The organism is Streptomyces sp. NPDC055966 (assembly GCF_042269865.1).
In the GTDB taxonomy this organism is placed as follows: Bacteria; Actinomycetota; Actinomycetes; order Streptomycetales; family Streptomycetaceae; genus Streptomyces.
Genome location: NZ_JBHJYK010000013.1, coordinates 55,930 through 170,619 on the forward strand (window position 1 = coordinate 55,930; position 114,690 = coordinate 170,619).

At 70.2% G+C, this 114,690-nt stretch carries 93 protein-coding genes and 8 pseudogenes (2 of these 101 cut by a window edge); 45 read left to right on the forward strand and 56 right to left on the reverse strand.

Going from position 1 to position 114,690, the window contains the following annotated elements; translation table 11 throughout:
• A protein-coding gene (locus ACFC8N_RS26455) for a glycoside hydrolase family 13 protein (protein ID WP_376290347.1) crosses the window boundary here: on the forward strand, positions 1-1,496 show its 3' portion. Its footprint begins 106 nt before the window's first position; 1,496 of the gene's 1,602 nt are visible here — the last part of the coding sequence; the start codon falls outside the window, past its left edge; the stop codon is at positions 1,494-1,496.
• A gap of 109 nt (positions 1,497-1,605) precedes the next feature.
• A pseudogene (locus tag ACFC8N_RS26460) lies at positions 1,606-2,251 on the forward strand (mycodextranase); the annotation flags it as partial.
• A 1-nt stretch (position 2,252) separates the two neighbouring features.
• Here the strand turns inward: ACFC8N_RS26460 and ACFC8N_RS26465 are convergent.
• Positions 2,253-2,837 (reverse strand): annotated as a pseudogene (locus ACFC8N_RS26465) (alpha/beta hydrolase); the annotation flags it as partial.
• Positions 2,838-2,842: 5 nt separating this feature from the next.
• Here ACFC8N_RS26465 and ACFC8N_RS26470 point away from each other — a divergent pair.
• From ACFC8N_RS26470 to ACFC8N_RS26480, 3 genes and pseudogenes are all read left to right on the forward strand, one after another.
• Positions 2,843-3,188: pseudogene (locus ACFC8N_RS26470) on the forward strand (thiamine pyrophosphate-dependent enzyme); the annotation flags it as partial.
• 99 nt (positions 3,189-3,287) lie between these two features.
• A complete protein-coding gene (locus ACFC8N_RS26475) occupies positions 3,288-4,130 on the forward strand; it encodes an RNA polymerase sigma factor SigF (RefSeq protein ID WP_376290669.1) in 843 nt (280 codons plus the stop codon).
• 264 nt (positions 4,131-4,394) lie between these two features.
• Positions 4,395-4,760: pseudogene (locus ACFC8N_RS26480) on the forward strand (PP2C family protein-serine/threonine phosphatase); the annotation flags it as partial.
• A gap of 339 nt (positions 4,761-5,099) precedes the next feature.
• Here ACFC8N_RS26480 and ACFC8N_RS26485 read toward each other — a convergent pair.
• Both ACFC8N_RS26485 and ACFC8N_RS26490 read right to left on the reverse strand, forming a co-directional pair.
• On the reverse strand, positions 5,100-5,552 hold the full coding sequence (locus ACFC8N_RS26485) for a nuclear transport factor 2 family protein (RefSeq protein ID WP_376290350.1): 453 nt from the start codon (positions 5,550-5,552) through the stop codon (positions 5,100-5,102).
• On the reverse strand, positions 5,549-6,397 hold the full coding sequence (locus tag ACFC8N_RS26490; protein ID WP_376290352.1) for an NmrA family NAD(P)-binding protein: 849 nt from the start codon (positions 6,395-6,397) through the stop codon (positions 5,549-5,551). Before ACFC8N_RS26490 ends, ACFC8N_RS26485 begins: the two co-directional genes overlap by 4 nt.
• A 110-nt stretch (positions 6,398-6,507) precedes the next feature.
• Between ACFC8N_RS26490 and ACFC8N_RS26495 the strand changes: the two genes are divergently transcribed.
• The 3 genes and pseudogenes from ACFC8N_RS26495 to ACFC8N_RS26505 all read left to right on the forward strand — a co-directional run bounded on the left by ACFC8N_RS26495 (position 6,508) and on the right by ACFC8N_RS26505 (position 8,960).
• Positions 6,508-7,446: a cupin domain-containing protein gene (locus ACFC8N_RS26495; RefSeq protein ID WP_376290355.1), complete on the forward strand. Its 939-nt coding sequence runs from the start codon at positions 6,508-6,510 to the stop codon at positions 7,444-7,446.
• 61 nt (positions 7,447-7,507) lie between these two features.
• Positions 7,508-7,729, forward strand: a pseudogene (locus ACFC8N_RS26500) (transposase); the annotation flags it as partial.
• A 376-nt stretch (positions 7,730-8,105) separates the two neighbouring features.
• Positions 8,106-8,960 (forward strand): NmrA/HSCARG family protein, encoded by an 855-nt coding sequence (locus ACFC8N_RS26505; protein ID WP_376290358.1) that lies wholly within the window; start codon positions 8,106-8,108, stop codon positions 8,958-8,960.
• A 163-nt stretch (positions 8,961-9,123) separates the two neighbouring features.
• On the opposite strand, the gene ACFC8N_RS26510 is transcribed toward ACFC8N_RS26505, so the two are convergent.
• From ACFC8N_RS26510 to ACFC8N_RS26525, 4 genes are all read right to left on the reverse strand, one after another.
• Positions 9,124-9,738 carry an FMN reductase gene (locus ACFC8N_RS26510; RefSeq protein ID WP_376290361.1) on the reverse strand — a complete coding sequence of 205 codons (615 nt, stop codon included), beginning with the start codon at positions 9,736-9,738 and terminating at the stop codon, positions 9,124-9,126.
• The gene (locus tag ACFC8N_RS26515) at positions 9,735-10,850 is read right to left on the reverse strand and encodes an LLM class flavin-dependent oxidoreductase (protein ID WP_376290364.1); all 1,116 of its coding nucleotides are present in this window, start codon (positions 10,848-10,850) and stop codon (positions 9,735-9,737) included. The genes ACFC8N_RS26510 and ACFC8N_RS26515 overlap by 4 nt, the downstream gene beginning before the upstream one ends.
• A gap of 162 nt (positions 10,851-11,012) precedes the next feature.
• Positions 11,013-11,927, reverse strand: coding sequence for a LysR family transcriptional regulator (locus ACFC8N_RS26520; RefSeq protein WP_376290367.1), 915 nt, complete (start codon positions 11,925-11,927; stop codon positions 11,013-11,015).
• Between the two features lie 54 nt (positions 11,928-11,981).
• Positions 11,982-12,560 carry a DNA starvation/stationary phase protection protein gene (locus ACFC8N_RS26525; protein ID WP_356030787.1) on the reverse strand — a complete coding sequence of 193 codons (579 nt, stop codon included), beginning with the start codon at positions 12,558-12,560 and terminating at the stop codon, positions 11,982-11,984.
• Positions 12,561-12,798: 238 nt separating this feature from the next.
• Here ACFC8N_RS26525 and ACFC8N_RS26530 point away from each other — a divergent pair, with 238 nt between their 5' ends.
• The gene (locus tag ACFC8N_RS26530; RefSeq protein ID WP_376290369.1) at positions 12,799-12,972 is read left to right on the forward strand and encodes a hypothetical protein; all 174 of its coding nucleotides are present in this window, start codon (positions 12,799-12,801) and stop codon (positions 12,970-12,972) included.
• Positions 12,973-13,022: 50 nt separating this feature from the next.
• Positions 13,023-14,150: a low temperature requirement protein A gene (locus tag ACFC8N_RS26535; RefSeq protein ID WP_376290372.1), complete on the forward strand. Its 1,128-nt coding sequence runs from the start codon at positions 13,023-13,025 to the stop codon at positions 14,148-14,150.
• 124 nt (positions 14,151-14,274) lie between these two features.
• On the opposite strand, the gene ACFC8N_RS26540 is transcribed toward ACFC8N_RS26535, so the two are convergent.
• A complete protein-coding gene (locus ACFC8N_RS26540) occupies positions 14,275-15,246 on the reverse strand; it encodes an alpha/beta hydrolase (RefSeq protein ID WP_376290374.1) in 972 nt (323 codons plus the stop codon).
• Between the two features lie 397 nt (positions 15,247-15,643).
• Between ACFC8N_RS26540 and ACFC8N_RS26545 the strand changes: the two genes are divergently transcribed.
• The 4 genes from ACFC8N_RS26545 (at position 15,644) to ACFC8N_RS26560 (ending at position 19,633) form a co-directional block, all read left to right on the forward strand.
• Positions 15,644-17,521, forward strand: a complete 1,878-nt coding sequence (locus ACFC8N_RS26545) for an amidohydrolase (protein ID WP_376290376.1) — start codon at positions 15,644-15,646, stop codon at positions 17,519-17,521.
• A gap of 150 nt (positions 17,522-17,671) precedes the next feature.
• Positions 17,672-18,334 (forward strand): hydrolase, encoded by a 663-nt coding sequence (locus ACFC8N_RS26550; RefSeq protein WP_362819857.1) that lies wholly within the window; start codon positions 17,672-17,674, stop codon positions 18,332-18,334.
• A 56-nt stretch (positions 18,335-18,390) separates the two neighbouring features.
• Positions 18,391-18,915 (forward strand): DoxX family protein, encoded by a 525-nt coding sequence (locus tag ACFC8N_RS26555; RefSeq protein WP_376290379.1) that lies wholly within the window; start codon positions 18,391-18,393, stop codon positions 18,913-18,915.
• Positions 18,896-19,633 carry a YoaK family protein gene (locus tag ACFC8N_RS26560; protein WP_356030799.1) on the forward strand — a complete coding sequence of 246 codons (738 nt, stop codon included), beginning with the start codon at positions 18,896-18,898 and terminating at the stop codon, positions 19,631-19,633. The genes ACFC8N_RS26555 and ACFC8N_RS26560 overlap by 20 nt, the downstream gene beginning before the upstream one ends.
• A gap of 279 nt (positions 19,634-19,912) precedes the next feature.
• Here the strand turns inward: ACFC8N_RS26560 and ACFC8N_RS26565 are convergent.
• The 5 genes and pseudogenes from ACFC8N_RS26565 to ACFC8N_RS26585 all read right to left on the reverse strand — a co-directional run bounded on the left by ACFC8N_RS26565 (position 19,913) and on the right by ACFC8N_RS26585 (position 27,423).
• Positions 19,913-20,712, reverse strand: a pseudogene (locus ACFC8N_RS26565) (maleylpyruvate isomerase N-terminal domain-containing protein).
• A gap of 631 nt (positions 20,713-21,343) precedes the next feature.
• Positions 21,344-23,026, reverse strand: coding sequence for an ATP-binding cassette domain-containing protein (locus ACFC8N_RS26570; protein WP_376290382.1), 1,683 nt, complete (start codon positions 23,024-23,026; stop codon positions 21,344-21,346).
• Entirely contained in the window at positions 23,023-24,789 is a 1,767-nt protein-coding gene (locus tag ACFC8N_RS26575) for an ABC transporter ATP-binding protein/permease (protein ID WP_376290385.1), read from the reverse strand. The genes ACFC8N_RS26570 and ACFC8N_RS26575 overlap by 4 nt, the downstream gene beginning before the upstream one ends.
• A complete protein-coding gene (locus ACFC8N_RS26580) occupies positions 24,786-26,066 on the reverse strand; it encodes a cytochrome d ubiquinol oxidase subunit II (protein ID WP_376290387.1) in 1,281 nt (426 codons plus the stop codon). Before ACFC8N_RS26580 ends, ACFC8N_RS26575 begins: the two co-directional genes overlap by 4 nt.
• Complete coding sequence (locus tag ACFC8N_RS26585) at positions 26,059-27,423, reverse strand: cytochrome ubiquinol oxidase subunit I (RefSeq protein WP_376290390.1); 1,365 nt, start codon at positions 27,421-27,423, stop codon at positions 26,059-26,061. Before ACFC8N_RS26585 ends, ACFC8N_RS26580 begins: the two co-directional genes overlap by 8 nt.
• 203 nt (positions 27,424-27,626) lie before the next feature.
• Here ACFC8N_RS26585 and ACFC8N_RS26590 point away from each other — a divergent pair, with 203 nt between their 5' ends.
• On the forward strand, positions 27,627-29,288 hold the full coding sequence (locus tag ACFC8N_RS26590) for an MFS transporter (protein ID WP_376290392.1): 1,662 nt from the start codon (positions 27,627-27,629) through the stop codon (positions 29,286-29,288).
• Positions 29,289-29,338: 50 nt separating this feature from the next.
• Here ACFC8N_RS26590 and ACFC8N_RS26595 read toward each other — a convergent pair whose 3' ends face one another.
• From ACFC8N_RS26595 to ACFC8N_RS26640, 10 genes are all read right to left on the reverse strand, one after another.
• A complete protein-coding gene (locus tag ACFC8N_RS26595) occupies positions 29,339-29,764 on the reverse strand; it encodes an SsgA family sporulation/cell division regulator (protein WP_376290395.1) in 426 nt (141 codons plus the stop codon).
• A gap of 148 nt (positions 29,765-29,912) precedes the next feature.
• Positions 29,913-30,887: a helix-turn-helix domain-containing protein gene (locus tag ACFC8N_RS26600; protein WP_376290398.1), complete on the reverse strand. Its 975-nt coding sequence runs from the start codon at positions 30,885-30,887 to the stop codon at positions 29,913-29,915.
• Between the two features lie 127 nt (positions 30,888-31,014).
• Entirely contained in the window at positions 31,015-31,830 is an 816-nt protein-coding gene (locus ACFC8N_RS26605; RefSeq protein WP_376290399.1) for a carbohydrate ABC transporter permease, read from the reverse strand.
• Positions 31,827-32,756 carry a carbohydrate ABC transporter permease gene (locus ACFC8N_RS26610; RefSeq protein ID WP_376290402.1) on the reverse strand — a complete coding sequence of 310 codons (930 nt, stop codon included), beginning with the start codon at positions 32,754-32,756 and terminating at the stop codon, positions 31,827-31,829. The genes ACFC8N_RS26605 and ACFC8N_RS26610 overlap by 4 nt, the downstream gene beginning before the upstream one ends.
• Positions 32,728-33,981 (reverse strand): extracellular solute-binding protein, encoded by a 1,254-nt coding sequence (locus ACFC8N_RS26615; protein ID WP_376290405.1) that lies wholly within the window; start codon positions 33,979-33,981, stop codon positions 32,728-32,730. The genes ACFC8N_RS26610 and ACFC8N_RS26615 overlap by 29 nt, the downstream gene beginning before the upstream one ends.
• A gap of 136 nt (positions 33,982-34,117) precedes the next feature.
• Positions 34,118-34,882 carry an alpha/beta fold hydrolase gene (locus ACFC8N_RS26620; RefSeq protein WP_376290407.1) on the reverse strand — a complete coding sequence of 255 codons (765 nt, stop codon included), beginning with the start codon at positions 34,880-34,882 and terminating at the stop codon, positions 34,118-34,120.
• Between the two features lie 91 nt (positions 34,883-34,973).
• Entirely contained in the window at positions 34,974-37,721 is a 2,748-nt protein-coding gene (locus ACFC8N_RS26625) for an AAA family ATPase (RefSeq protein ID WP_376290408.1), read from the reverse strand.
• A 668-nt stretch (positions 37,722-38,389) separates the two neighbouring features.
• Positions 38,390-39,631, reverse strand: a complete 1,242-nt coding sequence (locus ACFC8N_RS26630; protein WP_356030819.1) for an MFS transporter — start codon at positions 39,629-39,631, stop codon at positions 38,390-38,392.
• 203 nt (positions 39,632-39,834) lie between these two features.
• The gene (locus ACFC8N_RS26635) at positions 39,835-40,176 is read right to left on the reverse strand and encodes a GNAT family N-acetyltransferase (protein ID WP_376290411.1); all 342 of its coding nucleotides are present in this window, start codon (positions 40,174-40,176) and stop codon (positions 39,835-39,837) included.
• A gap of 10 nt (positions 40,177-40,186) precedes the next feature.
• A complete protein-coding gene (locus tag ACFC8N_RS26640; protein ID WP_376290414.1) occupies positions 40,187-41,167 on the reverse strand; it encodes a pirin family protein in 981 nt (326 codons plus the stop codon).
• 124 nt (positions 41,168-41,291) lie between these two features.
• Between ACFC8N_RS26640 and ACFC8N_RS26645 the strand changes: the two genes are divergently transcribed.
• Entirely contained in the window at positions 41,292-41,774 is a 483-nt protein-coding gene (locus ACFC8N_RS26645) for a carboxymuconolactone decarboxylase family protein (RefSeq protein WP_376290417.1), read from the forward strand.
• Between the two features lie 27 nt (positions 41,775-41,801).
• Here ACFC8N_RS26645 and ACFC8N_RS26650 read toward each other — a convergent pair whose 3' ends face one another.
• Positions 41,802-42,527 (reverse strand): alpha/beta fold hydrolase, encoded by a 726-nt coding sequence (locus ACFC8N_RS26650; protein ID WP_376290419.1) that lies wholly within the window; start codon positions 42,525-42,527, stop codon positions 41,802-41,804.
• Positions 42,528-42,822: 295 nt separating this feature from the next.
• Here ACFC8N_RS26650 and ACFC8N_RS26655 point away from each other — a divergent pair, with 295 nt between their 5' ends.
• From ACFC8N_RS26655 to ACFC8N_RS26665, 3 genes and pseudogenes are all read left to right on the forward strand, one after another.
• Positions 42,823-43,659, forward strand: coding sequence for an alpha/beta fold hydrolase (locus ACFC8N_RS26655; protein WP_376290422.1), 837 nt, complete (start codon positions 42,823-42,825; stop codon positions 43,657-43,659).
• Positions 43,660-44,424: 765 nt separating this feature from the next.
• A pseudogene (locus ACFC8N_RS26660) lies at positions 44,425-44,537 on the forward strand (4Fe-4S binding protein); the annotation flags it as partial.
• 612 nt (positions 44,538-45,149) lie between these two features.
• Entirely contained in the window at positions 45,150-45,638 is a 489-nt protein-coding gene (locus ACFC8N_RS26665; RefSeq protein ID WP_376290425.1) for a GNAT family N-acetyltransferase, read from the forward strand.
• A gap of 438 nt (positions 45,639-46,076) precedes the next feature.
• Here the strand turns inward: ACFC8N_RS26665 and ACFC8N_RS26670 are convergent, their stop codons facing one another.
• A complete protein-coding gene (locus ACFC8N_RS26670; protein WP_376290428.1) occupies positions 46,077-47,297 on the reverse strand; it encodes an FAD-dependent oxidoreductase in 1,221 nt (406 codons plus the stop codon).
• Between the two features lie 608 nt (positions 47,298-47,905).
• Positions 47,906-48,643: an SDR family oxidoreductase gene (locus ACFC8N_RS26675; RefSeq protein ID WP_376290431.1), complete on the reverse strand. Its 738-nt coding sequence runs from the start codon at positions 48,641-48,643 to the stop codon at positions 47,906-47,908.
• A 219-nt stretch (positions 48,644-48,862) separates the two neighbouring features.
• On the opposite strand from ACFC8N_RS26675, the gene ACFC8N_RS26680 reads away from it, so the two are divergent.
• The gene (locus ACFC8N_RS26680; protein WP_376290434.1) at positions 48,863-49,687 is read left to right on the forward strand and encodes a helix-turn-helix transcriptional regulator; all 825 of its coding nucleotides are present in this window, start codon (positions 48,863-48,865) and stop codon (positions 49,685-49,687) included.
• 156 nt (positions 49,688-49,843) lie between these two features.
• Here the strand turns inward: ACFC8N_RS26680 and ACFC8N_RS26685 are convergent, their stop codons facing one another.
• The 4 genes from ACFC8N_RS26685 to ACFC8N_RS26700 form a co-directional block, all read right to left on the reverse strand.
• Entirely contained in the window at positions 49,844-50,440 is a 597-nt protein-coding gene (locus tag ACFC8N_RS26685) for an SMI1/KNR4 family protein (protein WP_376290436.1), read from the reverse strand.
• 478 nt (positions 50,441-50,918) lie between these two features.
• Positions 50,919-51,395 (reverse strand): (2Fe-2S)-binding protein, encoded by a 477-nt coding sequence (locus ACFC8N_RS26690; RefSeq protein WP_356025792.1) that lies wholly within the window; start codon positions 51,393-51,395, stop codon positions 50,919-50,921.
• An 8-nt stretch (positions 51,396-51,403) separates the two neighbouring features.
• A complete protein-coding gene (locus ACFC8N_RS26695; RefSeq protein ID WP_376290671.1) occupies positions 51,404-53,659 on the reverse strand; it encodes a molybdopterin cofactor-binding domain-containing protein in 2,256 nt (751 codons plus the stop codon).
• A gap of 398 nt (positions 53,660-54,057) precedes the next feature.
• Positions 54,058-54,933 carry a sigma-70 family RNA polymerase sigma factor gene (locus tag ACFC8N_RS26700; RefSeq protein WP_376290439.1) on the reverse strand — a complete coding sequence of 292 codons (876 nt, stop codon included), beginning with the start codon at positions 54,931-54,933 and terminating at the stop codon, positions 54,058-54,060.
• An 86-nt stretch (positions 54,934-55,019) separates the two neighbouring features.
• On the opposite strand from ACFC8N_RS26700, the gene ACFC8N_RS26705 reads away from it, so the two are divergent.
• Entirely contained in the window at positions 55,020-55,478 is a 459-nt protein-coding gene (locus tag ACFC8N_RS26705; RefSeq protein ID WP_376290440.1) for a carboxymuconolactone decarboxylase family protein, read from the forward strand.
• 29 nt (positions 55,479-55,507) lie between these two features.
• Here ACFC8N_RS26705 and ACFC8N_RS26710 read toward each other — a convergent pair whose 3' ends face one another.
• The 5 genes from ACFC8N_RS26710 to ACFC8N_RS26730 all read right to left on the reverse strand — a co-directional run bounded on the left by ACFC8N_RS26710 (position 55,508) and on the right by ACFC8N_RS26730 (position 60,994).
• Positions 55,508-56,236 (reverse strand): response regulator transcription factor, encoded by a 729-nt coding sequence (locus tag ACFC8N_RS26710; RefSeq protein WP_376290443.1) that lies wholly within the window; start codon positions 56,234-56,236, stop codon positions 55,508-55,510.
• A gap of 38 nt (positions 56,237-56,274) precedes the next feature.
• Complete coding sequence (locus ACFC8N_RS26715) at positions 56,275-58,926, reverse strand: FtsX-like permease family protein (protein WP_376290445.1); 2,652 nt, start codon at positions 58,924-58,926, stop codon at positions 56,275-56,277.
• A gap of 67 nt (positions 58,927-58,993) precedes the next feature.
• Positions 58,994-59,656, reverse strand: coding sequence for an ABC transporter ATP-binding protein (locus ACFC8N_RS26720; protein ID WP_376290447.1), 663 nt, complete (start codon positions 59,654-59,656; stop codon positions 58,994-58,996).
• Positions 59,643-60,356, reverse strand: coding sequence for an ABC transporter ATP-binding protein (locus ACFC8N_RS26725; protein WP_376290449.1), 714 nt, complete (start codon positions 60,354-60,356; stop codon positions 59,643-59,645). The genes ACFC8N_RS26720 and ACFC8N_RS26725 overlap by 14 nt, the downstream gene beginning before the upstream one ends.
• A 5-nt stretch (positions 60,357-60,361) precedes the next feature.
• Positions 60,362-60,994 (reverse strand): hypothetical protein, encoded by a 633-nt coding sequence (locus ACFC8N_RS26730; protein ID WP_376290450.1) that lies wholly within the window; start codon positions 60,992-60,994, stop codon positions 60,362-60,364.
• A 155-nt stretch (positions 60,995-61,149) separates the two neighbouring features.
• Here ACFC8N_RS26730 and ACFC8N_RS26735 point away from each other — a divergent pair, with 155 nt between their 5' ends.
• On the forward strand, positions 61,150-62,466 hold the full coding sequence (locus tag ACFC8N_RS26735; RefSeq protein WP_376290452.1) for a histidine kinase dimerization/phospho-acceptor domain-containing protein: 1,317 nt from the start codon (positions 61,150-61,152) through the stop codon (positions 62,464-62,466).
• A 154-nt stretch (positions 62,467-62,620) separates the two neighbouring features.
• On the opposite strand, the gene ACFC8N_RS26740 is transcribed toward ACFC8N_RS26735, so the two are convergent.
• The 3 genes from ACFC8N_RS26740 to ACFC8N_RS26750 are packed head-to-tail and all read right to left on the reverse strand — an operon-like array spanning position 62,621 to position 65,863.
• Positions 62,621-63,895: a hypothetical protein gene (locus ACFC8N_RS26740; RefSeq protein ID WP_376290455.1), complete on the reverse strand. Its 1,275-nt coding sequence runs from the start codon at positions 63,893-63,895 to the stop codon at positions 62,621-62,623.
• Between the two features lie 38 nt (positions 63,896-63,933).
• Positions 63,934-65,196, reverse strand: a complete 1,263-nt coding sequence (locus tag ACFC8N_RS26745; RefSeq protein WP_376290457.1) for a sensor histidine kinase — start codon at positions 65,194-65,196, stop codon at positions 63,934-63,936.
• A 13-nt stretch (positions 65,197-65,209) separates the two neighbouring features.
• Complete coding sequence (locus ACFC8N_RS26750; protein WP_356025764.1) at positions 65,210-65,863, reverse strand: response regulator transcription factor; 654 nt, start codon at positions 65,861-65,863, stop codon at positions 65,210-65,212.
• 341 nt (positions 65,864-66,204) lie between these two features.
• Between ACFC8N_RS26750 and ACFC8N_RS26755 the strand changes: the two genes are divergently transcribed.
• Both ACFC8N_RS26755 and ACFC8N_RS26760 read left to right on the forward strand, forming a co-directional pair.
• Positions 66,205-66,573 (forward strand): hypothetical protein, encoded by a 369-nt coding sequence (locus ACFC8N_RS26755; RefSeq protein WP_376290460.1) that lies wholly within the window; start codon positions 66,205-66,207, stop codon positions 66,571-66,573.
• A 446-nt stretch (positions 66,574-67,019) separates the two neighbouring features.
• Positions 67,020-67,319, forward strand: a complete 300-nt coding sequence (locus ACFC8N_RS26760; protein ID WP_376290462.1) for a hypothetical protein — start codon at positions 67,020-67,022, stop codon at positions 67,317-67,319.
• 160 nt (positions 67,320-67,479) lie between these two features.
• On the opposite strand, the gene ACFC8N_RS26765 is transcribed toward ACFC8N_RS26760, so the two are convergent.
• Together ACFC8N_RS26765 and ACFC8N_RS26770 are read right to left on the reverse strand one after the other, a co-directional pair.
• The gene (locus tag ACFC8N_RS26765; protein WP_356025758.1) at positions 67,480-67,899 is read right to left on the reverse strand and encodes a ribonuclease domain-containing protein; all 420 of its coding nucleotides are present in this window, start codon (positions 67,897-67,899) and stop codon (positions 67,480-67,482) included.
• Between the two features lie 327 nt (positions 67,900-68,226).
• Positions 68,227-68,667, reverse strand: coding sequence for a ribonuclease domain-containing protein (locus ACFC8N_RS26770; protein ID WP_356025833.1), 441 nt, complete (start codon positions 68,665-68,667; stop codon positions 68,227-68,229).
• A gap of 430 nt (positions 68,668-69,097) precedes the next feature.
• On the opposite strand from ACFC8N_RS26770, the gene ACFC8N_RS26775 reads away from it, so the two are divergent.
• Positions 69,098-70,129, forward strand: a complete 1,032-nt coding sequence (locus ACFC8N_RS26775; protein WP_376290674.1) for a S1 family peptidase — start codon at positions 69,098-69,100, stop codon at positions 70,127-70,129.
• A 275-nt stretch (positions 70,130-70,404) separates the two neighbouring features.
• Here the strand turns inward: ACFC8N_RS26775 and ACFC8N_RS26780 are convergent, their stop codons facing one another.
• Positions 70,405-71,583, reverse strand: a complete 1,179-nt coding sequence (locus ACFC8N_RS26780) for a copper resistance D family protein (protein WP_376290464.1) — start codon at positions 71,581-71,583, stop codon at positions 70,405-70,407.
• Between the two features lie 1,489 nt (positions 71,584-73,072).
• On the opposite strand from ACFC8N_RS26780, the gene ACFC8N_RS26785 reads away from it, so the two are divergent.
• Together ACFC8N_RS26785 and ACFC8N_RS26790 are read left to right on the forward strand one after the other, a co-directional pair.
• On the forward strand, positions 73,073-74,641 hold the full coding sequence (locus ACFC8N_RS26785; protein WP_376290467.1) for a neuraminidase (sialidase): 1,569 nt from the start codon (positions 73,073-73,075) through the stop codon (positions 74,639-74,641).
• 130 nt (positions 74,642-74,771) lie between these two features.
• On the forward strand, positions 74,772-77,444 hold the full coding sequence (locus ACFC8N_RS26790; RefSeq protein ID WP_376290469.1) for a glycosyl hydrolase: 2,673 nt from the start codon (positions 74,772-74,774) through the stop codon (positions 77,442-77,444).
• A gap of 239 nt (positions 77,445-77,683) precedes the next feature.
• On the opposite strand, the gene ACFC8N_RS26795 is transcribed toward ACFC8N_RS26790, so the two are convergent.
• From ACFC8N_RS26795 to ACFC8N_RS26810, 4 genes and pseudogenes are all read right to left on the reverse strand, one after another.
• Entirely contained in the window at positions 77,684-78,904 is a 1,221-nt protein-coding gene (locus ACFC8N_RS26795) for a metallophosphoesterase (protein WP_376290471.1), read from the reverse strand.
• Between the two features lie 213 nt (positions 78,905-79,117).
• On the reverse strand, positions 79,118-79,384 hold the full coding sequence (locus ACFC8N_RS26800) for a hypothetical protein (protein ID WP_356025746.1): 267 nt from the start codon (positions 79,382-79,384) through the stop codon (positions 79,118-79,120).
• Positions 79,385-79,486: 102 nt separating this feature from the next.
• Complete coding sequence (locus ACFC8N_RS26805; protein WP_376290475.1) at positions 79,487-81,202, reverse strand: LCP family protein; 1,716 nt, start codon at positions 81,200-81,202, stop codon at positions 79,487-79,489.
• Positions 81,203-81,466: 264 nt separating this feature from the next.
• Positions 81,467-81,861, reverse strand: a pseudogene (locus tag ACFC8N_RS26810) (hypothetical protein); the annotation flags it as partial.
• A gap of 100 nt (positions 81,862-81,961) precedes the next feature.
• Here ACFC8N_RS26810 and ACFC8N_RS26815 point away from each other — a divergent pair.
• Entirely contained in the window at positions 81,962-82,339 is a 378-nt protein-coding gene (locus tag ACFC8N_RS26815; protein WP_376290478.1) for an ArsR/SmtB family transcription factor, read from the forward strand.
• A 233-nt stretch (positions 82,340-82,572) separates the two neighbouring features.
• On the opposite strand, the gene ACFC8N_RS26820 is transcribed toward ACFC8N_RS26815, so the two are convergent.
• Positions 82,573-84,090, reverse strand: coding sequence for an LCP family protein (locus ACFC8N_RS26820; RefSeq protein ID WP_376290481.1), 1,518 nt, complete (start codon positions 84,088-84,090; stop codon positions 82,573-82,575).
• Positions 84,091-84,474: 384 nt separating this feature from the next.
• On the opposite strand from ACFC8N_RS26820, the gene ACFC8N_RS26825 reads away from it, so the two are divergent.
• The gene (locus ACFC8N_RS26825; protein WP_376290483.1) at positions 84,475-84,801 is read left to right on the forward strand and encodes a putative quinol monooxygenase; all 327 of its coding nucleotides are present in this window, start codon (positions 84,475-84,477) and stop codon (positions 84,799-84,801) included.
• Positions 84,802-85,487: 686 nt separating this feature from the next.
• On the opposite strand, the gene ACFC8N_RS26830 is transcribed toward ACFC8N_RS26825, so the two are convergent.
• The 3 genes from ACFC8N_RS26830 to ACFC8N_RS26840 all read right to left on the reverse strand — a co-directional run bounded on the left by ACFC8N_RS26830 (position 85,488) and on the right by ACFC8N_RS26840 (position 88,296).
• Complete coding sequence (locus ACFC8N_RS26830; protein ID WP_376290485.1) at positions 85,488-85,895, reverse strand: hypothetical protein; 408 nt, start codon at positions 85,893-85,895, stop codon at positions 85,488-85,490.
• A 574-nt stretch (positions 85,896-86,469) separates the two neighbouring features.
• On the reverse strand, positions 86,470-87,114 hold the full coding sequence (locus tag ACFC8N_RS26835) for a polysaccharide deacetylase family protein (RefSeq protein ID WP_362819810.1): 645 nt from the start codon (positions 87,112-87,114) through the stop codon (positions 86,470-86,472).
• 372 nt (positions 87,115-87,486) lie between these two features.
• Positions 87,487-88,296 carry an SDR family NAD(P)-dependent oxidoreductase gene (locus tag ACFC8N_RS26840; RefSeq protein WP_376290487.1) on the reverse strand — a complete coding sequence of 270 codons (810 nt, stop codon included), beginning with the start codon at positions 88,294-88,296 and terminating at the stop codon, positions 87,487-87,489.
• Positions 88,297-88,416: 120 nt separating this feature from the next.
• Between ACFC8N_RS26840 and ACFC8N_RS26845 the strand changes: the two genes are divergently transcribed.
• A complete protein-coding gene (locus tag ACFC8N_RS26845; protein WP_376290489.1) occupies positions 88,417-89,019 on the forward strand; it encodes a TetR/AcrR family transcriptional regulator in 603 nt (200 codons plus the stop codon).
• A 263-nt stretch (positions 89,020-89,282) separates the two neighbouring features.
• Here the strand turns inward: ACFC8N_RS26845 and ACFC8N_RS26850 are convergent, their stop codons facing one another.
• Positions 89,283-90,185: an endo alpha-1,4 polygalactosaminidase gene (locus tag ACFC8N_RS26850; protein WP_376290490.1), complete on the reverse strand. Its 903-nt coding sequence runs from the start codon at positions 90,183-90,185 to the stop codon at positions 89,283-89,285.
• 90 nt (positions 90,186-90,275) lie between these two features.
• Positions 90,276-90,683, reverse strand: coding sequence for a DUF3592 domain-containing protein (locus ACFC8N_RS26855; protein ID WP_362819805.1), 408 nt, complete (start codon positions 90,681-90,683; stop codon positions 90,276-90,278).
• A 240-nt stretch (positions 90,684-90,923) separates the two neighbouring features.
• On the opposite strand from ACFC8N_RS26855, the gene ACFC8N_RS26860 reads away from it, so the two are divergent.
• Complete coding sequence (locus ACFC8N_RS26860) at positions 90,924-91,211, forward strand: hypothetical protein (protein ID WP_362819804.1); 288 nt, start codon at positions 90,924-90,926, stop codon at positions 91,209-91,211.
• A gap of 145 nt (positions 91,212-91,356) precedes the next feature.
• Complete coding sequence (locus ACFC8N_RS26865) at positions 91,357-91,746, forward strand: AQJ64_40280 family protein (RefSeq protein WP_356025713.1); 390 nt, start codon at positions 91,357-91,359, stop codon at positions 91,744-91,746.
• On the opposite strand, the gene ACFC8N_RS26870 is transcribed toward ACFC8N_RS26865, so the two are convergent.
• Positions 91,705-92,130, reverse strand: coding sequence for a MerR family transcriptional regulator (locus ACFC8N_RS26870; RefSeq protein ID WP_376290494.1), 426 nt, complete (start codon positions 92,128-92,130; stop codon positions 91,705-91,707). The genes ACFC8N_RS26865 and ACFC8N_RS26870 overlap by 42 nt on opposite strands.
• A gap of 114 nt (positions 92,131-92,244) precedes the next feature.
• Between ACFC8N_RS26870 and ACFC8N_RS26875 the strand changes: the two genes are divergently transcribed.
• Positions 92,245-93,318: an alkene reductase gene (locus tag ACFC8N_RS26875; RefSeq protein ID WP_376290495.1), complete on the forward strand. Its 1,074-nt coding sequence runs from the start codon at positions 92,245-92,247 to the stop codon at positions 93,316-93,318.
• Positions 93,319-93,492: 174 nt separating this feature from the next.
• Here ACFC8N_RS26875 and ACFC8N_RS26880 read toward each other — a convergent pair whose 3' ends face one another.
• Positions 93,493-93,897 (reverse strand): helix-turn-helix domain-containing protein, encoded by a 405-nt coding sequence (locus ACFC8N_RS26880; RefSeq protein ID WP_362819799.1) that lies wholly within the window; start codon positions 93,895-93,897, stop codon positions 93,493-93,495.
• A gap of 87 nt (positions 93,898-93,984) precedes the next feature.
• Between ACFC8N_RS26880 and ACFC8N_RS26885 the strand changes: the two genes are divergently transcribed.
• On the forward strand, positions 93,985-94,914 hold the full coding sequence (locus ACFC8N_RS26885) for an alpha/beta fold hydrolase (RefSeq protein ID WP_376290498.1): 930 nt from the start codon (positions 93,985-93,987) through the stop codon (positions 94,912-94,914).
• A 29-nt stretch (positions 94,915-94,943) separates the two neighbouring features.
• On the opposite strand, the gene ACFC8N_RS26890 is transcribed toward ACFC8N_RS26885, so the two are convergent.
• Positions 94,944-95,081 carry a hypothetical protein gene (locus ACFC8N_RS26890; RefSeq protein WP_376290500.1) on the reverse strand — a complete coding sequence of 46 codons (138 nt, stop codon included), beginning with the start codon at positions 95,079-95,081 and terminating at the stop codon, positions 94,944-94,946.
• Between the two features lie 460 nt (positions 95,082-95,541).
• Positions 95,542-96,471 carry an alpha/beta hydrolase gene (locus ACFC8N_RS26895; RefSeq protein WP_376290502.1) on the reverse strand — a complete coding sequence of 310 codons (930 nt, stop codon included), beginning with the start codon at positions 96,469-96,471 and terminating at the stop codon, positions 95,542-95,544.
• A 108-nt stretch (positions 96,472-96,579) separates the two neighbouring features.
• Between ACFC8N_RS26895 and ACFC8N_RS26900 the strand changes: the two genes are divergently transcribed.
• The 8 genes from ACFC8N_RS26900 (at position 96,580) to ACFC8N_RS26935 (ending at position 104,538) form a co-directional block, all read left to right on the forward strand.
• Entirely contained in the window at positions 96,580-97,023 is a 444-nt protein-coding gene (locus ACFC8N_RS26900) for a MarR family winged helix-turn-helix transcriptional regulator (protein WP_376290504.1), read from the forward strand.
• A gap of 626 nt (positions 97,024-97,649) precedes the next feature.
• Complete coding sequence (gene nthB, locus ACFC8N_RS26905) at positions 97,650-98,321, forward strand: nitrile hydratase subunit beta (RefSeq protein WP_376290505.1); 672 nt, start codon at positions 97,650-97,652, stop codon at positions 98,319-98,321.
• Positions 98,318-98,917, forward strand: coding sequence for a nitrile hydratase subunit alpha (nthA, locus tag ACFC8N_RS26910; RefSeq protein WP_376290508.1), 600 nt, complete (start codon positions 98,318-98,320; stop codon positions 98,915-98,917). The genes nthB and nthA overlap by 4 nt, the downstream gene beginning before the upstream one ends.
• Positions 98,914-99,261 (forward strand): nitrile hydratase accessory protein, encoded by a 348-nt coding sequence (locus ACFC8N_RS26915; protein WP_356025691.1) that lies wholly within the window; start codon positions 98,914-98,916, stop codon positions 99,259-99,261. Before nthA ends, ACFC8N_RS26915 begins: the two co-directional genes overlap by 4 nt.
• 289 nt (positions 99,262-99,550) lie before the next feature.
• Complete coding sequence (locus ACFC8N_RS26920) at positions 99,551-100,081, forward strand: carbonic anhydrase (RefSeq protein ID WP_356025688.1); 531 nt, start codon at positions 99,551-99,553, stop codon at positions 100,079-100,081.
• Positions 100,082-100,192: 111 nt separating this feature from the next.
• Positions 100,193-100,600 carry a hypothetical protein gene (locus ACFC8N_RS26925; protein WP_356025685.1) on the forward strand — a complete coding sequence of 136 codons (408 nt, stop codon included), beginning with the start codon at positions 100,193-100,195 and terminating at the stop codon, positions 100,598-100,600.
• A 154-nt stretch (positions 100,601-100,754) separates the two neighbouring features.
• Entirely contained in the window at positions 100,755-101,582 is an 828-nt protein-coding gene (locus ACFC8N_RS26930; protein WP_356025825.1) for an alpha/beta hydrolase, read from the forward strand.
• Positions 101,583-102,408: 826 nt separating this feature from the next.
• The gene (locus ACFC8N_RS26935) at positions 102,409-104,538 is read left to right on the forward strand and encodes an ATP-binding cassette domain-containing protein (protein ID WP_376290512.1); all 2,130 of its coding nucleotides are present in this window, start codon (positions 102,409-102,411) and stop codon (positions 104,536-104,538) included.
• A gap of 181 nt (positions 104,539-104,719) precedes the next feature.
• Here the strand turns inward: ACFC8N_RS26935 and ACFC8N_RS26940 are convergent, their stop codons facing one another.
• Complete coding sequence (locus tag ACFC8N_RS26940) at positions 104,720-108,772, reverse strand: beta-galactosidase (RefSeq protein ID WP_376290515.1); 4,053 nt, start codon at positions 108,770-108,772, stop codon at positions 104,720-104,722.
• 371 nt (positions 108,773-109,143) lie between these two features.
• On the opposite strand from ACFC8N_RS26940, the gene ACFC8N_RS26945 reads away from it, so the two are divergent.
• From ACFC8N_RS26945 to ACFC8N_RS26955, 3 genes are all read left to right on the forward strand, one after another.
• Positions 109,144-111,759 carry a LamG-like jellyroll fold domain-containing protein gene (locus ACFC8N_RS26945; protein WP_376290518.1) on the forward strand — a complete coding sequence of 872 codons (2,616 nt, stop codon included), beginning with the start codon at positions 109,144-109,146 and terminating at the stop codon, positions 111,757-111,759.
• Between the two features lie 238 nt (positions 111,760-111,997).
• Positions 111,998-112,972, forward strand: coding sequence for a magnesium transporter CorA family protein (locus ACFC8N_RS26950; protein WP_362819781.1), 975 nt, complete (start codon positions 111,998-112,000; stop codon positions 112,970-112,972).
• Positions 112,973-113,086: 114 nt separating this feature from the next.
• A protein-coding gene (locus ACFC8N_RS26955; RefSeq protein ID WP_376290521.1) for a hypothetical protein crosses the window boundary here: on the forward strand, positions 113,087-114,690 show its 5' portion. The gene runs 769 nt beyond the window's last position; 1,604 of the gene's 2,373 nt are visible here — the first part of the coding sequence; it begins with the start codon at positions 113,087-113,089; the stop codon falls past the right edge of the window.

Here is a 114,690-nt window from a genome sequence, read left to right on the forward strand (position 1 = left end):
GGTCCCGGCTGCCGTATCTCGCCGAACTCGGTGTCGACGCGCTCTGGTTCACCCCCTGGTACGCCTCACCGATGGCCGACGGCGGCTACGACGTGGCCGACTACCGGGCCATCCACCCGGCCTTCGGCAGCCTGGGGGAGGCCGAGAAGCTGATCTCCGAGGCACTCGCGTCGGGTATCCGCACCATCGTCGACATCGTTCCCAACCACGTCTCCGACCGGCACCGCTGGTTCCAGGACGCGCTCGCCGCAGGCCCCGGCTCGCCGGAGCGCGATCGGTTCTGGTTCCGTGAGGGCAGAGGCGAGCGGGGCGAACTTCCCCCCAACAACTGGACGTCGCAGTTCGGTGGCAGCGCCTGGACCCGCGTGCCGGACGGCCAGTGGTACCTGCACCGCTTCGCCTCCGCCCAGCCCGACCTGAACTGGCAGCACCCCGAGGTGCGCCGGGAGCACGAGGAGGTGCTGCGCTTCTGGTTCGACCGGGGCGCGGCCGGCGTCCGAATCGACTCCGCCGCCGAGGTCATCAAGGACCCGGCGCTTCCCGACCTGGTGGACGGCGCGGACCCACATCCCTACCTGGACCGCGACGAGATCCACGACGTGTACCGGGACTGGCGCAAGGTCGCCGAGTCCTACACCCCGCCGCGCGCCCTGATCGGCGAGGTCTGGCTGCCCGACCCCGAGCGCTTCGCCCGCTACCTGCGCCCGGACGAACTCCACACCGCCTTCAACTTCGGCTTTCTCACCTGCCCTTGGGACGCCGCGCGGCTGCGCGAGACGATCACGACCACACTGGCCGTACACACGCCCGTCGGCGCGCCCGCCACCTGGGTGCTGGCCAACCACGACGTGACCCGGACCGTCACCCGCTACGGCCGCGCCGACACCGGCTTCGACTTCGCGGCCAAGGCCCACGGCACCCCCACCGACCTCGCACTGGGCACGCGGCGCGCCCGGGCGGCAGCGCTGCTGAGCCTGGCCCTGCCCGGCTCCGTCTACCTCTACCAGGGCGAGGAACTCGGCCTGCCCGAGGTCGAGGACCTGCCGCACTCGGTCATCGAGGACCCGATGTTCCACCGCACCGCGGGAGCCGACCCCGGCCGGGACGGCTGCCGCGTGCCGCTGCCGTGGAGCGGCGACGCCCCGCCGTTCGGCTTCGGCCCCGAGGGCACTCAGCCCTGGCTGCCCCAGCCTCGGCACTGGTCGGCGATGACGGCGGAGCAGCAAGTGGCGGACCGGGACAGCACGCTGAGCCTGTACCGCACAGCGCTGCGCCTGCGCCGGAGCGAGACCGCCCTCGGCGACGGGCAGATGACCTGGCTTCCCGGCGGCCCCCAGGTCCTCTCCTTCACTCGCGACCCCGGCTTCGGCTGCGTCGTCAACCTGGGCTCGGAGCCGGCACCGCTGCCACCGCACCGGCAGGTCCTGCTGAGCAGTGCACCGCTGAAGGACGGGCAACTGCCCACCGATTCAGCGGTCTGGCTGCGCCTGCCCTGACCCGGACGCGGCACCGACCGCACCCGGGCCGTGCCGCTCATGGAAGGGGCGGCACGGCCCGCCCCTTCCCACAGCTCCCGCGAGGATCCATCGCCTTCCACCACAGCGCCAGTACGTCGAGTTCACGCTGCCGCGTGCCGCCAACGCCATCACTGTGCGCTACAGCGTCCCGGACGCCCCGACCGGCGGCGGGATCACCGCCCCGCTCGACGTCAGCGTGAACGGACGCCACCGCAGCACCATGACACCGACTTCGCAGTACGCCTGGCTGTACAACCAGTATCCGTTCACCAACGACCCCACCGCCGACCTGCTGCACCCCGACTGGTGGATCACCGAGTGCGGCTGCGTCCCAGGCGACACCACCCCGGCCCCGGTGATTCCCAAGCCGTTCCGGCCGAACCACTTCTACGACGAGCAGCGGCTGTTGCTCGGCCGTACCTATCCGGCCGGTGCACACATCCGGCTGCGCGTGCCGCAGCGCAGCGAGGCCGCGAGCACCGTGATCGACCTGATGGACTCCTGACTCCGCCGACGCGGTCGACAAGGCCATCGCCTTCGCCGCACGGGCGCACCTGAAGGTCTGCATCCCTCCGGGGACGTAGCAGGTCAACCGTCACATCATCGTCGACGACATCCCGATCGAGGGTGCCGGCAGCTGGTACACGATCATCAAGGGCCACCAGGTCACCCTCGCGGCACCGGCCCCGGACGGCTCGGTCCACACCGGCGTCGGCTTCTACGGCATGGACGCGGTCAGTTGGTGCCCAGAACGTCGCGCAGCGTGGTGATGGCCTGGGTGATGGCGGCCTCGGCGGCGTGGGTGCCGCGCAGGGCGTTGAGCATCACGAAGTCGTGGATGATGCCCTGGTAGCGCACCGCCGTGACCGGGACGCCGGCCTCGCGCAGCTTGTTGGCGTAGGCCTCGCCCTCGTCGCGCAGCACGTCGGCCTCGCCGGTGATGACCAGCGCCGGGGGCAGACCGGTCAGCTGCTCGGTGGTGGCGCGCAGTGGGGACGCAGTGATCTGGGCGCGCTCACTTTCGTCGGTCGTGTACTGGTCCCAGAACCACTGCATGGCGTCCCGGCGCAGGAAGTAGCCCTCGGCGAACTGGTGGTAGGAGCCGGCGTCGAAGCTGGCGTCGGTGACCGGGTAGAACAGCACCTGCTGCACCAGGGGGACGTCGCCGTGCTCCTTGGCCATCAGGGTCAGCGCCGCGGCCATGTTCCCGCCGACGGAGTCGCCGGCCACGGCGATGCGGGTGGCATCCAGGTTTTTCGCGGCGCCGTCGGTGACGATCCAGCGGGCGACGGCGTAGTTCTGTTCGATGGCGACCGGGTAAGGCGTACCGCCTTCCCGTCACGTCGTCGTCTTCGACAACCGCCGACCGGGCATGGTGAAACTCGAACAGGAGCAGGCCGGTCTGCCCGTTTCGGTACCGTGCTCGACAATCCCGACTTCGCAGGAGTGGCCGAACCCATGTGCATCGCCAGCACCCGCGTGACGGATCCGGGAGGGGTGGAGAGCGCCGCGCGAAGCGCCCTCCGCATTCCGGGCCCGATCCTGCTCGGCGTCCTCACCCGCCCCGACGAGATCGTCGTACCGCCCAAACCGACCGTCGAGCAGGGCCGGGGGTTCGTCGTGGCCGAGATGCAGGGAGTCCGCGGCCATAGAGAGGAGAACGGGAACTGACGGACGGTCGAGGAATGCCGGTCGGCAGCCAGGGTATGCGGGTGCTTGCCGGACGATGGACCGGTGAGGACAGGACCGATCGACTGGGAGGGGCGCACGATGCCGACGACGACCACGCAGACTGCCGAGCAGACGGTGGACGTTCCGGAGATCGCCAACCCTTCCGAGGTCGCGCCGAGGGACGCGCGGCAATTGTCGAAGCTGTTCTTCGAACAGCTGACGATGCTGGAGGAGGGCACGCCCGACTACAGCTACGCCCGCAACACGCTGATCGAGATGAACATGTCCCTCGTGCGCTACGCGGCCGGCCGGTTCCGCAGCCGTGGGCCGGAGGAGATGGAGGACATCGTCCAGGTCGGCATGATCGGACTGATCAAGGCCATCGACCGGTTCGAACTGTCCCGTGAGGTGGAGTTCACCTCCTTCGCCATCCCCTACATCGTCGGCGAGATCAAGCGGTTCTTCCGCGACACCTCCTGGGCCGTGCACGTGCCACGACGGCTTCAGGAAGCCCGCGTCCAGCTCGCCCGAGCCAACGAGGAACTGTGCACCCGACTGGGGCGGACACCGACGACCAAAGAGCTGTCCGAGCTGATGAGCCTTCCGGAGGAAGAGGTGGCTGAGGCCCAGCTGGCCTCCAATGGCTACAAGTCGGCCTCCCTGGACGCGGCGATCAACGGCAGCCAGGACGGCGAGGCCGTCCTGGCGGACTTCATCGGTGACGAGGACGAGGCACTGGAACTGGTCGACGACTTCCACGCTCTCGCACCGATGATCGCAGAACTCGACGAACGGGACCGCAAGATCATCCACTGGCGCTTCGTCGAGGAACTCACCCAGGCCCAGATCGGCGAACGCCTCGGTGTCTCCCAGATGCACGTCTCCCGCCTCATAACGCGTCTCCTGGCACGCCTGCGCGAAGGCATGCTCAGCGTGGAATGACGGCCGGACAACCGGCACTCTCGGGGCCGGTTGTCGCCGTCCTCGCACAGACGACGGGCGCAGGGCCTGCCCACGCGGAATGCTGTCGGTCGGCAGGGTCAGGGGTCCCCGCTGCGCAGGGTGGTTCGCGGGGAGGCAGTCCTTGCGCCGGACGTCGTCCGAGGTCGGCACCATGCGGTGACGACCTCGAAGGAGCGGCGGGACATACGGTCCCTTCCGCGATCGAGGTGCATGGTGTGCCGTCGCGTGACCGGCACGGCTCTCGGCAAGCGTTTCGCCTTCTTCCTCGGCGATGTGTGCGGCAAGGGAGCGCAGACAGCCGCAGTCACCTGTCTGAACCGCTGCACCCTGCGCGCCGCGGCCCTGCACGACCCCGATCACGTCTCTGGCCTGTCGACCCTGAACGAGGTGCTTCACGAGCGCTACGCCGGCCGCGGCGACCGCGCTACTGCACGGCGATCTTCGGTACGGTCGAAACCCGGCCCCGTTGCCGGTCAGATCGTCGTACACCTTCCCTCGGGGGGGCCATCCTCCGGCCGTCGTCCTGCGTGCCGACGGAACGGCCGGCTTCCTGCCGTCCGAGAGCTTCGCCACCGCCACGACCGCCCCGGCCCGGGCGACACCCTTCTCTGGTGGGGGTGACCAGGCGGTTTCGGTGGAGCCTGCCGGGCAGGTGCCGAGCGAGAGCGGCGAGGACCGTGCGCTCCGGCGAGGTCAGTCGGGGCGGCCCCGGAGCTGTCGGCGCAGTACCGCGTTCTCATGGCGCAGCGCGAATAGCTCTACGCCCCTCGCTCGGTCGGCACGGGAGAAGAGCAGGATCAGTCCGAGGAGCCCAACGAAGATCAGACAGAGCATGCGCAAGGCCATGCAGTCCGAGCCTGTCAGGACCGCATGGCCTTCGTAAAGTTCCTGGTCAACAGGTATACGTGAGTTTTGGCACCCTACAGGCCTCGACGGGTGCGCCGGCTGTTACGAGCGCCGGTCTTGCGGCCATCCCTGTGCGTCGAAGACGGCGATGGGGTCCAGGTAGTCGCGCCAGTGAGTCACCTTGCGGTCCTTGATGGTCACGACGGAGACGAAGCGGTTGTCGTACGGCCGCCCCGTCTGGACCGACATGCCGTGTACTTCGTACTCCAGGACGACCACCGAGGTCTCGGGGTCCCGGTGGACGCGGAGGTTGTCCGCGCTGTGCAGGTTCACGTAGTCGCCGTAGTCGCTGTACAGGTCGATGATCCCCTGGCGTCCCTCGACCCGCCGGGGGTACCCCGGCACGGTGATCACGTACTCGACGACCACGTCCTCGGCCAGCAGGTCGTAGTAGTCCTCCCCGTCGACCAGACCGTCCAGCCCTTCCTTGATGATGCGGAAGAACGGGCTGTTCGCCCCGACCAGGGGAGTGTTGTCGTCGACGGTCTTGCTCACTTCGCCTCCGAGGTCCAGGCGTGGGCGGTGCGCTCGGCGAACTCGCGGAAGGTGGTGGCCGGCCGGCCGGTGACCTTCTCGATGTCGCCGGTGGGCGTGGCGCCGTTGCCGGCGACGATGGCGCCGGTGAGCCAGCGCATCATCACCGCGAAGTCGGCGGGGACGCCCGCGGCGAGTGCGCCGTTGATCCACGCTTCCTGGTCGATGTCGCTGTAGGTGACGGGGCGGCCGCTCACGAAGGCGATGGTGTCCGCGATGTCCTGGAAGGTGAGGGCCTGCGGGCCGGTGAGCGAGTAGGTGGCGCCGGCGTGGGTTTCGGGTGCCAGGAGTGTCTCGGCCGCGACCGCTGCGATGTCGGCCGCATCGACGAAGGCCTCCCTGCCGCCGGCGCTCGGGGCCGTGATCACTCCGCCGATGACCGGGAGGTGGTCGTCGGCGAAGTTCTGCATCACCCATGCGGGGCGCAGGACCGTGTGGGTGATGCCGTGCCGGGAGGCCAGGTCGGCCTCGACGGCCGCGATGTCGATCGCCTCCGGCGCCTGGTCGGCGTTGTAGACGCTCAGGTAGGTGACGTGGCGCACGCCGGCCGCCTCGGCGAGGTCCAGGAAGGCGGCGACCTGGTCGGCGTAGCTGACGCGCAGGGTGGGTGTCACCAGGTAGAGGCGGTCGACGCCGGCCAGGGCGTCCGCGTGGGTGGCCGGGTCGTCCCAGTCGAACCGGACGTCGGCTCCGCTGCGCGCCGCGGTACGGGGGGTGATTCCTCGCTGGGCGAGCTGGTCGGCCAGCAGCGAACCGGTCCGGCCGGTGCCGCCCAGGATCAGTGCGGTGGGTGCTTCGTTGTTCATGACTCCATGCTCGAAGCTCTGGGCGAGACAATCCATGCGTGCTCCGCTCGACTTTTTACGTGAAACTCTCCGGCCTTGACCCTGATACTCGTGCTGGTCAAGCTGATCCCATGGATCTGCTGTCGGACCACCTGCTGCGGGCACGCGCCACCGGCGCGGTGTTCGCGCGGACGGTCGCCGAACCACCGTGGGGACTGCGGCTGAGCGGCTCGACACAGCTGTCGGTGCACACGGTCGTCCGCGGCCGGGGCTACCTCTGGCTGGACACCCCCGGCAGCGCCGTGGAGCTCATACCGGGAAGCGTCACGCTGGTACGCGGCGGACCGAACCACTACATCGGGCATGAGCCGGGCGCCGAATGCCTGGAGCCGGAGGAGTTCCGGGCACGCCACGCCCAGCTGGAGCCCGGGGACAACCCGCAGGCCACGGTGTTCCTGTGCGGCGCCTACCAGTTCTCCGGCGATGTCGGCAGCGGGCTGCTGGACGCGCTGCCCCAGGTCATGACCCTCTCGGCGGCCGACGACGATCCCCTGCGGGACGTGATCACTTTGCTGTCCCGCGAACTGGTCCGGACCGAACTCGCCCAGCAGATCGTCCTGGACCGCCTCCTGGACCTGCTTCTCGTCCTGGCCATCCGCAGCGAATTCCGCCGCAGCACGACCGCACCGCGCTGGTACCGGGCATCCGCGGACCCGCGGCTGGGCGCCGCGCTGCAAGCCATGCACGAGAACGCGGCCCACCCGTGGACGGTCCCCGAACTCTCCGCGATCAGCGGCCTGTCCCGGGCCGCCTTCGCGCGGGTGTTCCGGGAGGCACTCGGCCAGGCCCCCATGCAGTACCTGACCGAATGGCGCATGACCATCGCCCGCGACCACCTGCGCGCCGACGATCTCAGCCTGCCCCAGATCGCCGACGCCGTCGGCTACGGCTCGCCCTTCGCCTTCGCCGCCGCCTTCCGCCGCCACCACGGAGAACCGCCCGGAACCTGGCGGCAGAGGGAACGAGCAGCCGCGGAGACGCGACTGCTGACCACGCACCACGGCTCTTGAACAGCGCCATGCCCTGGCTCAAGCGTCTCGATCAAGACAGGCTGCCCGGGGCCCGGCCCGGACTGGTATGACCGTGCCGCACCGCTAACGCCCCGGGCGCCCGCTGCTGAAGGCCGGGGAACACGACAACGCCGAGCACCGCAGGGTCCGTGCCCGTGTGGAACATGTCATCGGCCGGCTGAAGAACTACAAGATCCTCCGCGACTGCCGCCGGCGCGGCGACGGTCTCCACCACGCGGTCCAGGCCGTCGCCCACATGCACAACCTCGCCCTCGCGTCATGACCAAACGACCCCGTCCACGGGCCCCGACCTGCCCAAAGACAGGCTTGTGCAACACCCTCGTGCAGGCCAGAAGCGCGCTGGTGGTCCTCGGCGAAGAGGACCGCCGACATGGTCAGGCCGTGCGGGCTGACGTACATGGTGACCTGCCACCAGTGATTGACCAGGTGGCCACATCGTCCGCGACGCCCCAGGGGAGACAATGGCCACAGCACACTCCTCCCAGGACAGGTGATCGATACCGACCACGCTGACCCCTCAGCCGAAGAAGCAGGCACGAGCAGCCGCTGTGCCCGCCTCGCCAGGACAGTGATCAAACGGTCCGGTCTCAGCAGAGGCGACGAGGCCCGGTAGGGCCGTTTCGGAAGGAGTCTTCAACATGAATGCCGACCAGCCGGTGCTGGTACTCGGAGCCACCGGGGGGCAGGGCAGTGCCGTCGTCAGCGCGATGCTGGCCCGCGGTGCGGCCGTCCGTGGCATGGTCCGCAACCTGCAATCCGCTTCGGCCCGGCGTCTGGCCGCCCGCGGCGTCGAGGTTGTCGGCGGAGATCTCGCGGACCGCGAGTCCCTGGCGTCAGCCATGCGGGGAGTGGCGGGCGTGTTTGCGATGACCACGCCCTTCGAGTCGGGGCCGGCCGCCGAGATCGCACAGGGCCGGGCCATTCTCGCCGCAGCCCACGAGGCCCGTGTGCCGCACTTGGTCTTCAGCTCCGTCGCAGGTGCCGACCAGGACACTGGCGTGCCGCACTTCGAGACCAAGGCAGTGATCGAACGGGAACTGGCCGCAGGCGAGGTGCCCTACACGATCTTGGGTCCCACCTACTTCTTCGACAACGCCCTCGGCGACGTGGATCGGATCCACCAGGGGGTGCTCGATCTGCCGCTTCCCCCGGACCGCCCGCTGCAACAACTGGCACGTCCCGACCTGGGCGAGTTCACCGCCGCCGTCTTCGCCGCACCCGGCACGTTCACCGGACGGCGCATCGAGCTCGCCGGCGACGCCCCCACGCCCGGTGACATGGCCGCCACGTTGAGCACGGTGCTCGGTCGGACCGTTCGCCACAACGAAGTGCAGCTCGACGAGATCGGCAACGACGACATGCGGGCGATGTGGGCGTTCCTGCGTGGCCACGGCTACCGCGTCGACGTGCCGGCGCTGCACGCCGCCCATCCCAATCTGCCCTGGACGTCGTTCGCCGACTGGGCTGCAAGCACCTTCTCGTCGACGCCATGACAGGCCGCCTCGCAGTTGACGATCACCGCCGCCACTGGATGCAGGCGCGCAGCCGGGGCCACCGGTCCTGATGGGCCGGATGCCGAAGCCCTCGAAGCCCTCGAAGCCGTGGAGGACGTCGGCCCTCATGTGCCGTTGACCGGCAGGGATGCCATGGGCGCGCTCAGTCGAAGCGCAGATCCGAGAGCTGCTTCATGGACCCGGTGAGGTCGTCCTCGGGCAGGGGATCGGCTGCTCTGGCCACCAGGATCGAGGCCATTTCCCGGCCCGCCCGGCGTATGCGCGCGGGCAGGCCTTCGGTGTGCGCGTCGCTGCCTGAACCCCAGTCCTCCGACGCCGCGTACACGCCGGTCGGGAGGACCACGGTCCGCAGGTAGGTGAAGAGCGGGCGCAGCGCGTGTTCCAGGACGAGAGAATGGCGGGGAGTGCCACCCGTCGCTCCGATCAGGACCGGCTTGCCCGTGAGCGCGCCCGGATCGATCAGATCGAAGAAGGCCTTGAACAGCCCGCTGTACGAGGCGCTGAACACCGGTGTCACGGTGACCAGGCCGTCGGCGCCCGTCACCGCTTCGATCGCGTCGGCCAGCTGCGGCGGGGGGAATCCGGTGACGAGGTTGTTGGCGATGGCGACAGCCAGGGGACGCAACTCGATGACATCGACGTCCGCCTTGTGGCCTTGATCGGCGAGCTCGTCGCGGACCGCGTCGGTGAGACGGTCCACCAGCAGGCGGGTGGAGGAGGGGGTGCTCAGACCCGCGGATACGGCGACGAGCTTCATGCGGCGGTCATCCCTTCCGAAGCGGCCTCCCGAGTGGCTGCCGCAGTCGCTGCGAGCAGGGACCGGTGGGTCGGCGCTTCCGGAGCGTCCGCCGGGCGTCCGACGGCGAACTCCTTGCGCAGTACTGGTACGACCTCCTCGCCGAGCATGTCGATCTGCTCCAGGACGGTCTTCAGCGGCAGCCCGGCGTGGTCCATGAGGAAGAGCTGGCGCTGGTAGTCGCCGGCGTACTCGCGGAAGGTGAGTGTCTTCTCGATGACCTGCTGCGGGGAGCCGACGGTCAGCGGGGTCTGGTCGGTGAAGTCCTCCAGGGAGGGTCCGTGTCCGTACACCGGCGCGACATCGAAGTACGGGCGGAACTCGCGTACCGCGTCCTGGGAGTTCTTCCGCATGAACACCTGGCCGCCGAGTCCGACGATCGCCTGCTCGGGCGTGCCGTGCCCGTGGTGGGCGTACCGGGTCCGGTACAGCTCGACCATGCGCTTGGTGTGGTCGGCGGGCCAGAAGATGTTGTTGTGGAAGAAGCCGTCGCCGTAGAACGCGGCCAGTTCGGCGATCTCCGGGGAGCGGATGGAGCCGTGCCAGACGAACGGCGGTACGCCGTCCAGCGGGCGCGGGGTCGAGGTGAAGCCCTGCAGCGGCGTACGGAATTTGCCCTCCCAGTCCACGACGTCCTCGCGCCACAGGCGGTGCAGCAGGGCGTAGTTCTCGATGGCGAGGTTGATGCCCTGCCGGATGTCCTGGCCGAACCAGGGGTAGACGGGCCCGGTGTTGCCGCGGCCCATCATCAGGTCGACGCGCCCGCCGGCCAGGTGCTGGAGCATCGCGTAGTCCTCGGCGATCTTCACCGGGTCGTTGGTGGTGATGAGGGTGGTGGCGGTGGAGAGGACCAGCTTGTCCGTCTTCGCCGCGATGTAGCCGAGCATGGTGGTCGGCGACGACGGCACGAACGGCGGGTTGTGGTGCTCGCCGGTGGCGAAGACGTCCAGGCCGACCTCCTCGGCCTTCTGGGCGATGGCGACCATGGCCTTGATCCGCTCGGCCTCGGTCGGGGTCCGTCCCGTGGTGGGGTCCGGCGTGACGTCGCCGACCGTGAATATCCCGAACTGCAAGGTTCCTCCGGTTATCGCGTGATTGAGTGGTTCTCGAACGGTAGGAGTTCACCGCGTGGCCGGGATGACCGTGCGTGCACGGGAAGTGGTCCCACAGCGTTCTTCTCGGGGTGCCCCGGTCATCGGGGAGGAGGTGCGGAGCCCCGAGCCGTCCCGCTGCCTTCAGGTGATGTGGCGCAGCAGCGCGGCGACCGCCGGGGGCGCCTCGCCGGGGGGCCGTACCACCATGATCTTCCAGTTCGGTGCGTGCCGGTCGAACCGGTACTGGGGCAGATCGGGGAAACGGTCCGCGATCGACTTGGGCATGATGCAGACGCCCAGGTCGCCCCGGACCAGTTCGGCCGCCGCGCCGATGTCGTTCACCTCGAACGTCGTGCTGCGATCGACGCCCGCGGCACGGAAGGCCCGGTCGACCGCGTAGCGGATGGCCCAGCCGGGTGTGAAGTCCACCAGGGGCAACTGGGCGATGTCGGCGAGCCGGACCTCGCCGTTCGGTGTCGCCCCGGCGAGCACCCGCCGGGGCGCCGCCAGCAGCACCATGTCCTCGCGGGACAGCAGCCGGGCCGCGAGCCCGCGCTGCTGCTGGCGGTCCAGCGCGACCACGGCCAGGTCCACCGTGCCGTCGCGCAGTGCCTGCCGGATGTCGGCGACGGCCGCCTGCCGCAGGTGCACGACCACGCCCGGATGCTCCGCACGCAGCGCGGCCAGGGCATGGTGGAGCCCCGCCCACACCCCCTGCATCGTGCCGACCGTCACCCGCCCACGCAGCTGCCCCTGTACGGCATCGACGGCCTCCCGCGCCAGCTCGGCGGCCCGGAGCGTCGCGCGTGCGGCGGGGACGAACGCCTCGCCGGCCGGGGTGAGGGCGACGCGGTGTGTGGTGCGGTCGAACAACGGGGTGCCCAACTCGCGTTCGAGGGCGCGGACCGTGCTGGACACGGCGGACTGGACCACGTGCAGCCGCCGTGCCGCCGCCGTGAAACCGCCCGCGTCGGCCACCGCGACGACGACCTCCATCTGCCGCAGATCCATCATCCGCTCCCGGTCCAGCAGCGCCGGCTTCGATCTTGGCTGCATCGTATGCGGACGGCAGGGCTCACATCGGCGGGGACAGTGGGCGTAGGCCGACGGTCAGGCACGCACCAGCGGTGTGTCGACCAGATGCTCGGCCAGGAACCAGGCGTGCCGTTCGCCGGTCCGGATCACCTGGGAGACCAGCAGGTCGATGGTGCCGTCGTCACCGCACTCGGCGGTCCGGGCGGTGGCGTCGTGCGCGTCGATGAGGATGGTCTCGTGGGCCTCCAGCAGCCGGGACAGCATGGCCGGCACCTCCTCCACCCCGTCCGGGGGCCGCGGGATCGACGTGATCTCGGCGACGTGCCGCGGATCTCCCACCGCCACGCCACCCAGCGACTGGACGCGTTCGGCGATGGTGTCGATGATCTCCAGCTGTTCACCCGCGTGCTTGTCCAGGACCAGGTGCAGTTGGTAGAAGGTGGCGCCGCGCATCAGCCAGTGGTGCTTCTTGTAGAGGCCGTAGAGGATCTGCGTGTCCGCGAGGACCTTGTTCAGGCGCTGGCAGGAGTACATCCGCGCCTCGTAGGACAGGGCGACCGGGAACTGCTTGACGGTTCCGAACTCCTGGATCACCTCGCCCTTCTGGTGCAGCCAGGGCTGGCTGCTGTGGGGGGATGGGAGATTGGTGGTCATGGTCCGCCTCCTGCGGTGCCGTGGTGTTCGTACTCCGGTGACGCTAGGTGCCTTGTTGAGGCGTGGCTTGACCCGCAGTGCATGCGGTGCTGCCTGTCTGCGCACTGAGTCCGGTGTGCGTGCCGGGCGTTCACTCTCGGACAAGCTTCCGTGCGCCGGCGGACTCGGGCGGTTCTCCGGCAGCTCTAGCGTCGTCGGGGCGGTCCATCGCCGGAGTGCCGGCGGAACGAGGAGAGGCATGAGTACGGACGAGCAGGCGGACGTGGTGGTCGGTGCGAGGTCGGCGGGCGGGGAGGTGTGGCTGAACGTGACCGTCCGTGCGGAGGTACCCGTCGACCGGCTTCAGCGCATGATCTACGCCGGTCCCACCTTGCACCGGACGATCGAGGCGGCCCCGGGAGCCCTCCACTGAACCGCGTTCCGGCCCTGCGGACGGACCCGGGCGCCAAGCGGCCACGCAGCATGGTGGGCCGCGACCCCGGCGAGCCGCACCGGTCCGCCACCTCGCTGGAGCTGTTCTTCGACCTGTGCTTCGTGGTCGCGGTGGCGCAGGCGTCCACGAGCCTGCGCGGGGCGCTGACGGCAGGGGACTACGCCGGCGGTGCGCTGCGCTTCTCGCTGGTGTTCTTCACCATCTGGTGGGCGTGGATGAACTTCACCTGGTTCGCCTCCGCCTACGACCCGGACGATGTCCCGTACCGGCTGACGGTGCTGGTGCAGATCACCGGATCGCTCGTCCTCGCCGCCGGTGTGCGCCGCGCGTTCGAGGACGGGGATCTGTACGTCATCACGCTCGGGTACGTCGTACTGCGGACGGCGCTCGCCGCGCTGTGGTTGCGTGCCGCGCTGTCCGATCCCGCTCGGCGGAGCACCGCGCTACGCTTCGCCGCAGGGGTGACGGTATGTCAATTCGGTTGGGTGGGGCTGCTCTTCGTCCCGGTGTCGGCGCGGCTGGGCGGCATCGTGGTGATGATCGCGGTCGAGGTGGCCGTTCCCGTGTGGGCGCAGTCCGCCGGGATGACGCCCTGGCATCCGCGTCACATCGCCGAGCGCTATGAACTGTTCACCCTCATCGTCCTCGGCGAGTCCGTAGCGGCCGCCACCGTCGCCGTCCGCAGCGTCTTCGGCCGGTATCACGGCACCGGTTCGCTGTATGTGCTGGCGGCCGGTGGCCTGCTCATGGCCTACGCCATGTGGTGGCTGTACTTCGCCCGGCCCGCGCACACGCTGCTCGCCACGACACACCAGGCCCACCGCAGGAGGTTCCCCTGGGCGTACGGTCACTACCTGATCTTCGCCTCGGCGACCGCCGAGGGCGCCGGCGTGGCCGCGTACGCCGATCAGGTCACGCGTCACACCGGGACCTCATCGACTGCCGCCGGCGCCGCGGTCACCGTTCCGGCGGCCGTTTTCCTGATCACGGTCTGGATGGTGCACCTGCGGCCACACCAACGGAGCGTGGCCGAACGCATTCTGTTTCCCCTCGCCGCGGCCGGTGTCCTGGCGGCCGCCTGGTCCCCGGCACCCGCGCTTGTCGCCGGTGTGGTTCTGGCGAGCCTGGCTGCGGTGGTCACGGTGCCGCGCCGGTGACCGGGGCCGGCGGCGGGGTCCCGCACCGAGCCATGACGAAAGGGCCGCGCGGACGGACGCTGTGAAGGGAGTCCGTCCGCGCGGCCCCGCGTCGCACCCCTCGGTGTGAGCGCGGAGCGCGCTGTCAGCCGGCGTGCAGCGCGCCGCGCAGGGTGCCGGTGGCCAGCGTGATGGCGGCCTCGGCGGCGTGGGTCTCGCGCAGCGCGTTGAGCATCACGAAGTCGTGGATGATGCCCTGGAAGCGGACGGCGGTGACCGGGACGCCGGCCGCGCGCAGCTTGTTGGCGTAGGCCTCGCCCTCGTCGCGGAGCACGTCGGCCTCACCGGTGATCACCAGGGCCGGAGGCAGGCCGGTGAGCTGCTCGGTGGTGGCGCGCAGCGGGGAGGCGGTGATCTGGGCGCGCTCGGCCTCGTCGGTCGTGTACTGGTCCCAGAACCACTGCATGCCGTCGCGGCGCAGGAAGTAGCCGGTGGCGAACTGGTGGTAGGAGCCGGTGTCGAAGTTGGCGTCGGTGACCGGGTAGAACAGCACCTGCTGCACCAGCGGGACGTCGCCGCGTTCCTTGGCCATCAGGGTCAGCGCCGCGGTCATGTTGCCGCCGACGGAGTCGCCGGCCACGGCCAGCCGGGAGCCGTCCAGGCCCTTGGCGGCGCCCTGCTCGACGACCCACTTCGCGACCGTGTAGTTCTGCTCGATGGCGACCGGGTAGCGGGCCTCGGGGGACAGGTCGTACTCGGGGAACACCACGGCGGCGTTCGCGCCCACGGCGAGTTCGCGCACCAGGCGGTCGTGCGTGTGGGCGTTGCCGAACACCCAGCCGGCGCCGTGGATGTAGAGGACCACCGGTAGGGTCCCCTCGGCGCCGGCGGGCTTGACGACGCGGGCCCGGACGCTGCCCGTCGGACCGCCGGAGACGGTGATCCACTCCTCGTCGATCTGCGGCTTGGCGATCTCACCGGACTGCACCTCGTCGACTGCCTTGCGGCCCTCCGCCGGGGGCAGATCGAAGAGGTAGGGCGGGTTGGCGGTGGCCTCGGCGAACGCGGCCGCGGCCGGCTCCAGGACCGGCTGCACCTGCTCCACGGCGTCGGACATGTGTATCTCCCCAGTTTCATGTGGCGCGCCGGGCTCGCGGGCGCGGTGAGGCGACTTTCGCATCAGACCCGGGGATCTGACGAGTCGTCGATCGCCACGCTAGGCCGCTCATGTGACGGCGAATGTCCCACGAGCGCACCGGAGTTGTCCCTGGAGAGCACGGACACGCAGTGCACTGTCGGAACGCACCCAGTGCACTGCCGGGACAAAGGGAGGCTTTGGCGCGAAATAGCCTGGCGGCCGCAGCAGTCGAGGTGCCGGGTACGGGCCTGTGCGGTGCACGGCAGCCCGCCCCGTGACGCGTCATGCGGACCCGCCGCCGGCGACGCACATGAAAGTCGATGCAGACGCATTCGACGTCGTTCATCCCGCAGGAGGTTGTCGAAAGGTGTCCACGATGCCCGTCGGTGGGCTGGTTCCCCGCGCCACCGACAACGCCGCGGACCTGGTCGTCCGCAACGCGAAGATCCACACCGCGGACCCGGTCCGCCCGCAGGCCGAGGCGATCGCCATCCGCGACGGTGTCATCACGGTCGTCGGCGGCGACAACGACGTCGCACCCCATGTCGGCCCGGACACGAAGGTGGTCGACGCCCTCGGCCGCCGGATGGTCCCCGGCCTCAACGACGCGCATCTGCATGTCATCCGGGGCGGTCTCAACTACGTACTGGAGCTGCGCTGGGACGGCGTCCCCACCCTGCGCCAGGGCCTGGCGATGCTGCGCGAGCAGGCCGCCCGCACCCCCAAGGGCCAGTGGGTACGGGTGGTGGGCGGATGGTCGGCCGAGCAGTTCGCCGAACGGCGGCTGCCGACCGTCGCCGAGCTGAACGCCGCCGCACCGGACACCCCGGTGTTCGTCCTGCACCTGTACCAGGCGGCGGTGCTCAACCGGGCGGCGCTCAAGGCCGCCGGATTCACCCGGGACACCCCCGACCCCAGGGGCGGCCAGATCGTACGCGGCCGGGACGGTGAGCCGACGGGCATGCTGCTGGCCGCCCCCAGCGCCCTCATCCTGTACTCGACGCTGGCCAAGGCCCCGGTGCTGGAGGGCGAGGACAGGAAGACCTCCACCCGTCACTTCCTGCGCGAACTCAACAGGTTCGGCCTCACGTCGGCGATCGACGCGGCCGGGGGGTTCCAGAACTTCCCCGACAACTACAGCACGGTCACCGAACTGGCGAAGGCCGGTCAACTGTCCCTGCGCATCGCCTATCACCTCTTCCCGCAGACCGCCGGTCAGGAAATCGACGATCTCACCCGCTGGATCGAGATGGCCCGCCCCGAGGACGGGGACGAATGGCTGCGCCTCAACGGTGCGGGCGAGAATCTGACGTGGGCGGCGGCGGACTTCGAGAACTTCGCCGAGCCACGGCCGCAACTGGGCGACTACGAGGCGGAGTTCGAGAAGGCCGTACGCCTGCTCATGGAAAACGGCTGGGGTTTCCGGCTGCACGCCACCTATGACGAGACCATCCGCCGGGATCTGGCGGTCTTCGAGAAGCTCGCCGCGGAAGGGCTCTTCCCGGCCGGCAACCGATGGCTGTTCGACCATGCGGAGACGGTCTCCGCGGACAGCCTCGACCGTATCGCAGCCCTCGGCGGCGCCATGTCCGTGCAGAACCGGCTGTCCTTCCAGGGCGAGGCGTTCGTACGCCGATACGGTCCCGGTGCCGCAGCGGACGCCCCGCCGATCCGGGCCATGCTGGAGCGCGGACTGACCGTCGGCGCCGGCACCGACGCGACCCGGGTCTCCACCTACAACCCGTGGGTCGCCCTGCACTGGCTCGTCACCGGCCGCACCGTGGGTGACCTGGTCGTCCGCCCGCCGCACAACCGGGTCGACCGGCGTACCGCGCTGGCGATGTTCACCGAGGCGGGTGCCGCGCTGACCGGGGAGACGAGCGTCAAGGGCGTCCTGCGTCCGGGCTTCCTCGGTGACCTGGCCGTCCTCTCCGAGGACTACTTCACCGTGCCCGAGCCGGACATCGCGCACATCGAGTCCCTGCTGACGGTCGTCGGCGGCCGGATCGTCTACGCCACCGCCGAGTACGCGGGCCTGGACGAGGAACTGCCGCCGGTCAGCCCCGAGTGGAGCCCGGTGTCGCACTTCGGCGGCTACCAGGCCACACCCGGTACGGGCCTGTCGGGCGCCCGCCAGGCCGAGCTGCTCGGCCAGGCCGTCGCCGAGTCGGAGCAGCACCGCCAGTGGCGTGCCCGCCGCGGCCTCGCCCCCGGGCCCGCGAGCACGTTCTTCGACCCCTGCTTCTCCCTCTGATCCGCAGTTCTCCCCCTGACCTCCCGGGAGGGGCCCGGTCACGAACCGCCCCTCCCGGGACGCCACCCCAACTCGCGCCGCAAACCGCGCGGTTGCGCTGGACAGCGGACGCCCGTCCGCGATCACCACACACATGGAAAGGCCACTGTCATGGTCAACGTCTCCGAGGTCACCGCGGCCCCCAGCCCCGACCTGCTCACCCCCGACAACTGCGCGGTGCTCTTCATCGACCACCAGCCGCAGATGTTCTTCGGCACCGGCAGCGGTGACCGCACCGCGATCATCAACTCGACCGTCGGCCTGGCGAAGGCCGCCAGGGCGTTCGACGTGCCGGTCGTGCTGAGCACCGTGGCCGCCGAGTCCTTCTCCGGCCCGATCCTGCCGCAGCTGTCCGAGGTCTTCCCCGACCAGAAGATCATCGACCGCACCACGATGAACGCCTGGGAGGACGTCGACTTCGTCGAGGCGGTCAAGGCCACCGGCCGTAAGAAGCTGGTCATCGCCGGCCTGTGGACCGAGGTCTGTGTCGTCCTGCCCGTGCTCTCCGCCCTCGCGCAGGGCTACGAGGTCTACGTGGTCACCGACGCGTCCGGCGGCGTCAGCCCGCAGGCCCACGAGCACGCCGTCCAGCGCATGGTCCAGGGCGGCGCGGTCCCGGTGACCTGGGTGCAGGTGCTGCTGGAGCTCCAGCGCGACTGGGCCCGCGGCGAGACCTACATGTCGGTCATGGACGTGGTGAAGGAGCACGGCGGAACCTACGGTCTCGGCGTGGTCTACGCGCAGGCCGTCATCGGGGCCCACGCCGCCGGCTGATCCCCGCGCCTTCACAGAGCAGTCAGGGACAGAGTGTCAGGAACAGGCAGGAGAAGATGAACGCTGGACTGCTGGTCCTCCGGCTGGTGACGGGACTCCTCATCGCCGGCCACGGAGTTCAGAAGGTGAGCTTCCGGCTGGGAGGTCACGGCTTGGCGGGCGGGACCGAGGAGTTCCGCCACGACGGGTTCCGCGGCGGTCGGCTGACCGCGATCGTCGCGGGTGCCAGTCAGATCGGTGCCGGCCTGTTCCTGAGCGCCGGACTGCTCACGCCTCTGGCCGCGATGGCGGCCATGGGGGTGATGACGGTCGCGGGCACCGTCAAACGGCCCAAGGGCCTGTGGGTGCAGAACGACGGCTACGAGTACCCGATGGTCCTCGTCGTGGTCTCAGCGGCGCTGGCTCTCACCGGGCCCGGCCGGTGGTCGTTCGACCAGGTGCTGGGCGTCACCCCCTGGCCGCTGTGGGTCGTCCTCCCCGCGATCGTGGCCGGCCCGGTGAGCGGACTGCTCACCCGCGTCGTGCTGCACCGTCCGCCCGCCACAACGGAAAGGAAGCAGCATGCGCAGGCTGCTGAATGACGCGGTACACACACTTGTACCGACCGGAGAGGACCGCCACGGCCCGCTGCCTCCCCTGATGCTGACGCTCACGGTGGTCACCGGTCTGGTCGACGCGGTGAGCTATCTGGCGCTCGGGCACGTCTTCGTCGCCAACATGACCGGCAACGTGGTGTTTCTCGGGTTCGCGCTGGTCGGCGCCGCGAACCTCTCCGCGCTCGCCTCCGTCGTCGCGCTGGCGGCGTTCCTCCTCGGCGCGCTCACCGGGGGCAGGCTCGGCACCCGGTTCGCGACGCACCGCGGAAACCTGCTGAAAACGGCCACCGCCGTGCAGACGGTCCTGGTCGCCGTCACCGTGGCCGCCGCCGCGGTCACCGACGGACGGGTCACCACTGCGGTCCAGTACACCCTGATCGTGTTCCTCGGGCTCGGCATGGGCCTGCAGAACGCGGTCGCCCGACGCCTCGGCGTCCCGGACCTCACCACGACCGTACTGACCCTGACCCTGACGGGACTGGCCGCGGACTCCACCCCCGCCGGCGGTGCGGCGCCACGGCCCGGCCGCCGGATCCTGTCCGTGCTGGCGATGCTCCTCGGCGCCTTCGCCGGAGCCCAACTGGTGCTGCACGGCCACCTCGTGCTCACCCTCGGCCTGGCCCTGCTGCTCCTCGCCCTCGTCTCCGTGACCACCCACCGTCTCTCGGCCGCCGACCCGGCCTGGACCCGGTCACCGTCCTGAGACCGGCACCGCTCGCCCCACGAGGGCACCTGACGCGTCCGGCTCGCCGACCGGGCCCCTCATGGGAGAAGGCCTCGCGCAGGGCGTCGCGCACCTCGCCGGGCTTCGAGGAACTGGGCGCCGATGGCCTGGGGCAGCGCGTTGTCGTGCGCGTCGTAGTCGTCGTTGAAGGCTCGTGACTCATTAGGTGATCTCCAGGGGGCTGCGGCCCTTCCCGGTGGTTGTAGCCGTTGGCGGGAGGCGTGCCCCGGGGCGTACGAGGTGGCGCATCGTCACGTCCTACTCATCCGGGTCCCAGGCGTTGAGCTGCTCGAAGAGACGTCGGTCGCCGTCGAGCTTCAGGGAGTCGATCGGGATACGGTCGTACAGGACGAGGACCAGCTCGCTGGCCGTGCCCCGAGCGGAGAAGAAGGCGGTGGCCGCGTCCGGGTCCTGGCCGGCAGCGGTGGCCGGCATGGTGCCGGGCCCGGGAAGGCGGGCGGTCCGTGCGCCGTCGGCGGAGAGCGAGAGGCGCCAGGAGCGGCCCTCGGAGGCATGGAAGTCGACGTCAGCGGGCTTGTGCGGCCAGGGACTTGTCGTTGCGACGCAGGTGGACAGGAACTCGTCGACACCGTCGAGCGCCACCTCGTCCGGCAGCGGCTGCGGGGCACCTACGGTGATCTGGGCGTCGTACGTGTGCACCGCCATCTGCTGGAGCTGGTGCCGAGCTACGGCACCGGAGGTCTGCGGCGACTGCGACGTCCCCCCCACCACGTCCAGCAACCGCGATCCGGGCCGGCCTTCCGTAATGCGTCCAGCAGTTGCTCCGTGGACTCCGCCAACCAGGCCAGCAGGGCCTCGCGCTCCCGAGGCGCAGCCGGGGCGCCCTGCGCTGCGGACTTGGCCGGAGCAGGCCCTGCGGCGACGGTGGCGGCCCGGTCGCGGCGCCCCTCGCCGATGTGCTGCGCCAGATCGAACAGCGTCCACTCGGGGCAGGTCGGCACCTGTACGTCGAGGCTGGGCGCGGAGGCGACCGCGGCGCGGGTGTCCGGGACGACGACGCGGATCCGGTCGGTGGACCAGCCGAGCAGCGCGGCCAGTGCACGGCGCAGCCGGTGCGGCATTCCATGGGGCTCGGCATCAGCGCGTTCTGGCGGTACGTGGCCTCGACGACGGCTTCGGCGTCCCGCCGGACCGACGGGGCGATGGGCTCTCCCGCCTCGACCCGCAACGCGATGTCGCTCAGCCCGTCGAACAGCCGGACCGAGTCGTCCGGCGCCGCGGAGGCAGTCACCACCGCGGGCAGTGGATCGATGGTCGCGGTGACCTCGGCGACCCGGTCCTCGGCCCGGTACCGGTCCTCTCCGAGGACGACCGCCAGCGCCTCTCCCGGGTAGCGCACCCGGTCCTTTACGAGCGCCGGCCACTCCCGTCCCGCGACGGCTTCCTCCGTGGCGAGCCCGGCCGGCAGGCCGCCGTGTCGTCGGTGTCCTTGCGGGAAGCCGTCATGGAGTCATCGTCGAGATCTGTGCCGCAGTGCCGCTCTGGTGCTCCGCCTCCGTACAACCGCCCCATGCGCCGTAAGGCTCGCGTGAGCCCTTGGCGAAGAGAGCGCCCCGCTCACCGTGGGGAGAGAAGAAAACGGAACGGTCCATGCCGCAGCACGCGGCGTCGGCTGGCCAATCCGCTTCGCTTTTCTCCCTCGTCGCTCGTTTCGCCAAGGGATGTCTCTCAGCGCACCTCCGGCTGATCCACGATTGCCGCCTGGGAAGTGGGCTTCAGCCGCAGGACCTGGGCGGCGGCGAAGGGCATCAGGTCGTCGTGCCGGTCCGGTAGGGCGATCACCAGGGCGCTGTCCGGCAGGGCGCGACGCACGCCCGTCAGCATCCGCACCGCCGTAGGCGCGTCGAGGCCGGTCGTCGGCTCGTCGAGCAGGAGGACCGCCGGTGTCCGCAGGACCGCTCTCGCGATCACCAGGCGGCGTCGCTGACCCTGTGAGAGCGCATGGCCCAGGGGGCCCGTCGGGGTGTCGAGAGGCAACCGCTCCAAGGCCGCGGCCGCCAGCGCGGCCCGAAGGGTGTCGTCGTCCGCGTCCGGGGCGGCCTGCCGGAGGTTCTCGGCGATGGTCGCGTCGGCGATCCAGTCCTCCGCCTCGACGAGGGTGAGGCGATCGGCGATCGCATGGGCGGGCAGGGACTCGACCGGGACGCCGTCGAGCAGCACCGACCGGGCAGCGGCGGGGGAGATGCGCCCGGCCAGGGTCTCCAACAGGGTGCTTTTGCCGCTGCCGTTGGGTCCGGTGACCAGGACGACGCTGCCGGGCTCGATCACCGCGGACCACCGGGTGCGGTCGTCGCCGACGCCCACGGGCAGATGGCGGGCCACCAGGGGTGCTCCTGTCGCGCCCGGGAGCGGCGACTGCGACGGGGACATGGCCGACGGCTCGTCCGGGAGGACGCGGTGCGCCAGGTCCGTCAGCCGCAGGGCGGCGTCGGTGGCCAGGCCGTGGTCGCGGAGCACGTGCGGGAGCGCCTCCATCAGCTCGTACGCGGCCGCGACGAGCAGCACCTCGCCGATGGCGTCGGCAGCCGACTGCGTGAGGACAGGACCGGACAGCGCCAGCACCAGGACCGCCGTCTGGCCGGTCACGGCCAGCAGCCGCAGCAGCAGCTTGGACCGGCGCATCAGCGACTCGGCCGCGGTCTCGGCCTGCCGGGCCCGGGCGACGGCGTGCGCGACCTGATCGCGGACCAGGCCGACCGCGTCCAGGCAGCGCAGTTCCGGCAGTGCGGAGCGCGCGGTGAGCAGCGCGGAGCGGGCCGTGGCCCAGGCTTCGGCGGCCGTCCGCCGATGGCCACGGGTCCGCCGCTCCGCCGTCACTGCCGTGGCCGCGGAGAGCGCGAGCAGCAGCAGTTCGGCCGCACCCGACGGCCAACTCGCCGCCATCAGCAGAGTGACGACGACGGCGGCGGTCAGGCCGATCCCGGCCAGCGGCGGGACGACCTGGCCGGCCATCCCGCCCACCGCGCCGACGTCGCTGGTGAGCCGGCCCATCAGGGCGCCGTCGCGGTGGGTGCGCAGTTCGCGTGCCGGCACGGTGGTCGCGGCGCGGACCAGCCGTGAACGCAGCGAGACGGTCGCACCGAGCAGAGCGCCGTGGCTGACCAGGCGCTCCGAGTAGCGCAGACCGGTGCGGCCCAGGGCGAGAGCGCGGACCGTCCCCGAGGGGTACATCCACGACCAGGTGGTGTTCGCCTGCGCGGTGACCACCGCGCAGGACGTCAGGAACCAGCCGGAAACCCCCAGCAGACCGGCGGCACACAGCTCGGCGGTCCCGGCGAGCACCGCCGCGAACAGCAGGTCGCGGCGTGCCCGGTGGTCCGCCGCGGTCCACAGAAGCCTGAACGCGGTCACCGCGTCTCCCCGATCCGGGACACCCGTCCCTGGCTCAACCGCACGATGTCGTCGGCGATGTCGAGGAGCGCCGGGCTGTGGGTCGTCAGCAGCACGGTGCGAGTGCGCGCGAGTGTCCGGATGGCGCCGATGATCCGGGCCTCGCCGTCCGGGTCCAGATGGGCGGTGGGTTCGTCCAGACACAGCAGCGGTGTGTCGTGGAGAAGCGCCCGGACCAGGACCAGTTGCTGCGTCTGCCCGGAGGACAGCCCCCGGCCGCGCTCACCGACCGCGGTCGCCAGTCCCTGGGGGAGTGCGGCCAGCAGGTCCTCGAAGCCCAGTGCCGTGAACGCCGCGGTCAGCTGCTCGTCGCCGACGCCGCGCCGGGCCAGCAGCAGGTTGTCGCGCAATGAGCCCGGGAGGAGGTAGGAGGGCTGTCCGGCCCATGCCGTCATGGCCGGTGAGGCGGGCAGGGTCGCGGAACCGATGGTGTGCACGCACCGCCCGCGGTCCGGTTCCCGCAGACCTGCCGCCACGGAGAGCAGCGTGGTCTTTCCGGCGCCGCTGGGCCCGCTGACGGCCACGATGGAACCCGGTCGCATGGTGACGGTGACGTCGGTCAGGGCCGCGTCGTCGCGACCCGGGTACCGGACCGTCACCTGCTCCAGGAGCACACCGGCCGGGCCCGGCGGGCGCAGGGCGTGCACACGGGTCGGCGGGCCGGCGGCCGGTGTGACGGCGGTCCGGTCGATGATCTCCGCGATCAGCTCGGCCGCCGCGGAGGCCTCGGCACGGGCGTGGTAGCCGCGGGCCAGTTCCCGGGCGGGCGCGAAGTACGCCGGGGTCAGGACCAGGACGAACAGCGCGGTGCCCAGGCTCATGGTGGACGGGACCACCGGCAGGTCGAGGTAGCCCAGCAGGGCGAGCCCGCAGTACGTGGCGACGACGGCCATGGCCACCGTGATGAGGAGCTCGATCCAGGCGGTCGAGAGGAAGGCCACCCGCAGTACGGCGTTGGTGCGCCTGGCCAGTTCCCTGTCGGCTGCCTCGGTCGCGCGTACCGCTTCCGCACCGGCTCCGAGGCCGACGAGCGTGGGCAGCCCGCGCAACTGGTCCAGCAGATGGGTGCTCAGCCTCCGGGTGGCGGTGAGCTGGGCGTGCACGGCGGCACGGGTCCCCATGCCGATCACCTTCAGGTTGAACGGCAGCAGCGGGGTCGCCAGCACCAGCATCAGCGCGACGGCCCAGCTGCCCACCAGGACGGCGGCCAGGATGACGCCGCTGCCCAGCAGCATCGCCCGCCGCGCTGGGACGTATGTCGTCAGCCACGGGCTCAGCCGGCCCACCTCGCTGTCCAGCGCCTCACCGAGAGCGGCGTCGGACACCTCCTCGGCGGGCGTGCCCGTGGACGGGAGTGCGGCCAGGAGAAGGCGGGCTCGGAGGTGGTCCCGGACGGCAGCCGCCCCGTCCTCGGCCACTCGGTCGGCCGCCGCGAGCAGAACCGCGCGCAGCAGCAGCCCGACGGCGACCAGGGCCGCACCGGAGAGCACCGCAGCCAGGGCCACACCCCCGTGCGGGGCCCGCAGCGCGGCCTGCGCCGTCCAGCCCATCCCTGCCGCCCACAGCACATGACCCGCGGCCGCCAGTCCGCGCAGGGTGCCGGCGCGCCGGAACGCGGGTTCGCCGACCGCCGCCCATCGGGTGAGCAGTCCCGCCGCCCGCTGCTGCCCTGCGTCGTCCCGGCCGAGGCGGTCGAGATGGCCGGGGATGTCGGTCACGGTCACTGGTCGGCTGCCTGGAGGTCGAACTCGCCGACGGCCGCCGAGCGGCGGTCGGACCGGATCCACACGGCCAGCGCGGTCACGGCGAACACGGCGACACCGACCGGGCCGATCCACACCCGCACGCCACCGAAGACGTCCTGCGAGACGGCGGCCACCGCGACGGCCAGAAGGCTCAGGAGTACGCGCCGGGCGACGACCACCGCCCATGGACCGTCGCCCGCGGCCGAGACCACCGCCGCGGCCTGCCCCGTGGCAACCGCGGTGTCGGACGGCCGGCCGGCTGCGGCGGTGGAGGCCGGTGGCCGGGCGAACTTCCCTCGGAAGACCCACCACGCGTAGATGTTGTAGGTCAGGACGACCGGCATGCACCCACCCACACCGATGAGCAGGAACAGCTGCGACCCGTGCGGGGCGGCGGCCGCGTGCACCGTCAGGTCGGGCGGGACGACGACGGGTGCGGTGACGGCGACGAGCGCGAGCAGGCCCGCGGCCTCCGTACCGGCCACGGCGGCGAACGGACGCCAGTCGGGCCGGCGGCCGAAGCCGTACCAGGCGATCGCCGCGCAGACCACGGCCACCGCCACCGCGAGGCCGAACAACGTCGCGCGGAGCGGCTGGTCGAGGCGCAGGGGCTGCGGGTCGGCGAGCCGGAGCCCGAATCCCAGGACCAGGCCGGCCACTGCGACCGCCAGGAGCAGCGGTCGCCCCAGCCGGCCCGCCCACTCGTGGGCGGTTCCCGTGGTCTTGTCCTGCAGCCATGCGGCACCCGCCAGCAGATACACGGCCACCAGCCCCAGGGCGCACAGCACGCTGTAGGGCGTCAGCCAGTGCCAGGTTCCTCCGGCGAACTCCCCGCCGTGGTGGGGCAGTCCGGACAGGACGGCCCCGGCCACGAGCCCCTGGCACACCGTCGCCACCAGCGAAGAGATTCCGAAGACGAGGCCCCAGCCGCGCCGGTAGCCGGGGGCGGCGCTCTGCAGCTCGATGGCCGTGCCGCGCAGCACGATGGCGAGCAGCATGAGGATGAGCGGCAGGTAGACGCCGGGCAGCACGGTGGCGTAGACACCGGGCAGGCCCGCCCACAGCACCACACCCGCCAGGATGATCCAGCTCTCGTTGGCGTCCCAGGCAGTCGCGATCAGCTCGTTGTACTCCTTGCGCCGCCGGTCGCTGCGGTCGAACAGGCTCAGGATGCCGATGCCCAGGTCGTAGCCGTCGAGCAGGACGTAGGCGCCGAGTGCGAGCAGGACCAAGGCGTATGACGCGTACTCAAGCATGGCTGGTCTCCGTGGAGTGGACAGTGGCGCCGGCATCGGTCACCAGGTGCTCGGGGCCGGTCCGCACCGTGCGGACGATGTAGCGGATCCACAGCCCGAGCAGCAGCGCGTAGACGGTGACGAAGCCGGTGAGGCCGGCGATCGCCGCGCCGAGGGAGAGGTGCGAGACGGCGTCGCTGGTGCGGATCAGGCCGTAGACGACCCAGGGCTGCCGGCCGGTCTCGGCGGTGATCCAGCCACCGCTGATGGCCACGACACCGGCGGGCGCCATCCAGACCATCAGCCGATGGAACCGCCGGGCGGTGTACAGCCTGCCGCGCAGCCGCAGCACCAGTCCGGCGAAGGCCATGCCGAACATCGCCAGGGCGGTGAAGTACATCGCCCGGAAGCCGTAGAAGGCGGACCACATGTTGGGGCGCTCGTTCCTGGGTGTCTGCAGCAGTCCGGGGACGTGTGCCTTTCCGGAAAGGTCCTTTCCGATGACGGCGCCCAGGTGCGGGATCTCGACGTGGAACTTGTTCTCGCCCTGGTCCGTATCGGGCACCACGAGCAGGTTGTAGCCGTTGTTGTCGGTCTTCCAGTTGCCTTCGAAGGCCTGGAGTTTCGCGGGTTGGTGGACACCCATGAACGCGGCGGTGGCGTCGCCCACGTACAGCTGTACGGGCATCAGGATCGCCAGTACTCCCAGGGCGATGGACAGGGTGCGGCGTGCGAAGGGCAGTGCTCGCTGCTTGACGAGGTACCAGGCGGCGATCCCGCCGATGAACCAACTGGCGCTGATCAGCACCGCCAGCAGGATGTGCGGGTACCGGTAGGTGAACGCCGGGTTGAACAGCACGTGCCACCAGTTGCTCGCCCGGAACTGGCCGTCGACCTCGGTGAAGCCGGCCGGGTCCTGCATCCAGCTGTTGGCGGACAGGATCCAGGTCGTGGACAGCAGGGTGCCGACGACGAGCATCCAGCAGGCCAGCGCCATGGTCCGTGGGCGTACCCGGCCGTCGCCGTACAGCATGATGCCGATGAAGCCGGCCTCCAGGAAGAAGGCCGTGATGACCTCCATGCCGATCGTGACACCCAGGATCGGACCGACCGCGTGGGCGTAACTTCCCCAGTTGAGGCCGAACTCGAAGGTCATGACGGTTCCTGCGACCACGCCGAGGCCGAATCCGACTGCGAATATCTTCTTCCAGAAACGGAATATCTGGAGGTACAGCGGATTCCCGGTCCTGAGGTGGACCGTGTACATCACGGCCAGGAAGACGGAGAGTCCGACGGTCAGTGCGGGAAAGCTCATGTGAAAGACGGCGGTGATGGCGAACTGCCATCGTGAGATCTCCACCACTGCGGGCGATGCCATGGTGTTTCCCCTTGGTCGAGCGAGTCCTGGGGGCACCGTAGGGCCGGTTGGCGGGCGTCCTTTGTCTCTCGGCGCATGGCACGTGTTCCCGCAGCGCAACGCGCTCAGAGGCCACAGGCGGTGCGCTCTCGGTCAACCGGATTTCACCGATCGCTCCTATGGTTGCCCTCGTTCATGCCCGCACGGCTCCGGCAGGGATCAGCATGAGTGCTGCACGGCCACCGAAAGACCGCCCACGTCCCGATTCGGCCTGGGCCCCGTTCGCGGCGCGCGTCTTCCGCGCGCTGTGGGTCGCGCAACTCGTCTCCAACATCGGCAGCTGGATGCAGACCGTGGGCGCGCAGTGGCTGCTGGTCGGGCACGATGCCGCACTGGTGACGCTCGTACAGACCGCCTCCAGCCTCCCTTTCGTACTGCTGGCCCTGCCCTCGGGCGTCCTGGCCGACCGGTACGACCGTCGCCGGGTGCTGCTGGCCGCGCAGTTCGCCATGCTCGGCGTTTCCACCGGGCTGGCGGTGCTCGCGTTCGCGGATGAACTCACCCCGGGGCTTCTGCTCGGCCTCACCTTCCTGCTGGGATGCGGCACCGCTCTGATGGGCCCCGCCTGGCAGGCGATCCAGCCCGAGCTCGTGGAACGCGGCCAGTTGGGACAGGCGGCCGCGCTCGGCGCCGTGAACATGAACCTGGCCCGCGCCCTCGGCCCCGCGCTCGGCGGAGCGGTGGTCGCGGCAGCGGGCGCGGGCTGGGTCTTCGCCTTCAACGCCGCGTCCTACCTCGGCATCGCGGCCGTTCTCCTGCTCTGGAGGCGCCCTCCGGCTCAGGCGCCCGCAGCTCAGGGCGAGAAGCTCCTGACGGCCCTGCACGCCGGCCGCCGCTACGTGTGGTACGCGCCCGGCGTCCGTCGAGTCCTGTTGCGTACGGTGCTGTTCATACCCGCCGGCAGCGCGCTGTGGTCGCTGCTTCCCCTGGTCGCGAGCCGCTCCCTGGGCCTGCGTTCGGGAGGGTACGGGCTGCTGCTCGGCGCGGTCGGCGTCGGTGCCGTCGGCGGGGCCTTCGTACTGCCGGCCGTCCGTAGGGCTCTCGGCGCGGGCGGCACGCTCGCCGCGGGCACCGTCGTCTTCGCCGGAGTGCTGGCCGTACTGGCGACGACCCGGACCCTCTGGCTCGCGGTGGTCGTGCTGCTGCCCGCCGGGCTGGCCTGGATCGGTGTGCTGTCCACCCTCAACGCCGCCCTCCAGACGAGGCTGCCCGGCTGGGTCAGGGCCCGGGGACTCGCCGTGTACCTGCTGGTCTTTCAGGGTGGGCAGGCCCTGGCGGCACCTGTGTGGGGCGCACTGGCCGACGGACTCGGGCTGACCGTCTCCCTGCTGGCCGGCAGCGGGCTGCTCCTGGCCGGCGCGGTGACCGTGCGCCGCTGGCCGCTGCATGACACGAGGGCCATCGACCCGACCCCGTCCGACCACTGGCCCGTTCCGCCCCTGGTGTTCGAGCCCGGCCCGGCCGACGGCCCCGTGCTGGTCTCGGTCGTCTACCGCGTCGGCCCCGGGAACCGGTCCGCCTTCACCGACTGCATGGATCACGTGGCCCGTTCACGTCGGCGTACGGGAGCCCTCACCTGGGGGCTCTACCAGGACGGCAACGACCCGGAGCGGTTCATCGAGAACTACCTGGTCGCCTCGTGGTCGGAGCATCTCGCCCAGCACCACGGCCGGCTCACGGCGACCGACCGCCGGTACGAGGAGCGGGCCCGCCGCCTGCTGGTGAAGGGCACGGCACCGGAGGTGACCCACGCATTCGATGCCGCCGCGGGCGCCGTGGTGCCGGAGACGGAGGAGACCGCCGACGCCATGAACACGTCGGGGTGACGCCCTCGTCCTTGGCATCGTCGTCTCCGGCGTCCTCGGCCCAGGCCGGTTCAGTCCCGCCTGTCGGTGAGCTCGGCGAGGGCACGGTCGATGTCGAGGTGAAGGCTCTCCGTGCCCGGAGGCACGAGCGAGACCGTCCGCTGCACGAACGCGGCGACCGCTGACTCCGCGATGTCGATCAGCGCCGCACCGGCGGCGGGCCGCAGGACGACGCGCACGGAGTTCGGACGGCAACGGTGACGGGGAATCACCAGCACGTCCCCGGCACCGGTAGGCCGGCGCAGGCCCTCCGTGAGCAGTGAGCGGGCGAACACCCAGTCCACGGGTCGAGCCTCGGGTGCGCCGATGGAGAGTCGGACGGCGTAGGGGTCGGACACGTCGTAGTGCAGCTCCGCGGGCAGCGGGGCAGGCAGCTCGTCCGGGACACTGACGAGCACGGTCACCATGGATATGACCGAGGCTTCAGGCTGGATCATTTCATTCCCCAACAAGGGCTGCGGGAGCGGATTTCCTTGGAATAATCCTAAAATCCCGGAGTCGGGCCCTCTTGTCTCGGAATGCATGGAATATGGCACGAGAAAGAACCGGGCAGTGGTACCGGCGCCCAGCTCTGTCCCGGGCATGTTACCCAGCCGTGCGCCGTTCACCCGACAGGCCGTGAATCTGCCAGTCGCGCGGCGCTATGCCATAAGCGGCACGGAAAACACGGCTGAAATGGCTGGGGCTCACGAACCCCCAGCGCCGGGCGACGGTCGCCACCCCGAGTCCCAGAGCCGGGGACCGCAGAAGATCCCGACGGCACCGCTCCAGTCGCTCCGTCCGGATCCACTCCCCGACGGTGGTTCCCTCCGACTGGAACAACTTGTGCAGGTAGCGCACCGAAATGAAGTGAGCGGCGGCGATCGTGGTGGGTGACAGGTCCGGGTCGGAGAGGTTCCGCACGATGTGGTCCTTCACTCGCACCATCATGGCCGCGGCGCTTTCAGGAGCCTGAGGCCTGAAGCGGCCGCATCGCTCGTTGATGAACAGTGCCAGCAGGTCGAGCCCGGTGGCGAGGAACTGACGGCCGACGAAGTCGTCGAAGCCCGCTGCTTCGCGCGCCATGCGCGCGAAATAGGTCGACACCAGTGCGGCACTTCCGTCACGACCCGAGAACGCTCTCGCAGTCAACGCCTGCAGGTCCTCGTCCCGCACGCGGAGATCCTTCCGGGGAAACTGAAAGGAGGTGAAGCAGAACTCGCCCTCCACCTTCTTTCTGAACACCCGAGACGAATCAGAAATGGAGAAATCTCCCGGCTCTATCAGGCACTCTCTCCCGTCCTGCTCCTTGACGGCGCTGCCCCTGCGCTGAAGCGTGACGATGAGGTATTCCCTCCCGCCCCGGGCTATCAGGCGCTTGCTGCGCGTCACCTCCTGAGCCCCCGCCTGGACGTCCGACACCTGTGTGGCACCCAATTGGTGGGTGACGATTCTTCCTGGCGACGGATCTTCCTCCAGGATATTGACATCGAGCGGTACGAACGTCTGGGACACCGCTTCATGCCAGCGCTCTATCCGGTCGGCTGCGGACAGCGCCGCGGTGGAAAGGACGACGGACATCTGGCCCCCTTGGCATCGTGATCGACAGGCGAAGACCCGGTGTGCCTTCCAGATCACCGTGTCAGCCGGCCTGGGCCGGCACATCGCGTGAATCCGCTAGATCAGGGGTGCCGGACTGAGACGCCCCTCACGTGACGGCTCCGCCGGTGGCACCGGCGGCGACGTAGCGCTGAGCGACGACGAGCAGTACGGCGGCGGGGACGGACGCCATGACCGTGGTGGCCATGATGGCGTTCCACTGGTTGGTGTGGGCACCGATGTACTGGTAGATGCCCAGGGTGATCGGCCGAACGGTCTCCGTGGTGGTGAGTGTGAGGGCGAAGAGGAAGTCGCTCCAGGTGAAGAGGAAGGTGAAGACGGCGGCGGTGATCAACGCGTTCCTGCTCACCGGGAGCACCACGGAGCGGAAGACGCGCAGCCTGCCGGCGCCGTCCAGGTGCGCGGCCTCGATGATCTCCCTGGGAATGTTCCGCATGAACGCACGCAGAATGATGATCGCGAAGGGGACCCCCGCGGTGGAGTCGGCGAGGATCAGACCGACGTAGGAGTTCAGCAGCCCGAGGTCGCTGTAGGCGCTGTAGAGCGCGTTGGCCACGACGATGCCCGGCACCATCTGTGTGACCAGGATGCCGAGGAGCACGAGGTTGGTTCCGCGGATGCGGAGCTGGGCCAGCGCGTAGGCCGCCGGCGCGGCGAGCCCGAGGCTGAGCGCGACGCTGCCGAGGGCTACGACGAGGCTGGTGACGAGGTTGCGTCCCTGATCGCGCAGTGCGGTGGCGTAACCGCTGAAGTCCGGGTGGAAGGGGAACCAGTCTCCCCGCAGCGTGTTGCCGGTCGGCTGGAGGGAGGCGTTCACCATCCAGTAGACGGGAAACAGCATCAGCGCGAGCAGGACGACCCCGACGATGGTGGAGAGCCGGCCACGGCCCGGTGCGCGCTTCACGTGATCGCCTCTTCGACGTTCCGGGCGCGACGGTTGGCGCGCAGGTAGACGAGGGCGAAGGCGAGCGAGATGACGATGAGTACGTTGCTCGTCGCGGCGCCGCGCCCGAACTCGAACTGTTGGAAGGACAGTTCGTAGGACTGGGTGGCGAGGGTCTCCGTGGCGTCTGCCGGTCCGCCGCCCGTCACCACGAGGATGATGTCCAGCGCCTTGATCGTGTAGACCACGCCCAGCACCAGCACGACGCTCACCACGGGCCGCAGCAGTGGCCAGGTGACATGGCGGAACGACGTCACCGGGCCGGCGCCGTCCAGCTTCGCCGCCTCGTACAGGTGCGTGGGGATGTCCTGGAGACCGCCGTAGAGGATCGCGGTGTTGAAGGGGATCCCGATCCAGATGTTGATCAGGATCACCGACACCAGTGCCTGTGAGGTGCCGGTGAGCCAGGGGACGCCGGACGACGAGAGGTGGAGGGCGCGCAGCACCGCGTTGACGACTCCCGTGTCGGGGTCGAGCATCCACCTCCACGTCGCTCCGGAGACGACCAGCGGCAGCAGCCACGGCAGCAACAGGAGCGAGCGCAGAACGCCGCCGAGCGGGAAGCGGCGCTGGAAGAACAGGGCGAAGCCCAGGCCGAGGACGAACTGCCCGCACAGCGAGCCGGCGGTGAACAGGACCGTCGTCAGCAGGGACTTGGCGAACAGGTCCGAGGCCAGGATCTTCGCGTAGTTCTGCAGTCCCACGAACGGAGCGGCGCCCGTGTAGAACGTCGTGGTCGTGTACTGCTGGAAGCTCATCACGACGTTCTTGACGATCGGGTAGCCGAAGAACAGCAGCAGGTACGCCGCGGCCGGCACGAGGAACATCCACTGGGCCAGCCGCTCCCACAGGCGCGGGTCAGTTGCTGGTCGCGATCCGCTGCGCATGCCTGAGGGCTTCCTGCGGTGTCTGCTCGCCCGTGAGCGCGGACTGGATCGCGGTGTACATGCCGGTCGCCGCCTTGGGCCACCTGACGCCGAGTTCGCCGGTACGGGACCGTGCCGCTTCCACGCTCTTGGCGAAGGCGGCCATCGACGGGACCTGCTCGGCGTACTGTGCGGCCACCGCCGGGCGGGAGGGCACGGTGAAGTGCTGTTCGGCCAGGGCCAGCATGGTCGAGGAGCTGTTCAGGCAGGCGAGTACCCGGGCGGCCTTCTCCTGCCGGGCCCTGGAAGCGTTCTGCGGGAGCGTCCACACCTCGCCGCCGAGCGGTGTGACAGCGGTCTGCCCCGTCCGGGGGACGGGGATGGGGGCCACTCCCCAGTGCAGGTTCTTGTCCTTGTCCAGGGCGGGGATCCGCCAGGGACCGTTGATCATCATGGCCGTCCTGCCGGCGGCGAACTGATCGTGGACGTCGGCCTGTGTCCAGTTCAGCACCGACTTCGACATGGACCCGCTCCTCACCAGGTCGACCCACAGCTGAAGTGCCTGCGCCGCCTGCGGGGTGTCCAGATGCCTCTCGTCCCCGCCGTTGGACCACAGGAAGGGCAGGAACTGCCAGGTGCCCTCGAAGGTGGCGTTCGCGTCGACCGCCATGCCGTAGCGTCCGGGACGGGTCAGCCGGGCCGCCGCCGTCTTCAGCTCGTCCCAGGTCCTCGGTACGGCGACACCGGCCTTGGCGAGCATGTCCTCGTTGTAGAAGAGGGCGATCGTGCTGACGTAGGGGGCCAGTCCGTACACCTTCCCGTTGTAGGTGCCCGCCGACAGGATCCCCTTGGCGTAGCCGCCGGAGTCGACGCCGTACTGGCCCAGCGGGGTCAGCGCGCCGGTCTGTGCGATCTGCTGGAGGTCGGGGTTGTCCAGCATCAGCAGGTCGGGAAGGGTCCGGGACGACGCCCGCTGAAGGACCTTGGGGACGAGCGACGCCCCTGGAACGCTCGTCTGCTCGACCCGCACACCGGCGCTCTTGCCGCAGGAGTTGAGCACCTCGCCCCATTGGGAGTGTTCGGATTCGTCGGTGTAGTAGTCGAGCGCGGTGATGGAGGTGACCTTGCCCGGGGCGGACCCGGCACCGGTTTTGCCGCCGCACCCGGTGGCGGTGAGTACCAGGGCGATGGTTCCGGCCAGGAGGGCGGCGATCCGACGCGCAGGCGGTCTGGCCGGTGAGATCATGCTGGTGCCTTTACCGAGTGACGTGACGTCCGTGTGCGCGGTCCGTGTCGCGAGGGTGGGCGAACTGCAGGGGTGCCGTCAAGGCCGTCCATACCAGCAGCTTCCGTTCGCCTGCATGTTACAGGGTTTCACCTGCTCAGAAGGCCTGTCGAAGCACGTCGACGTCGCCGCGACCACGGCCCCGCTCGGCGGCTTCCCGGATCATCGCCGCGACGGCGGCGGGCTGCGAGAGCATCACGGCGTGCGAGCCGTCCAGTATGTGTTCGGTGGCCGCCATGCGCTGTGCCATGAAGCGCTGAGCGGTGGGGTTGAGCATCCGGTCGGCGGTCGCGATGGCGTACCAGGACGGCTTGGAGGCCCATGCCGGCGGGCCCGATCTGGAGGTCAGCGCCCTGTGGGCGATCGGACGTTGCGCCACGGACATCGCATCCTTCACGCGTGACGGCAGGTCGGCGCCGTACACCTGCGGGAACCGTTCCCTGCGGATGTAGAGCTCGCGGTCCGGGCCGCCGGGTAGCTGGGTGGGCAGGGCGGCGGTGATGGTCGCGTCGGCCACCGGCACGGGGGCGAAGCGGTGCGTGATGTCCAGGACGTTCTCGCCCGTGTCGAGGCCGAACCCCGCGACGTAGCACAGCGCCACGACGTTGTCGGCGTCGGTGGCGGCGTGGGTGATGACCGCGCCGCCGTAGTCGTGGCCGACCAGCACGACGGGGACATCGATGTCGCGCACCACACTCCTGATGGAGGCGGCATCCTGTGCCAGGCCGCGCAGCGGGTTCGCCGGGGCGCGCACGGTCAGTCCGGCGGTGTGGAGAAGGCTGATGACCCTCGCCCAGGACGAGGCATCGGTGAACGCGCCGTGCACAAGCACGATGGCCGGCTGTGGGGGGACAGGTGGCATGGCGGTGCCCTCCGATCGAGTTCGGTTCCCAGCCAAGTGGGTCCGGGTACGGCGGGCATCGCGCGAACGTACCAATCACCCGTGGCTCCGATCAGTTGTCGGGCAACGCCATGACCAGGTTGGCCAGCTGAACCCGGGAGTTGACCGACAACTTGCGGAAGACCGAGGTCAGGTGAGTGTTGACCGTGTGCGGGGAGACGACGAGGACGTCGGCGGCCGACCGGTTGGTGTGGCCGTCGGCGATCAGGCGCGCGACCTTCTTCTCCGAGGCCGTGAGGGCTCCCCATCCCTGGACGGGGCGCTGTGCGGTCGCAGCCCTGTGGCTGCCGGTCCCCGCACCGTCCAGATCGCGCTGCAGGCGCGCCGCCGCGGCGTGGGCGCCTGACTCGGCGAACGTGTCACGGGCCTGAGCCAGGGCGGCCACCGCCTGAGGTCTGCGGCCCGCCGTCAGGAGCGCCTGTCCCAGATCGGCGCAGGCGGCGGCCCGGACCAACGGGCGAGAGCCTGCCCTGAGGAGCTCCACGGAGTGTTCGAGCATGGCGAGATCGTTTTTCACGAGCCCGAGGGCCTGTGCCGCGATGCCCGTGGCGGTCGGCACGGCAGGGTTGCGCGCGGCGTGGGCCCCGGCCTGCGCTGCCAGGTCCTCGGCGAGCTCGTGCTCGGCGCCGCGCAGGGCCATGCGTATCGCGCAGTCGACCCAGTCGCGCAACAGCCGCCAACGCATGAAGGTACCTTCCTGCTGTACCTGCCGGATCTTGTCGACGGCGAGCCCGATGTCCCCGTCGGCCTCTGCGTGGACCGCCTCCAGGAAGCGCACCGCGGCCGTGTTGCCCGGGTTCGGTTTGACCACCAGTCGTTCCCGCGCCGCGACCAGGTGCTCCCGCGCCGCTTCCCGGTCGCCGCGCAGCAGGGCGATCCGGGAGCGGATCACGCGACCGTTCACCTGCTGGACGGGTGTCTGTACGTCGTCTTCCAGGCGCTCCATGGTCGCGAAGTCGGCGTCGGCGTCATCGATCCGGCCGAGTCCCAGGTCGTACTGACCCTGCGCCCACAGCATCATCGCCTGACGCATCGACCCGGTGTCGTCCGCTGCCCGCAGGAGGAGCCGTTCACCGGACGCGAAGTCGTCCACGTGCAGGTGCGCGACGATCTCTTCGGGAAGGAAACCGGAATCGAGGGCGCTGAGCGCGGCAAAGCGCCCCAGCGCGACCGCGTTGTCACCCGCGTTCTGCGCGATCTCGCCGAGCCCGGACAGGGCCAGGACGTGCGCCTCCCGGTCACCGGTCGCGGTGGCGGCCCGCAGCGCGGTCTCACCGGCCTCACGCGCCGCGACAAGATCACGTCCCCGGGACAGAGCCAGCGCCCGCAGGGCGGCCAGCCTCGCCGCGACCTCCGGGGCCGCGCCCCCGATTCCGAGGGCCGATTCGGTCCGGCGACGCAGTTCCTCGGCGAGATCCAGGTTCCACAGCGTCCCGCCGAGGGCGGCCTGCAACCGGCTGAACACCTCCAGCGGCGGTCGGGAGGCCAGCAGCCGGTCGCCGACGGACAGCGCCTCTCGGTTCCTGCCGGCCCGGGTCAGGAAGAGGATCGCCTGCTCACCCGTGTCGAACCTCAGCGACCCTGCGGACGGCGCCAGTTCCAGGGCGCGCGTCATGAGGTCGGCCGCGAGGCCGGGCGTGACCGGCAGCACGTCCTCGGCGGCTCGCCGCAGCAGTGCCACGCACTCCTCGTCCCCGGGCAGGGCGCCCCTGAGGATGTGCGGCACCGCGTCGGTCGGGCGGCGGCCCGCGGAGACGAGGTGGCCGGCGGCCTCGCGGTGCAGAGCCTTCCGGGCCGACGGCGGGATGTCGACGTAGACGGCCTGGCGCAGCAGATCATGCCGGAAGACCAGATCGTCGCCGTCGTCGTCCAGAAGTCCGGCGCGGATCGCCTCCTCCAGCGCAGGGATCAGCGTGGCGGGCGGTTGGCCGTACAGCGCGGCTGCGTCATGGAAGCCGAACCTGCGCCCCAGCACGGCTCCCATCTGGAGGAAGCGCAGGGTGCTCGGCTGCAGGGATCTGAGTCGGCCGCGCACACCCACCACAAGTGTGGAAGGCACCAGATCACCCGAGGCCTCGGCGGTACCCAGTCCCGTGAGCATCTCGACCGCGAGAAACGGGTTCCCTCCAGCCCCGTCGAGCAGGTCACGGACCCGCTCGTCGACGGCTGCCCCCAGGGTGTCGTCGGCCAGTTGGCTGATGGCCGCGCAGGACAGCGGCCCCAAGGACACAGTGACCGTCGGGAGCGTGCCGGCCGCGGCTGTGACGATCTCTTTCGCCGGCCCCGTGGGATCCGGTCGCCCGGCCAGCATCCACAGGACCGGCGAGGTGCGCAGGCGTGCCGGAAGCTGCTTCAGGGCGAACCGGCTCAGCGGGTCGGCCCACTGCACGTCGTCCAGGGCGATCAGGACCGGCACCCTGCCGGCTCTGGCTTCGATCGCCTCCGCGAGGCGCTCCACCAGCCAGATCCGCTGATCCTGATTCCGCGCGAGATCGGCGAAGTCGACGCCGGACAGCAGTGGCTGGTCGCCGTGCAGGACGCTGGCCGCCAACGACGACAGCGGCACGATGTGATGCAACTCGTCGGCCTTGCCGAGGCCGACCGAGAATCCCGCCGCCCTGGCCCGGGAGACGGCCTCGGTGAGCAGCGTGGTCTTGCCGATGCCGGGTTCCCCTTGGAGCAGGGCCAAGGCGCCGCTTCCGGTGCGGGCCACCGAGGCGATCAGTGCCTGAAGCTCTCCGAGCTCGCGCTCTCGGCCGCGCAGACCGCTACGGGACAGTGAGCCGTTCGACCCCGACACCTTTGCCCCTTTCTGTCCTTACTCGCCTGCCGATGACCGGCTCGGCGCTCCCGCGAGTTGTCCGGTCACGTGGAAACGCGGGAGGGCGCCTGTGGAGTCCCGCAGGTCGCCGCTCCCCACGAGCCCACCGTGCGTCGCCTCATCGTCGCAGGTCAAGCCCATCGTCTTCGAGTACTTCGCCGCTGAGGGCGCCCGGTCGTGCTTCTCGCTGCAACGGGGAGCGTGGCGGAGGTCACCCGGCGTTATGCGATCGGTCCCCTCTGGAGTCGGGACAGGCCCGTCGACCACGGGTGACGTGGCGGACGACGCAGCGCCGCCGCGAGTGTCATGCCACTGGCTCGGAGGCAAGCCGTACGCGGTGTCGAAGAGCCGTCCCCAGCAGCCCGCCTGGTGACGAGGGTGGCCACCAGGCCGGTGATGTCGCGAGCCAGTCGGTCGGCCACGCGCTCGGGGCAGTCCGGTGAACTCGGCGGTCTTTCCGCCCTGTTGCGGCACAGCTCCGGCGTCCCCCACGACGGTGTACAGGCAGAGCCCCATCTGCCGTTCGCGTCTCCCGCCTTCCCTCCACCCAGGCGGACGCGCTGCTGGGCGCCCTGGAGTCCAGGCCACTCGCGGCCGGCTGAGGGACAAGCCGACCGCGGGCTGAGCCCGACCTGCGCGGACCAGAGTTACGGGCCTGCCGGGCTCGGCTCTGCTGCCGCTCCCCTGCGACGTTCGGTGGTCCAGTAGAGGAGGGCGACGAGGGGGAGGGCGGCACCGAGTGCGGTGAGGCCGGTCCAGCCTCCGGCGTGGTAGACGACCGATCCGAGCTGCGATCCGACCGCGCCGCCCACGAAGAACATGGCGATGAAGGCGCTGTTGAGGCGGGCGCGGGCGGCGGGGTCGAGCTGGTAGACGGTGTGCTGGCCGAGTATCAGGGTCGTCTGTACGGCCATGTCGACGACAATCGCTGCCAGGGCGATCAGCACGACGCTGTGTCCGCCGAACCCGGCGAGTGCGAAGGCCAGGGCGGCGGCCCCGAAGGCGATGCCGGTGATGGGGCGGACGAGCCCCCGGTCGGCCCAGTGCCCGGCGAACGGGGCGATGGCCGCTCCGGCCGCGCCGACGAGGGCGAACACGCCGACCCCGACGGGGGAGTAGTGGAAGCGGGGGCCGGTCAGGACGAAGGAGACGGTGGTCCAGAAGGCACTGAAGGCGCCGAACATCGCCGCCTGGTAGAGGCCGCGGCGCAGGAGTGCGGGGTGCGTGCGCACCAGCCGGACGGTGGAGCGCAGTACGTGGTGGTACGGGATGGTCGTGGTCGGCGCGTGCTGCGGCAGGGCGGCGCGCAGGGCCACGGCCAGCACGGCCATCAGGGCGGCGGAGCCGAGGAAGACGACGCGCCAGCCGGCGACGTCCGAGACCAGGCTGCTCAGCGTGCGGGAGAGCAGGATGCCGGTGAGAAGCCCGCTCATCACCCGGCCGACGATGCGGCCGCGGGCGTGGTCAGGAGCGAGGCCGGCGGCGAACGGCACGAGGATCTGGGCGACGACCGAGGTGGCGCCGCTGACCAGCGAGGCGATCAGCAGCATGGGGAAGCTGGTGGCGACTCCCGCCGCCACGAGGGCGAGGGTGGTCACCGCCAGCAGGACGGTGACGAGATTGCGCTTCTCCAGCCGGTCGCCGAGCGGGACGAGGAAGAGCATGCCGATCACGTACCCGACCTGGGTGAGAGTGATCAGTGCCCCCGCGGTGGCCGTGCTGGTGTGGAAGACACCGCTCAGCGAGGACAGGAGGGGCTGGGCGTAGTAGAGGTTGGCGACCGTCATGCCGGAGGCGACGGCCAGGAGCGCGACCAGCCACCCCGGCACGCCGTGCGGGGCCGTTGCCGTCGCGGGCCGCGAGGTCCTGAGTTCGGATGATGCGGACATGTGCACCTTCTTGGCGGGGCGAGCCGGGAGACCGGCGCGGGCGGTAGTGCCGTGGATGGCCGGCAGCTTCCTCGATGCCGTCACGCAGGCGTAAGCGTCGGCGCGCCCCGGGTGCTTCCCCGTCTGAGGCGATGGTTCGGGATGTCAGTCATCTCCAGCAGAGATGGGCGAGCTTACGGAGCCCGTACTGCCGGTGCCCCGGGTCAGCGCGCCAGCTCGGTCTCCAGCCATCGCAGGACTTCGGGGGTCACCGGGTCGGCCAGGTCGGCGAACTCGTCGTGCTTCCTGAGGAACTTCGCCACGTAAGGGCAGACCGGCACGATGCGTTTCCCGGCGGCACGTGCGTCGGTCAGGGCCTGCTGGACGAGGACCGAAGCCAGGCCCTGCCCGGCGAAGGCGTCGTCGATCTCGGTGTGGTAGAAGACGCGCTGGTCATCGTGGTCGCGGTAGGCGGTGAGGCCTGCGGTGCTGCCGTCGACCAGTATTTCGTACCGGTGCCTGGCATCCACACGCTGGACGGTCGGAGCGGCGGCGGGCTGTGTCATCGTGAGCCTTTCAGGGGCGTGTCGGGTTCTTGCGTGGCGTGAGGGTGGCATGTGGAAGGGCGGGCGCGGGAAGGCGGTGGCCGTCGTAACCTTCGACGCTGCCGAAGCGGTCGGACGCGATTTCCCAGGCTTCCCTGGCGTCGACGATGTCCTGGTGGCTGCGGCCGATGAAGTTCCACCACATGACGATCTGCTCCTCGAACGGCGTCCCGCCCAGCAGCACCACCCGGGCGGGAGTGTCCGACTCGTTCGTCAGCGTCAGGATGTCGCTTCCGGTGCCGAGGCAGCCGAGTTCCGCCGGGGCCAGGAGTGTTCCGCCCATGCGGATCTCCCCTTGGTCGACGAGCAGGCCGTGCTCGAAGGCGGCATCCACCGGGAGTGCGGTCGTCGAGCGCGGGTCGAGGACGAGTTCGGCGCCGAGCAAGGGCGTGAACGTCCGGACGGGGGACGTGTCACCGGCGAGGGATCCCAGGAACACCCTGATGTCTGCCCCGCCCACCCGAACCGGGTTCGGCACGTGGTGCTGGAAGTCCCGGTGCGTGTTCCGGTGTTGTTCCGGCAGAGCCACCCACAGCTGGACGCCGTGCAGGATCGTGGTGCCGGCGGTGGAGACCTCCGAGTGGCTGATGCCGTACCCGCCCGTCATGAGGTTCAGCTCGCCGGGCCGTACGAACGCGTGGCTGCCCAGGCTGTCGCGGTGCTCGATCTCTCCGCTGAACAGCCAGCTCACGGTCTGCAGACCGGTGTGCGGATGGGGAGCGACGTCCATGCCGCCGGTGTCGGCGACGTCGTCGGGTCCGTAGTGGTCGATGAAACACCAGGCGCCGATCAGCGTCCGCGCCCGCTGCGGCAGCGTGCGCCGCACCGTCATGGCTCGTGGCCCGCCCAACGGGACGTCCCGCGGGGGCAGCACGTCGACCTGCGGCGTGGCCGCACCGTGTGCGGCGGCACCGCAGCGCACTGCGGCCGGATTCGTCTCGACGTTGCTCATCGAAGGCCTTCCCGCATCCCAAGGTGATTTCATATTCAACAATCATGCCTGATAGTAAGTCCGTGTCCCCCTACACGCACGGCACGGCGAGCAAGGGCCGGGAGCGGCCTCGAAGGAGCCCACGTTGAGTGACACCACAGCACAGCCTGTGAACCGGCGGGTCTTGATCGACAAACGGAGCCCCAAGGCCTACCAGGCACTGGTCGAGACGGCCGATGCGGTCCGGGCGGTCGCTGCCGAGGCAGGGCTGGACCGCGGTCTGGTGGAACTGATCAACCTCCGTGTGTCACAGATCAACGGCTGCGCCTACTGTCTGAACGTGCACACCAGGGCCGCGCTGCGCGCCGGGGAGACCACTCAGCGTCTGGGCGTGCTGGCTGCCTGGCGCGACACCGAGCTGTTCACGGAGCAGGAGCGTGCGGCCCTCGCCCTGGCGGAGGCGACCACCGAACCCGCTGACGCCGCCGCGCAGGAGAGCGCCTACGACAGCGCTCGCCAGTTCCTCGACGACGACGAGATATCCGCGGTGATCTGGGTGGCGATCACCATCAACGCGTTCAACCGCGTCTCCGTCCTGAGCAAGCACCGTGTCCGCAGGACCCCTTGACAGCCGGTTCCCGAGCTCCGAATCGGCTCACTGGGCGGTGGCCCGGACGGCCTCCTCGATCAACTCGATGACGCGCTCCGGGTGGGCGAGCATCACCAGGTGCGAGGAGTCGACCTCGACCGTGGTCATGCCGGCACGCGTGTAACCGTAGCGCTCCACCTCGGGGTTGATGGTGCGATCGGCCGTGGCGACCAGACCCCAGGAGGGCTTGGTCTTCCACGCCGCCTTCGGCGCCTTCTCCGCGAAGGCCTGTGCGGCCAGGGGACGCTGGGAGACGGCGAGGACGGCCGCCAGGTCGGGATCGACATCGGCGGCGAAGACGGACGGGAACTTGTCGATCTCGACCGACACGTCGGTGCCAGAAGTGGTGGAGCCGTCGATCGGGAACGGCGTGTGGACGAGCGCGCCGGCGAGGTCGGAATCCGGGAAGCCGCCCTGCAGCTCGCCCAGGCTCTCGCCCTCCTCCAGGGCGTAGCCGGCCAGGTAGACCAGCGCTGTGACGTTGTCCTCCGCACCGGCGACGGTGATGACGGCGCCGCCGTAGGAGTGCCCGACCAGGACGACGGGACCGGGTATTCCACGGACGATCGAGGCGATGTAGGCGGAGTCGCCGAGCAGACTGCGGTTGGGTACCGCCGGGGCCACGACATCCAGGTCGCGGGCGATCAGTTCGGGAATGACGCGGGCGAAGCCGGACGCGTCGGCGAAGGCGCCGTGGACCAGCACGACGGTCGGGCTGCCGGAACGGGACAAGGCACAACTCCCTGTGGGTGTCGGTCGTGGTGATCGGCTGGTGCGGGCCGCGGGCTCGAACAGCACACTAGGGGCCGCCGGCGGGGGCGCCTTGTCCGCCGGTGCACCGTCTGTGGTCCGTCCGCGCCTGTCAGGGGTGCGGGCACTCGTCTTCTTCCTGCTCTTCCTGGCACTTCCAGGCAAGCAGCGATGCACTGAAGGACAACAGGCGGCGAGACGTCCGCCCTAGCGTGACGACATCCCGTGCCGCGCATGCCGCGAACACGCCAGTCACTCCGGAAGAAGGAACGACACCTTGCCGTACATCACCGTGGGCCAGGAGAACTCCACCACCATCGACCTCTACTACGAGGACCACGGCACCGGGCAGCCGGTCGTCCTCATCCACGGGTTCCCGCTCGACGGCCACTCCTGGGAGCGGCAGAGCGCCGCGCTGCTGGACGCCGGCTACCGTGTGATCACCTACGACCGCCGCGGCTTCGGACAGTCCAGCCAGCCGACCACCGGGTACGACTACGACACCTTCGCGGCCGACCTGAACACCGTGCTGGAGACCCTCGACCTGCGAGACGCCGTCCTGGTCGGCTTCTCCATGGGCACCGGAGAAGTCGCCCGGTACGTGTCCACCTACGGTTCCGCCCGGGTCGCCAAGGTCGCCTTCCTGGCCTCGCTGGAGCCCTGCCTGCTCAAGACCGACGACAACCCCGACGGGGTCGCCCCGAAGGAGTTCTTCGACGGCATCGTCGCGGCCGTCAAGGCGGACCGCTACGCGTACTACACCGACTTCTACAAGGACTTCTACAACCTGGACGAGAACCTCGGCACCAGGATCAGCGAGGAGGCCGTGCGCAACAGCTGGGACGTCGCCGCGGGCGGCGGCTTCTTCGCGGCGGCCGCCGCGCCGTCGACCTGGTACACCGACTTCCGCGCCGACATCCCGGCCATCGACGTGCCGACCCTGATCCTGCACGGTACGGGCGACCGGATCCTGCCCGTCGAGGGGACCGCGCGCCTGTTCCACAAGGCCCTCCCGTCCGCCGACTACGTCGAGATCGAGGGCGCCCCGCACGGCCTGCTGTGGACCCACGCGCAGGAAGTCAACACGGCACTCCTGACCTTCCTGAGCAAGTGACCTCCCGCCGCAGGCCCGCCCCGGCGGGCCTGCGGTCAGGGTGAGGTGCGGCTCCTTCTTCCGGGTGGCGGCGGGCAGCAGGAACACCGTCAGCCACTCTCGCTGGTCGATCAACTCCCGCGTCCTGCGGGAGACATGGGTGTTCAGCCGGCCCCACGCCAGCACGATCGGCTGGTCCCACATCAGCACGATCGGCGCCTTGATGAGGTGGTGGACGCCGTCGATCAGCGCGATGAAGCCCTGCTCGCCCATACTGCGCCGCTTGCCCTTACCCGCCGGGTGACAGACCAGCCGGTGAAACAGCCGGGTGCGCGATCCGGGCCGTATGGCGATCATCCAGGCCACCGACAGGCGCCCTGAGCGCCGTCCGCTCACCGTCACGACCTGCGTGTGGCCGCGCCGGCCCCAGGTGCGCTCATGGGGCGGTCTGCGGGTGAGCTCCGCCTCGTCCTCGTAGCAGATGTATCCCCCGCAAGGCCGCCCGAGACGCTGTAGGCGACGTGGAACTTCCGGCCGATCCACGTGACCACCCGCGCGGAGGTCTCTATCTGGTCCTCCACCCAGCCGTGCACGGCCGCCCCCTCGTCGAGGTACGCGGTGAGCTTGACCAGGCACCGCGGCGACAGGCGGCACGCCGCAGGGCTTCGGACCCGGTGGTCGCTGGAGAGTCCCTGACGGTGGGCCTCTTGTGTCGCACCGCGCGGTATTGCCCGGCTGTTGGCTCGCTGGTCATCGGACCGCGCCCAGAGACAGGTGCGAGCCGTCATGGCCATCAAGATCACTGAAGATTGCATCGACTGTGGTGCCTGCGAGCCCGAGTGCCCGAACGAGGCGATCAAGGCGGGGATCAGATCTACGTGATCGACCCCTGCGCCTGCCAGCCACTTCCGGAAGTGAACTTCCGCATGCGGACTCTCAGCGTGCCGAGCGGTCATGCCCAGCACCTTGAGCGGAGCGCCCAGCAGCTTCTTGGTCTGCTGGTGGTCCAGCGGAAACGCATCGCTGACCCGCGCACATGGCAGCCACGGACAGCTCGTCGGAGTCGTTGGCCCGGGAACGGTCCGGATCTTGCATGGCCCGGGGCGGCCGCTCGGCGTCAGACAGTGGTCGGGCCTGTGGCGACTGCTTGTGCTCTCGGTCGGACATCGGCGTCGGCCACACTGCCCTGCGCGCTGAAGCCCGCACGCTGCTACCGCAGGGCGACAATCCGCCGACCCTGGCCGCAGGCGCTGGCCAGGATCCTGACCGGACGGTCCCACTTGGCACATGTCGTAAAAGCCGTCCAGGGGCGTCCAGCTGGCTCAGTGCGGGCGTGTATGTCCAGGTCAGGGCCTTGCGCAAGGGCAGCGTCCAGGGGGTCGGTGATTCCTGTGTGAGGGATGGTGATACGGCGACGCCCGCCAGAAGCCGTTCCGACGGGACCATCCGCGTGGAGCCTGAGCACCTGGCCTGCCGCAGGACGGCACTCCCCGGTGCGACATACTCTTCCGATGAGTTCACGCACTTCCCCGAGCAGCCGGCCGATCGCCATACGGAGGGCAGTCGCGCGGGATGCCAAACGGCTCACGCGGCTCGTGCGTGGCTCAGCCGCCTACGAGGGTAAGTACGCGGCCGCAGTGGCGGGCTACCGGGTCGGGCCTGATTACATCGAAGCCCACCGCGCCTTCGTAGCCGTCGGCGCCGACGAGGATGGAGGCCGGGTCCTCGGGTTCTACTCGCTCGTCCTCGCTCCACCGGAGCTGGACCTGCTGTTCGTCGCCGACGAAGCGCAAGGACGTGGCATTGGGCGGCTGCTCGTCGCGCACATGCAGTGCGAGGCCCGTGCCGCCGGGCTCGACCGTGTCAAGGTCGTGTCGCATCGTCCCGCCGAGGACTTCTATCTCCGCGTCGGTGCCGTACGGACCGGGACCGCGCTCGCGAACCCGCCCGCCGTGCCGTGGGACCGTCCCGAATTCGAGTTTCGCATTCCTTCGGAATGACGCGGTGCCGGCTCGCAGGGCACCGGCTACGCCTGCATGGTGGGCCGGCATGCAGGAGCCGCTGCACGCCGCGCGCTCCGCGTGTGCCGTCGTCTCTGCCTGCCCTCCGCGAACGCCGAAGCGGTTGCCCAGGCGGCTACCGAGAAGCAACAGGCCGTCGACGGCGAGTGCGCAGACGGTCACGATCCACTGGCGGTCGCCGCTGGAGAACCCGAGGGTCTGCTGCGCCTATGTCATGGTGATTCGTTCCGGTGACCGTGCGTGCGTCGGGCACGGCGATGTGCAGGACGCCGGGTGTGCGGGTTGCCGGTCTGTTCTGCGTGAGTGTCGCGGACGCTCGGGGTTCGCCCCTGGGTCCGGCATTCCCCGGTGGCGGAGCCAGGGCCTGGCCCGCCACCGGTTCGTGCGGTTGGGCGTGCCGTCGGGCGCCGAACCGGCCTATGCCCGTGCCCGCGGGGAGGGCAGCGGGTTCTGGCCCACCAGGCGGTGGCCACGGGCGGCCGAGTCACGCACGGCGTCGAAGCCGTACCCGAGCATCTCCTCCTCGTAGGCATGGAGGGCCTCGTCGAGCGGCCGACCCCCGGCAGCCTGGACGAGGCGGTCGGTCAGGACACGGGCGTCACGCAGTGCCGTGTTCGCGCCGACGCCGATGGCGGGGCTCATGACGTGGATGGCATCGCCCAGCAGGGTGACCGCGGTGGTCTCCCAGGCGGCGACGGGCACACTGGTCCGCACCGAGACCGGGAAGATCGAGGCGGCGTCCTGCCGGGACACGGCCTCGACCAACCGCGGGTGCCAGCCTTGCACCAGGGACAGCGTCAGCGCCTGTAGTTCCCCGCCGCTCATGGTGAACAGCTCCGCGTCGCTGCAGGGGAACTGCTCCCGGCGAGCGCCGAAGACGCACGTGAGGTAGTCGCTGTCGTCGCTGAGCTCGATGCCGGGGGCCAGCCGGGTTGTCACCTGGTGCATCGGTTCGCGGTACTGCACGGGGGCGAGTCCGACGAAGCGCCGGTACGGGCCGACCACGGTGGTCCACAGTCCGAGCAGTTCGGGCGGGAGCAGGGAGCGGGCCTCGTTGCGGGCGAAGGGGATCTTGCCGTAGAGCAGCCGCAGTCCGGCGTCGACGACCTGTGCCTCGGGCAGGTACTGCTTGCGGACCGCCGAGTTGACCCCGTCGGCACCGATCAGCACGTCGCCGCGGGCACTGGTGCCGTTGGCGAAGTGGGCGGTCACCGAACCCGAGGCGTTGATGTCGTAGCGGGCGAGCCGGGCGCCGTAGTGCACCGCCTTGTCCAGGCCGGACAGCAGGATCTGGCGCAGCGTCATCCGGTTGACCGCCAGGTTCCCGTTGCCGGGCAGGACCGGTACGGGCGGGAGTTCCTGGGCGTGCAGCAGGTCGAGCCGGTGGTCGAAGGTGTCCATGCGCGGGCCGGGGGTTCCTGCGGTGGCGGCGAAGACCTCGTACATCGGCGGCGTCAGCAATGCCTTGAGGGCGGTGATGCCGTCGGAGTTGATCCGGATGCGGTAGCCCTGGTTGCGGAAGGCCGGGCCGGGGTCCTTCTCGTAGACGGCGACGCTGATCCCCGCCTGGTGGAGCCCCTGTGCGAGGGCCAGGCCACCGAGCCCGCCCCCGGCGATGATGACGTGCAGATCCGGCACAGTCGTGTCCCTTCTCGATCATGAAACGAAAAGGGACGCACCGGACGTGCCTCAACGGGCACTGTACGAGCGACTGTTCGCCATCCGGACTACCTACCGGACCGTGACTTTCGTACGTCCGCCAAAAACGCTAGCACAGGCTCCCCGGCCGGCACCGGGGCGCGTCGACACCTGACAGGCCGCCGCGAGGCAAGCGGCGAGCTCAGCCGTCCGACCGCAGGTGGCCGACGGAACGGCACGCCGTCCGCGGCCGGAAACGGGTCAGGTCCGCAGGCCGGAGTCGGCGCGGAGGGCGCTTCGCACCCTTTGCAGCTCGCGTTCTCGGTTGAGCCGTCGGTCGCACTGACCGGCCGGACTCGGCGTTCGGCACATCGGCCTCCAACGCAACGGAGCCCCGGGAAAGGCCGGCGCCCCGCCACGGGGCCGACTTCCAGATGCGGGTGGAAGGCCGCGAGCGACGCGAACGCATCTGGTTCGTTGTAGTGCCTGCGCAGGACCACAAGCGGCCTGCCCGGACTGAGGAAGAGCCCTCACTCAAGACGAGCTGCGCCCTCCGTCGTTTCCACTCGGGCATGCCACCCAGCTCACAGGCGGAAGGGCGGGGGAGGTCAGCTCTGGGCGGCGGGCCGGACGACGATCTCGTTCACGTCGACCGCTGCAGGCTGTTCGATCGCGAAAGCGATGGCCCGGGCGATCGCGTCGGGCGGGATCGCGATGTCGTCCCGCATCTTCGTGATCTCCGCTCTGACCTGGCTGTTGGTTGACGCCTCGGCGAAGTCGGTCGCAGTCGCACCAGGTGAGACGGTGGTCACCCGCAGGGAGTCGCCGGCTTCCTGGCGCAGCCCTTCGCAGATGGCCCGGACCGCGAACTTGGTGCCGGCGTAGACGGCCATGGTCGGCACGATGCGAAACGCGGCCGTGGAGGCGATGGTGATGAAGTGGCCGGTTCCCTGCGCCCGGAAGACCGGCAGCGCGGCGCCGATCCCGTGCAGGACGCCCTTCACGTTGACGTCGACCATGTGGTCCCACTCGTCGACGCGCAGATCGTCGAGAGGCGAGATGGTGCCGACTCCGGCGTTGCTGACGAGTACGTCGAGTCGGCCGAAGCACTCACCGGCCAGCGCGACCAGGGCCCGCAGGTCGTCCCGCCGGGTCACGTCGGTGCGGATGTGCACGGCCGTGCCGCCTGCCTTCTCGATCCGGGCCACCAGTTCCGCCAGGCGTTCGGACCGGCGTGCGCCGAGGACGAGTCGCGCGCCGCGTTCGGCGAGCAGCAGCGCGGTCGCCTCGCCGATGCCGCTGCTGGCTCCCGTGATCGCCACCACTTTGCCCTTGAATCCGGACATGAGTTGCCCTCTCCATCCTCGGCACCGGGGCCGGGGTGCCGAGGGGCAGCGGGTCCTGGAGGAGCGTGACGGAAGCCGCTGCGCACTGGACGGCCGGGTGCCGGTGTGACCGTGTGAGGCCGTCGGCAGTGCCTCGGCCCGTGCTCGCACACCAGTCTCCGCCCCGCTTAGTCTGGTATCCAGAACGTGTTTATTCTGGAACTGGAGACACCACCCGCCATGCACATGCAGCCGGACCGACGCCGTCAGCTGAGTGAATTCCTGCGCAGCCGGAGAGAGCGCCTGACCCCTGACGAGGTGGGCCTGCCCCGGACCGGCCGCCGCCGGACCCCGGGACTTCGCCGAGAGGAACTGGCACTGCTGGCCGGGATCAGCGCCACCTGGTACACGTACCTGGAACAGGGACGGGAGATCGGCGTCTCCGAACAGGTGCTCAACGCCCTCGCCGCGGCGCTGCGGCTGGACCGGCACGAGCGCGATCATCTCCTTCAGCTCGCCGGTCACGCGCCCGTGGCCGAAGCCGAGGAACCCGAGCCGCTCACGGCCGAGGCCGGGGCCGTCCCCCTGTTGCTCCAGCCGAACCCGGCGTACATCATCGGCGGCACCTATGACGTCCTCAGTCACAACCAGGCAGCCCACGAGCTGTTCCCCAGGCTCATCACTGAGGAGGACCGGCCCGCCAACTTCGTCCGCTGGGTGTTTCTCGAACCGGTGGCCCGGGACGTTCTGGTCGACTGGGAAACCGAGGCACGCGGCCTGCTCGGCCGACTTCGCACGCTGGCGACACGCCATGCCGGCGACCCTCGGTACACCCGACTGATCGAGGACCTGAACGGGGGCAGCCCGCAGGTGCGGGAGTGGTGGCCGCAGTACGAGGTGCAGGCACGGCACAGTGGTCGGAAACGGCTACGACACCCCCAACGGGGAGCGATCGATTACGCGTACACCGCTTTCCACCTGGCCGAACAGCCGGAGCAGACGCTGGTCGTCTACTTCGACAGCAGCGAACCGCCCGAAGGGGGCGCAGTCGTGACCGGCCAGTGAAGGAGGAGGTCGGCGGCGGTATCGGCGCTCACGGTACGGCGGCAGAGGGCCGGCGGCTGCGCGCCGAGCAACAGATGAAGATGAGGGGGCCGGGTTTTGGTGGAGTTCGGGGACATGCCCGCCCCAACGACGAGGTCCGTCGCGGGGCCGCTCCGTCTAAAGCGGCTCGAAGCTCGGCTGGACGGGGCCAGTCTCTCCGGCGGCGACCAGTTCTTCAAGGTCCTCCGGCTCCAGGTACTCCAGGGCTTCCGGCTCGATGCCGTGGTAGCGGTCCATGTCGAGCAGCCGCCGCACAAACGCGAGCGCGAAGGCCGAGAACGGCCCGTCCAAGGTCTCGCAGCCCTCTTCATGGACCATCGTGACGACCTTCCACCGGTCCGGGTCCGAGCCGCAGGGCAGGAAGAAGTGCTCGTCACCACTGTGGTCGTACCCCCACGAAATCAGTCCACCGGGTTCGGGGTGAAAGGGGTACGGGAGATGTTCGGAGTCCCCCATGCTCAGGGATCTGTCTCGACGCTCAGTGAACATCTGGTGCGTCCTGCGCATGCGCTCCAGCAGCGGACTTGATCCGTGCGGGTGGAAGACAACGAGCTCACCGGAGATGGACCCGCTGCCGTAGGCGTTGAGGAACGTCTTGAAGTCGCTGGGCAAAGCGGAACCTACGTATTGCTCGACTTCGTTCCAGTCGTCCGGGTTGGATGGCCGGCCGACGGGCGCGCCCAGCAGGGCCTGCAACTCGTCCAACGAGGACATGCACGGCTCCAAGACTGGTCAGCGGGGATCTGCGCCGCCAACCTAGCCGCGCCAAGCCGATGGGTCGAGTGGCTCAAGCCTGCCGTCAGGCTGCTTGCCGGCACTCGTTGACGAGGCCGCCGAGTAGTTGAGCGCGGCGCCCATGCTGCGGGACTGCTCGTCATGACCGCGAAGGACATCAACTCGCGCTCCACCGGATCCTCGCTCCATCGGAAGGACTTCAGTCCGCGCACGACGAGAAGCGCCGCGTTGCCCGCGCGGTACTGCAGGGAGGTGCGCATGTCGAGGAGGCCGACCTCCTGCAGGGCATCGGGCTCCCGCAGCGGATCCCGGTCGACGGGGTCCGCCGACGCGCCGTCGGCGGCGCCGGTGAAAAGATCTTCGATACATAGGGATCGGAATTGCAGAGCCGGTCGACGAACGACACGCGGAGCCTGGGGGCGGTGAACCGCGCGGCGAGTTCCGGCACGGCGCCGCCTCAGTATTTCTTGGCGCCGGCCACGATCGCTTCCCGGATGCGGTGGTACGTGCCGCACCGGCAGACGTTGCGGATCTCGTCGAGGTCGGTCTCGGTGATCTCCCGGCCCTCCTCGCGGGCCTGGCGGACCTTGGCCACGGCGGTCATGATCTGGCCGGGCTGGCAGTAGCCGCACTGCGCCACGTCGTGCTCCAGCCAGGCCTCCTGCATGGGGTGCAGATCCTTGCCGACGGTGGCGGGCAGGCCCTCGATGGTGGTGACCTCGTCGTCCGGGCCGAGCGCGCCGACCGGCACCGAACAGGGGTTGAACGCCTTGCCGTTGATGTGGCTGGTGCAGGCCTGGCAGACGCCCAGCCCGCAGCCGTACTTCGGTCCGGTGACCCCGAGGACGTCTCTGAGTACCCACAGCAGCCGGACGTCGTCCTCGATGTCGACGGTCACCCGCTTGCCGTTGAGGATGAAGGTGTGTTCGGGCACGGCAACTCCTAGAAGGCGCGGTTGAGTCCGTCGGTCGGGGACGCGGGGATCGGCGGGGTGGTGGGCAGCGGCTCGAAACCGAGCGGTCCGGCGTGGTTGATCGGGAAGCTCGTCGGCATGGTGCCGGTGGCGCGGCCGTAGGCGCAGGCCACGGCCGCCGCCGCGGCCGCCACGGCCAGTTCCCCGGCGCCGCCGGGCCGCCCGGTGGTCGGCGGCATGACGACGATCTCCAGCTCGGGCGGGACGTTCCACTGCCGGGTGTAGAAGTAGTTGTCCCAACTGCCTTCCAGGAAGTGCCCGTTGTCGAGGTGGAGGCCGGAGCTGAGGATGATCGCGATCCCGTCCATGATGCCGCCCATCATCTGTGCCTGAAGGCCCTGCGGGTTGACCGCCAGGCCCACGTCGACCGCGCACACGACCTTGGTGACTCGGGGACCGGTGCAGGCGTCGCGGACCTTGCGGCCGGTGGTCTGCGGGCGGCAGTCGATCTCGGCGAGGACGGCGACACAGGCGTGGTACTCGGGATGCAGCGCGATGCCCTGTGCCGTGCCGGCGGGCATGCTCCGGCCCCAGTTCCCGACGTCCGCCACCTTGTCGAGGACGGCCCGCACCCGCTCGTCCTTCACGAACTCGCGGCGGAACCGGTACGGGTCCTTGCCCATCCGCCCGGCCAGCTCGTCCACGACCAGCTCCTGCGCACAGCGGACGTTGGGCGAGTAGATGTTGCGCATGGAGCCGGTGTTGAAGCCCTTGTCGGTCTCGCTGAGCAACTGGGTGACGACGCCGAAGTTGTACGGCGTCTGCTGGCTGAGGGCGAAGATCGTCTCGGAGAAGGCCAGATCACCGACCGGCAGCCGCGCGGCCTCGGAGGTGATGATCTCGCCGACCCCGTGGCCGAAGTCGGTGGCGACGGAGGTGTGCCGCTGGTCGTAGGTGAGCACCTGGCCGAGGGCGTAGGCGGCGCGCACCCGCGAGGTGGCCATCGGGTGGGCGCGGCCCTGCCGGAAGTCGTCGGTGCGGTGCCACATCAGCTTGACCGGCTTGCCCATCGCCTTCGAGACCTCCGCGGCCTCGGCGGCGGCGTCGTGGAAGAGCTTGCGCCCGAAGGAGCCGCCGCCCTCGGTGACATGGACGGTCACCGCCGGAACGGGCAGCCCCAGCTTCAGCGCGATCTCCTCCTGGGCGACGATCGGGGACTTCATGCTCCCCCAGATCTCGGCCGAGTCCTTCCGTACGTCGGCGATGGCGCAGTTGGTCTCCAGCGCGCTGTTGCTCGCGAAGTGGAAGGTGAACCGGGCATCGACCGACTTGGTCAGCAAGTCCAGTGCGGGGAGCGGAAGTTCTGCCCTTGTCAGCTCGTCGCGGATCGTGGTGTCGGAGGCGTTCTCGGCACTGCCCGGCCCCCAGGAGACCCTCAGCGCGCGCACGGCGTCGATGCACTGGCCGAAGGTACGGCCGCGGACGGCGACCCCGGTGGAGACGGCCACGACATCGGTGATGCCGGGCATGTCCCGCACCTCGGCGAGGTTGTCGACCGAGCGCACGGTGCCGTTGATCGTCGGCGGTCGGCACACCATCGTCGGCAGGGCGTCAGGGACGTGCAGGTCCATGGCGAACTTCTTGCGACCGGTCACCGCTTCGACCGCGTCGACACGTCGCTGAGCGGTGCCGATCACCTTGAACTCCGCCGGTTCCTTGAGCGCCACCGACACCCGGCCAGTCGTCACCGCCGCTGCCCTCGCGGCCAGTTCACCGTAGGTGAGACTGCGGCCGGTGGCCGTGGAGGTGATGACACCGGCCTTCGCCGTCAGGGTGCCCAGGGCCTCGCCGAGTTCCAGGGAAGCGGCCTTCAGCAGCCGGCCCCGGGCCACGGCGGCGGCGACGCGGATCGGCGTGAAGGTGGAGATCGTGGTGTTGGAGCCGCCGGTGAGCTGGTTGAACAGCAGCTCCGGCCGCGCGTCCGCGAGTGTGACCCGGATCCGCTCCAGCGGCAGGTCCAGTTCCTCGGCGATCAGCATGGCGCTGGACGTCGTGATGCCCTGCCCGACCTCCGCCCGGGGCAGCGCGAAGGACGCCGTGCCGTCGGCGTCGATCCGGATCGTGATCAGGTCGGCCGTCGGCAGCGTCGCATGGGTCAGCATGTCGTTGAGGTCGTAGATCTCCGCCGGACCCGGCAGGGACGGGACGACCGCCGCCGCCTCGTCCGGCGCGAGCACCGCCTCACCGAGTTCGGCGGCCACGGTCAGCGTCGAGGCGGCCAGCACGTAGCCGAGGAACCTCCGCCGCCCGAACCCGGCCGCCGCGGGTTCCTGCCCCTGCCCCCGTCGTGCGGAGTGGGTCTCCCTGTCCGTCAACTGTCCTCCCGGCGGCGCATGTTGCCTGCCTTCACCACAGCTCCTCGCGGTGCATCCTGTCCCTGTACCCGCTTGAGGATCTCCCTGGCGGCGACCACCGGCAAGACCTTCGTAGCGCTGCACCCGCCCCCGACGGCGACGTGGCCGCAGGTCTCACGTGATGTCCTTCAATCCGCCATGCCTTGCGCACACAGGGCTGTGCAGGCCATGGCCAGGCCCGTCATGCGCACCGGCTCCGATCTCCGGCCGGGCACGTACGGCGGCGTCGTCGAGCGCTCCGCGTATGCGCGGCCTTCGCCGGTGGGGAGTCACACCGGGACCGGCAGGTCCATGAGCGCGAGTTTCGCCGGGTCGGTCACGGCCGTGATCTCGGTGATGCGGCCGTCGGCGACGGTGAAGGCCAGGAGGGAAAGCGGGGTGCCGTCCTCGCTCCAGGAGAGGACGCCGGGGCGGCCGTTGACGGTCGCCGCATGTCCTCGGGCCGCGCTGCCGGCCACTCGCGCGCGGCTGGCGACTTCGGTGGCCCCGAGCGTGACGAACGTGCCGTTCGGGGTGTGAACGGTGAACGTCACTTCGGGATGGAGAACCTGAAGCAACTGCTCGAACCGGCCGTCGCGGGCTGCGGCCAGGAAGGCTTGCACCACCTCGCGTTGCTGTCGTCCGGCGCTTGCCGGCTGCTGGGCGGCCCGTACCTTCCTGCGGGCGCGGCTGGCGAGCATTTTGGTCGCGTCGGCGGACTTGCCGACAATGGTGCCGATCTCCGCGAAGGGCACGGCGAACACGTCGTGCAGTACGAACGCCAGTCGTTCGTCCGGGCGCAGCGATTCGAGGACCGTGAGGAGCGCGAGGCCGACGGAGTCTCCGATTGCCGTGAGGTCTTCCGGAGCGGGAGCGTCGTCGAGCATGACGGTGAATTCGGGTAGCCGGTCGTCGAAGGAGACTTCTGGGCGCGTCCGGCCCGAGCGCAGGACATCGAGGCTGATGCGGCCGACCACGGTGGTCAGCCAGCCGCCGAGGTTGTCGATGGTGTCGGTGTCCTGGCGGGACAGACGCAGCCACGCCTCCTGGACCACGTCTTCCGCGTCGGCATGTGATCCGAGCATGCGGTAGGCGACGGCGCGGAGCCGGTCACGGTGGGACTCGAAGGCATCGGCGATCGGGTCCGCGGGATGAGTGCCGGCCATGGTGTTACCTCCGTGGAAGCTGCTCCGTCATAGGGATGACGCGCACAGGCGCCGCAACGTAACCCGATGAAGGGGAGCACTCCCACATGGAGAACCGGCTCAAGAACAAGAACACGAACAACCCCGATGTGTGGACCGCGATCCAGCACCTCCAGAAGGCGATCGCCGCCGGAGGCGTCACCCCGAAGCTGCTGGCGCTGGTCCACCTGCGCGTCAGCCAGATCAACAGTTGCTCGGCGTGCGTCTACGCCAGTGTCTCCGGGGGGAAGAAGGCCGGTGACACCGATGAGCGGCTGCACAACGTGGCGGCGTGGCGTGAGGCGCCGTTCTACACCGACGCGGAGCGCGCGGCACTGGCGCTGGCCGAGGCCGCCACCCGGTTGCAGGACGGTGCGCCGGGTGTCACCGACGAGATCCGGGAAGAGGCCAACACTCATTTCACCGAGGAGCAGATCGGCGCGATCAACCTGGAGATCGCGTTGACCAACTTCTTCAACCGGATCAACCGCACCATCAAGGAACCGGCCGGCAAGACCTGGGGCTGAGCCCAGCGTGGCTCTCACCCACCAGCCGGTCACGGATCCAGGCGGTAGCCGTGGCCTCTGAGTGTGGTGATGCGGGGTAGGTGGCCGGGGCCGGGGGCTGTTCCGGCGGCGTCGGTGAGGCGGCGGCGGAGGGCGGCCATGGTGACGTCGAGGGTCTTGGTGGAGCCGAACCAGTTCTCGTCCCAGACCTCGGCCATCAGGGTCTCGCGGGAGACGGCCTCGCCCACGTGCCGGGCGAGAAGGGCGAGCAGCTCGAACTCCTTGAGACGCAGGGGGAGTTCCGTGTCGTGCAGGTGGCAGCGGCGTGCCGCGGGGTCGATGACGAGGTCGCCGAGGTGGATCGGCTGGTCGGTGACCGTGGTGACGGTCCGGCGGCGCAGGTGAGCGCGGAGGCGGGCCAGCAGGACGGTGAGGCTGAAGGGTTTGACCAGGTAGTCGTCGGCGCCGGCGTCCAGGCCGGCGATGATGTCGATGTCGTCGGTGCGGGCGGTGAGGACGACGATCAGCAGGTCCCGGAAGCGGGCGCGCAGGGTGCGGGCGACGTCGAGGCCGTCCATGTCGGGCAGGCCGAGATCCAGGAGCAGGGCGTCGTAGGGGGCGCGGTCTGCTTCGGCGAGGGCGGCGGTGCCGGTGCGGCTCCAGGCGGTGGTGTAACCGTTGCCTTGCAGTCCGGACTGGAGATGGTGGCCGATGACGTCGTCGTCCTCGACCACGAGAACCCGGAAGCGGCCGTTGTCGGGTGCGGTGGGCGTGCCCATGGCCGTCAGGGTAGACACGTCGGTCGTCGCGCGCTGGCTCACAGGTCGCGCAGTTCCTCGACGGCGGGGCGCCGGGCGCGGCGGATCCCGTTCAGGGCCGCCGCCAGTACGGCGGCCAGGGCGGCCAGTGCGGTCAGGGCGAGGTAGCCGCCGGGCACCGCCAGGTCGGCGGGGGGCGGGTCGAAGACGCCGGTGAGGACCTTGACCAGCATCTCGGACAGGGCCCAGCCGATCAGCCCGCCTCCGGCGAGACCGGCCGCGGCCAGGAGGAGGGCTTCGGTGAGGACCATGCCGCGCAGCTGCCCGGTGCGGGCGCCGAGGACGGTGGCGATGGCGAAGGTCCGGCGGCGTTCGGCAAGGCCGAGGGCGAGGAGGAGGCCGCCGGCGCCGGCCGCGAGCAGGACGGCGAAGGCCAGTTCGATGCGGGTGAGGCCGGCCAGGTCGACGGAGGTCAGGCTGGAGCCGACGGTGCCCCGGGTCTGGGTCAGGTCGGTGACGGTGGCGCCGGTGCCGAGCCGTGTGCGCAGGTCGGCGGCGATCTGCTGCTGGTGGGTGCCGCCGGTGTCGAGGAGGAAGGCGCCCACCGCGTCGCTGCCGGTCGCCTGCGTGATGTAGGAGGCGTTGGCGACGAAGAAGCTGTCCTTGGGGGCAGTGGGGAACTCCTTGACGATGCCCGCATAGTGGAAGGGAACCGTGCGCAGAGCCTTGGTGCGGGCGTCCTGGATGCGCAGGTTGACGGTGTCGCCGGGGGAGAGCTGGAAGTCGTTGACGGTCTCGGCGCTGACCAGCAGGTTGTCGGGGCGCTCGGTGAGGCGCCGCATGAGCTCGTGGGCGGTGCCGCCTGCGAAGTAGGCGTCCTGGAGGGAGGTTGCCCGGGCGATGGTGCCGGGGCGGACGCCGTAGAGGTCCTGGAGGTCGGAGCCGACGTAGGCGAAGCGGTGCTGGACGGGTTCGACGTGCCGGACGCCGGAGACCTTCAGCGTGTCCGCGGCGCTGGGCGGGGCGTGGGCGCCGGGTGGTTCGGTGACGGTGACGTCGGCGCCGTTGGTGAGGCGGGCGTCGACCTCGGCCTGCTGTTTGTAGGTGGCGTTGAAGACGGCGGTGGAGACCGCGAAGGACACGGCGAGGGCGAGCAGCACCACGGAGCGGGCGAGCGGGCGGCGGCGCCGGGCGAGGGTGGCGGCGGTGGTGCCGGCGAGGTTCGCGGTCAGCGGGCGGGCCAGCCGGGCGAGCGCCGGGCGGCCGTGGGCGAGGGCCAGCAGCGTCAGGCGCCACAGGAGCAGGGCGGCGCCGAGCCACAGCAGTGCGGGGCCGAGGAACGCCCAGTACGACACCGAGATGCTGGGCACGCCCTCCGGGGCGAGGACCAGGGCGTACTGGTTGCCGGAGGAGGCGCGGAAGACCAGCCAGGAGCCGAGCAGCAGGGCGAGGTCCAGGCCGCAGCGCGCCCACCAGGGGCTGCGGGTGCCACGTGCCCCGGACTCCTTGCGGGTCTCGGCGACGGTCACCGTGCGCAGGTCGCGTAGTGCGGGGACGAGGACGGCACCCGCGGCCACGGCGGCGCCGAGGAGGAAGGCGAAGGCGTACCAGGCCGCCCAGGTGCCGGCGCCGGTCCCGAAGGACGCGGTGCCGAAGGCGAAGCGCCCGGTCAGCGCGGCGATGCCCAGCCCGGCCAGCCCGCCCAGCAGACCGATGAGCGCAGCTTCCAGGCCGGCCAGGGCGGTGATCTGGCCGGGGCGCAGGCCGCGCAGCCGCAGCAGTCCCTGTTCCTGGCGGCGCCGTTCACTCCCGGCGGAGGCGACCGCGACGGTCAGCGCAGCGGCCAGGACCGCGCCGGGGACCCCGAGGAAGAGGAAGAGGATCTGGGCGTACAGGGCGTCCTGGCGGGCGGAGTCGAGGGCGGCGCCGACGTTGTCGCCGACGAGTGCGGTACCGGTGGAGCGGGCCTCCAGGTTGTGGGCGGCGCGGGTGACGGCGGTGTAGGCGGCGGCCGGGTCGGCGGGCAGGCGCGTGGTGTCGCGGGCGACGTGAATCTGGGTGGTCGTGCCGGTGGAGCCGTGCGTGAGCGCGGCGAACCGGGCGGCGGGCAGGAGGACGACGTTGTCCGGGGGTGCGGTCGGCTGGGACTGGCTGGGGGCGCCGACCGTCTGGAAGAGGGAGTCGGCCTGCGGCAGGTCGATCACGCCATCCACCGTCACCTGGCGCACTCCGACGCCGGGCAGCTGGACGCTGATCGTGTCCCCGGGAGCGGCGTGCAGGTTCGAGGCGGTCTGCTGGGCCAGCAGGACACCGGTGGAGGCGCCGGACAGCGTGCGGATCGCGTCGGGGAACAGGGCGCGGTAGCCGTCGGGCAGGCCGAGCGCCATGCCGGGGCCGGTGGTCTGGGTGCTGCCCTGCACGCGGGCGCTGAAGCCGGCGGTGCGGGCGTAGCCGACTGGCAGGGCGGCCCGGGTACCGGGCGTCTTGCGCACCAGCGAGAGTACGGAGCCGGAGTCGGCGCCGGGCTGGACCTGGACCTGCCAGTCGACGGAGACGGAGCGCAGGGCGCGCTGGGTCATGGTCGCTTTCGACGCGGTGAGGAAGGAGCCGAGCGCGGCGACGAGCGCGACCGCGAGCGCTATCCCGGTCAGGGCGGCCAGAAGACGACCGGAGCGATGGCGGACCAGGCCGCGCGCCCAAGCGGTGATCATGACTCCTCCTGCGGTGCCGACAGATGTCCGGTGCCGTGACGGGCCGGGCCGCAGGACCGGGCGGTGGTCACGGAACCTCCTCGGGAGCGAGCAGCCGCCCGTCGCGCATGGTGCGCCGGATGGGCAGGCGTGCGGCGATGGCCGGGTCGTGGGTCGTGACGACGAGGGCCGCGCCGGTGTGGTCGGCGGCCGTGAGCAGGGCGTCCAGTACCCGGGCGCCGGTGGCGTGGTCGAGGCAGCCGGTCGGTTCGTCGGCGAGGATCAGGCGTGGGGCCTGGGCCAGGACGCGGGCGGCGGCCACGCGCTGGGCCTGGCCGCCGGAGATCTCCTCGGGCAGCCGGTCGGCGAGGTCGGCCGCGTCCACCAGGGCGAGCGCGGCGAGGGCGGCTTCACGGGCCTCGGGTTCAGGACGGTCGGCGAGGATCAGGGGCAGGGCGGTGTTCTCGGCGACGCTGAGGGCGGGGATCAGACTGTCGCCCTGGAAGACAAGCCCGATCCCGTACGGCCCGAGGGACTCGGCCCGGGTGACGGTGCCGCTGGTGGGCTGTTCCAGCCCCGCCAGCAGGTGCAGCAGCGAACTCTTCCCCGACCCGGACGGGCCGACGACGGCCAGCCGGTCACCGGACCCGATCTCCAGGTCGGCTCCGTGCACGGCCACGACCGCCTGTTGCCCCTGGCCGAAGGTGAGGGCCGCGTCCCGGCAGACGACGAGCGGCTCATGCGGAGACATCGGGGGCCTCCTGCCGGTCCGGCTCCGCCGAGGCGCCGACTGTCCTTCCGTCCTCCAGGCCGATGACCCGGTCGGCGACGCGAACAGCGGCCGCGCTGTGGGTGACGATCAGCACGGCGCAGCCCCGGGCGGCCCGGTCGTGCAGCAGCGCGAGGACGGCCTGTTCCGTCTCGCCGTCCAGTTCGCCGGTCGGCTCGTCGGCCAGCAGGATGTCGGGGGAGTTGGCGAGTGCGACGGCCAGGCCGGCACGGGCCAGTTCACCGCCGGACAGCTGCCGGGGCAGGGCGTGGCCCCGCCCGGCGAGATCCACCTGGCCGAGCAGCTTCTTCGCGGAGACCGCGGGCCTGCCCGCGGCGGCCCGCTGGGCCAGCCGGATGTTGTCGCCGACGCTCATGTGGGGCAGCAGATTGCGGGTCTGCAGCAGCACCCCGATGTGGCGGGCCCGCAGCCGGGCCCGTTCGGTCTCCGGCCGGTGGCTGATCCGTACGCCGCCCACGCGCACCTCGCCGCCGGAGGGTTCGTCGAGCCCGGCCAGACAGGCCAGCAGGGTCGACTTGCCCGACCCGGACGGCCCGACCACCGCGACCGTCTCGCCGCGCCGCACCCGCAGGGACACCCCGCGCAGGGCGAGCGTCTCCTCCTCACCGGCCCGGTAGAAGCGGTACAGCTCCCGGGCGGTGAGGACCGTCTCGTCCGCCATGGTGGTCACCGCCAGGCGAAGGAGTCGCTGATGGTGCGCCAGGGGTCGACGTTGTCGGCGTTGACCGGCCCGGACAGGGTCAGATCCACCTCATGGCCGGACCGGTGGAAGGCGTACCGCTCGAAGGCGTCCCGCACGACCTTGCCGGTCACCGGATCCTTCGCCGAGTCGCCCTGGTAGGTCAGCAGGACGACGCGGCCGGCGTGCCGGGTCACCTCGGACACCCTGGGCGCGGCGAACTTCGGGACCTGTGCACGCAGCTGTGGGACGACGGTGTTCGTCACCTCACCGACCGTGGGCGCGGTCGGCACCGAAGCCGTCTGGATCCGTACGGTGTTCAGCTTGTCCGTGAAGGCCGTCGTGCCGCCCTGCTGGGTCTGGGCCCACCCCTCGGGGACCTTCACGGTGAAACCCGTTCCGTGGAAGGGGACGTACACCTGGTTGTCGGGGATGTCACCGGGCGGGTTGGACTCGGTGCGCGCCGGGTTGTTCGGCGTGCCCGGGACCGACGAGGATGACGGCGAGCGTGGGGCGGGCGGGCTCTTGGAAGCCGACGAGCCGGATCCCGAACAGCCCGCCGTCACCGCCGCGACGAGCGCCAGGCCCACGCATGCGGACGTCCGTACGTGTGCTGCCATGTCCACTGCCCTCCAAAGGGAAGCCCCCGGACCGGACGGTCGTACCGTCGACGCTAGGAGCGGGCCGGTTAACGCCCTGCTCGGCGAGGGTTAGACGACGGCAAAACGTGCGGCACACATGGTGGGGTCCGCCGGCTGGGCCGCATGATGAGGGCATGAGACAGCGCGTGGTGCGAGTCGCCGTCGTCGCCGCCCTGGTCGCCGTCGTCCTCCTCGCCGTCCCCCTGGCCCTCGCCATCCGCTCCGCCCTGTACGCCGACCAGCGCGACACCCTGGAACGGGCCGCCCTGGCCGCAGCCGTCCGCGTGAGCCCGGACTACGTGACCGGCGACCCCGTGGAACTGCCGGCACCCCCGGCGGGCGGACACGTCGGCCTGTACGACTCCCAGGCGCGGCTGCGCACCGGCAGCGGCCCCGCGCACGGCGACGCCCCGGTCCACCGGGCCCTGGACGGCGCGGCCGTCCGGAGCCGGTCGGGCGGTGACCTGGTCGTCACCGTGCCCGTCTCGCACGCCGAGCAGGTGATCGGCGTCGTACGGGCCTCCACCCCGGTCGCCGCCGTGCGCGACCGGGTCTTTCTGACGTGGGCGGCTCTGCTGGGTGTGGCCGTGGTCGCGCTGGCCATCGCCGTCCTCGTCGCCCGCCGTCAGGCGCGGGCCCTGGCTGCGCCGCTGGAGGACCTCTCCCGCCACTGCCGGGCCGTCACCGAAGGAGACCTCGGTGCCCGGGCGGCCCCCAGCAGCATCGCCGAGATCGACCAGGTCGCCCGCACCCACAACGAGATGCTGCACAGCCTGTCCGAACTCCTGCGACACGAACGGGACTTCGCGGCCAACGCCTCCCATCAGCTGCGTACGCCCCTGGCCGGTCTCCAGCTCACGCTGGAGACCGGCCTGGAGCAGGACGACGACACCCGGCTGCGCCCCGTCCTGGCCGAGGCGCTCGCCACCACCCGGCGACTGCACGACACGGTGGAGGAGGTACTGCGCCTGTCCACGTCCCGGGCCGCGCTCAGGCCCAGGGCGGCCGAGCGTCCCGTAGGCCATGTGCTGCGTGCCGCGGAGGAACGCTGGCACGGCACGTTCGCTCAGGCCGGCCGGCGCTTCGAATGCCACGCAGGGGACGCACCGGACGACGTCCCTGTGCCCGGCGGACCGGTCACGGAGATCCTCGACATCCTGCTGGACAACGCCCGCGTCCACGGCCGCGGCACGGTCCGCCTGGCCGTACGCGACCTCGACGACGCCCTCGCCTTCGATGTCACGGACGAGGGCGAGGTACGCGGCCCGGCGGCTCGGTTGTTCGACCGCGGCCACAGCGACGGCGGGCAGGGAACGGGCATCGGACTCGCCCTCGCCCACGATCTGACGATCGCCCTCGGCGGCCGGCTCTCCCTGACCGGCAGCGCTCCGACCACCTTCACCCTGCTCGTCCCGGTCCACTGCGAGGAAGCGTCGCACGGAGCTGGGTGAGGAGCGGCAGCCCGCGGTTCCGATCAGCCCGGGGACGACGCGCACGCGGGCGTCGTGCCCCGGGCCTGTACCAGCTCTGACGAGTCACCGACGCCTGCTTCCGGCGCATCCGCCGGCACCCCGACTGACCAGCCCGGGGCAACAGCGGGGCTGGTCAGCCCAGGTCCGCCAGGAGGGCGTTCAGTTCGCTCTCCTGCTGCGCCGGCGACATCGGCGGGTTCGAGTGATCGATACCGAAGGTCTTGAGCACCTTGTCCATCTGGGCGTCGACGGAGGTCCAGCCGGTATCGTCCAGCGGCTGCAGCGAAGCCTGGTCGGCATCCCACAGGTCACGCAGCGACTGGGCGGCCGCGTGGGCCCCGGCCGCGTTCCCCGAGCGGGCGTCCTTGAGCGAGGTGGAGGCGAGGGTCCGCAGCGCGCCGACCTTCGCGGGCGGGAACTTCTTCACCGCCTGGCCGGGAGCCATCTGGACGGCGGAGGTGGTGTCGGTCTCCGGCGCCGGGCCGACGTGCGGCTGACCGTGGGCCCAGACCAGCAGGCCCGCGGTGACGACGGCCAGCACTCCGAAGCCGGCGAGCGCGACGCGCTCCTTGCGCGGGTCGCCGGTGACCGGTGCGGCGTGGGTCGCCTGGTGGGTCTCGGTCACATCCGAGCGCGTCACCGTCAGGTAGACCACCGTCGCCAGGATCAGGGCGAGGAAGATCAGGCTGGTGGTGAACGTGCCCAGCGCGAGACCGGTCGGGTCGCCCGGGTTCTGTGCGACCTTGGGGGAGGCGAGCCAGTCGCCGATGTTCGCGCCCAGCGGGCGGGTCAGGATGTAGGCGAGCCAGAAGGACAGCACCGGGTTCGCGCCGAACCTCCACAGCGCTGTGATCGCCGCGATGAGGCCGAGCGGCAGCAGCACGGAGACGCCCGGGCTCCAGCCGGTCAGCTCCAGAGTCCAGTCGCCGGTCGCGGTGCCGAGCGCGAAGGTGACCAGGACGGTCAGCCAGTAGAACGACTCCCGCGGGGGCGTGGTGACCGAGTGGATCGACAGCGTGCGCTCACGCGCCCACCACACGCCGAAGACCACCGCGAGCAGCACCGAGAAGACCGCGGAACTGATCCACAGCGGCACGTTCAGCTGGTCGGTCAGGATGTCGGTGTACAAGGTGCCCGTGACGCTGACAACGACCACGGTCAGCCAGTAGGGGAACGGGACGTACCGCTTCAGCCGCAGCTGGACGGCCAGGACCACCACGAAAACCCCGGTGAAGATCCAGGCCGTGTTCACCAGGCCGACGCCCAGCTGGGTGTTGATCCAGTCGGCGAAGCTCTCACCGACCGTCGTGCACAGGACCTTGATCACCCAGAACCAGACGGTGACCTCGGGGACCTTGTTGAGCATGAGCCGCCCGCTGCGCGTGCGTGCTTCCGTTGTCGTTGTCATGCGGGGAGGTTTACGCGGGGAACCTGCACGCAACCTGACTACGTGGCCGCACACGCGGCCGGGAGCGTCACCTCGACGTGACCGCGGCCGTCCGCGATCGCGCGGACCTCCACACCGGCCGAGGCGGCGATGCGCCGGACCACCGGCAGCCCCAGCCCGTACCCGTCGCCGCCGGTCACACCCGCTTCGAAGACCCGGTCGACCTCCGCGGGATCGAACCCGGGGCCGTCGTCCAGGACATCGACCACGATTGCCTCACCCTGGATGCGCGCGGTGATCCACACACGCGAGCGCGCATGCCGCAGGCCGTTCTCCAGCAGGGGCGACAGCAGCGACACGGCGACGTCGGCCGCGACGGCGACCTCGACCTTCGCGGAGAAGGCGACCTCGACCGCGCGGCCGGCGATCGCCTGCCGCGCGGCGGAGCGCAGATCGCACCGGGTCCCCTCGTCCGTCCGTGCGCGCGCGGCGCGCAGAATCGTCCTGATCGCCGCATCGAGGCGGTCGACCTCGCTCAGCACCGCCTCCGGCGCCACCGGCTCACCGGACAGCTGCGCCAGCTGCGCCTCGGCCCGCAGGACCGTGAGCGGTGTCCGCAGCTCGTGGGCGATCTCGTCGGTGAGCCGGCGCTCGTCCGCCAGCGCGTTGTCGACGCGCTCCAGGAGGTGGTCCAGGGTCCGCCCCAGTTCCCCGAACTCGTCGCGGGGGACTCCGAGGTCGAAGCGGCGCCCGGGTTCGTGATGGCTCCAGTCGTCGGCGAGGGCGGCCATCTCGTGCACGACCCGCAGCGCGCGGCGCACCACGAGGTGCGCGACACCACCGGCGAGGAGGACCGCGAGGCCGCCCAGTATCAGCGACAAGGTCAGGCTGCGCCGCTCGGAAGTCTCGTAGGGCGTGAGGTCCACCCGGACGATCACCATGACGTGATGGCCGTGGACTGGGACCTTCCGGGCGTACAGGAGGTAGTCGCCGACGGCGGCGGTCTGCGAGCGCCGTGCGCCTGCCAGCGCCTCGACGCGCTCGACCATGCCTGCCGGTACGTTCCCGTCGATCAGGCGTCCGTCGGCGTACACCCAGGCGACCTCGTCCAGCGCCTCGCTGCGGTTCTCCGTCAGCACGACACGGCCGCCCACGGTGGTGACGTTCGCCCCGACCGCCTCGGCGCGGGTACGCGCCAGATCGCGCGCGTCGGCGTCCGTGACCCGGCTCAGCAGCACGTGCGAGACCACGACCAGAATCGCGACCACGGCGGTGGCGATCAGCACGGTGAGCGCGACGACTCGCTTGCGGAATCCCGTCACTGCCTTCGTCCCGTCACTGCCATCGGTAGCCCACGCCGCGGACGGTCGCCAGACGCTCGGCCACACCCAGCGGACCGAGCTTGGTCCGCAGCCGGCGCACGAAGGAGTCGAGGGTGTTGTCGTTGACCTGCGCTCCGTGCGGCCAGCCGGCAGCGATGAGGGCGTGGCGGCGCACCGCGTCGCCCTGCGAGGCGATCAGGCGGCCCAGCAGCCGGAACTCGGTCGGGGTCAGGCTCATGCTCACCGAATCGTAGGTCACCACGTGCTTCGCCGGATCGAGGACGACCTCGCGCGGTGCGGGCGCCACCGTGGCCCGGCGCAGCAGCGCTCGGACGCGGACCAGCAGTTCCGGGATGTCGAAGGGTTTGGTCATGTAGTCGTCGGCGCCGGCCTCGAAGCCGCCCACCTTGTGATGCAAGCCGTCCAAGGCGGTGAGCATCAACACCGGGGCGTCGACGCCGCGAGCCCGCAGGGCCAGGCAGACGTCGCGGCCGTCGGCGTCCGGAAGCCCGAGATCCAGGACGACCAGATGGGGCGCCGGTGCGAGCTGCCGCAGCAGGCTGTCGGCCGTGGCGGCGACGCAGACGGTGTGGCCGTCGTGCTCCAGGGCGCGCCTGAGGACGCCGCGGACCGCCGCGTCGTCTTCGCACACCATGATGAAAGCCACGTGCAGACCCTAAATACTCCCGCCCCAGTTCTCCATCTTCCCTGGTCAGCCGCCTGACAGACGGCAGCAGGCCGCTGGCGCCCGCCGCTCCTGCCCTGCCATGAAGCCACGACGGTCGGCCGCGACCGGCCGGGGCAGCACCAGTCTTCCCGTCGGTGCCCGTCGCATCCTGGGAACAGGCTGCGACAGCTTGCGCGCACCGGTGTCCTGCGCCCCCGGCGTGGGGTCGGGGACCGCGATGTTCTGGGCAATGGAACGCAACACCGTGGGAGGCCGGAGCCGTACGACTGGTTGGCGGCTGTCCTCTGGAGCAGGCCGTGGGCGAGGACCGGGAGCAGTAGGTGCGGTTTGTCCGGGAGCGCGACGGTGATCAATACGACGCCGGCGCTGCTGTTGTTCATGCCGAGGGCGAGGGCGAGGGCGAGCGAGGAGGCGGCGGGCGGGTCCAGCCGCAGCAGCCGCGCCGCGCACCGGCCGACCACGAACGACAGCCGGCGGACCAGTGCCGCCACGACCAGAGCGACACCCAGCATCAGTGGACGTGGCCGGGCGACGAAGGAGCCGAGGGCGCCGCCGGCGTTGACGTACGTCAGGACCAGCGAGCCGGCCAGGGCCGCAGGCGCGACTGCGCCCAGTACTCGGACGAGCAGGGACGGGGGCAGAGCGAGGCGGACCAGAATGCCCGCCGCGCAGGGACAGCGGTGTGGTGAGCGGGCTGAGGAGGGTGGAGGCGAGGACCAGGCCGACCATGGTGGGCTGGTCGCCGTCGCCCTTGCCGGTCCCACCGTGGCGCCGGCCGCCACGGGCATCGCGACGATCACGAACAGCACCAGCCACAGCAGGCATGGTGCGGTAGACACCGGCAGTCGGATCAGCGGTCCGAGCGGCAGAGCGTGGGAGCGGCAGCGCGTGGGAGTGGCGCAGCCACAGGCCGGGGCCCGGCACGAGGAGGGCCGCGGCGTAGGACAGGACGACAGCCCGGCCCGGACGCCGCCGCAGCCGGTCATCAGACGGGCCTGTTGCGGTCGCCGCTGCCAGCAATCGTGTCATCTGGCGTGACGACGCGTGCAACACCGGAAACTGCACCCACTCCTACGCCGCGGACAAACGGAAGAGCGACCGCGTTCCCTCCTGCAAGGGTGGCGACACTGTGGGCGTGGGCACGCTCGATCCGAGTGGACGCTGGTATGCGAGCGCCCTCCGGGACAACCGCCTGGCAATTCTCGACCTGGACCGGGGCACCTGCCATGAATTCGACGCAATGCCCACCACGAACTCCAGCGACTTAGACCAGACGTTCTCGGTGGCCTGGTCAGGACATCACCTGATGCTGCTGGAACAGCGGTCCGGGGCACTCGCCTCCGTGGACACCTCATCCAACAAGATCGACAAGCGATCCGAGTCGCGTTGCCCTACGCGTGCGCGAGGCAATCACCCGATGCTGCGACCGAGTTGACGTGGGCGGACTCGGAGGCGCGTGACAACGACATCAGGGCCTCCCGGCGTTGCTCGGTTGGATTCTCATCCCCGAGCTACCGGGAGGCCCTGTCCTCAGGCAGGTACGGCTTCTCGCCCAGTGTGCCGGCCTGCACGCGTGAGCGGGTCCTGCTGGTGTGTCAGAGCTGGTAGAAGTCGGTGTAGTGGTTGGGGGAGTACCAGACCGCGCCGGTGTTGGAGTCGACGACGATCCGGACAGCGTCCCGGTGGGCGCCGCAGGCGCGGGGGTAGACGTCGTACTCGTAGAAGGTGTCGCCGGAGGGCAGCTGCCCGTCGTTGTTGTAGAACTCGCCGCCCGCGTAGCTGCACTGGCCGTCCGGCCAGTCGACCCAGCCCCGCGAGGTGGGGTAACCGAGGTCGGACCAGGTCGAGTTGGCCGAGGCCGCGTCGGAGCATCCGGCGATGTTGCAGGAGCTGTAGACCGCCGCGTTCGCGGCGGGGCTGTTGATCGCGGACACGCTGAGCACGGACGCGATGGCGGCGAGCAGCACCGCGAATCGCCTGGCCCAGGACAGCTGGGGACGTCGCAGAGTCAGCAAGGAATCCTCCAAGTTTAAGGTGAACATGGGCATGAAATGTGCATGACACTCTGATCCGCGTGCGTAACAACCGGGTGCACTGGTGGTTACGCACGCGGGTCAATTGCCGTGTGGTTCTGGCGCATTGCGCTTCAGTCGCGGCGGCAGGCCGCCAGCCTTCGGCCGCTCGGTCTGACGGAGTTCGGTGCCGTGGCGGTACAGGTGGCCCAGTACCGCCTCGGCACCTTCTGCGTCACGCTGCCGCCGAAGTGACTTCCCGGCGCAAGCCGGGGTACCGGTGCAGCCTGGCCGCCGTGCGGACGGTTCGTCAGCCGGTGCTGGTGGGGGTCAGCAGGTGCGGTCGATGAGGTTGAAGGTCTTGTAGTGATCGGCGGTGTAGTAGTCCTCCTGGGACTGCTCGCCGGTCACGATGCGCCGTGCGCCACGGGTCGGCGCACCGGGCGTGATCACGGTGTACTCGTGGTAGTAGTCGGCGGCGCTCTGGGGCGGGAGGACGCCTTCGACGTTGGTGAAGACGGTCCCGTCCTTGGGGAAGGGGAAGGGGCCGCCCTGGTCGATCAGGCTGAGGGTGTCGTGTGCCTGGGAGGGGAGCTGGGAGTAGCAGATGTTCCCGATGTCGCTGGCGTGGACGACGTTGGCGTGCGTCGTCGTTGCGTGAGCGGTGGCGGCGACGGCGGGTGCCGCGGCCACGGCGGTCCCGCCGAAGAGCAGGGCTGCGGCGAGGGCGCCCGCGGTGCCGATCCTGGTGATCTGTGGGGGGAAGTTCATGCCGCCCAGCATGACGCGCGTAGACATGCCCCTGTCAACATTAAACGAGTGAAGTTTCCCGGGAGTTCACCGAGGCACCTCAAGGCGCCCTGATCGTCTCACTGTCACCGACCGGCCGGGCCTCGCCTGGGGCCCTCCGGTGTCCGGACTCCGGATCCGGATGGGCGGACAGCGGTGTGAACAAGATGTGGTGCAAGCGTGAACTTATGTGCGTGGGGCGGGAGTCCGGCCTTGTGTACGGGTGGGGCAGGTGCGAATACTGAAGCGACGGTGCTTGGCATGGACGTGACATCCGCTAGGGCGGGTGACTCGTCCCGTGCCAGGCATGTCACACCTACCTCCCGGGCCCGCGTGACTCCCCACAGTCAGGGCCCATCCCCCCATGAGAGGCAGTCAGTTGAAGCACAACCGCATGCGCCACCGCCGTACGATGCTGGCCGGCGCGGGCGCACTCGCGCTCGCCGCCACCGCCAGCCTCACCCTCACCAGCGCCCAGGCCGCCCCCGCGTCCCCGGCGGCCAGGCTCTCCCCTTCCGCCGCGACCACCCTGGCGTCCCAGCTCAAGAGCGGTACGGCCGGCGCGTTCTACGACGCCAAGGCCCAGAAGCTGGTCGTCAACGTGGTGGACAAGACGTCCGCGGCGGCCGTCCGGGCCAAGGGCGCCGAGGCCAGGATCGTCCGGCACTCGATGGCGCAGCTCGACGCGGCCCGGCAGACCCTGAAGGCCCAGGCGACCATCCCCGGCACCGCCTGGGCCATGGATCCCCGGGCCAACAAGGTCGTGGTGACGGCCGACCGCACGGTCACCGGCGCCAAGCTGGACCGGCTCACCAAGGTCGCCAGGAGCCTCGGCGACACCGTCGAAATCCACTACACCAAAAGCGAGTTCAAGCCCCTCGTCGCCGGGGGCGACGCGATCTGGGGCAGCAGCGCCCGCTGCTCGCTCGGCTTCAACGTCGTCAAGGACGGCCAGCCGTACTTCCTGACCGCCGGCCACTGCGGCAACGACGTCAAGGAGTGGTCCGACCAGCAAGGCGGCCAGACGATCGCGACCACCGAGCAGTCCACGTTCCCGGGCAACGACTACTCGATCGCCAAGTACACGGACAACACCGACCACCCCAGCGAGGTTGACCTCTACAACGGCAGCACCCAGAAGATCACCAAGGCCGCGGACGCTGTCGTCGGCGAGAAGGTGCAGCGCAGCGGCAGCACCACCCAGGTCCACGACGGCACCGTCCAAGCCCTGAACGCCAGCATCAACTACCAGGAAGGCACGGTCAGCGGACTGATCCAGACCGACGTCTGCGCCGAGCCGGGCGACAGCGGCGGCGCCCTCTTCGACGGCGAGAGCGCCCTCGGCCTCACCTCCGGCGGCAGCGGCGACTGCACCAACGGCGGTCAGACCTTCTTCCAGCCCGTCCCGGCCGCCCTTGCAGCGTACGGCGCACAGATCGGCTGACCCCCGGGCCTCGGGCCGAACGGCTCCGCTCAACGGCATGAACCGGCCCCCGGATCGCCCGGGGGCCGGCGCCGCTGACGGATTCCTCCCAGATGAGGTTGATCCGCTGTTCACCGGCCAGGACGGCATGCCCGGCGAGACCGCGGCCGGTGGTGTAGGTCCCGTCGTGGTGGAGTGGTGATGCTGGGGGCTCGGCGCAGTCCGAGGGCGGGAGGTCTCCGTACAGGTCGGCGTGCAGCGCGGTGGCAAGGCAGTGGGCCCGGCGACTTGGCTGGTCAGACGGGATCGGCGGTGGTGGTGGCCGGCCGGCGGGAGAGCGCCTCGGATGCCTTGGCAGTGGCGTAGAGGGACGCGGCGAGGGCGAGTGCGAGTGTCGCGCCCGCGGCGAAGACGCCGGCCGACGGCTCGGCCTGCGGGCTGCCGGCTTCGGTACGGGCGGAGCCGGTGAGGAAGGGAACCACCACGAGGACGGCCAGGCCCAGGGCGATCTCGCTCCACACGACCTTGGGGAAGTGTCGCAGCGTCAGATGGAAGAGCGAGGCGCTCTCGCCTGCGCGGCGGGCCTGGACCATGCGTGGCATCAGCCAGAACTGGTTGAAGGCGCCCGCGAGGACCAGTCCCAGGACGAGGACGATCTTCACGAGCAGGGCGAGGCCGTAGCCGGTACTCCACAACTGGCTGATTCCACCGACGTGTTCCCAGCTCATCCACAGACCCGAGACGACGACGGCGGCGACGCAGATCATCGCGACGAGGCTGAAGCGGCGCCACATGTCGGCCCAGAGCACACCCGCGTCCGGGCCCAGGCGGCGGCGGGCACCGGCGAGGACGCTCAGCAGGACCAGGCCGCCCAGCCACACCGTGCCACTGATGATGTGGATCTGGGTGAAGACCAGGTCCAGGAGCGCGTCCGTGGTCTGCGGGGCAATGGCCGGGACGGCGGTGATCAGCGTGACCGCCAGCGCGAGAGGCAGAGCGGTCCGGGCGATCGGCTCCAGATGGCGCCGCGCGCCGCGTGCGAACAGGGCCGTGAGGCTGGCGGCGGTGACGAGTAGGACGAGGTTCTGCACCAGGAATACGGTGCCTTGTGCGATCCAGGCGCCCTTGTCGGCGGGTGCCCGCAGGAACTGCCATATGTGTTCCGGGGCGAGGGCGTCGCCGAACGGCATGCCCGTGCCCGCCCGGGCGACGCGCGCGGCGAGCTGGAGGTAGCCGGTCACCAGCAGCACCACGCCCGACCAGGCGAGGTATATCGCCGAGCGGTGGCGCAGCACAACGACGTCGTCGCTCGCGGCCGGTGAACTCCTGAACGCGGGGCGGACGGTGGCGGCGTAGGTGACGAGACCGCCGATGGAACCGGTCAGGCCGATGAAGTAGCCGGTCTTGGTCACGGCCCGCCAGGTTGTGGGCAGGGTGTATCCGGCCGTGTCCTGGGCCAGCAGGAGTGCACTCATGAGGTAAGGCTAACCTAAGTTCAAGGTTCGGATGACGCGGGACGCCGGCCAGCCCCGGCGTACGGCTTACGGCTGACGACCGCTGCACGCCCCGCGTCACCCCGGGGAGAGGGGGGCTGGTCAACGCGCGCCGCGTGCGCAGCGTTGTTCTGTGGGTAGGTGCGGTACTCCTCGGCCGGCCGGGACGGTGACGCGGAGTGCAGGTGCCAGCCCCGTGCGGTGGCCCGCCACAGCCTCCGTTTGGTCTCCGGGAGGATGCCGAAGCAGTCGACGGGCGGGGGCCGGCTCTCCGGCGGGGCGGTGGCGCGGACCGTGACGGGTCGGCGCGGCCGCGGCGGGAAAGTGCCTGGATCGAGCGAGGCAGGCAAGGAACTGAAGACAAATCAGTGGCCGCTCCGGAGACACCCATTGAGCTTCTTCCGCCGTGCTGCTCCAGGGCGAGAACGGCCTTGGGTATTGACGTCGAGCGGTTGGGGCTGCAGCGGGCGCGGCGGAAGACGCGCCAGGGCTTGAGTTGAGGGAAGGTCCGCTCGACCGGGCTGGAGCCGCCTTACGCGGCTCGCGGCAGGGCCCATGCCGCGCACTCGGCGTCACGCGAGATCGAGCCGGTTCCCGGCTCGGCCGACACCCCGTCGGATCATCAGAAATTGCCCGGTTTGCACTTTATATTGAGAATCGGTCGTGGCGGCACCGCCCTACAGAAGGAGTATGCAGATGATCCTCAGCAGCCTGCTTGAGGCAGTTCTCGGTCTCGTCGGAGCCCTGCTCTAACCGCACCGGCACACCCATTCAGAGCAGGGGACATCGGCACCCGCTTCCGGCTCCTGGCCGGGGCGGGTGTTCGTCGTTGCGGCGCCGGGCCACGGCTCGCGGGTGCCGAGCCCGGAGGATCCAGGCGGCCGGTGAGGCGGAGATGCAGGGTCGGCAGGTGTGGCAGTACCTGGTCTTCGCGCAGGCAGGCGTTGGGAGCGCGACCGGGGTCGGGCCGGGTGGCGCTGGTGAGGCCGTGGCGGCACCGGTAGCCCGGACGGTGGTGAGTCCCGTGCGCAGGGCCGACGACGACGCCGCCCAGACGGTGGCCGGCCGCCGTCCGCGGCCCGCTCTCCTGCCCGCGCCGCCCTCGCCGGCACTGGCCCAGGCCCCGCTACCGCACTGCCGTACCTGCGCCACCGGGTCACCGCACGGGTCCGCGCCCCGCACGGTGCACGCCCGGAAAGCCGCCGCCTCGCCGTCCTGCTTGCCGCCTCGCCGGTCACCGTGACGGCACTCGCACTGGCGGCGCCACCCCGGCGCCCGGCCGGTTCCCGGAGGTCCTGCGCCGCTGATCGCCGGCATCCGATAATTGACGTGCCCTTGACCGCTGCCCTCAACTCCGCTCCCACGGCCCAGGACTAGGCTCCAGGCGACCCGTGTCCCGGTGACACCGGGACCGTGTCCGCGCCAGCACAGCCCAAGACGGTCCGTTCTTCGGAGAGTTGGGGGAATCGCCATGCGCACACGTACAAGAGCCTCTCTCGTGGCCACTGCTGCCGCGTTCCTGCTCGTCGCCACCGTGGGCAACTCGGCTGCCGCGGGCGACGGCCAGCCGGTTGGCCTGGTCTCGCCCGGTGATCCTTACGCCGCCTGTGACATCAGCGGCGACGGGACCGGTACCAACTACCCGTCGGCGGAGGCCGAACCGTACGTCACCACAAGTCCCCGTGATCCGCGTGACGCGGTCGGGATCTTCCAGCAGGACCGCTGGTCCAACGGCGGAGCCCGGGGGCTGACCGCCACGTACACCCATGACGGTCGGCACTTCACCGAGACCCCGCTGCCGTTCTCGCACTGCGCGCCGGGCGGGCTCAACTACCAGCGCGCGTCCGACGGCTGGGTGAGCACCGGCCCCGACGGCACGGTCTACGCCAGCGGCCTGGTGTTCGACGCCACCGACGCGCGCAACGGCGTGGCCGCCTCGACGTCGTACGACGGCGGGCGCACCTGGACCCACACCACCCCCCTGATCGACGACACACAGGCCCAGTTCACCGACGACAAGAACGCCGTGACCGCCGACCCCGTCCATCCGGGCGTCGCCTACCAGGTCTGGGACCGCATCGACGAGGACGACTCCGCCAAGGTCTACGACGGGCCCTCCTACATCTCCGTCACCCGGGACGGCGGCCGGCACTGGTCCACGGCCCGCCCGTTCGTGGACACCTCGGTCGTGCCCCACTCGCAGACCATCGGCAACGTCATCGTCGTCGACCCGCGCACCGACACCCTCTACGACGTCTTCGACTGGCAGACGTACGACATCGACTACGCGACCGGCACCTTCACGCCCACCGACCTCCACTTCGCCGTCGTGAAATCGACCGATCAGGGCCGCACGTGGAGCAAGCCGGTCACGGTCGCCAAGGACACGTCCGTACCCGAAGTCGATCCCAACGCCCCCACTGACGCGACCAAGTCCCTGCGGGCGGGCGGCGACCTGCCGAACGTCGCCATCGACCCGCACACCGGCGAGCTCTACGTCGCCTACGAGGGCTCGGACTTCAGCGGAGGTGCCCACAACTCCGTGGAACTGGTCCACTCCGCTGACGGCGGCCGGACCTGGTCGACTCCGAAGCGGGTCAACTCCGTCACCTCCGCACCCGCCTTCACGCCCTCCATCAGCGTGGACGCGCGCGGCTCGGTCGCGATCACCTACTACGACCTGCGCTACCTCACCGCCGGGAACACCACCACCCTCCCCGCCGCAGCCTGGCTGCTCACCTTCCCGCGCGGCGCGGAGAACCACGCCACCGAGCGCCGCATCTCGCGGGTCTTCGACTGGCTCCGGGCCCCTTACGCAGGGGGCCACTTCCTCGGCGACTACGAGGGCCTCGCCACTGACGGTCCCGTCGCCGTACGGCCGCTGTTCGTCGAGACCAATGCCGACGCGCCGCAGGACTCCACGGACGCATACAGCGGCCTGTTCCTGACGGGTGGGTCTTACGGCCCCTCCGCGGCGGCTACGGCCGTACCGCATGCGGCAGTTCGGCACGCGGCCAGGCCGCACAGGATCGTCCGTTGATGTGCTGACGCGCCGCAAGGTAAACAGCCCACCATTTTTCCTGTGAGCCCTTTGTGTGACTGTTGTGGTCACGCCAAGATCCCCTCTGTGCCGGGACACCCCCATATGCCCGGTGCAGGGAGGAGTGGGCATGTTGCCCCCGAAGTACCAGCGACGGTTCATCACCTGCACCGTCGTAGCGGCCGCGTTCGGACTGGTAAGCACCCAGTCGTTCGCGGCGTCGAACGCCAGACCGCGGCCCTGGCAGGCGCGCCACCAAGCCGCCGTGGGCCGCCAGCACATCAAGGCGGTGCACGCGGGCCATGGGTTGTCCGCGTTGGCCGCCTCCGGGGGCGATGACGGGGGCGCCGACGAGGCGGAGAACTCCGCCGAGGCGACTGCCCAGTTCACCGAGGCACGCACTGCCCCCGGCGTGGTCGCGCCCGGCGCCTACGGGGCGGCCTGGCAGCAGCTCCAGTCCATGAAGCACACGAGCGGCAGCTGGGACCACGTCACCAAGAAGGCATACAACTCCGACGACCCCCGCTACCGCGACGTCAACTCCAACTCCAGTGGCGGCGCGGGCGAGGTGACCGGCCGGATCACCGGGATCGCCGCCGACGACCAGGGCTATGTGTACGCGGGCGGCGCCAACGGCGGGGTCTTCCGGTCCACGACCGGCGGCGGCCACTGGAAGCCGATCTCCGACAGGCTCCCGTCCCTGTCGACCGGCACCCTTTCCCTCGACGGCCAGAAGCGGCTCTGGTACGCCACGGGCGAGTCCAACACCGGGGCGACGTCCTTCGTCGGCACGGGCGTGTATGTCCTGAAGGACCCGCGTCACGGGCAGTTCCAGCCCGGTGACCGCGTCGGTGGCGCCGAACTGGAGTCGACCGTCATCCACGCCCTGCGCTTCGCCGGCGCCAAGGTGTGGGCGGCGACCAGCACCGGCGTGTGGTCGCACTCGACGACCACCCTGTCCGGGCCCTGGAAGCAGGAGTTCGCTCCCAACCCCGACTATCTGCCGGGCGGTTCGAAGGCGGACGACCCGAGCGCGCCGTACAAGAACATCGCCAACGACATCGCCGTGGACCCCAAGGATCCGAACAAGGTTCTGCTTGCGGTCGGTTGGCGCGGCGGCGACACCTACAACGGCCTGTACGCCGAGCAGGGCGACGGCAGTTGGAAGCCGGTCAGCGGACTCGGCGACCTGCCCACCAGCAGCGGCGACGTAGGCAACATGACCTTCGCCGCCGCTGCCGACGGCTCGCGCCTGTACGCCATCGACCAGTCCCCGGCGCAGATGGCCGCCAACCCGGACAGCGGGCTCAAGGGCGTGTACGTCTCGAAGAACGGCTCGCCGTTCGGGCCGTGGACGCAGATCGCGGACTACACCAAGCTGAAGGCGTCCGGGTCGGCACTGCAGACCGCCGGCTACATGCCCGGCATCCAGTCCTGGTACAACCAGTTCCTCCAGGTCGACCCGGCCAACGCCGACCACCTCTACCTCGGCCTGGAGGAGGTCTTCGAGACCAAGAACGCCGGCCAGAGCTGGACGACCCCGGGCCCGTACTGGAACTTCCCCTTCCCCTGCTGGAGCAACGACCCGGCCAAGCAGACCGGTGACTGCTCGCCCACCGTCCACTCCGACCAGCACGCCGTCGCGATCGGCAGCTACCGGGGCAAGACCTGGGCGTACGTCGGCAACGACGGCGGCATCTACCGCCGCCCGCTGAACGGCGCGGTCGACTCCGGCGGTCACGCCAAGGACTGGCAGTCACTGAACGACGGCACCATCGACACCCTGCAGTACTACTCCGTGGGCGTCGGCAAGGACCTCACGTACGGCGGCGTCTCGGTGACCGGCGGTCTCCAGGACAACGGCCAGTCCATCCTGCGCGGCCGTGACAAGGTCATGGGCTCCGACTTCGGCGGCGACGGCGGCGACACCATCACCGACCCCGCCAACGGCTGCAACATCGCCCAGGAGTACGTCTACCTCGACATGTGGGTGACGCAGAACTGCGGCGTGAACGACGGTTCCTGGTCGACGGACCCGACGAAGGCCACCGAGTTCGAGGTCGCCCCGCCGGACAAGGACCTCGGTGGCGCGGGCGCCCGCTTCATCGCGCCGATCGCCGCAGACGCCAAGGACACCAACACCTGGATCGCCGGCGGCCGGCACGTGTGGGTGAACACCAAGGGCTTCGCCATCCGCTCCGGCAAGGAGTGGACGAACGCGTACGACCTCGGCGAGGGCCACGTGGCCACCGCCGTGGCGTCCTCCGGCGGCACGGTCTACGTCGGCTGGTGCGGGCCCTGCAACAACCAGGGCTTCACCCGCGGCATCGCGGTCGGCAACGCCGACGGCACCGGATGGCACCAGCTGAACCTCCCGGTCGACGGCACCGTCCCCAACCGGTACATCTCCGGTTTCGAGATCGACCCGGCCAACGCCCAGCACGTGTACGTGGCGATCAACGGCTTCTCCCGCCGCTTCACCGAGGGCCCCGGCGCGGGCGTCGGCCACGTCTTCGAGACCAAGGACGGCGGCGCGAGCTGGACGGACATCTCGGCCAACCTGCCCGACGTCCCCGCCGACACGGTCAAGCTCCTCCCGAACGGCGGCCTCGCCCTCGGCACCGACCTCGCCACCTTCTACCGCCCCGCCGGCGCCACCCAGTGGCAGGTCCTGGGACACGACCTGCCCACCACGGCCGTCATGCAGCTCCGCCTCGGCCCCGACGGCAAGCTGTACGCCGCCACGCACGGACGCGGCATCCGGTCCTTCGACGTACGGCGCCTCAAGGCCCGTAAGGACTGATCACGCCCCGTACGTCCCGAACGCTGACGACGGCCGGTGCGCACCCCGTTCCCGGGGACGCACCGGCCGTCCGGCGTTCGGATTCACTCAGCCGCAGCGTGAAAGGGGGCGCATTCCCGGGCCCCCACGTGACGGTCACCGCCCCGATGCGTGCGGCCAGCGCAGCGGCTTCCTGCCGTCAACTCGCTGTCCGGGTGCGGTGTCCGTGCATGCAGACTGTCGGCGTGGCCCGCCGCGTGCTACGGCGAGGTGGGCAGGTGCGGGGAGCGGAGTACGAGCAGGGTGATCTCGCTGGGGGCGAAGACGCGGAAGGGCGGGCCCCAGAAGCCGGTGCCGCGGCTGGTGTAGAGGAGGGTGCGGGGGCCGTGGTGGCTGAGGCCGGCGAGGGCGGGCTGGTCGATGCGGACCAGGTGGTGGAAGGGCCAGATCTGGCCGCCGTGGGTGTGCCCGGAGAGCTGGAGGTCGACGCCGGCTGCTGCCGCCCGGTCGACGAACTTGGGCTGGTGTGCCAGGAGCAGGACGGGCAGGTCGGGGTCGGCGCCGTCCAGGGCTCCGGCGAGGTGGGCGCGGTGGCCTGCCAGGCCGGAGGACTCGGCCGTGACGTCGTCCACACCGGCGACCACGAGGGTGTCGCCTCCGCGTTCGAGCAGCAGGTGGCGGTTGCGCAGCGGCTCCCAGCCCAGCTCGTCCATCAGGTCGACCCAGCCCTGGGCCTCGCTGTAGTACTCGTGGTTGCCGGTGACGTAGACCCGGGCCCGGGTTGCCTGCACCGTACCGAGTGGGGCGGCCTGGGCGCGGCGGCGTTCGGCCGTGCCGTCCGCGATGTCGCCGGTGTGGCAGACCAGGTCGGCCTCCAGCGTGTTCACCGTCTCGCACACCCGCGCCGACCAGCGAGCGCGATCGAGCGGGCCGTAGTGGGTGTCGGTGATGAGGACGACGCGGACACCGTCCAACCCCGCGCCCAGCCGCGGGAGTTCCACGTCGAGTCGGCGCACGCGTGGCACGCGGCGGGCCTCGGCGTACCCCCAGGCGAGCAGCACGGCGGTGACACCGAGGACGGCCCACGTGACGATCCGGGCCCGGTCCTGACTCCCGCCGACGCCGGCCACGGTCAGGGCGAGCCGCAAGAGGACGCCGAGCAGAGCGGACCAGGTGAACAGAACCCAGCTCGTGCCCAGCAGGGTGTCACCGACGATCGCCGCCCGGTCCTGCTGGCGCCGGCCATGGCCGCGCGCCATCGCGAGCGGCATACCGATGAGGCCGAGGGCGAACAGGCCGGTGCCGACCAGCGTGACGGGCAGCGGCCAGTGCTGGCCGGCGTACAGGAGCACCCAGCAGGGCACGGCCCACAGCAGGACGGGGGCGATCAGGGGGATGTAGCGCATCAGGCGGTGCAGTCGGCTCTGCCGCGGAGCTTGCGCTTCCCCCTCGGCGGGCCGGGTGTTACTGGTGGCGGTCATGCTTCCCCTCCCTGACCGGGCTGCCGTCTCGCGCACTGTATCCGGTCGCCCTCGGGCCGACCGGACCGGCGTTCATTGAGCGCGGCCCCTTGGCAGCGAAGGGTTCTCCGCGCGATGGCAGGACTCCGCCGTAGAACACCTCCACTGGCTGGATACGCACCGAGGTGGTCGCCCGGCTCGCTGGTCCGGTCCGCCGTCCGACAGGCGGGCGGTCTACGTGCCGCTCTGGACCCGGGCGACGATCCGGTCCGGGTCGAACAGGACCCATCGCGCAGTCGCCACGCCCGACAGTCGCAGCCGGCAGGCGGTGACGCCGTCGGGGCCCGTCCACCATCCGGTGGTGGATCCCGGCCACGGCCATCCCTCCCCGTCGTACACCTCGACCGGCTGATAGGTGTCACGCACCTCGTCCTCGGGCGGCAGCGGACACCCTTGCGCCAGTTCGTCGAGCACGCCTTCCGCGGCGGTTGTCTCCCGCATGGCCGGCCCCTCCCCTTCGCCTCTGTGGACGCTTCCATCATTGCGCAACTGATGAGGTTTTCGCTGAGGGTGGCGAAACGAGCACCGGCCGCGACGAACGGTTCAGGAGTCGGAGTCGGGTTGGCTGCGGGCGGCGGCGTACGCCTGGGCGGGGGTCATGCTGACGCCGTTGAGGGAGACGGTCCTGTAGGGGCTGACCTGAGCGCACCCCTTGGGCTGGTCGGCCGTCTGGGCGTGGGCGTCGGAGACCGCGGCGTGGGTGTCGGCGGGGGCAGGGGAGGAGGCGCCGGTGCTGCCGTGGCCGGCGGGGTAGCTGGTGCCGCTGGGCCAGTCACTGCCGATGACCAGGGTCAGGCCAGTGCCGCCGCCCTGCTTGAGGTGTGAGGAAGGCAGGCCGAGGGCGCTGGCCGCCGCCTGGGCCTCGGGCTCCTGCCCGGTGCCGTAGGTGAGCGTGGTGACGGACGCGGTGGTGGGGGCGTTGGCCGTGGTGGTGCCCTGGCTGAAGCCCTTGTCCGTCAGGGCGGTGGCCAGCTCGGAGGCCCGGCCGCCGACAGTGGTGCCGTTCTCGATGGTCACGGCGATCCGGGAGGGAGTGACGGACCGGGCGGTGGCGGAGGGTGCTGCGGACTTCTTGCCCGAACCGGCGGTCAGCGACTGGTCGTTGGCGATGCTCGCGAACAGCGACCTGGCCCCGGCGCCCGGCACGACACGGTCCCTGTTATGGGGATCGGCGGCGGTCTGCATGGTGGTGAAGGTGATCCGGTGGGAGGGGACCTTGTCCAGGTCGGAGGCCAGGCCCACCAGCTTGCTGATGCTGCCCAGCCCGTCGTCGACGGTGAGCGCCTTGGTGGCCGCGTCGGCGAGGCCGTAGACCTTGGCGGGGTCCGTGAGCGTGCCGGCGCTCTTGAACTTGCGGATCATCGCCCCGAGGAAGAGGTGCTGCGAGACCGTGCGCCCGAGGTCGCTGCCGTCGCCGAAGCCGTGCCGGGAGCGGACGAACTCCAGGGCCCCGACGCCTTTGAGGGTGTGAGTGCCCTTGGACAGCTTCAGGTGCGAGTAGGTGTCGTAGACGTTGTCGCTGACGCACACGTCCACGCCGCCGACCGCGTCGGACATGCTGACCACGCCGGAGAAGTCGAGCTTGACGAAGTGGTCGATCGGGATGCCGGTGAGCTGGTGGATGGTGGCCACCTGGCAGGCCGGGCCGTACGAGAGAGCGCTGTTGATCTGTCCGTAGTAGCCGGACGTGGACTGCTTCGACGTGGGATCGGTGCAGGCCGGGACGTTGGTCATGGTGTCGCGGGGGACGCTCATCACCGTGGCGTTGGAGCGGTCGGCGGCTATGTGCACCACCATCTCCACGTCCGCGTTGCCGTTGCCGGACTGCACCCCGGTCCGGGAGCAGCCGCCGCCCAGCCTGCAGTCGGCCGCGCTGGTGCGCCCGTCCGAGCCGATCACCAGCAGGTTGATCGGGGTACGGCCGAAGGCGTCCGCCTTCTCGCTGCCGCCCTTCCCATCGAGTGAGACGCTGTTGATGTTGCCGTTGAGGTGCTCGTAGAACCACCACCCGGCGCCGGCGGTCACCAGGACCAGGAAGGCCAGGCACGTCCCGGCGATCCGCAGCGCCCGCCTGCCCCTGCGCGTCGGCCGGACGCGGCGCCGCGAGTTCCCGCGGCCGGAGGACCGGGACGCCGCCCGTGCCGCCGCCCGGCCACCTGGCGGGCGCTCGTCGGCAGGCCTGTCCGTGTGCCGGCGGGGCACCTGGGCAGTGCGGCGGCGCGTGGCTCGGCCGGCGGAGCCGTCCCGCAGGTCACTCATGTCCCACTCCCGGCAATGGTTGCGCCCAGCAGTCCCTCGGGGGTGCGGCCGGTGGTCTGCGGCCGGTCCGTCGGGCGAAGTGGGGCGGCACTTCAGTTGCGTGATTGCGCAATCTAGCAAACGGACGGGCCGCTGCTCACCAGTCGGCCTCGATTCACAGGTGGGGACATCGCTGCGTAGGCGGTCCGCCACGCCGAGTTGTCCTGGCCGACGACACGCGCTTCGATGTCATCGCTCATGGTCGGTGGCTGCCCGGCGTTCGGGCCCGGCACGACCGGTCCTCTCGGTGCCGACGGGGCGGTCGGCCTTCAGCGTCGCCCGCAACTCGTCGGCGTCCGGCTGGACAAGAGCGACACGCGCGTGGTCGTCACGCCAGAGCACGGTGACGAACTTGGTGTTGTGCAGGTCGATGGTCTTCAGCGACATGGCGAAAGAGATCAGCGCGTCGGTCGTTCACAGGCCGGAGTCGACGTCCTGTGGCACCCGCACGGGCGGGATCACGACCAGCGCATCACGCGGGATCGAGACCGCGAGGGCATGCCGTGGTCGGCGTAGACGTGCAGGAGGAATGCGCTGTCGGAGCGCCCGACGTCGTTCTTGCTTCCGCCGCCCGGCGCGTTGTTGCCGTGGACGCGACCGTCGGAGCCGATGACGATGACCTCAGCCGCGGCGCGGTATTGCAAGGCGTCCTTGAGTCCATGACGCCTACACTGGGCGGGTGCGTGTGAAGCGTCTTTGAGGTACGGACGGGAGAGGACTGTGGCGCAGATCGTCGATGGCTTCGAGGATCTGTCCGCCGAGGCGCTCGCGGAGGCAGCCACCGCCTTCGGGCTGTTGGCCTCGACGCCGCGGCTCCACATCATGTGGGCGCTGTCCCAGGGCGAGAGCGATGTGAGCCGGCTCGCGGAACGGGTGGGCGGGACGCTGCCCGCGATGAGTCAGAACCTGTCGAAGCTGAAGCTCGCGGGCCTGGTCCGCTCCCGCCGCGAGGGCCGGCGGCAGATCTACCGTATCGACGACCCCGACGTCCTCCTCGTCGTCCGGCTGATGGTCGGTCAGCTCGCCCGGCGTACCGGGGAATCGATGCCACTGCGGGGACGGTCGCGCAGGACCGGCGCCTGGGACTGCCCGGCCTGAGGCAGCGCGCCGAGACGCCGACTCCCGACGCGGCCCGCACCGTCCACGTGTGAAGGCAGCACGACCGGGACGTCTCCGCCGACGGGTCCCTCTGCCTCGACGAGTTGGTCGGACTCCGTCCGGTCACCGCGCTCGCGCTCGTCGTCAAACGGCCCGCGCGGCCCGCTGCTCGTGGGCGGCGTGGCCGCGTCAGCGGCGGCCTGCCTCGCCATTGCTGACCGCGCGGCGCCTCGTCAGCCGCCTGATCCGTACGTGAGATCGGAGCACGGGTCGTCGTCCGCCGAGCGGGCGTCGTCCGTCACCGAGCCGGGCACTGTGGTCGGGGTTGCCGCGGCGGAGGAACCGCCCGTGGCGTAAGAGGCGCCCAGGACCACGTTGATGCCCGATCCGCCGATGAAATGGAGCTGGGCGCCGGGGAAGAGCCGGGCCACCGTCTCGGCTTGTGGCTTCAGGGCGGCGCCGTACTCGATGACGGTGGTGGCGTCGTCCTGGCTGCTCGCCCTGGCGGTGCCGGTGACGGTGAAGCCGTGCTCCGTGAGTGCCGAGACGGCCCTGGAGGTGAGGCTGCTCAGGGTGGTGCCGTTGTATACGGCGACGTCGATACCGGCGCCAGAGACGCTCTGGGTGGGGCTGGGCGATGCGGCCGCGCCGCCCTGAGGCTGCTTCTTCCCGCTGGCGTCCTTGCCGTCGATGGTGCGATCCGCCTTGAGCGCTGCCCACAGGTTGGAGGCGTCCGGCTCGACGACGGCGACGCGTTCGCCGGCGTACCGCCAGGGGAGGGTGACGAACTTGGTGTCGTGCAGGCCGATGTCCTTCAGCGACATGGCGAAGGAGATCAGCTTGTTCGCCGTGCCCAGTCCGGGGTCGACCGTGAGCGACTTCGTGGCGGCGTCGGCCAGCGGCAGCAGGTTGACGGGTGTGATCCCGTCGCTCCTGACCTTCTTGACGAGGCCGGCGAGGAAGGCTTGCTGCCGTTTGATCCGCCCTATGTCGGAGCCGTCACCGAGACCGTGTCGTATACGGACGTAGTCCAGGGCCTGTTGTCCGGAAACGGTCTGCTCGCCCTTCTTGAAGAGCAGGTTGCCCCGGGTGGCTCGGTTGGGGTCGAGGTCCTTCTCGTAGACGTCCTGCGGCAGGCAGACCTGCACCCCGCCGACCACACCGGTCAGCGCCGCGAAGCCCTTGAAGTCCACGACCACGGTGTGGTCCACGCGCAGACCGGTGAGCTGTTCGACGGTGTTCTGGGTGCAGGCCGGATTGCCCTTGTCCGTCTGCCCGACGGAGAACGCGGAGTTGAACATGGCGTCGGTCTGTGACTTCGTCCAGGAGCCGTCCGGCAGTCTGCAGGGCGGGATGGTCACCAGGGTGTCGCGGGGGATCGACACGGCGAGGGCGTGCTTGTGGTCGGCGTAGACGTGCAGCAGGACCGCGGTGTCGGAACGGCCGATGTCGTTCGTATCGCCGCCGCCCAGTGAGCTGTTGCCGTCATTGCGCGCGTCGGACCCGATGACCAGGACGTTCTCGCTACGGGACGGGCCTGCCGCGGGGCGGTGTCCGGACAGGCCGCGCGCGTCGAAGGTGTGGATGCCGCTGTTCAGCTTCAGGTAGATCCAGCCGAGGCCCACCGCGCCGAGCATCACGACGACCAGCGCGATGAGCAGCATTGTTCGCCACGGGCTGCGCCCGCGGCCCCGTGCTGTCCTGCCGTCCCTTGTGGTGGTCATCCGGGCGCCCCCGTCCGTCCGCGTCATACAGAAGGGACGACTGGCTCTACCCAATGGTTGTACAGTTGCGCAATATGGCAATTATGGCAGAGGGCGGGCCACCCTGCCTGTTCTGAGTCGCCGCCCGAAGGACAAGCTGTTCGGCGCCGAAGAGCTGCCCGTCAGGGGTACGGCGCGATCCGCCACCGCCCCTGCCGACGATGTGGTGTCCGCCTCGGCCGACCCCGCCGGCTGTCTCTTTCGGGCCGTTCCCGGGGACGGCACCACGGTGCGGTCGGCCATCGAGGGCGCAGGGAAATTGCCGCCCAACATCATGCGTCGTCCGTGCCGACGCGAGCTTCGTCGACGGAGGCTGCGGAGCTCGCGGACGGGTAGTCTCGCAGGCGGACGTCCGGCGAAGGGGGAACGCGCGTGTCCAGTGAGAACATGTTCAGTGTCTACGGGCGGATGACCGCACTGCCTGGGCGGCGTGACGAGCTGATGACTCTGCTCCTTGACGGATTCCGCGCCGGTGGCGAGGACAGCGGCCTGCTTGCTTACAGCATCAACACGGCCTTTGACGAGCCGGATACGGTCTGGCTGACACAGCTGTGGATCGACAAGGAAGCGCACGACGCGGTCACCCGTTCCGAACCGGTCGCGGCGGTGACTCGCCGGGTGTTTCCACTCCTGGCTCAGCAACCCGAGGGCTTTTACGGCCACGCCGTCCATGTGCACAGCCGAATCACCGAGTCTTGATCATTCCGTCGCGCTTGCCGTCAGGTCGGTCAGGAGGTCGCTCATTACCGTCTTCTCCGCGATCCGTACGCCGAGTTGGGTGAGAGCTGGGCGCGGCTCAGGATCCCATGCCGCGGTGGCGGGCGTGCCGGTCGGAGGTCTGGCCAGGGGAGGGCGCCGGCACCGGACAGGACGAGGCGTGGGCGTCTCCGAGTACGCGGGCGGCGAAGGCGGGCAGGGGGACAGGGCCGGGTCGGCCGGAAGGCGGTGCAGGGCTTCGGCGGCGTGGTCGAGCAGCGTACGGGGCGCGTCCGGTGAGTGGGCGAGCCGGTGCCCGCGGCCGTCCTGGTGGCGGTCGCGACCTCCCGGGCCCGCGCACGGACTCGCACGGCCACGATATCGGTGGGCGTGGGGGGCCGGGAGCGGCATCAAGCGCCATCTGAAGGCCTCTGAACGCGAGCCAATGTGCCGCACTTTGGGTGGACCGGTGGCTTATCCATGTGACGTCGCCGGGGCCGACTTCGGGTCTGGGGGGAGTCGTGGCTCCGTCGGCTTCGGCCATGTCGTCGGCGAGGTTGCTCCGGCATCCGTCGCAGTGCATCGCCTTGAGTTCGATCCGTCCGCGCTCGTACCCCCGTCCCGTCTGCCATCGAAACGGCAGGGCCGAGCAGCCGCGTCGCGAGCTTCGAGACCGCGCGGGTCCGCGGTCAGCGAACGCGGACTGTCTCGGTGGGCGTGACCGTTTGCAGGTGCAGCCTGTGCGAGGTCCAGCCCGTCTCGTAGAGCGCGCCGCGGAACTGCAGCGTGCCTCGGTGCTTCGCCTGGACCCAGGTATCGACTGCGCCACCAAGGCCGATGCCTCCGTGAGCGCACTTCACCGTATGCCAGGGCCCTTTGCCCTGTCGTTGCTGCACACAGAACTTCTGAAAGTCTTCCGAGTCGTTCGAGGCGTCCCCCTTCACGTGGACGCGCTCGCCGGCCTTCACGGTGTGCGGGCTTACCTTGAAGTCGTAACTGATCTTCGCGGAAGCTGTCACCGTGCTCAGCCCAAGTGCCGCCACGCCTGCTGCCGTGACGACGGCCGCACGTACAGCACGTCGGTCGAGAAAGCCCATCGTCTGTCTCCCCCTTCGAGCCCTTCGAGGTCTCGGCCGTGGCAACGGCGAAAAGCGGAGTACCCGAGACCGTCCCCGGTCCGCAGCCGCCCTATCAGTTCACCGACCGCACCCTGTCAGAGGGAGAATGCCCGAGCGCCGTTGCCCCGCGATTCGTCATTTTTTGGCGGCTCTCGCCGAGCCTGGCGCCCTCACGGAGACCGGGTATCGGTGTCCCCCTTGTACAGATTCCGGATCTTCCCCTGACCCTGATCCAGGGCTCACTCGTGAATCCTGCCTCTGGGCACGGCCGTGTCTCCTTCGGTCGACGATGCTGGAAGGCCCCGGGTCGCGACACAGGGCCCTTGGCCAGCGAACCCGACTCCCCGTGCGACAGCGACCGCTGTGCACCGAACGGGTGACGACGGCCACCAGGCCCCGGCGCGACCCTGACGGGCTGCCACATCCGGATGAATCGCGGGGCCCGCGATGCCTGGAAACAGGACCGCAGCGGGGTTCGGTAGAAGTGGAGGTACGGCGTCCGGCAAGCGCTACCCGCAGAAGGCCGCTGTTCGGCCGCCGTCGGCACCTCCCGTCAGGGGGTGACGAACTGGTAGCCGGCATCGAGCAGGCGGGGAAGCACCAGGTGCAGGGCGGCCACCGTCTGGGAGCGGTCGCCTCCGCCGTCGTGCTCAAGGATGATCGATCCGGGATGGGCGTGAGCCATGATCCGCTCGACGATGAGCGAGGTGCCTGGTCGTGACCAGTCATGGGGGTCGACGGACCAGTCCAGGAGCCGCATGCCCATCGCGCGGCAGGTGGCCAGGGTTGGCTCCGACCAGACTCCGTAGGGGGCGCGGAAGATCGTGGGGCGCTGGCCGGTGACCTTCTCGATCGTGTCGCTGGTGCGTTCCAGCTGGGAGCGGACGGTCGCTGCGGATGCCCGGGCCAGGTCGGCGTGGGTCCAGGTGTGGTTGGCGATCAGGTGGCCTTCGGCGGCCACCGCCCGCACCAGGTTGGGGTACGCGCTGACGCGGGCACCGACCTGGCAGAACGTGGCGGTGACGGCGTAGCGGCGCAGGAGGTCCAGCACCTGCGGAGTCCATTCCGGGTTCGGACCGTCGTCGATGGTCAGCGCGATCGCTCGCGGGCCCTGGTGAACGTAGAACTCCGGCCTGCCCGGCAGCTCGACGTAGGCCGGCTCGCTGGCGTGAGAGTCGCCCGGATGAGTGGGCTTCACGGTGTCAGGTGCCGGCCTCCCTTCGTGTTCAGGCGTGGCGCCAGGGGCTGTGCAGGCGCCGAGAAGCATCAATCCGCCGACTGACAGCAGGGCCCGGCGGGTGACATGTGTACTGCCCGTGTTCTCCATGCCTTGGGTAACTGCGTCACCCCGGAGGGTGGTTGCGCTCTTTGCGGACAGAACACGGGCCTGGTCCACTCGATGGAACGGGCGGTGCCGGTTGTCGTGGTCGGCGTTGCACGAAGGTGTTTGCTTTCGGCGATCTCGGCGGGAAAGTAGCCCTGCCGCAGCACTGACTGGACGGTGGCGGCGCGGAACGTGATCCCCGACCGGGCCCGCGTCTCCTCCGCAGCAGCCCGTCGGTGTGCGCGGTCACGGCGTCGGCTGGCGGGCGGAGGTCGTGGAACCCATGAACTGGACCGTGCGGCGTCGGCCGGCCGTGCGGGCCAGGGTCGCCATCGTGCGGTTGAGGCGGCCGGAGATGACGCTCGGCGGTGGTGTGCGGCGGTCGAGCGTGCGCAGTGCCGTGGCGACGACCTCCTGCGGGGACTGGCGCTTGCTGCCGCCGTCTGCCGCGTCCGTGCCGACGACGTCGAAGAACTCGGTGCTGGTCGCACCGGGCGACAGCGCGAGCACGCGCAGCCCGGTCCCGCGGGATTCGTGCCACAGCGCCTCGGTGAAGTGCAGCACGAACGCCTTGGCCGCCGCGTAGACGGCCATGTTCGGGATGGGGAAGTACGCGGCCATGCTCGCGACGTTGACCAGGACTCCGGTGCCGGCGGTCCGCAGCGGCTCGATGAATGCCCGGCTGATGTCGACGACGGCCGCGATGTCGACGCTGATCTCCTGGCCGAGCCGCTTGGGGTCCTCGGCGTGGAACGGCCCGAAGGTAGCGAATCCGGCGTTGTTCACGACACTGGTCACCCCCAGGCCGCGGCGCGCCACCTCCTCGGCGAGGGTCTGCCCCGCGGCGGGCAGGCTCAGGTCGAGGGGGATGACTGCGGCCCCTACGCCGTGAGCCGCGGTGAGTTCGGCGGCGAGCGTCTCCAGCCGTTCCGCGCGGCGGGCGACGAGGACGACGTCCGAGCCGCGGGCGGCCATCTGCCGGGCGAACTCGGCGCCGATGCCGGCGCTGGCACCGGTGATGAGGGTGGTCTGGCCGTGGTAGTCGACGGTGCTCATGGGCGGCTCCCGGGAAAGGGTGGACATGCTCGAGGGTGACACTCCTCTGGCACTGTACGCCGAATATGTCACACAGTGCCAGACCGGTACTGAGTGCAGAACGCTGTAGGCTACGGAGTCATGAACCATCGCGCGGGCAATCCGGCGGGGCTGCGGGAGCGCACCCGGCGAGCTGTGCAGGCCGAGATCGTCTCCACTGCGATGCGGCTGTTCCTCGAGCACGGATTCGAGGCCACCACCATGGAGCAGATCGCGAACGAGATCGGCATCTCGCGACGCTCGCTGTTCCGCTACTTCGGCACCAAGGAGGACATCGTGCTCGGCGACCACGCCGAGCACGGCGAGGCCCTGCGGACCGCACTGGAAGCGCGTCCAGCCGGCGAACCGCCCTGGGAAGCTCTCCGAGCGGCCCTCAAAGCGCTCTACGACTCGCTCCCTTACTCACCTGAGGACTTCCTCAAGATCACCAGCATGCTGCACGCCTCGCCCTCCCTCCGGGCGCGCCAGCTGGAGAAGCGCCAGCAGTGGACGGACCTGCTCGTCCCGGACATCGTGCGACGCCTGGGCGCAACCACGGACCCGATGGACGAGCTGCGGGCCCGCGCGCTCGCCGCCTGCGCCCTGGCCTGCCTGGAGACCGCAACGGACGCCTGGGTGCGCAGCGGCGGCACGATCGACATGGAGCGGGCCTTCGACGAGGCGGTCGCCGCAGTCCGGGGATGAGGAGGCCGTCAGGCTCGGTCCGGGGAGACTGCCGTAGCAATCAGCGGGTTCGTGGCGCCCTCGTTCGCCGCGACCACCACGCGCCCGGCACCGTGCCCGTCGGCCAGGCCGACCAGGTGGTCGAAGTGCCGGACACCGGCGCGCCGTTCACCAGGCAGCCCGCCGTGACGGTGCCCGGTCGGGGCGAACTCGGCGGCCCCGCAGGCGCTTGCCGAAGTGCGGGCGACAGGAACGGACCGAGCCGGGCGTCGAATGCCGGTGCATCAGGACGTGCCGCAGGTTTCCCGGTGGTAGTCCTTGTCGCCGGCGGGCACGAGGTTCAGGTCCCGCCGGACGATGCTGATCTTGTCGCCCCAGCCCCGGCACGCCTTCTTCATGCCCTGCTCGGTGTACTCGATCACCATCATGTGGTGGCCGAACGCGGCGGCGTAGTCCCCGCATTCGTCGTACTGGCCGCACTCCTCCACCACGGCGAAGTCGACGCCGACCTGCTTGCGGTACGGAGCCAGCGCCGCCGTGTTCTTCTGACCGATGGCCAGGCCCTGCGCGTGCGCGTGGACGGCGAGCAGGGACAGGAACGCCTTCGCGTCGTTCGCGGTGAGCAGCCCGTGGGGTACGCGTGTGTAGCTGTCGTAGTTGTCCGGATCGATGGCCTTGTAGCCCTTGGCCGCGCATCCGTCGATCCAGGCGTTCACCTTCCGCGCGATCCGCTTGCGCTTGGCGTCGGTGTGAACGTCCAGCATGGCCTCCCCCCAGTCCTTGTCCATGACGACCTTGCCCGCCCTGTCCCGGAGCAGCAGATCGGCATCCCACTCCTTCTCCGCGCCCGGCTGGGCCTGGAAGGCGTTGACGTAGCAGATGTTGTAGAGCCCCGGTGCGGGCGGCGCCGTGTGGTCACGGACGACGGCGGACACTCCGGCCGGCGGGGTGTAGGGGCCGCCGAGCTGGTAGTCGAAGCCCGCGTGCACAGGCGGAAGCGTCACCTTGGACGATCCCTCGACCGCGTTCCCCGACGCCGCGTCGGCCCCGGTCGAGGCGGTCGCGGACGAGGAAGGCGACTGCCCCGTATCCTCGCCGCGCGAACAGGCGGTGGCGAGGAACGAGGCGACGGCGACCGACACCGCGCAAGCCACAGCGGAGCGACGGGGAAAGATCCGGTTACGCATGGTCGACAAGCTCCAGAGAGAGGAAGGGGGTGGCCGGAAGACGCCGGGGCCGCACGCAGCACCGCCATGGGCCGCTGCCGGACGAAGCGGTCACTTCGTCAGGACGATCAGTACACCGGCACCGAGGAAGACCATCCCGCCCAGCAGCAGGGAAACCGCCGTCCCCATCATGTGCCGCCACATGCGCACCCGTGCCGTCTGGGGGTGCCGACCTTCGTACACCACCGGAACCTCACGCCCGGTCTCCAGGCCCATCCCGGTCCCCCGCATCCGGGGCGAGAATTCCACGCGGTGTCCCTGCTGGTCATGGAAGGCGATGACCGGCACCCAGATGTGCCCGTCGTCCTCGGCGACCCGCGTGTTGTCGACCACGACGCCTCGCGCGCGAATGCCGTCCCGCCGCAGCCGCCGCACCACAGCCGCCTCCCGCCACGCGACGGCGAAGAGCAGCACGGCTGCCAGAGCACACAGCACCGCGCCCGTAGTTCCGTTCGACATCGACCGCTCTTCCCGTTCCGTCCGGCACGCCGAGTTCCTCGCAGTCGAGGAGACGCGGCACCCGGAAAGGCGGTTGCAGCACCGGATGGCCCGACTCCTGGAACGCCGGGGTCGGGCGACGGGAGATCTCGCCGGCCGGCCGGATGCCGGCTTCAGCGGGGAACGTTCGGCCCGGTGAACCTTCCGCCCCCGGCCCGCGTCTTCCCGCGCGACCGCCACCACACGCCCAGGAGAACAGACGTGGCTGACAAGGACGTTGAGCAGACCGACGGGCGAGGTTACGGCCCGGGGCCCTGGTGGGCGGGCCTCGGGACGTGGGGGGCTGTCGCACTGATCGTCTTCGGGGGGCTCGCCGCAGCGTGGGCCTTTTTCCGGCTGCCCGGCACCCCGGAGGAGTCGGCGTCCGGCTACTACCAGGCCGCCAGGGTCATCGCCATCGGCCTCGTGATCGCCGGAGGCACCTTGCTCAGCCGCCGTCGCGCCCGGGCCGCAGCCACCGAGGAGACGAACGGGCCGGAACGCTCCTGATGCCGCCGGCCGTGCTCGTTCCGGCTTGAGCAACCCTCGCGCGCGCCGCTCGGTCTTGCCGGATGCCGGGGTCGGGGCAGTGCCCTTGCCGGGCGCCGGTTCGGGGGTGGAAGACGATGTGCCGAGTGCGCGAGTGAGGGTGGAGATGACGAATCCGAACACCGTGGTGACGTGGGTCGACGCACGCGAGAGGCTGCCTCGGGACGGTACACCGGTGGCAGCGGCGATCACGGGCCGGTATCCAGCTGACATCGCCGCTGAGTCCGCGGCCGATACGGCGTTGGGTGAGGAATTCTGGCTGGTGAGGCCGATGGTCTTCACGACTGTGCACTGGAGTGAGGACGGGGCGGAGCACAGGGACTGCTTCGTCGATTCCGACGGGGTTGTCCGTTTGCCTTACGGCCTTGCCAGTGATGAGACCGTGACTCACTGGGCTGAGCTGCCCACCCTGCCAGGCGGCATGACGCACCTGGTTCTTGGGGAAGGCGTGCGGTCAGCTCTCCAGAACGCGTGGGGCGCTCGCCCCGTCACCTGACGCACAGCGGACACCCTGAGCGAGCGCGTGGCTCTCCCGATGGGCCCGGGCCGTGGCCATCAGGACGTCCAACGCGGTCCGGGTCCGCACGAGTTCGTCGATGTGCTCGGAGAGCCGGTCGCGCTCCTGTGCCATCCGCTCAAGAGCGGCGTCGTAGTTGCCCTCGCTGGGCGTGTCGACGCAGGGCAGCAGCTCGGAAATCGTACGACTGGACAGACCCGCCGCGTACAGGCGCTGGATGAATCGCACCCGCTCCACCTCGGCCTCCGTGTAATGCCGCTGGCCACTGGCGCTACGGCTGCTGGTCAGCAGCCCCTGCTCCTCGTAGTAGCGCAGCGACCGGACGCTGACGTCGGTACGCGCCGCGAGCTCGCCGATCCGCACGACTGCCTCCCTTGGTGAACCACGCCACAGCGCTTGCCTCTGACATCCATGTCAGGTTTTAGCGTAGCGCTGTGCCCGGCATCCGGGCACGCGATACAGACGGAGGAGCCCGACGTGACGAGGTTGTTCAGCAGCTACCGACTCGGCGACCTGACCCTGCCCAACCGGATGGTGATGGCCCCGATGACCCGCGTCAGGGCCGCGTCCGGCGGCCTCGCCACACCGTCCATGGCGGCGTACTACGCGCAGCGCGCGACAGCCGGACTGATCGTGTCCGAGGGTGTGCAGCCCAGCCTCATCGGGCAGTCCAACCCGGGCACGCCCGGACTGCACACCGAGGAGCAGGCCGCCTCGTGGCGTGCCGTGACCGACGCCGTACACATCAACGGCGGACGGATCTTCGCCCAGCTCATGCACGGCGGCCGGGTCTCGCACCCCGACACGACCGGCCACCAGCCCGTCGGCCCCTCGGCGATCGCCGCGGTGGGCGACGTCTTCACCCCGACCGGCCCGCAGCCCGCACCCACACCCCGCGCACTGGACACCGCCGAGGTGCCCGAGCACGCCCACGCGTACGCCGAGGCGGCCCGCCGCGCGATCGACGCGGGCTTCGACGGAGTCGAACTCCACGGTGCCAACGGCTACTTGATCTCCCAGTTCCTCTCCTCCAACGCCAACCGGCGCACGGACCGCTACGGCGGCACGGTCGCGGGCCGGATCCGGTTCGCCGTAGAGGCCGTGGCCGCGACGGTGGACGCGATCGGCGCGGCCAGGACGGGCATCCGCCTCTCCCCGGGGGGCGGCTTCTGGGGCGTCGAGGAGACCGACGCGCTCACCCTCAACACCACGCTGCTGACGGAACTGGCCCGGCTCCAACTCGCCTACGTCCACCTGGAGATGACCACGGACGAGGAGGTGCTCATCGGCCTGCGCCGCGCCTGGCCCGGCACCCTGATCGTCAATCCGGTCCTCCCGATGGGCCCCAAGCAGACCGGCCGCGCGGAAGCCGACCACTGGCTGGGCCTCGGCGCGGACCTGATCAGCTTCGGCCGCGGCTTCCTCGCCAACCCCGACCTCGTCGAACGCCTCCGCACCGGCCTGCCGATCGCCCCCGTCGACGAAGCCACGTACTACCAGGGCGGCGACACCGGTTACCTCACCTATCCGGCCTACCAGCACACGGCCTGACGCCCATGCGGGCGGGTCGACACAGACGGCCCGGCCGGCCACGCGCCCCCACTGCGGCCGCATGGCGCACGTCAGCGGAAGCCGGATGGAGTACGCGGCCGCGTGGCGCTGACCGGGTGAAACAGGGCCACGCGGCAGCGTCGACCGCGGAACCCGTCGGGAGACGGAACCGGTTCAGCCCTCGCCGGTTCCGTCCCGCTCGGTACGTCGGTTGGCGTCGATCTCGGCCATGTGCTCCTCGGCCCAGGAGCGGAGCGCGGCGAGCGGCACCTCCAGAGACAGCCCCAGTGGGGTGATCCGGTAGTGCACGCGCGGCGGGACGGTCGGCTCGACACGGCGGGAGACCAGGCCGTCGTGAGTAAGGCTCCTCAGGGTGGCCGACAGCATCTTCTGCGACACGCCGGGCATCCTGCGCTGCAACTCGGCGAACCGCACCTCCTGCGGAGCGGCCTCGGACAGCACCTTGATCGCCATGGACGTCCACTTCGTACCGACCCTGTCGAGCAGCCGACGCGTCGGGCAGTCCGGATCGAAGAGGTCCCCGCGCGCGGCGGCGGGGCCCGTGGCTGGGGTGGTCACCCGGAGCTCACCATCTTTCGGGAAAGTGCCGTCTTGGTACGTCGAGCCTAGTCACCTACTTTCATCTTGTAACCAATAGTTACTGCCATGGGAGCAGATGTGACGCCTCACACCCCCTCGCCCGCCAGCCGTACCACCGGTCCAGACCTCGATCCGGACGTGGAGATACGGACCGTCACGGCGGGCGGCATGACCCGTGAGGTGGCCCTCGCCGGCGAAGGCCCCGCCCTCCTGCTGCTGCACGGTTTCCCGCACACCTGGGAAGTGTGGCGGGCGGTCGTCGGCCCGCTGGCCCGGCACCACCGGGTGATCGCGCCGGACATGCGGTGGCTGCGCACCGACAAGGCTGCGTCCGGCACGGAGGCCACGGCTGAGGGCTACGACGCCGCGACGCTCGCGCGGGACGCCGAATGCCTGCTGGAGGCGCTCGGCGTGACGGACGTAGCGGTGGCCGGCATCGACGCGGGAGGCCCTCCCGCCTTCCTGCTCGCCCTGCGGCGTCCCGGCCTCGTCCGGCGCCTGGTGCTGATGGAGGCGCTGCTCGGCGGCCTGCCGAGCAGTGGGCAGACCACGGCGGGCGGACCCCGATGGTGGTTCGGATTCCATTCCGAGCCCGGTCTCGCGGAATCCGTGCTGACCGGCCACGAGGACCGTTACATCGGCTGGTTCCTCGACAACGGCACGCTCGGTCGCGGCGTACCCGGCGCGCTCCGTGAGGCGTTCATCGCCGCCTACACCGGCGAGGACGCCTTGCGCCGCGCCTTCTCCTACTACCGCGCCCTGCCGGGCAGCGCCCGGCAGATCAGAGATGCCACCATGACGGCCCGGCTCACGATGCCCACCATGGCCATCGGGGCACACCCTGTCGGTGCCGCGCTCGAACAGCAGTTGCGCCCGATCGCCGACGACCTGACCGGCCATGTCATCGAGGACTGCGGTCACATCATCCCGCTGGATCGCCCCGAGGCCCTGCTCGCACTGATCCAGCCGTTCCTGGACGCCGACGTCGCCGTGTGACGGCGGCGGCCCCACGCACCGCGGCGGTGTCAGCGGGCCGGGGGCCCCTCGACGCCGGGGACAGGATCCTCGGCGAGCGTGTCACCGGCCGGGCTCCGCAGCAGGACCAGTGCATCGGCGCTGGGAGTGCCCGGCTGTGGGGAGCAGACGGGCGGATGTGCGCCCACGCCGCCTCCACGATCGTGCCGGTGGCGCGTTCCGGCAAGCCGGCCGGGTCCTCACCTCATTCCGATCATTCCGGGCAGGATGCGAGTCCGAGTGCGTCCCGCAGCGCAGGCGGTGGGCAGCGGAGTTGCTCTGCGCCGCTTCGTCGCCGTCCAACTCGTGATGATCGCCGCCGGCATGACGCTGGAAGAGGCCGCCGGCTTTCTCGGAATCCCGGACCTCTGGCACCGGGGCGAGCCGGAGAGCCGCAAACTCCCTGCCCTCAGCCGCTCCCGGAGAGACCACCGCAGCCAACTGGAGCCGGGCCTCCTGGCAGTAGCCCGTCACATGTCCCGACTTCAGGAGCTCGTCGCCCCACACTCGGCAAGAAGAGCGGGACCCGGTGCCGTCCAGCACGCCGATGCCCTCGCAGAGGCGTTGAACTCACTGAAATCGAACCCGTGGAGGCCGCCGGGGTCGGTGTCAGTGGACCGGTTCGAGATGGTCTGCGTCCGGGCGCCCGGCGCTCAGGTGGGCGGTGAGGAAGCGGGCGGCGCGGTCGAGTGCGGCGTCCGCCTCGTCGAGGCGGCCGTAGTGGTGTTGGAAGACGTGGGGGAGACCGGGGCCGACTTCGAGCGTGACCTCGACTCCGTCGGCGCCCGCGCGGCCGGCCAGCCGGACCGCGTCGTCGAGGAGCACCTCGTTCGCCCCGACCTGCACGAGGAGTGGGGGCAGTCCGGTGAGGTCGGCGAACACCGGACTGGCCAGAGGATGCGCCCTGTCGCCTGCGCCGACGTAGAGATCGGCGTAGGCGCGCACGTCGGCCTCGGTGAAAATGGGGTCGGCGCTCTCCTTGGAACGAATGCTTCCTCCAGCGAGGGTGAGGTCGGCCCAGGGGGAGAAGACGACCACGGCGGCTGGTTGCGGCAACCCGGCCTCCCGGGCGGCGAGCAGCGTGGCGATGCTCAATCCGCCACCGGCGGAGTCACCGGCCATGACGAGGTCCTGTGGGTCGGTGCCCGACGCCAGCAGTTCCCGGTAGGCCGCGAGCCCGTCGTCGACAGCCGCGGGGAAAGGGTGCTCGGGCGCCAGCCGGTAATCCACCGACGTCGCGCGCAGCCCGGCGCGGCGGGCCAGTTCACCGACCAGCCCTGCGTGGGTGTCCGGTGAGCCGATGACGTAGCCGCCGCCGTGCAGGTAGAGCAGTCGGCCGCGGCCGGAGGCTTCGGCCGGCTCCAGCTCCAGGGCCGGCCCCCCGCCCAGGACGGTCCTGCGGGTGATCACGCCCTCCGGCGCGGGCCGGGTGACAGCCGCGGCGAAACCGCTGCGCTGCTCCTCGGGAGTGGGCCGCGTCTCGCTGCGAGGGGCGGAGCGGAGTATGGCGTCCAGGGCGTCGCGCTGCTGTCGGGACATGCGGGGCCTCCATGGGTCGGGGTGCGAGGATGGATTCCTGGGAATCCACCTGCCTGACCCCAACCGGATTACAGGGAAGATGCTTCCCGGGAATCTACTGGAGCGAATGTGAGCTACGTCACCCCGATCTTCTCCGATCTGGTCCGCGTCGAGACCCGGCTCTACAACGCGGTGAGCGCCCGATTGCGCGCCGAACTAGGGCTGGGGCTGGGACAGTTCGAGCTTTTGGAGATCATCGACCGCGTGCCGGGGTGCCGCGTGCTCGACATCGTCGGCGAACTGGCGATCACCGTGGGGGCCGTCAGCAAGGCGGTCGACCGGCTGGTCGCTGCGGGCTGGTGCCAGCGGGTCGCGCACCCCCAGGACCGCCGCTCGTCCGTCCTCCGCCTCACATCCGCGGGTGAGAAGCAGTTGTCCGCTTCCCGCCCCGTTGTCGAAAGCGAGCTCAACTCACTGACCGCGGCGGTTCCTCCCGACGACCTGGCCCGCATCGCCTCGACCCTGGCCACCCTTCGCGCAACCCTTGAGACGGGCCCCGACCCCCGGAGTTGAGTGACAGCAGGTGTGCCGACGGCCAGCCGGCCGTCGGCAGTCCGGAACGCCTCGTACGCGGTCCGCGAGCCGAATCTGCGAGCCGAGCCGGCCGGCCACTTGCCCGGCGGCGAACAGGACGCCGGTACGCGGGCGGTGGACATACGCGGCGAGCACACCGTTGGAGGCGAGGAGCCGTGCGGTGAGGTGGCACCGGTGCACGCGGAGTCCCTACTCCGCCGCCGAGGGCCACCGGCGGTCGGCAGGTCAGCGCACATTGGCTCGGGTGTATACAGCGGCTCCGGGGAGTACGGCCACACCGTGCCCGCCGGCACGACAGAGCGGGCCCTCGCCTTCCGGATCAGCCGTTGCCCCATCAGGGACCCGGATCCGCCCGACCCACCGAGCGACAACGGGAAGGGCCGCCACCGTCCGGCTTGCCGAGCGCACGAGCCCGTGAACCGGCCCTGGGCGGCCGGCCCCCGCCGCCCGAGCACCGGCTGCGTCGGGCCCATGCCCGCGCCACGCCGCCCCGTCGCGGGCCGCAGTGAACGGATTGCAGTACGGCGTACGACGCGACGTCACGGACATCAGCCGAATACGATGGAACTGCGTGTCCGCTTCTGCGGCAAATGGGAGGCTATGCCATGGACGGAATTGCCGACATGGGAGGCACCCAGGGCTGGGGACACGTTCATCCACCGGACCGCGAGGAGCGCGTCTTCGCGGAGGACTGGCAGCGCAAGGCATTCGCGCTGGCGATTCTCTCCAGCCGCGTTGCCTGCGGCGGCGTCAACACGGATGCCTTCCGGCACGCGTTGGAGCGCCTGGACCGCGCCGCCTACCTGGACGACGGTTACTTCGGGCGATGGCTCAACGCCGGAGAACTGATGCTCACCGAACACTCCGTCCTGGCGCCCGGTGCGGTCGAGGCCCGCGCCCGCAACCTGCACGGCGAACACGTGGAGGAGCCACCGGTCCCCACACCTGCCCTGCCCCGGTACACACCCACCGCCGAGGGCTCACTGCGGTCCGTGGAGACCTCACCGGCCTTCGGCGTAGGCGAGCGTGTACGTGCCAGGAACATGTCCGTGCCCGGGCACACTCGACTGCCGCGCTACGTCCGGGGACACAGCGGCGTCGTCGAGATCATCCAGCCCGCCCATGTGCTGCCGGACACCAATGCACACTTCATGGGCGAGAACCCCCAACACGTCTACTCGGTGCGGTTCGACTCACGCGAACTATGGGGCCCCGACGCCGAACCCTTCACCGTCATCGTGGACATGTACGAGAGCTATCTGGAGACGACCGCATGACCCCCACCGGCGGCTCCGACGAGAGCCCTTCCGTGGCGCTGCGCACCGAGGCGCTCGAACAACTGCTCACCGAGCGCGGCCTGATCGACCCGAAGGCCATGGACGCGATCATCACCCGCTACGAGACGAGCGTGGGTCCACTCAACGGTGCCAAGGTCGTCGCCAGGGCGTGGACGGACCCCGACTACCGGCGGCGTCTGCTCGAAGACGGCACCGCCGCCATCAAGGAACTCGGTTTCTCGGGACAGCAGGGCGAGCACATCGTCGTGGTCGAGAACACCCCGACCACCCACAACGTCGTGGTGTGCACGCTGTGCTCGTGCTACCCGTGGCCGGTCCTCGGCCTGCCGCCGAGCTGGTACAAGGACCCCGCCTACCGCGCACGCGTAGTCAGGGAGCCGCGCACGGTGCTGGCCGAGATGGGACTCCCGCTCGACGACGATGTGCAGATCATCGTCCGGGACTCCACCAGCGAGGTGCGCTGGCTCGTACTGCCCGAGCGCCCGCCCGGCACCGAGCGCCTCACGGAAGAAGAACTCGTGCCGCTGATCACCAGGGATGCGATGGTCGGCGTAGCCAAGGTGGCGGCACCGTGAGCGCGCCGTTGGACACCGAGGGCCCGGCAGCACCTCCCCGCTCCAACGGCGAGCTGGTGTTCGCCGAGCCGTGGGAAAGCCGAGCCTTCGGCATGGCCGTCACCCTGTACGAGGCGGGCGTCGTCAGCTGGCCGGAATTCCAGACCGCGCTGATCGCCCGGATCGCCGCCTGGACAGCCTCACGGGAGCACGACGAGCCCTACCCCTACTACCGCCTATGGCTGGGCGCCCTGGAGGACGTACTCGCCGGCCTCAGCGCCGTGTCCACGGACGAGGTCATCACACGTGCCCAAACCCTGGCACAACGCTCCCCGGGTCACGACCACCGTGACCACGCGCGCTGACTCCGGCCCCTTCCGGGCAGACTCCCCGGCCACCCGCACGCGAGTGGCCGGCGGCCCGGCACAAGGACATGCGGGGGCGACCGTCAACGGCCGCTCCCGCGTCATCTCCTGGAGCAGAGAAGACCTCGGCACCGCTGCCCGAGACCTCGACGTCGCGGCAGCGTGATCGCGATTCGCCGCAAGGTCGAGTGGCACGGGAGGCGACGGCGGGCCAGGATTGGCGGCAACCGGAGGTCGCCGTCGGCGTCACCGGGGGGCAGGATCAGAGCGACAAGGGGTTGCCGTCACGGTGATCGACACGGACGAGCTAGCCAAGCGGAACGCCGGATTCGCCGACGGCGGATCATTCGCCGGCCTCAAGCTCATGCCCAGTGGCAGCCTGACGGTCATCGGCTGCGTCGACCCACGTGTCGACCCCTCCGACGTGCTCGGGCTCAAGCTCGGCGAGGCAGCGGTGATCCGCAACGTCGGAGGTCGGGTCACGCCCGCGACACTCCGGACGCTGGAGATGCTCTCGAAGGTCGTGCAGGCCCGCACGGCCGGCCCTCGCCCGGGCGACGTCCACTATGCGGTCCTGCACCACACCGACTGCGGGATCACCGACCTGGCCGCGTTCCCCGAGCTGCTGGCCGATTACTTCGACGTTCCGGCCGGGGACCTGGACGCCCGGGCGGTCACCGACCCTGTCACCGCCGTCCGCGTCGACGTCGACATCCTCAAGCAGGAGCTTCGGGCCGGAGCCATCGTCTCAGGGCTCGTGTACGACGTGGCCACCGGGCTCATCGAGATCGTAGTCCCGCCCGCGCGGGTGGAAGCATGACTCCGCACGGCGCCCGCGGCCGGTCCGGCCGGCACGACCGCCGTGAGCCTGCGGCTTGTACCGGGATCTGCTTCCCTGGCCGGTCGTATCGGCGGGGAGGCGCTTTCTAGCATGTGCGACGATCACGGGCACTCGGCGGCCGAGGCGGCGTGGTCAGCGCCTCGCGTCGCGGAGGGACCGGCTGTCGACCCGGTGACACTGCCCGAGGTCGACGAGGTCAGGGTCACGACGATGGTCGACAACACCTTCGACGCCCTGCTGGCCCCTGCCGAAGGCGTCGCCAGGGCGTCGGTGGACGCCGGGCGGACCGCCGCGCGGCAGTTCGCCGGCGGCGAGGCCCTCGCGGGGCTGCGTGCCGAGCACGGCTTCTCCGCCCTGGTCACCGTCCACAGCGGGAACGCGAGCTGCACGCTGCTGTTCGATACCGGCGCGTCGCCGGACGGGCTGGCGGTGAACGCCGAGCGTCCTGTCCGGTCGCCGTGGTCTGCCCGGCGCGCTGGAGTGGGGCTTTGCGAGTAGCGTGGCTGATACGACGCGCTCATCGGCCGCTTCCGCTGCCGGCCTCTCCGTCACCTTTTGCGTCCGCTGCCGGCCGTGGCGTGACATTCCCCTTGCGGCCCGTGCGCCGAATTCTCATGAAGCGAAAATTCCGGACAAGTGTTGGAGGGCGATCATGGCCTTCGCCACTGCCGAGGACGGCACGCAGATCTATTTCAAGGACTGGGGATCGGGTCAGCCGGTGGTCTTCTCCCACGGCTGGCCGCTGACCGCGGACGCATGGGATCCGCAGCTGATGCTGATGGCGGACAACGGCTTCCGGGTCGTGGCCCACGACCGGCGCGGAGGCGGCCGCTCGGGCCAGCCCTGGAAGGGGAACGACCTCGACACGTACGCCGAGGATCTCGCCTCCGTCATCGAGGCCCTCGACCTCCGCAACATGATCCTGGTCGGTCACTCGACCGGTGGCGGAGAGGTCACGCGCTACATCGGCCGGCACGGCACGGGCCGTGTCGCCAAGGCGGTCCTGCTGGGTGCGATCCCCCCGTTGATGCTCAAGACGGATGCGAATCCGGAGGGGCTGCCGATCGAGGTCTTCGACGAGATCAGGAAAGGCGTGCTGACGGACCGTTCCCAGTTCTACAAGGACCTCAGTGCCCCCTTCTACGGCGCCAACCGCGAAGGAACGACCGTCTCCCAGGGAACCCGCGACGAGTTCTGGCTCTGGAGCATGACGGTCGGCATCAAGGCCGCCTACGACTGCGTCAAGGCGTTCTCGGAGACCGACCTCACCGAGGACCTGAAGACGTTCGACATTCCCACGTTGATCATTCACGGCGACGACGACCAGATCGTGCCCATCGTGGCCTCCGCGCAGAAATCGTCACAGCTCGTCAAGGACGTGACCTTCACGGTCTACTCGGGTGCGCCGCACGGTCTGTCGATGGTCCCCGAGTTCGCCGAACGGTTCAATGCCGACCTCCTCGCATTCGCCCGCGGCTGACCGGCGTGGTTCGGGCGCTCCGATGACAGCCAGGATGCCGGTGAGAACGCCGGTATCAGCATCGCTCTTGTCCGCAAAGCCCGACCGGGCAGCGATGCGGCAACTGCGACACGGGCGCTGGTCGCACAACCGGGCCTGCCTGCTGACCGCGAGCTTCCTGACCACTGCGAGCGGGTACGCGACCCACGGGCTGGAACCAGCTCGAACCGTCCGGTGACAACTGCATCCTCCACTCCTCCTCGCCGATCCTGCTCGTCACTCCTGTGGCCGGCGCGCCGGAAGCGGTCGTGGCGACCAGGGTCGACAGACAGTGCGGTGAGACCGAGTCCGGCGTCCAGACGCCGTTGCCTCAGCTCCTCGCCGAAGTCGGTGGAGCGGCCAGCAGGGTTGCGCACGGTGCCCGGGCCCGGGACCGGTCCGGATCTTGGGTTGGCAGTCGGTGAGAATGATGTGAGTTGCTGGATGTGCACGGTGCGGCGTCCATGAGCCCTGGCGCCCGAGGAAGGCGACCGCGGCCCCTCCGGCCGCGTGGTCCCCGGCACGGTACGGACCGGACGCCCGGGTGGGCAGGCCCGCCTCCTCGCCCTGGTAACCGGTTCCGTCCGACCCGCGTACGACGGCAGGACCCAGCAGGCCACCTGTCCGTTTTAGCGAGAGATCGCCGGATTGTGAAACGTAAGTAAATTTATGAACTTGCCCTGAGAGTTGAAGGGTTACTCTGTCGGCCACAGGAGCCGGGGGCGGTCACGCGTCCCGGTGGCGCGGTTCGACTTACGCGCGCCATGCATGCCTCTATATGCTGCTGAACAGGACTGGCGCTCAGGGAATGACAGATAAGACGTCGTCGAACGCCGAGCGGGTCCTCAGAATAGGCCGCGCACCCGACAATGACCTCGTCGTACCGGACCCCATGGTTTCCAAGTACCATGCGGTGCTGCGGCAGACGGGCGAGGGCGAGCCTGAAATCGCGGATCTCGACAGTTCCAACGGCACGTACGTCAATGGCCATCAGGTTGCCCGGCACGTGCTCGGCCCGAGTGACACCGTGGTGATCGGCCATTCCAGACTTCATCTGACTGACGGTCGGCTGGTCTGCCCCGACGGAGGCACAAGTTCTTTCACCGCCCGGGACCTGACGGTCCGGGTGCGTCAGCGTGGTGAGGCGAAGACCCTGCTCAGTCAGGTCAGCCTCGACCTTCCTGAGAAGTCCCTGGTGGGCATCGTGGGGCCCTCCGGCTGCGGTAAGTCCACCCTCCTGCGGGCGCTGACGGGCTACCAGCCCGCCGACGAGGGCGAGGTGCTCTACGACGGCCTCAACCTCTACACGCACTTCGCGGAACTCCGCCAGCGCGTGGCTCTTGTCCCGCAGGACGATGTCCTCCACCCGCAGCTCACCGTGCGCAAAGCACTGAACTACGGAGCCAAGCTGCGTTTCCCGCGCGACACCGATGCCGCGGCCCGGAAAGAGCGCGTGAAGGAGGTACTTGAGGAACTGGGGCTCTCGGACCGCGTGGACACTCGGATCACCGCGCTCTCCGGCGGGCAGCGCAAACGTGTCTCGGTCGCTATGGAACTGCTCACCAAACCCGCTCTGCTGCTGCTCGACGAACCGACTTCCGGCCTCGACCCGGGGCTGGACCGGCAGGTCATGCACATGTTGCGCGGTCTCGCGGACGGTGGCCGCCGCGTCGCAGTGGTCACGCACAGCGTCGCCAACCTCCATCTGTGCGATCGCCTGTTGGTCCTCGCGCCGGGCGGCCGTACCGCGTATTTCGGCCCGTCGCACTACGCGTTGGAGTTTTTCGGCTACGACGACTGGGCGGATGTCTTCCAGGCCTTCGACCTTCATCCCGATCGGGACTGGGCGGCCCGCTACCGCGAATCGATCCACCACCACACCTACACCGCGGTGATGGAGGAGTTGGCGGCCCGGAGTACCGACGCACCGGACGACGGAGCGCAGAGCAAGAACCCTGATGCGGGGGATCCGGAGCAACAGAAGAAACTGAAGAAGCCGCGGAAACGACCGAAGGCGGGGAGCGGGTCACGGGAGTCCTCCGGTGCCCCATCGGTTCGTCCGCCGAGCTGGCGCTCCCAGTTCACCACACTGATGCGCCGCAACTTCTCGGTCATCGCAGCGGACCGGGGCCATGCGGGTCTGCTGCTCGCCCTGCCCCTGATCATGGGGGTGCTCAGCGTGACAGTGCCCGCTCAGTACGGCTTCATGGCCGCCACACAGAGCTGCGTGAAGGCGGTGTCCTGTGTTCCGAACTACAACGTCGACGCCCAGCCCGTCCTGCTGGTGCTGGCAGTCGGCGCATGTCTGACCGGTACCGCGAACTCGGTGCGCGAGTTGGTCCAGGAGCGCGTGGTCTACCAGCGGGAGCGTGCCATAGGGCTGTCCCGGTCCGCCTATGTCCTGGCAAAGGTGATGGTCTTGGGGCTGATCACCGCGGTACAGGGATTGATGGTGGTCGCGATCGGACTGGCCGGCCGTCGGCTGCCGACGGTGGGACTGGTGACCACACCGTCCGAGATCGAGCTGGTGCTGGTGGTGGTACTGCTCTCCACCACCTCGATGATGCTCGGCCTGATCATCTCCGCCCTGGTGCGCACCGCCGAGAAGACCATGCCCCTGCTGGTGCTCGCCACAGTCGTCCAGGTGATGTTCAGCGGCGCGGTCTTCCCGCTGTTCAACCAGATGGGCCTGAACCAGCTCTCCTGGCTCGCCCCGTCCCGCTGGGCGGTCGCCGCACAGGCGGCCACCATCGATCTGGGCCGGATCGGTCCGCCCACGGACGAGAAACACCCTCACTCCGCTGATCCGCTGTGGGTCCACACCGCCCACCAATGGTGGCTGGATTCGGGAGTGCTGGAAGGCTTGGGGCTGGTCGGCATCGTCGTGGTGCTGGTGCTCCTCCGACGCCATGAGCCGCTGGTCATGCGCCGAGGCTGACCGGTCGGCCCCGCGGAGAAGCTCAGTGATGAAGTCGTCCGGGCCGGGGGTCGCACCGACAACGGCTGACACGGGTGGGCCGTACGCGCCGCAGGCCAACGGTCGGGTGTGGCGGTGGCAGAGGGCCGCGGCTCGGTGGTGCGCCGGTTGTCCGGCGCCCGGCGCACCACTCGTCCCGAGGTCATGCGCAGGTCAGCACCGGGTTCGCCCAGTCGCCGTGGTCGTTGCCGTTGCCGTCGCCGCCGTCCCCGACGGACAGGTCGAGGACCTGCCCGCCGGTGACGGGGACGTCGAGGGTGAGGGGCGCCGACTTGCCGTTGAGGACAGGGGTGGTGGTGAGCACCTTGCCGTCGAGGAGGACGGAGAAGGTGACGGTACCGGGGTCACCGTTGTCGACGCCCACGGTCGCGGTGAACCTGCTGCACTGCCCGGCGAGGTAGACCATGACGTCGCTGGGCGAGTTGGTGCCCAGGCCCTTGGCGTAGACGGTGCCGCCGAGTTTGAGCGGTGCGCCGTCGTTCGCCGCGGTGCCGCCGACGCTCTGGTCGCGTTCGACCGGGCCCCAGCCGTTGCTGGCCGACAGGAATGGCAGGTCGCTGACCTGGTCGGTCCCGGCGGGTGGCGGGGGTGGGACGGTGGCGACGATCCGTTCGTCGGCGGCGGTGGCGGACCGGTGGCGCTGGACGAACGCCGCGGTGGCTTTCAGCGTGTTGGTCTTCGCCATGCCGGAGGGGGTGGTGACGTCCCAGCTGAAGGTCACCGAGGTGCCGGGCGGGATCCGCCGAGCCGCGGTGGGCGTGGGCTTGGGGGAGACCGTCCAGCCGTCGGGCGCGGCGAGGTGCGCCGTCACGCCGGAGGCCGCGGGTGCGCCTGCGGGCACCCGGAAGGTCGCGGTGGCGGTGAAGTGCTGTGCGGCGCCGGCCGACCCGGGCGCGTTCAGGGTGAGGCGCGCGCCCGGCGCGGCAGGCATGGCGTACCGCGTCCGGTCGTAGCGCGGGCTGTCGTTCTGCGGGACCCTCAGCGAGGACGCGTAGGTTCCGTAGTCGGTCAGCGCGACCTTGCCGAGGCCGCCGGTGGAGCCGTCCAGGTTCCATACGGCGATGGCGATCCGGTTGTTCCCGTTCGGGTTCAGGATGCCGTCGGGGACGGGAAAGCTGTGCTGCGGGCCGAGGTAGTTGACGTAGTTGCCCATGTCCCAGCCGTTGACGTAGATCTCGGCGCGGTACTTGCGCGACGGGTCGTCGGTGATGGTCAGGCCGAGCGAGGTGTCCTGTCCCCTGGGCAGGTCGAGGGCGGCGTCGGTGGTGTACCAGGAGACGCCCGGGGTGGTGTCGGTGGCGGGGAGGCTGGTCGGGGTCCAGTCGCCGGTGGGGTAGCCGGGCAGCATCCAGCCGGCCCGTTCACCGTACAGGCCGCCGGTGGCCAGTGGGCCGCGCACGGTGTCGACGGGGGTTTCGCCGCCACGGACGCCCTGCAGCCGCCAGGTGACCGTGTTCAGCGGGTCACCGTCGAGGAGGGCTCCGGTCAGGCCGCGGGCGGCCTTGTTGCCGTTGGACTCGTTGTAGTCCTCCTCGTGCCCCATGTTGACCGTCAGCACGGATATCACGTTGTCACCCCCGGTCCTGACCGCTCCGGCCGGGAAGCCGTAGGTCTTCTGGCCATCGGTGGTGGAGCTGCCGAGGAAGGTGCCGTTGAGCCAGACCGAGGAGGCTGCGGCCCGGCCGCCGCTCTGCGTGGCCAGGGTGATGCCGGTCTCCTTGCCGGTGCCGGTGAACCTGCCGCGGTACCAGGTGCTGCCGGTGTGGAAGCCGTAGTCGTCGGCGAACAGCACGGGGAGGCTGCCTGGTTGTGTGGTGCTGTGGGTGGTGGTCCGGTCGGCCACCTGCCAGGTGGAGTCGTCGAAGCCGCGCTGTGCCTCGGGGGACTCCTGCATGTGCTTCCAGCCGGTCAGGGCCGGCAGGGTGACGGGGGCGGCGGTGGGTACGGTGCCGGTGAGGCTGCCGTCCGCCGAGGCCGTCGTGCGCACCGATGTGCCGTTCCAGGTCAGGGAGTCGGCGTCGGCGAACACCTCGACCGAACCGTCCGTGCCGGTGTCGCCGGTCAGACGCAGGGACCTGCCGCTGGATTCAGCTCCGCGCAGCAGGTGTGTGCCGCGGACCAGCGCCGGGCCGGCCGCGGTGTCCTGCCGCCAGAAGGTCTTGGCGGTCGCGGTGTCGGCGAGCAGCAGGAGCAGCGGGTGGGAGCCTGCGGTGACGGTGACCCGGGTCAGGCCGGTGTGCCGGTAGTTCAGGCGCAGGTCGCCGGTGGCCGGGTCCCACGTGGAGGTGACGGTGCCGCCCGTGGAGGTCACCGTCGGCTTGGACGCGTAGTGCAGGACCGTCTCGCCGTCCGAGCCGTGGTCGCCGTAGAGCACCGCGACATCCCGTCCGGCGATCGTGGCGTCGGTCATGATCTGCGAGGTGGAGTACTGGAGGCGGTTGCCGCCCAGGTCGTAGTCCGCGACGATGACCGAGGACTCGCGGCCGTCCAGGGTGAGGGCGGTGCCGGGCTGCTGCGGGACGGTGTAGACGGGCGCCGTCGCGGCGGAGCCGGTGGTCACGTCGACGGCGTCGACCGTCACGAAACTGCCCGAGGCCGCGGCGTCCTTGGTGCCGGTCACCACGATCTTCAGGGTGTGCGGTCCCTTGGTGAGACCGCTCGCCCGGTACGCCACGTACTGGTTCTGCTTGGCGGCGCCGTAGGCGTCGACCGTCTTGACCTTGGTGCCGTCGAGGTAGACGTCGGCGATGCCGTGGTTCGTGTCGAGGTTGCTGATCCACTTCACGCCGGTGCCGGTGAAGGGCACGGACACGGTGTCGCCGGCGGTGTTCGAGAACGACTCGGTGTGCTGGTAGTCGCCGCCGGTGTAGTTCTGCTCCGCGCCGACGTGCGACCAGCCGCCGGTGTACGTGAGGGCCGGGTCCGGGTCGTCGTAGGTGTACCCGGTGTGGGCGCCGAGGTCGATCGTCACATGGGCGCTGTCGCTGCTGGTGGCGGTGGAGTCGGCGTGCCGCAGGACATGGAACTGCGTGCCGGTGTCGGGGTTGGCGCGCGCGGTGTCGACGATCTTCGGGTTGTCGGTGGGTGTGGCGGGCAGCGCGTCGGTCTTGGTCAGGGGCGTGACGGCATGGGTGAAGTAGCCGATCAGCTTGTCCTGGTCGTACTTGGGGTCGAGTTGGCGGGTCTCGCGGATGGCGGCGCCGTAGTCGTAGGAGGTGTAGTTCTCCGGCATGCCCAGCCAGCCCCAGTTGGTGCCGCCGTAGGTCATGTAGAAGCTCTGCGAGGTCGCGCCGACCGCGATGTTCTGCTTGTAGAACACGTCGGCGAACCGGTCGTTGATGAGCTGGGCGCACTTGTCGTAGCCGGGGCCGCCCCACGGGTCGAAGGCGCCGCCCTGGAACTCGGCGGTTGCCAGCGGCTTTCCGGCCACATGGTCGTAGCTGATGTCGGGGACACCGTTCCACTTGGTGGGATCGGAGCAGTTGAAGCCCTGCGGATAGGAGTCGGCGCCGTCCACGTCCAGGGCGGCGTCACCGGAGTTGAAGGTGCCGTTGTTGTTGCCGACCAGCGGCACGGTGATGCCGTCGGCCTTCGCCTTGTCCTCCAGGTGCTTCATGTAGGTACGGCCGGCCGCCGAGCCGTGGTAGTACTCGTTCTCCACCTGGTACTCGATGACCGACCCGGCGCCGTCGGTGAGCTGGTGGCGTTTGATGATGCGGTCGATCTGCGTCTGCCACTCGTCGCTGTACTTCAGGTACTCGGGGTCGGAGGTGCGGGTGTTGCCCGCCGTGGTGGAGAGCCAGCCGGGGAAGCCGCCCCCGTCGACCTCGGCGTTGATGTACGGGCCCGGCCGGGCGATGACGTAGATGCCCAGGTCGTTGGCCATGTCGAGGAGCTTGTCCACGTCGCGGACGCCGGTGAAGTCGTAGACGCCGGGTGCCGCGGAGTGGTAGCCCCAGTCGAAGTAGAGCGACACCGCGTTGAAGCCCGCCGCCTTCATCTTCTGCAGGGTGTCGAGCCAGAGGGCCTGGCTGGGCAGCCGGAAGTAGTGGAACTCTCCCGACCACAGGTACGTCCGCTTCCCGTCGATCATGAACGAGTAGCCGTCGTACGTCACCGAGTGTGCCGCGGGCGAGGCCGCGGCCGGCGCGGCGGAGGACGCCGGGACGGCGCCCGCCGCGGGCTGTGCGCCCATGCCCGCTCCGCACACCAGGGCGATGGTCGCGGCGACCGCCAGGCGACGTCTGACTGCCCGGCGACCCGGGCCATGAGCCTTCATCTGGTCCTCCAGCAAGCTGATCGCCCCCCGAATACCAACCACTTGCACCAGAACTCGTGGCTTCAGAGGTTTGAATTATGTGCGAATCTGTTGGTGTGAGGAGTGTTGCGGGTCGGCGAGGGCGGCGCAAGACCTCGAACACCGTTGTCTTGTGAGGGCCGTGAGGTCGGCGGGGGCTGAAAAGCATTGCCGTGCAAGGGGTGTTGACGGGGCTTGTCGGCACCCTAAGATCCCCCTGCTCGAAGTATCGACCATCGTACGGAATATCGAACGAAGGAATGAGCCGCATGCCTTCAGATGCCGGAGTGCCCCGCAGAACCGTCCTCACCGTCCTGGGCGCCGCCTCCCTCGCGGGGACGTTCGCCGCAGCTCCCGCCGGGGCCGCCGAACTCACCGGCACGACCGCGCGCGCCACCGCCGCGGAGCTCCCCGCGGCGGCCGCCCACTGGACCTTCGACGAGGGCTCCGGCACCACTGCCGCCGACTCCTCCGGCACCGGTCGCACCGCGACGCTCCAGGGCGCGGCGGGCTGGGGCACCGGCAAGGCCGGCGCGCACAGCCTGAGCCTCACGGCAGGCGGCAACGCCACGGCGTCCGGGCCGGCCCTCGACACCTCCCGGGCGTTCACGGTGGGCGCATGGGTCAACCTCGCCCAACTCGGCGGCTACCAGACCGCCGTCAGCATCGACGGCAAGGTCGTCAGCTCCTTCTACCTGGGGCTGCGCGACGACACCGGCACCTTCGCCTTCGCCCGGCTGGGCTCGGACGCCACCCAGAACGCCGCGGTCGCGGCCGCCGCCTCGGCGCCCACCACCGGCACCTGGACCCACCTGACCGGGGTCAGCGACCCGACCGCCGGCGTCATCCGCCTCTACGTCAACGGCGTGCTGGAGGGGGAGACCGCCTACAGCGCGGGCTGGGCCGGCAGCGGCGACACCGCCGTCGGCCGCGCCCTCTACGGCGGTGGGCACGTCGACCAGTGGCACGGGCTGATCGACGACGTGTGGATGTTCCCGTCCGCCCTCACCCCCGAGCAGGTCGCGGCGCTGGCCGGGGTCCCGGTGGAGAACACGACGCCGTTGCTGAGCGTGGTCGTCGGCAACCCCGCGCACGCCGTGTCCCCCGTCCTGCCGGGTTTGATGTTCGAGGACATCAACCACTCCGGCGAGGGCGGCATCTACGCCGAACTGGTGCAGAACCGCTCGATGATGGCCAGCGACACCACGCCCCTCCACTGGTCCGCCGTCGGCGAGGCGACCCTCGCACTCGACACCGACGCCCCGCTCAACGCCGCGCTCGACCGGTCCCTCAAGGTCGAGCTGCCGAGCAGCACGGGTGCGGGAAACCGGGCCGGTGTCGCCAACGACGGCTTCTGGGGCATACCGGTGCGGCCCGAAACCGTCTACACCGCCCGGCTGTTCGCCAAGGCGTCGCGACGTGTCGGCCCGCTCAGGGTGGCCATCGAGTCGGCGGACGGCAAGACGGTGTACGCCTCCGCCCATGTGCCCCACATCGGCACCGCCTTTCCCCGCCGCCCGTTCGAGCTGACCCTGCGGACCGGCTCGCGCACCCCCGTGACCGGGGACGCCAGGCTGACCGTCACCACGGCCGACACCGCCGCCGCGGGCGAGACCCTGTGGCTCCAGCACGTGTCGCTCTTCCCGCCCACCTACAACGACCGGCCCAACGGCCTGCGCATCGACCTGATGGACAAACTGGTCGCCCTGAAGCCGAAGTTCCTGCGCTTCCCGGGCGGAAACTTCGTCGAGGGCAACACCGTCGCGACACGGTTCAACTGGAAGAACACCATCGGCCCGGTCTGGGAGCGCCCGGGCCACATGGACGACGCCTGGGGCTACTGGTCCACGGACGGCCTCGGACTCCTCGAATACCTGGAATGGGTCGAGGACATGCACGCCCAGCCGGTCCTCGCCGTCTACGCCGGCTACTCGCTCAAGGGCGAACACGTCACCGGTGACGCGCTGGGGCCGTTCGTCCAGGACGCACTCGACGAGATCGAGTACGTCACCGGCCCCGTCACCAGCACCTGGGGCGCACGACGTGCCGCCGACGGACATCCGGAGCCGTTCCCGCTGGAGTTCGTGGAGATCGGCAACGAGGACTGGTTCGATTCCTCGGGGTCGTACGACGAGCGGTTCGCGGCCTTCCACGACGCGATCAAGGCGAAGTACCCGCATCTGAAGCTGATCGCCACGACGCCCGTGACGAGCCGCACGCCGGACCTGATCGACGAGCACTACTACCTCGCGCCGTCCGCCGCCCAGGCCGCCACCCACAAGTACGACAACCGGGACCGCTCTTCCACGAAGGTGTTCGTCGGGGAGTGGGCCGCGCAGGAGGGCCGCCCCACACCCGACCTCAACGCGGCGCTCGGCGACGCGGCCTGGCTGGCGGGACTGATCCGCAACTCGGACCAGGTCCTCATGGAGTGCTACGCGCCGCTCTTCTCACACGTCAGGAACAACGTCTGGGCCACCAACCTGATCGCCTACGACAACCTCACCAGCTACGTGTCGCCCAGCTACTGGGCACAGCACATGCTGACGAGCAGGCTCGGCACCACGGTGCTGCCCGCCACCGCACGTGCGCTGCCCGGCCTCGCCACCGTGGCCACCCGCTCCGGGAACCGCCTCCACCTCGCGGTCGTCAACTGCGGGACGCAGAAGGTGAGCGTGCCGGTCGAACTGAAGGGGCTGGCCAGAGGGGTCAAGAGGCGTGCCACCGCGACGGTCCTGACCGGCACCTCGCGCACCGCCACCAACACGCTGACGGAACCGGACACATTGGTGCCCAGGACGAGCACCGTCACCGGCGCGGCAGCGTCCTTCACCAGTACCGTGCCCGCGCTCTCGGTCACCGTACTGGAACTCGACCTGACCTGACCGCTCACTGCCCGGCGCCGGCACGGCCCGCACACTGCGCGGTCGTCGTCAGGCGCCGGGTCGTCGGCCGAGCAGGCACCACCCGGTGACGGGCCGGCCGTGGCCGGGCCGCGGTCCGGGAGCACGCCGCCCGCGGCAGGGGCGTGAAGCAGGAGGGTCCGGCAAGACCCTCGCCGTCGACTGCGGGATCCGCCACACTCACGGGGCTTCTTACCGAGGCGGCTTATGGTGCGTCGCCATGACTCGTACACGCCTCTACCGCAACGGCTCCCTCATCCTGGAGGACTTTCCGACCGCTGACATCTCGGAATACGTGAACGATCCGGACGTGGCGGTCTGGCTCGACCTGTGCGATCCGTGCTCCGCCGACTTCGCGATGATCAGCGAGGAGTTCGGTCTGCACGAGCTCGCGGTGGAGGACGCGCGACACGAGCATCAGCGGCCGAAGCTGGACCGCTACCGCACCCATGCCTTCCTCAGCGCCTACGCCATCAGCGCGGACGAGACCGGAGGGCGGCTGACCGCAAGCGAACTGTCGGTGTTCATCACGCCCACAGCGTTGATCACCATCCGCCCCGACCACCGGTTCGACATCGAGAAGGTCGTCGAACGCTGGGACAACAACAGCGATCTCGCCAAGTACGGAGTGGGATTCCTGCTGCACGGACTCCTCGACCACATCGTCGACGGACATTTCGCCGCCGTGCAGGACCTCGACGACCGTATCGAAGCGGTGGAGGACCTGCTTTTCGACGAGGGACGCGAGCAGATGGACTCCGTCCAGCGGGATTCCTACGCACTGCGCAAGAACCTCACCAAGCTGCGCCGCGTGGTGCTGCCGATGCGGGAGGTCGTCAACAGCCTCCTCCGGCGTGACCTGCACATCGTCGCCGAGCCCTTGCTTCCCTATTACCAGGACGTGTACGACCACGTCCTCAGGGCCACCGAGTGGACCGAGTCACTGCGGGACATGATCACGTCCATCATGGAGACCAATCTGACCGTTCAGGGCAATCGCATGAACCTGATCATGAAGAAGGTCACCAGCTGGGCGTCGATAGTGGCCGTGCCCACGGCGGTCACCGGCTTCTACGGGCAGAACGTTCCGTATCCCGGAGTCAACACCCATGTCGGCTTCCTCACGTCCACCGGTGTCATGGTCGTGGCGTCCGTGCTGCTCTACTGGGTCTTCAAACGTAAAGACTGGATATGACCCACTGCAACGGCTTGGCTCGTTCCCTCCCGTTTCACGTGCCAGATCGCTGGAACGATCTCTACGGTTGTTCCCGTCGGCACACGACGAGCGACCGGAGCATGGGGGAGAACGGTGGAAGCCGAGTTGATGGCTCTGGCGGCCATGGGCGCCAGCAGCCTCACCACACTGGCGGTGCAGGATCTGTGGGGGTGGGGGAAGAAGAAGTTCGCCACGCTCCTCGGCCGAGGCGGCTCCGACGGACAAGCGGCAGCCGAAGAGGCACTTGAACGTCTGCGGCAGGAGTTGCTCGACGCGCGCCGCACCGGTGACGAGGACGCGGTGGCCACCGCTGAAGGGGCCTGGACGCAGCGCTTCCAGAGCCTGCTCGCCCAGCACCCCGAGGCCGCCGACCGGATGCGGGCGGTCGTCGGAGAGGTGGTGGAGCGGAGTCCCGCCCCGGTGGCGTTCGCCAACATCCTCCACTACGTCAACAACACCGCCGTACTCCAGGCGATGAACGCCTACTGGGCGCGGTGCACCACGGCGCACCACATGACGGCGCTGTTCCTTTGCGGCCTGCCGGGAGTGGGCAAGCGCACCACGGCCCGCCACTGGCTCCAGTCCCACCGCGACGCGCTACCGGAAGAGGTCCTCCAGGCCGATCTGGCACCGGACGAACGGGGCCGGCCCGCCGATCTGGCCGCGATTCTGGAGCGCTGGCTGGAGCAGCTGGGTGTCCCTCGCGAGGAGCGCCCCGCCGGGTTGGAGCAGAAGGCGTCGGAGGTGCGCGGGCAGCTTCGCCGCCGGCGGATGGTCGTTCTGCTGGAGAACGTCACCAGACTCGCCCAAGTCCGCCCGCTGCTCCCGGACTCGCCCCACACCGTGCTCCTGATGACCGGTCAGCAGGTGCCGACCGGGCTGGAGTCGTTGCTGGACTTCGAACCGGTCGAGGTCGCGCCCCTGCACGACGAGCACGCCCTCGAACTGCTCGTGAAGGTCAGCCGCAGTACCGAGAATCCCGAGCGGCTTCGGCCCGTCGTACGGCAGTTGGGCGGCCTGCCGCTCGCCGTACGGCTCATCGCGGGGCAGTTGAAGTCGCCCGTGCCGGGAATCCTGGAGGACATCACCGCACTTCTCGCGGATCGAGCCTCGCGACAGGAGCTGTTGACCGTGGACGACGCGCAGGACCTGCCCGGCGCACTCGACGTCAGCTACGGGAACCTGGCCGAAGAAGCGGCCGTGCTCTACCGGAGACTGGGCATCCTGCCTCACGTCGACTTCCAGATGGACACCGTGTACGCGCTCCTGCCGGACCGGGACGCTTCCACGGCGCGGCGCGGTCTCCAGACGCTGATCTCGGCCCGGCTCGTGGAACGAGAGGGAGTCGACACCTATCGACTGCACCCGCTCGTCCACGACCACGCCGCGACCGTCGCGGAACGGGACGAGACAGGGCCCGAACGCGACGGGGTACGCGGCCGGATCGTGCGCCACTACCTTCACACGGCCGAGTCGGGCGAGGCGGCACTGTCGTCCCGCTGGCGACACGACCCCATGAACGTCTATACCGGCGAGGCGCGATCGACCGGGGAACGGGCGACGTACACGGAACGCGAACTCGCCCGCCGCCGCACGGGACTGCTCGCCGCTGTGCACCTCGCCCACGACAGCGGGCTGCACATGGAGGCCTGGCGACTGTGCCAGGGGTTGTGGACCTTCTACCTCCGCACAGCGAG

Excerpts from the sequence above, each read along its gene's own strand:
- ACFC8N_RS26475 (WP_376290669.1), top strand. The coding sequence starts at position 3,288 with ATGCCGACGACGACCACGCAGACTGCCGAGCAGACGGTGGACGTTCCG.
- ACFC8N_RS26490 (WP_376290352.1), bottom strand. The coding sequence starts at position 6,397 with ATGAACAACGAAGCACCCACCGCACTGATCCTGGGCGGCACCGGCCGG.
- ACFC8N_RS26495 (WP_376290355.1), top strand. The coding sequence starts at position 6,508 with ATGGATCTGCTGTCGGACCACCTGCTGCGGGCACGCGCCACCGGCGCG.
- ACFC8N_RS26505 (WP_376290358.1), top strand. The coding sequence starts at position 8,106 with ATGAATGCCGACCAGCCGGTGCTGGTACTCGGAGCCACCGGGGGGCAG.
- ACFC8N_RS26510 (WP_376290361.1), bottom strand. The coding sequence starts at position 9,738 with ATGAAGCTCGTCGCCGTATCCGCGGGTCTGAGCACCCCCTCCTCCACC.
- ACFC8N_RS26520 (WP_376290367.1), bottom strand. The coding sequence starts at position 11,927 with ATGCAGCCAAGATCGAAGCCGGCGCTGCTGGACCGGGAGCGGATGATG.
- ACFC8N_RS26525 (WP_356030787.1), bottom strand. The coding sequence starts at position 12,560 with ATGACCACCAATCTCCCATCCCCCCACAGCAGCCAGCCCTGGCTGCAC.
- ACFC8N_RS26530 (WP_376290369.1), top strand. The coding sequence starts at position 12,799 with ATGAGTACGGACGAGCAGGCGGACGTGGTGGTCGGTGCGAGGTCGGCG.
- ACFC8N_RS26535 (WP_376290372.1), top strand. The coding sequence starts at position 13,023 with ATGGTGGGCCGCGACCCCGGCGAGCCGCACCGGTCCGCCACCTCGCTG.
- ACFC8N_RS26540 (WP_376290374.1), bottom strand. The coding sequence starts at position 15,246 with ATGTCCGACGCCGTGGAGCAGGTGCAGCCGGTCCTGGAGCCGGCCGCG.
- ACFC8N_RS26545 (WP_376290376.1), top strand. The coding sequence starts at position 15,644 with ATGCCCGTCGGTGGGCTGGTTCCCCGCGCCACCGACAACGCCGCGGAC.
- ACFC8N_RS26550 (WP_362819857.1), top strand. The coding sequence starts at position 17,672 with ATGGTCAACGTCTCCGAGGTCACCGCGGCCCCCAGCCCCGACCTGCTC.
- ACFC8N_RS26555 (WP_376290379.1), top strand. The coding sequence starts at position 18,391 with ATGAACGCTGGACTGCTGGTCCTCCGGCTGGTGACGGGACTCCTCATC.
- ACFC8N_RS26560 (WP_356030799.1), top strand. The coding sequence starts at position 18,896 with ATGCGCAGGCTGCTGAATGACGCGGTACACACACTTGTACCGACCGGA.
- ACFC8N_RS26580 (WP_376290387.1), bottom strand. The coding sequence starts at position 26,066 with ATGCTTGAGTACGCGTCATACGCCTTGGTCCTGCTCGCACTCGGCGCC.
- ACFC8N_RS26585 (WP_376290390.1), bottom strand. The coding sequence starts at position 27,423 with ATGGCATCGCCCGCAGTGGTGGAGATCTCACGATGGCAGTTCGCCATC.
- ACFC8N_RS26590 (WP_376290392.1), top strand. The coding sequence starts at position 27,627 with ATGAGTGCTGCACGGCCACCGAAAGACCGCCCACGTCCCGATTCGGCC.
- ACFC8N_RS26595 (WP_376290395.1), bottom strand. The coding sequence starts at position 29,764 with ATGATCCAGCCTGAAGCCTCGGTCATATCCATGGTGACCGTGCTCGTC.
- ACFC8N_RS26600 (WP_376290398.1), bottom strand. The coding sequence starts at position 30,887 with ATGTCCGTCGTCCTTTCCACCGCGGCGCTGTCCGCAGCCGACCGGATA.
- ACFC8N_RS26610 (WP_376290402.1), bottom strand. The coding sequence starts at position 32,756 with ATGCGCAGCGGATCGCGACCAGCAACTGACCCGCGCCTGTGGGAGCGG.
- ACFC8N_RS26615 (WP_376290405.1), bottom strand. The coding sequence starts at position 33,981 with ATGATCTCACCGGCCAGACCGCCTGCGCGTCGGATCGCCGCCCTCCTG.
- ACFC8N_RS26620 (WP_376290407.1), bottom strand. The coding sequence starts at position 34,882 with ATGCCACCTGTCCCCCCACAGCCGGCCATCGTGCTTGTGCACGGCGCG.
- ACFC8N_RS26630 (WP_356030819.1), bottom strand. The coding sequence starts at position 39,631 with ATGTCCGCATCATCCGAACTCAGGACCTCGCGGCCCGCGACGGCAACG.
- ACFC8N_RS26635 (WP_376290411.1), bottom strand. The coding sequence starts at position 40,176 with ATGACACAGCCCGCCGCCGCTCCGACCGTCCAGCGTGTGGATGCCAGG.
- ACFC8N_RS26640 (WP_376290414.1), bottom strand. The coding sequence starts at position 41,167 with ATGAGCAACGTCGAGACGAATCCGGCCGCAGTGCGCTGCGGTGCCGCC.
- ACFC8N_RS26665 (WP_376290425.1), top strand. The coding sequence starts at position 45,150 with ATGAGTTCACGCACTTCCCCGAGCAGCCGGCCGATCGCCATACGGAGG.
- ACFC8N_RS26675 (WP_376290431.1), bottom strand. The coding sequence starts at position 48,643 with ATGTCCGGATTCAAGGGCAAAGTGGTGGCGATCACGGGAGCCAGCAGC.
- ACFC8N_RS26680 (WP_376290434.1), top strand. The coding sequence starts at position 48,863 with ATGCACATGCAGCCGGACCGACGCCGTCAGCTGAGTGAATTCCTGCGC.
- ACFC8N_RS26685 (WP_376290436.1), bottom strand. The coding sequence starts at position 50,440 with ATGTCCTCGTTGGACGAGTTGCAGGCCCTGCTGGGCGCGCCCGTCGGC.
- ACFC8N_RS26700 (WP_376290439.1), bottom strand. The coding sequence starts at position 54,933 with ATGGCCGGCACTCATCCCGCGGACCCGATCGCCGATGCCTTCGAGTCC.
- ACFC8N_RS26705 (WP_376290440.1), top strand. The coding sequence starts at position 55,020 with ATGGAGAACCGGCTCAAGAACAAGAACACGAACAACCCCGATGTGTGG.
- ACFC8N_RS26710 (WP_376290443.1), bottom strand. The coding sequence starts at position 56,236 with ATGGGCACGCCCACCGCACCCGACAACGGCCGCTTCCGGGTTCTCGTG.
- ACFC8N_RS26715 (WP_376290445.1), bottom strand. The coding sequence starts at position 58,926 with ATGATCACCGCTTGGGCGCGCGGCCTGGTCCGCCATCGCTCCGGTCGT.
- ACFC8N_RS26720 (WP_376290447.1), bottom strand. The coding sequence starts at position 59,656 with ATGTCTCCGCATGAGCCGCTCGTCGTCTGCCGGGACGCGGCCCTCACC.
- ACFC8N_RS26725 (WP_376290449.1), bottom strand. The coding sequence starts at position 60,356 with ATGGCGGACGAGACGGTCCTCACCGCCCGGGAGCTGTACCGCTTCTAC.
- ACFC8N_RS26730 (WP_376290450.1), bottom strand. The coding sequence starts at position 60,994 with ATGGCAGCACACGTACGGACGTCCGCATGCGTGGGCCTGGCGCTCGTC.
- ACFC8N_RS26735 (WP_376290452.1), top strand. The coding sequence starts at position 61,150 with ATGAGACAGCGCGTGGTGCGAGTCGCCGTCGTCGCCGCCCTGGTCGCC.
- ACFC8N_RS26740 (WP_376290455.1), bottom strand. The coding sequence starts at position 63,895 with ATGACAACGACAACGGAAGCACGCACGCGCAGCGGGCGGCTCATGCTC.
- ACFC8N_RS26770 (WP_356025833.1), bottom strand. The coding sequence starts at position 68,667 with ATGAACTTCCCCCCACAGATCACCAGGATCGGCACCGCGGGCGCCCTC.
- ACFC8N_RS26775 (WP_376290674.1), top strand. The coding sequence starts at position 69,098 with ATGCTGGCCGGCGCGGGCGCACTCGCGCTCGCCGCCACCGCCAGCCTC.
- ACFC8N_RS26780 (WP_376290464.1), bottom strand. The coding sequence starts at position 71,583 with ATGAGTGCACTCCTGCTGGCCCAGGACACGGCCGGATACACCCTGCCC.
- ACFC8N_RS26785 (WP_376290467.1), top strand. The coding sequence starts at position 73,073 with ATGCGCACACGTACAAGAGCCTCTCTCGTGGCCACTGCTGCCGCGTTC.
- ACFC8N_RS26790 (WP_376290469.1), top strand. The coding sequence starts at position 74,772 with ATGTTGCCCCCGAAGTACCAGCGACGGTTCATCACCTGCACCGTCGTA.
- ACFC8N_RS26795 (WP_376290471.1), bottom strand. The coding sequence starts at position 78,904 with ATGACCGCCACCAGTAACACCCGGCCCGCCGAGGGGGAAGCGCAAGCT.
- ACFC8N_RS26800 (WP_356025746.1), bottom strand. The coding sequence starts at position 79,384 with ATGCGGGAGACAACCGCCGCGGAAGGCGTGCTCGACGAACTGGCGCAA.
- ACFC8N_RS26805 (WP_376290475.1), bottom strand. The coding sequence starts at position 81,202 with ATGAGTGACCTGCGGGACGGCTCCGCCGGCCGAGCCACGCGCCGCCGC.
- ACFC8N_RS26820 (WP_376290481.1), bottom strand. The coding sequence starts at position 84,090 with ATGACGCGGACGGACGGGGGCGCCCGGATGACCACCACAAGGGACGGC.
- ACFC8N_RS26830 (WP_376290485.1), bottom strand. The coding sequence starts at position 85,895 with ATGGGCTTTCTCGACCGACGTGCTGTACGTGCGGCCGTCGTCACGGCA.
- ACFC8N_RS26840 (WP_376290487.1), bottom strand. The coding sequence starts at position 88,296 with ATGAGCACCGTCGACTACCACGGCCAGACCACCCTCATCACCGGTGCC.
- ACFC8N_RS26845 (WP_376290489.1), top strand. The coding sequence starts at position 88,417 with ATGAACCATCGCGCGGGCAATCCGGCGGGGCTGCGGGAGCGCACCCGG.
- ACFC8N_RS26850 (WP_376290490.1), bottom strand. The coding sequence starts at position 90,185 with ATGCGTAACCGGATCTTTCCCCGTCGCTCCGCTGTGGCTTGCGCGGTG.
- ACFC8N_RS26855 (WP_362819805.1), bottom strand. The coding sequence starts at position 90,683 with ATGTCGAACGGAACTACGGGCGCGGTGCTGTGTGCTCTGGCAGCCGTG.
- ACFC8N_RS26865 (WP_356025713.1), top strand. The coding sequence starts at position 91,357 with ATGACGAATCCGAACACCGTGGTGACGTGGGTCGACGCACGCGAGAGG.
- ACFC8N_RS26885 (WP_376290498.1), top strand. The coding sequence starts at position 93,985 with ATGGGAGCAGATGTGACGCCTCACACCCCCTCGCCCGCCAGCCGTACC.
- ACFC8N_RS26895 (WP_376290502.1), bottom strand. The coding sequence starts at position 96,471 with ATGTCCCGACAGCAGCGCGACGCCCTGGACGCCATACTCCGCTCCGCC.
- nthB (WP_376290505.1), top strand. The coding sequence starts at position 97,650 with ATGGACGGAATTGCCGACATGGGAGGCACCCAGGGCTGGGGACACGTT.
- nthA (WP_376290508.1), top strand. The coding sequence starts at position 98,318 with ATGACCCCCACCGGCGGCTCCGACGAGAGCCCTTCCGTGGCGCTGCGC.
- ACFC8N_RS26925 (WP_356025685.1), top strand. The coding sequence starts at position 100,193 with ATGTGCGACGATCACGGGCACTCGGCGGCCGAGGCGGCGTGGTCAGCG.
- ACFC8N_RS26930 (WP_356025825.1), top strand. The coding sequence starts at position 100,755 with ATGGCCTTCGCCACTGCCGAGGACGGCACGCAGATCTATTTCAAGGAC.
- ACFC8N_RS26935 (WP_376290512.1), top strand. The coding sequence starts at position 102,409 with ATGACAGATAAGACGTCGTCGAACGCCGAGCGGGTCCTCAGAATAGGC.
- ACFC8N_RS26940 (WP_376290515.1), bottom strand. The coding sequence starts at position 108,772 with ATGGGCGCACAGCCCGCGGCGGGCGCCGTCCCGGCGTCCTCCGCCGCG.
- ACFC8N_RS26945 (WP_376290518.1), top strand. The coding sequence starts at position 109,144 with ATGCCTTCAGATGCCGGAGTGCCCCGCAGAACCGTCCTCACCGTCCTG.
- ACFC8N_RS26950 (WP_362819781.1), top strand. The coding sequence starts at position 111,998 with ATGACTCGTACACGCCTCTACCGCAACGGCTCCCTCATCCTGGAGGAC.